Origin of the sequence: Novosphingobium sp. GV079, from assembly GCF_003058045.1 — a bacterium.
In the GTDB taxonomy this organism is placed as follows: Bacteria; Pseudomonadota; Alphaproteobacteria; order Sphingomonadales; family Sphingomonadaceae; genus Novosphingobium; species Novosphingobium capsulatum.
Genome location: NZ_QBUE01000001.1, coordinates 173,015 through 288,357, shown reverse-complemented (window position 1 = coordinate 288,357; position 115,343 = coordinate 173,015). Strand labels below are relative to the sequence as shown.

Below are 115,343 nucleotides of genomic sequence, written 5' to 3'. Positions count from 1 at the left end.
GGCTTTTCCGCCGGCGGCCATGTCTGCGCCGACCTGGCCGTGCGCTTTGCCGTGCCGGTCTATACCCCGCGCGATGCCGCAGACGCATTGTCGGCCCGGCCGCACAGCGCCGCGCCGATCTATCCGGTGGTCAGCATGGACCCGGCCATTGCCCATCCCGGATCGCGGCAGCAGCTGCTGGGCGATCATCCCACGCCCGCGGCGCAAGCCGCACATTCGCCCGATCGCTGCGTTCCGGCCGATGCCCCGCCGCATTTCCTCTGCCATGCCGAGGACGATGACGTGGTGCCGGTGGAAAATACCGTGCGCCTGCGCGCCGCGCTCAAGGCGCGGGGCATCCCGCTGGAAATGCATCTCTTTGCCAATGGCGGGCATGGCTTTGGCCTGCGCCGCGCGATCGGCAAGCCGGTGTCGGCCTGGCCCGATCTGTGGCGGGCCTGGGCGGCCACGGTGGGGCTGGCGTGAGCGCGCCATATCTGCGCATAGAACAGGGGCATGACCGACCGCCCTGCCCCCTTTCCAGAAAGCGCGCCCGCCGCTGACCATCCGCGCCACGGCGAACCGACGATCGAGGACGTGGCCGCCGCCGCCGGCGTTTCGATCCGCACCGTGTCGCGCGTGCTCAACAAGTCTCCCAAGGTCAACGCGCAGACGCGCGAGCGGATCGAGGCGGCGATTGCCGCGCTGCAGTTCCGCCCCAGCCTGCGCGCCCGCGCCCTGGCGATGGGCCGCTCGTTCCTGATCGGGTTGATCCACAACGATCGCAACGCGCTGGTGCTCGATTCCATCCAGCGCGGCATCGTCTCGGTCAGTTCGGCACACGGCTACGAACTGATCGTCCATTCCACCCCGCGCGAGGGTGAAGCGGCAATTGCTGACACGCTGGCCTTTGCCGGGCGATCACGCGTGGACGGGTTGATCGTGCTGCCGCCGATCTCGGGCGTGGCCGGCCTGGCGCAGGCGCTGGACGCGGCCAAGGTGCCGGCCGTGGCAGTTTCGGCCGTGCCGCTCGATGGGTTTGCCGGGGTAGTATTGAGCGACGAGCGCGGCGCTGGCGCGCAAGTGGCGCGCCATCTGCTGGGCCTGGGCCATCGCCGCCTGGGCCTGGTCAACGGGCCGGAAGACATGGCCTCTGCCCGCGAGCGCCGCGCCGGTTTCCTGGCGGAAATCGCCACGGTGCCCGATGTGCGGGTGGCCGAAGCGGCGGGCGACTATGGCTTTGCCGCCGGCATCGCGGCGGCAGAGGCCCTGCTGGCCGCACCCGACGCGCCCACCGCGATCTTTGCCGCGAACGACATCATGGCCGCCGGCGTGCTCAAGGTGGCGGCGCGCCGCGGCATTGCCGTGCCGGGGCAGCTTTCCGTAGTGGGCTTTGACGGCAGCATGCTGGCGCAGATGGTAAGCCCGGCGCTCACCTCGGTCACGCGGCCGTTCGGCGCGATGGCTGCGGCGGCCACCGGCGACCTGATCGCGCGGATCGAGGGCGGCAGCCCGCCGCCCCCGTTTCATCCCGAACTCATCCTTACCCCGGCCGAGAGCAGCGGGCCGGTGCCAGGCTAAACAGGTTCCAGCTGGCCGGCGGCCAGCGCGGCATGCGCCTTGGCCACCGCATCGAAAAGCCGCGCATCCTGACCCAGCGGGCCGAACACCGCTGGCATGGCCAGCACGGCCCGCCAATCGCTGGCCCGCGCCAGCAGGTCTGCCGCCAAGGGATCGGTGATCGCGGTGCCGCTGCGCGCGGCGTGTTCCAGAAAGCGCAGCCAGGCCGCGATCGGCACGGCCAGCCGGGTGATCGGCCGGCCTGCTTCCAGCGCCTCGCGCACTGTGCCAAGCAGGCGGTAGGGCAGCTTTTGCGAGCCATCCCAGGCGATCTGCGAGAGCAGGTGGCGGATCGCCGGATTGGCAAAGCGCGCCAGCACATCGGCAATATAGGCCGACAGGTCCAACCCCGGCGGCGCCTTGACCGAGGGCGCGATATCCTCGCGCATCAGGCGTTCGACAAACCTGGCAAGGGCCACGTCCTGCATCGCCTGGGCGACGGTTTCATGGCCCAATCCCAGCCCGACATAGGCGAGCGTGGAATGCGCGCCATTGAGCAGGCGCAGCTTGGCCATCTCGAACGGGCGCACATCGGCGGCGAACGTCACCCCGGCCAGATGGAGTGCCGGGCGCTCCCCGGCAAAGCGATCCTCGATCACCCACTGGGTAAAGCCTTCGCGTTGGATCGGCCAGGCATCCTCCAGACCGGTCGCGGCGGCCACTTGCGCGCGCAAGGCATCGTCAGTGGCCGGCGTGATCGAATCCACCATGGCATTGGGAAAGCGCACCTGATCGGCCATCCACGCTGCGGTCTGCGGGTCCACGGCTTGGGCCAGGGCCAGGGTGGCGGCCTCCAGCTTGCGGCCATTGTCGGTCAGGTTGTCGCACGACAGCACGGTCACGCCAGGCAGCCCGGCACGGCGCCGGGCTCCCAGGCCGTGGACCAGCCAGCCGATGAAGCTTTGCGGCACCCAGCTGTCGTTCCCGGCCCCGGTGAGGTCGGCAGCGATCGCGGGATGGGTGGTATCGAGCGCCCCATCGGCGCCCAGGCAATAGCCCTTTTCGGTCACCGTCGCGCTGATGATCCGGGTATCGGCATGGGCCATGGCGCCAAGGATTGCCTGCGGCGCCTTGCCGGTCAGCACCTGCCCCACGCTGCCGATCACGCGATAGCGCGTCTGCCTATCCAGCAAGGCCAGCGTATAGAGCCCGCCCTGCGGCCCCAGTGCCTGGGCCACGCCTTGCGAATGCAGGCTGACGCAGGTGATGCCCCAGCGCGGATCGTGCGCCAGCAGCGTGTCGAACGCGGCGGCCTGGTGCGCGCGGTGAAACGCGCCAGGGCCGAAATGGACCACGCCAGCGCGCATGGCGCCGCGATCATAGGTGGGGCGGGCCACATCGGCTGGCAACAGCGCCAGCGTTTCGGGCGAAAGCCGCGTCATGCCGGCACCGGCAGGCCATAGGCGCGGCGCACCAGGCCCGTGGTCAGTTCCACGATCAGATCAGCCGCTTCCCAATCGGCCAGGCGGTGTTCGGCCACCAGCCGCGCCAGGAAGCCGCAATCGATCCGCCTTGCCACATCGTGCCGCGCCGGGATCGACAGGAACGCGCGGGTATCGTCGTTAAAGCCAACGGTGTTGTAGAACCCGGCGGTTTCGGTGGTCATCTCGCGGAAGCGGCGCATCCCTTCGGGGCTGTCGTGGAACCACCAGGCCGGCCCCAGCTTGAGGCAGGGATAATGCCCGGCCAGCGGCGCCAGTTCGCGGGTATAGGTCGTCTCGTCCAGCGTGAAGAGGATGATCTTGAGCGCCGGCTCGTTGCCGAACAGGTCGAGCATCGGGCGCAGCGCCTCGACATATTCGGTGGCGCGGGGAATGTCGGCGCCCTTGTCGCGGCCGTGGCTGGCGAACAGCTGCGCATTGTGGTTGCGCGTGGCGCCGGGATGGATCTGCATCGTCATCCCGTCGTCCAGGCTCATCCGCGCCATCTCGGTCAGCATCTGGGCACGGAACAGTTCGGCCTCGGCTGCGTCTGCCTTGCCGCCAATCACCTTGGCAAACAGTGCCTCGCATTCCGCGCGCGAAAGGTTGGCCGTGCGCGGGGTGAGGAAGCCATGGTCGGTGGCCGTGGCGCCCATGGCGCGGAAATCGGCGCGGCGGCGGCGGTGCGCGGCCAGGTAGCCGGCCCACGTCGTCACGTCTTCGCCGCTCAGCGCCGCAAAGCGCACCATGTCGCGGGCAAAGGCATCGTGTTCGGGGTCGATCACCGAGTCCGGGCGATAGGTCGTCACGACATTGCCCCGCCAGCCCGAGGCGCGGATCGCCTGGTGGTGGGCGAGATCATCGGCCGCGCCTTCGGTGGTGGCGAGCAGTTCGATATTGAACCGCTCGAACAGCGCACGCGGGCGGAACGCCGGGCTGGCCAGCGCCGCACCGATCGCGTCGTAATAATGATCGGCACTCGTTTCATCGAGCGTCTGGTCGATGCCGAATACCTCGGCAAAAACGTGGTTCAGCCACATTGCCGAAGGGGTGCCGCGAAACAGGTGCCAATGCGCGGCAAAGGTGCGCCAGGCCTCGCGCGGATCGGTGGCGGGCAGCACCCCGCCCTGGCGCGGCACGCCGAGCGCATCGAGCGGCACACCTTGCGAATAGAGCATGCGGAACAGGTAATGGTCGGGCGCCAGCAGCAGCTGCGTGGCATTGTCCCACGGTGCGTCAGTGGCAAACCATTCCGGGTCGGTATGGCCGTGCGGGCTGATGATCGGCGCCTGCGCGACCGTGGCATAGAGCGCGCGGGCAATCGCGCGGGTGTCCGGATCGGCGGGAAACAGGCGATCGGGGTGAAGAACCAATCTGGGCATCGACAACAGGCCTCTTGCAGGATCGCTGGCGGGTCTAGTGGATTGTGCCAGCGCTGGCAACAGTGTATCCCCGCGCCATGACCGAGGCCATTTACACCCTTCCCGACGCGCTCAAGATCGCGCCCAACGACGATGTTGCCGTGGCCTTGCAGCCACTTGCCGCCGGGCAGCAGGTGATGATCGAGGGCCGCGCGATCACGCTGCGCCAGGCGATCCCGGCCGGGCACAAGTTTGCCTTGGCCGCGCTGTCCCCAGGCGCTGCGGTGCATCGCTATGGCGCGCGGATCGGCCTGGCCACCGCGCCGATCGCGCCGGGTGATCACGTCCACAGCCACAACCTGCAGACCGCGCTGGGCGGCGAACTGGCCTATGCCTTTGCCGCGCCGGCCAAGCCGCCGCGCGCGCAGGATGATCAGGCGCCGCAGTTCATGGGCTATGCCCGCGCCGATGGCCGCGTGGGCACGCGCAACGAGGTGTGGATCCTGCCCACGGTGGGCTGCGTCGGGCGGCTGGGCGAGCGGCTGGCGCAACGTGGCCAGGCCATGGCCGCCGCCATGCCGGGCGCGGCGATCGATGGCGTGCATGCGTTCAACCATCCGTTCGGCTGCTCGCAACTCGGCGCCGATCTTGATGGCACTGCCGCGATCCTGGCCGCGCTGGCATGCAATCCCAATGCCGGGGGCGTGCTGCTGCTTGGCCTAGGCTGCGAATCCAACCAGCTCGATGCGCTGCTGGCGCGCATTCCTGCCAGCCGGCGCGATCGCCTGCGGGTGCTGCGCGCGCAATCGGAAGGCGATGAGTTTGCCGCCGGGGAAGCGCATCTTGCCGATCTGCTGGCCCTGATGGCGCAAGACCGGCGCACCCCTGCGCCGCTGTCAGCGCTGCGCCTTGGCGTCAAATGTGGGGGTTCGGATGCGATGAGCGGGCTGACCGCCAACCCGCTGATCGGGCGGATGACCGATGCGGTGACGCAAGCCGGCGGCACTGCCATCCTTACCGAAATTCCCGAGATGTTCGGCGCGGAAACCCTGCTGCTCGGCCGCGCCACCAGCCCCGATGTGTTCGATCGGCTCTCCACCCTGGTCAACCGCTTCAAGCGCTATTTCCTCGACCATGGGGAGCCGGTTTCGGAAAACCCCAGCCCCGGCAATATCGCCGGCGGCATCACCACGCTGGAGGAAAAGTCGCTGGGCGCGGTGCAAAAGGGCGGCCAGGCCTTGGTGACCGACGTGATCGACTATGGCGGGCAGGTCAGCCAGAGTGGCCTCAACGTGCTGGAAGCGCCGGGCAACGACGCTGTTTCCACCACTGCGCTGGCGGCGGCGGGCGCCACGCTCACGCTGTTTTCCACCGGGCGCGGCACCCCGCTGGGCAGCCCGGTGCCAACGGTCAAGATCGCCTCGAACAGCGCGCTGGCGCGGCACAAGCCGGGCTGGATCGATTTCGATGCCGGCCAGGCGCTCGATATCGGCATGGACACCGCAGCCCAGGCGCTGCTGACGCGCATCATCGCCATTGCCAGCGGCACCCCGGCGCGCAACGAAGCCAATGACGAACGCGCCATCGGCATCTGGAAGCGCGGCGTAACGCTCTAGAAGATCGGCCGGTTCAGCTTAAGCAGCGCCGCTGCCTCGCGCACGTGGCGTTCCCAGGTGCTGCCGGCATAGGGCGCGCAAGCAAAGCTGACGGTCAGGCGATCGTCGCGCATGCCATCGACCCAGCGCAGCGCAACGTTGCCGCCCGCATCGCCCGCGGCCGTGCAGCCCTCGGTCCCGGAAATCGCCTTGACGCCCAGCGGGCGATCGCCGGCCAGCGCGGCGATGAATGCATCGGCATTCTGCCCCCGCGTCTTGGTCGGGGTGCGGCGATAGACCCATTTCTGGTGCACGATATCCCAGCTGCCACGCTCGATCAGCACTTCGCCAGTGGGCGAAACCGACAGCCTGACCGTCTCGCAATCCTTGCAGGCGGTGGGCGGTGACACCGTGACGATCAGCGTGGAAATGGCGACCGGCGGGGGTGGCGGCGGCGGAGGTGGAGGCGGGGGCGGCGGCTCTGGCGCGTGGTTGACGACGATCGGCGGCGCCTCCGGCTCGGGCGCCGGAGGAGGAGGAGGCGGAGGAGGCGGTGGTGGTGGCGGAGCCACCGGCATGACCTTTGCCGGTGCAGGCGCCGGTGCCGGCGCAGGCGGCTCTTCGGTGTGGGGGATCACGTCGGCGATCGGGCCAGCGTCGGGCGCGGACGCCGCGTCGCTCTGCGCTGGCGGAGTTGGAGCCGGCGTCGGCGTAGGTGTAGCGGCGGGCGGCACCGGTGCAGGCTCGGCAACCGGTGCAGGCGGCGCGGGTGCCACCGGTTCGGCCGGCGCCGGGCGGCTGGGCGCAGCAGGCTTCTCCACCGGCCGGCCCAGGCGGGCGGCGGCGGCGTGGGGGTGAAGCAGCGCCGGGCCACAGCTCTCCAGCGCCATCAGCGCGCCACAGGCCACGCCGGCCAAGACGAGACGCCCCAAGGAAACCTGCATCATCACCATCCCGACCAAAAACCACGCGTCAGGCGGAAAGCCCCTGTTCCCGCGCGCATGCTCTTATCCTGCCGGATCGGCGCCGAATATCCCCCTGATGCAATTTTTCAATGTGTGGCGAAGGCTTGCGCCGGCCGGGTGGGCCTGTGCCGGATCAGGCAGCCAGCCCGGCATAGCGATCAAGCTTGGCCAGCGGCTCTTCCGGCCAGCGCGAGAGCAGGACCAGCCGCTTGTGCCCGTGGCCGATCGCCAGTTCATCGGTCACGCCCATGCCGCCGTGGAACTGGATCATGTCGTGCCCCAGGCTCAGCGACACATCGCTGATAAAGGCGCGGGCGCCGGCCACGGCCTGGGCGAGATCGCGCTCTGCCCCGCCGACCAGCGCCAGGTTGAGCAGCGCGCGCGATTGCTCGAGCGCGCAATAGTGCGCCACCATGCGGTGCTGGATCGCCTGGAAGCGGCCCAGCGGCGTGTTGAACTGGCTGCGCGTGCGCAGGTATTCCAGCGTCTCGTCAAAAATCCGCTGCATCACCCCCACCGCCTCTGCCGCGCGGGCCAGATCGGCCAGCGGCATGATCTGGTCGAGCAGATCCAGCCCGCCCGCCAGGCGATGCGACGCTGGCACTACCACGTTATCGAGCGTCAGGTGCACCGCCACGCTGCCGTCGATCAAGCGCCAGGGGGTGATCGTCAGGCCCGGCGCATCGGCGGACACGAGGTAGAACGCGATGCCATCGGCGCCAGTGCCGCCATCATTGGCGCGCGCGCTCACCAGAAACGCGTCGGCGCCCTGCCCGGCTGGCACGCAGTGCTTCACGCCAGTCAGACGCACGCCCTCTGCCCCTGCCTGGCTGCGGGTTTCCACCCAGGCGCGGTTGCCGCGCTGCCCCGGCTCGGCATGGGCCAGGGCCACGCGCTGCGCCCCGCTCGCCAGTCCCTCGCGCCAGGCATCGGCCAGGCTGTCGGCCGCACCGGCCAGCAACAGCCGCGCGCCCACCAACACGCTTTCGGCCAGCGGCTCTACCACCAGGCCGCGCCCCAATGCGGCAAACAGCGCCACGATCGCGCCCGGCTCAAGCTCCATGCCGCCATCGGCTTGCGCCAGGGGCGCTGCCATCAGCCCGCACTCGGCGAGCAAATCCCAGTTTTCCTTAGAGAAACCCTGCGCCTCGGCCAGGTAGGCGCGGCGCCGCTCGATATCATAGCGATCGGCCACGAACCGGTCGGCCAGGCCCGCGAGCATGGTTTCTTCTTCGCTCAGCTCAAAATTCATGGGTGTTGCTCCCTCCCGGTTCGATCTAGCACTACCGACAGGCCAACCACGCTGCGAAAAAGGTTAGGATGGCCGCCAACGCCCGCTCAAAAGAAGGCACAAGCAGATGGTCCTGGAGATGGATGCCCCTAGCCTGGAATGGGTTGATGCCGTTCGCATAACGGCGCCCGACGAGATTCGCCGCGCCGCCCAGGCGCTTGATGCCATTGCCCGCAATTGCGGCATGCAGGCCGCGCCCGCGCACAACATCGCCGACAAGCGCACGCCGATGGATGTGGATGGCAACGTGCTCGCGCGCGACGTGTTCGGGTGGACCAGCGAAAAGGCCTGGTGGCACAATCCGCGCATTGCGCTCGATTCGCCGATCACCACCGCCTGCCGCTTTGAAGCCGAACCGTTCTGGGTGAACGAAAAAGGCTGCCACACCCGCGCGCCCAACCGCTATCTGGCGGCAATCGACCTGACCAACTTTGAAGCCCGCGCGATGACCCGCGCAGCCATCGTCGTGCCGGTGCACCTGCCGTTCGGCCAGATCGGCGCGGTGTCGTTCAACCCGCTTGACCAGTCGCTGACCGACCTTGGCGCATTGTTTGCGCGCTATGGCGATATCTTCGGGTTGGTCGGGCGCACGTTCATCACCAGCTATGTCAATACGATGGGCTCGGCCCAGGCGCTGCCGCCCGGATCGCGCCTGTCAAAGCGCGAGGTCGAGTGCCTGCGCTGGGCCGCCATCGGCAAGACCGACCTGGAAATCAGCATGATCATCGGGCGCAGCCGCGCCACGGTGCGGTTCCACATCCACAACGCCTCGATCAAGCTGGACGCGGTCAACCGCAGCCAGACCGTGTTCAAGGCGGCCCAGCTTGGCTACATCTCGCTGCAGAAGTGATCCCGCGCAGCATGGCCGCAGCATATGCGGCACCAGGCGCCTCTCCCACCGGGCAGGGGCGCCTTGCCGTGCGCGCATATCCGCCAGGCACCAGCCCGTCTTTTGTGCAGGCCTAGCGTTTTGAAGAGTCGCCATGAGGGGGGTGGGCGCGCTTTATCGGGAACAGCGGAATCGCCAATGGTTCCGCGCGTGATATGGAAGAGGAAGACCTTGGCCCAAGCCGCCGCCCTGTTCATGCCCGATGCGCCCTTGCGGCTGATGGGCGGGCGCGCACGGGCAGAGCGGCCAGACGCCGGGCGCATCGTCTTCCCCCATCCCGGCACCAGCGATTTCGATACCGTTGCGCTCGGCACCCAGGGCACGCTGTGGTCCTATACCATCCAGCGCTTTGCCCCCAAGGCGCCGCCCTATGCCGGGCCGGTCGCGTTCGAACCCTGGGCGCTGGGCTATGTCGATCTGCCGGGCGAAGTGATCGTGCAGGCGCGCCTGGTGGGCATGGCGTTTGATGCCATCCGCATCGGCATGCCGCTGCAACTCACCCGCGTGGCGCTGGATGACAGCGCCGACGATCCGCTGTGGCTGCCCGCCTTCGCCCCGGCAGAGGCCCGCTTGGCGGAGAACGCAGCATGAGCGCGGGCGTGCATATCGTGGGCATCGGCATCCACCCGTTCGGCCGCACGCCGGGGCTCTCTGGCCTGGAACAAGGGGTGCACGCGGTGCGCGCGGCGCTGGCCGATGCCGGGGTCAACTGGGGCGATATCCAGTTTGCCTATGGCGGATCGGATGCGGCGGGCAATCCCGACAGCATGGTCTCGCACCTGGGGTTGACCGGTGTGCAGTTCATCAATGTGCGCAATGGCTGTGCCACCGGCGGTTCGGCACTGTTTTCCGCGCAGATGGCGATCCGCTCGGGCGAGTTTGAGCTGGGCCTGGCGCTGGGTTTCGACAAGCACCCGCGCGGTGCCTTCGATGCCAAGCCGGCCGAATACAACCTGCCCGAATGGTATGGCGCGGCCGGCTACATGGTCACCACCCAATTCTTTGCCGCCAAGATCATGCGCTACATGCACCTGCACGGCATTTCGCGCCGCACGCTGGGGCTGGTGGCGCAAAAGGCCTTTGCCAACGGCGTGCACGCCCCGCACGCCTGGCGGCGCGAGCCGGTGGCGCTCGACACCATTCTCGATGCGCCGATGGTCTCTGACCCCTTCACCAAGTTCATGTTCTGCTCGCCGGGCGAAGGCGCGGTGGCGCTGGTTCTGGCGAGCGAGCGCATGGCCCGCCGGCTGGGCGCCACGCCGATCCGCCTGGCCGCCGCCACGATGCGCACCCGCCCACCCGGCAGTTTCGAGGTTTTTGCCCCCAGCATCGACAGCGGCGGCGGCACGGCCACCGCCACACGGCTGGCCTCTGCCGCCGCGTTCGAGGAAGCCGGCATCGGCCCGGCCGATATTGCCGTGGCGCAATTGCAGGATACCGAAGCCGGCGCGGAAATCATGCACATGGCCGAAAACGGCTTTTGCGCCGATGGCGAGCAGGAAGCCTGGCTGGCGCAAGGACGCACGCAGATCGGCGGCGCGCTGCCGGTCAACACCGATGGCGGGTGCCTGGCCTGTGGCGAGCCCATCGGCGCTTCGGGTCTGCGCCAGGTCTATGAAAACGTCGTGCAGCTGCGGGGCGCGGGCGGGGGCCGGCAAGTGCCCGGCGATCCGCGCACGGCCTACAGCCACGTCTATGGCGCGCCCGGTGTTTCGGCCGTCACCATCCTTCAGAAATAGCCCGATATGGACCTCGATCTCTCTCCCCAAGACCTGGCCTTCCGCGACGAAGTGCGCGCGTTCCTGGCCGAAAACCTCACTGCCGAAATCCGCGATGGTGCGGCGGCAACGCCGTCGGTCTTCGTCGAACCCGAGATTGGCCAGGCATGGAACGCGGTGCTCCACCGCAAGGGTTGGCTCGCCTATCAATGGCCACGCGAATATGGCGGCACGGGGTGGAGCCCGGTGCAACGCTATATCTTTGAAAAGGAATGTGCCGAGGCCGGCGCGCCCAACCTTACCGTGCTGGGATTGAAGCTGGTGGCGCCGGTGATCTATGCCTTCGGCACGCCCGAACAGAAGGCGCATTACCTGCCGCGCATTCTCTCGGGCGAAGACTATTGGTGCCAGGGCTTTTCCGAGCCGGCCAGCGGATCGGACCTGGCCAGCCTGCAATGCCGCGCGGTGCGCGTCAGCGACGAACGCGGCGAGCGCTATGTCGTCAATGGCTCCAAGATCTGGACCACCCACGCCCACTGGGCCAACCGCATGTTCTGCCTGGCGCGCACCGATGCCAGCGCGCACAAGAACGCCGGCATCTCGTTCCTGCTGGTGGACATGAACCAGCCCGGCATTTCGGTGCGCCCGATCCTGACCCTGGCAGGCGATCACGAGGTCAACCAGGTGTTCCTGGAAGACGTGGAAGTGCCGGTGAGCGACCGCGTCGGGGCCGAAGGCGACGGCTGGAAGCTCGCCAAGTTCCTGCTCGAAAACGAACGCGGCGGATCGTGCCACGCGCCCAAGCTCGCCTATGACCTGCGCCGGATCGAAGCCGATGCCACTGCCCAGCCCGATGGCCATGGGGGCACCATGGCCGGCAATGCCGAATGGCGCCGCCGCGTGGCGCGCATCCGCCTGGGGGTGGAATCGCTGGAAATGATCGAATTGAAGATCCTGTCCGAAATCGCCCACGGGCAAAAGCCGGGGCCGCAGACCTCGCTGGTCAAGCTGCTGGCATCGAATCTGCGGCAGGATATCGACCTGCTGGCGATGGACCTGCTGGGCGTGGCGGGGCTGGAACTGGAACGGCAGCGCCCGCTCTATGGCGCGCAGGCGCCGCAGGCGGTGCATGGCCTGCCTAGCCAGGTTGCCGCCGCCCGCTATCTCAACAGCCGCGCCTGGACCATCTTTGGCGGCACCAACGAAGTGCAGGCGGGCATCATCGCCAAGACCGTGCTGCATCTTTAAACCACAGGCAGCCAGAACAGAATCCGTCGGGAGTTAGGGAATGCAACTGAGCCGCGAAGCCCTGCTGAACGCCTATCGCGCGATGAAGACCATCCGCGAGTTCGAGGAAAGGCTGCACGTCGAAATCCAGACCGGCGAGATCGCCGGTTTCACCCACCTCTATTGCGGGCAGGAAGCCGTGGCCGTGGGGGTGTGCGAGCATCTCGGCACGCAGGACCGGATCGTTTCCACCCACCGTGGCCATGGCCATTGCCTGGCCAAGGGCTGCGACGTGGACGGGATGATGAAAGAGATCTGGGGCAGCCGCGAGGGCCTGTGCAAGGGCAAGGGCGGTTCGATGCACATTGCCGACATCGACAAGGGCATGCTGGGCGCCAACGGCATCGTCGGCGCGGGCGCGCCGATCGCGGTGGGCGCGGCGCTGGCCAGCCGGGCCGATGGACCCGGACCCGATGGCATGAAGGTGGCGATCGCCTTTTCCGGCGATGGCGCCTGCAACCAGGGCACCACGTTCGAGGCGATGAACCTGGCCGTGGTGACCCAGGCCCCGTGCATTTTCGTGTTCGAAAACAACCACTATTCCGAACACACCGGCGTTTCCTATGCCGTGGGCACCAATCGCGACATTGCCAGCCGCGCCGAGGCGTTTGGCATGAAGGCCTGGCGCGCCGATGGCACCGATTTCTTTGCCGTGCACGAGACCATGCGCGAAGTGCTGGACCACGTGCGCGGCGGCGGCGGCCCGGCTGCGGTAGAGTTCGATACCGAACGCTTCTTCGGCCATTTCGAGGGCGATCCACAGCGATATCGCGGCCCTGGCGAGATCGAGCGCATCCGCGCCGAGCGCGACTGCCTCACGCGGTTTCGCAACGCGGTGACCGCCGCCGGCCTGCTCGACCATGCCGATATCGACGCGCTCGACGCGCAGGTGCTGGACACGATCGAGGCGGCCGTGGCCGCCGCGCGTGCGGCGCCGCGCCCCACTGCCGACGATGTCCTGGCCGACGTCTACATCAGCTACTGATCGCGGGAAGAGACGCAACGATGACCAAGATGATGTACCGCGACGCCGTGCTCTCCACGATCATGGAGGAAATGGCACGCGACCCCGATGTGGTCGTGCTGGGCGAAGACGTGGTGGGCGGCATGGGCACGGCCGGCGGGCCCGAGGCGATCGGCGGGATCTGGTCCACCTCCACCGGCCTTTACGATCGCTTCGGCCCCGGCCGGGTGATCGACACGCCGATTTCGGAAAGCGCGATCATGGGCGCCGCGGCCGGCCTGGCGCTGTCGGGCAAGCGGCCGGTGGCCGAACTGATGTTTGCCGATTTCATCGGCGTGAGCCTTGACCAGCTGTGGAACCAGATCGCCAAGTTCCGCTATATGTTCGGTGGCAAGACGCGGTGCCCGGCGGTGATCCGCATGGCCTATGGCGCCGGGTTCAACGCCGCCGCGCAGCACAGCCAGTCGGTCCACCAGATTCTCACCGGGATGCCCGGCCTCAAGGTGGTAATGCCCTCAACTCCGGCCGACGTGAAAGGCCTTTTGCGCACCGCAATTCGCGATGATGATCCGGTGATCTTCCTGGAACACAAGGCGCTCTATGCCACCAGCGGCGAAGTGCCCGATGACCCGGATTTCATGATCCCATTCGGCCACGCGCGCCTCTCCCGCGCCGGCGGCGATGTGACGCTGGTATCGTCCGGCCTGCTGCTCGGCATGTGCGAGGCCTTGGCCGATCGCCTGGCCGCCGAGGGGATCGGCTGCGATGTGATCGACCTGCGCACCACCAGCCCGCTGGACGAGGAAACCATTCTCGACAGCGTGGAAGTGACCGGGCGCGTGGTCGTGGTGGATGAAGCGCCGCCGCGCTGCGGTCTGGCTGCAGACCTGTGCGCGCTGGTGGCGGAAAAGGCGTTTTCCAGCCTCAAGGCGCCGCCGCAGCAGGTGACGCCGCCGCACACTCCCATCCCGTTCGCGCGCGAGCTGGAAAGCGCGTACCTGCCCTCGGTCGACAAGATCGAGGCGGCGGTGCGCCGCGTCCTGGCCTGGCGCTGAAGGAGAGAGCGATGCCCGACATCCGCCCTTTCTGCATGCCCAAGTGGGGCATCGAAATGACCGAGGGAACCCTCGCCGAATGGAAGCTGGCGGAAGGCGCGAGCTTTTCCCGCGGCCAGCTGCTGTGCCTGATCGAGACCGCCAAGATCACCAACGAGGTCGAGGCCGAATGGGACGGCGTGCTCGCCCGCGTGCTGGTCCCAGCCGGCGGCGACGCTCAGCCGGTGGGGGCGCTGCTGGCAGTGCTGGCCCAGCCCGGCACCAGCGATGCGGATATCGACGCGTTCATCGCCGGCTTCCGCCCGGCCGATGCCAGCGTCGCGGCGCGCGGCGGCAGTGCGCCGGCGCAAGAAGCAACGCCTGCGCCTGCATCGGCTCCGCCCGTGCCCAAGCCCTTGCTGACCAACCGTGCGATCAGTCCCGAGGCGCGCAAGCTGGCCGAGGCGAGCGGTCTGGATATCGAGCCGATCACCGGTTCGGGTCGCGATGGCCGCATCACCCTGCAAGACGTGCAGCAGGCGCTGCGCCCGGCGGCCACGCCTGCCCTGGCGGGCGCGCTGCCCTCGCCGCCGGACGAGCTGGCCGATGGGGCCAAGGTATTTGCCTCTCCCCTCGCCCGGCGCCTCGCCGCGCGGCACGGTATTGCCCTGGCCGGCATCACCGGCACCGGCCCGCGCGGGCGTATTTCCAAGGCTGACGTGCTGGCCCTGGTGCCCTCGCCTGCCGCCGCGCCCGCCGGCACGGCGCCATTCGTTGCGGTGCCCAACCTGCCCACGGTCGTGCCGTTCGACCGGGTGCGCAGGGTGGTGGCGCAGCGGCTGACCCAGGCCAAGCAGGACATTCCGCACTTCTACCTGTGCACCAGCGCGCGGCTGGATGAACTGCTCGCCCTGCGCCAGACGGCCAATCTGGTCTTGGGCATCAAGGCCTCGATCAACGATTACCTGGTGCGCGCCGCCGCGCTTGCCTTGGCCCAGCACGGCGATGTCAACGTGCAGGTGCACGGGGACAGCGTCCACCGCTTTGCCCATGCCGATATCGCCATTGCCGTGGCCAGCCCCAAGGGCCTGGTCACCCCGATCGTGCGCCAGGCCGATCGCCTGGGCATGCCCGGCATTGCCGCCGCCACCCGCGCCCTGATCGACAAGGCGCAGGCCGGCAAGCTGGGCTATGACGACATGGATGGCGGCACGTTTTCGATCTCCAACCTGGGCATGTTCGGCGTGGAAGAGTTTGCCGCGATCATCAATCCGCCCCAGGCCGCGATCCTGGCGGTGGGCGCGGCAGCGCGCACCCCGTGCGAATTGCCCGGCGGCGCCGTTGGCTTTGAAACGCGGCTGGCGCTGACGCTGTCGGTCGATCATCGCGCCGTCGATGGCGCGGCGGCCGCCGCGTTTCTCGCCACGCTCAAGGGCCTGCTCGAAGCGCCCGAGAGCCTGTTTGCCTGATAGTTTCACGGAGCATACCATGTCCCAGCGCGGCCCCCTCACCCAGTTTGGCCCGATCTTCCAGATGGCCTACCTGCCCGCCGATTTCGATGCGGCGATCGACTATTGGACCAGAGTGGTCGGCGCCGGTCCGTTCTTCCTGATGGAAGGCATCACCCTTTCCGACATGACCTATCTGGGCGAGCCGAGCGACGCGCGCTTTTCGGCAGCCTGGGGCTATTGGGGCGACATGCAGATCGAACTGATCCGCGCGGAAAACGATGCGCCGTCGATCTATACCGGCCCCTATGCCGTGACTGACCGGCTGCACCATGTGTGCGTGGAAGTAGATGACCTGGAACCGGTGCGCGCCGCGCTCGCCCAGGCTGGCGCCACGATCCTGGTCGAAGGCAAGGTGGGCGAAACCGGCGGAGTGATCTATGCCGATGCCGGCGCCGGGCCGGGTGGCGTGATCGAATATGTCAAGCTGATGGAAGGCGGCGCTGGGCTTTTCGCCATGATGCGCGAAGCCGCGCGCGATTGGGATGGCAGCGATCCGCTGCGCAAGCTGGGCTGACCAGCGGTTGCAAGCGCCGTTGCCCGATCCCATGTAGCAGGGCCCGCTGACAAAACGGAAACACCAACGCCATGCAACCGCAAACCACCCTCGTCCTGACCAGCCAGGCGCACGAAGACGGCAAGATCATCGCCGCGCTCACCGAAATGCCCCTGCCCGAACCGGCCGAGAACGAACTGGTGATCGCGGTGGAGGCCGCGCCGATCAACCCGTCTGACCTGGGCCTGCTGTTCAGCTCTGCCCGCGTCGACCAGGCAACGTTTGCCCCCGGCCGGGTGGAAGCCCCGCTCTCGCCGGCCGGCCTGGCCGCGCTGTCGGGCCGCCTGGGCGAAGTCATGCCGGTGGGCAACGAAGGCGCCGGCACGGTGATTGCGGCGGGCAGCAGCCCGCGCGCGCAGGCCCTGATCGGACGCCGCGTGGCGACCTTTGCCGGTGGCATGTATGCCCGCCATCGCGTTGTCCCGATCGAGGCGTGCATGGTCCTGCCCGAAGGCACGAGCGCCCAGGATGGCGCGGCGGCCTTCGTCAACCCGTTGACCGCGCTGGGCTTTGTCGAAACGCTGCGCGCCGTGGGCGGCAAGGGCATTGTCCACACCGCGGCCGCGTCCAACCTTGGGCAGATGCTGGTGCGCCTGTGCGCGGCCGAAGGCGTGCCGCTGGTCAACGTGGTGCGCAAGCCCGAACAGGCCGATCTGCTGCGCGGCCTGGGCGCGGCCCACGTGGTTGACAGCTCCAGCCCCGATTTCGCGGCCGATCTGCGCCAGGCCCTGGAAGCAACCGGCGCCGATACCGTGTTCGACGCCATCGGCGGCGGCCCGCTGCTGGGCACGATCCTCTCCACCATGGAACAGGTTGGCCGCGCCGCCGCTGGCGCCTATTCGCGCTATGGCTCCACCGCCAAGAAGCGCGCCTATGTCTATGGCATGCTCGATACCGGGCCGATTACCCTGCCGCGCGACATCGGCTTTGTCTGGGATGTTGCGGGCTGGCTGCTCGGTCCGACGATGGAAGCCCTGGGGCCAGAGGTGCGCGCCCGCATGACGGCCCGCGTCGGCCAGGACCTGACCACGCTGTTCGCCTCCAGCTACAAGGCGCAGGTGCCGCTCTCGCGCGTGCTCGATGCCGACGTGGTGGCCGACTACAACCGCCGCGCGACGGGCGCCAAGTATCTGATCCTGCCGCAGGAATGAAAAACACGACTGGGCTTTCCGCCAATGGCGGGACGCCCAGTCGGTTCGCTCGGTCCAGCCGGCGTCACCACGCGATCGGCCCGTGGGTGGTGCCACTGCCAGATAGGGAAGCGATCACCAAATCCTACATTACAGCCTCAATTTTGATGATTCGAACCGCCACACGATAATTCCAGCGACTGCGGCGCCATAGCCAACATGATTTGGTTGTATTGGGCGGCGTATTTTTTCATGGCGGCGTCGCATTCATCAATTATCTCATAATGCTGATCATCGCCAAAACTTGGGTTCCATAAATCTCTGATTCGATCAGCGTCAGGGCCATCAAAACTAAAGCTGCATTTGTTTGCACCTGGGACATAATAAGTGAATGCATACCCGTTACTTCTAACTTTGAAGAGACGGAGATCATTACGCGAAATTGCCGACTGAACTTCACGAACAGCATACATTCTCTTAAATTCATCAACGCAGGATCGACTGTCCAAGATTTGCTTTTGCAAAATCAACTTGGACTCTCGATATCCTGGAGACTCAAAATCCTTTACAGCGTTGGGTCCGATTAGCCTCAGCTGCGACCGTACAAACTCGGCATCCTCTTGAGACAATAAATCCAGTGTGTTTCTCGGCGGCCGCGGCGGCGGGTTATGTTGCTTTGTACAACCACACACCAAGCCGAGCAGCAATGCGATGGCAATTTTCTGCATGTGCCACCCCCGCCAACTACCTGCCGCACGGGAAACGAAGTGAACGGTTTTCCATTGCGCCTCAATAGAAAATTACCGATTGTCGGGATTTGTCGGGCCCAAGCCAAATCCGAACGGGAGCAGCGGATCGGCGCTGTCATCGCCCACAGCCGGGTTCTGCCGTTCCACCGCCGTCATCGTGCGCGGCAGTTCGAACGGCAGGCGCCCGCGCGCGGTTTCCTTGCCGGTCACCACATCCAGCAGGCCCTCGTCGCTCACCCCGAAATTGCCCAGCACGGCGCGGGTCTTGGGCAGGATCTCGGTGAGGATCGCCGGGCGATCGAGGAACACGGCGAGCACCACCGGCACTGTGACCGCCACTTGCGCTACGGCATCGTAATCGGCGTTGCCAGGGCGGAAATCGAGGCGGCCCTCGTTCTGGCGGCTGCCGAAGAAGTTGTTGGGGTGCAGCCGCTCGAATGGCGTGGTCGCCCGCATCAGCGCCACTTGCGCGTCTTGCGGGCGCTCCACCACCACCAGGCCATGGGCGCGTGCCTGCGCCGCGTCGATGCCTTTGAGATAGACGCGCGTGCCGGCCGCCAGCGGCAGGATAGCGCCTTCGTTGCGCAGCAGCACTTGCGCCTGGGCCTGGGCCTTGCGCCCTTCGGCCAGCGCGGTAGGCGTCACCGCATCGCGCGCGGCGGCCGGATCGACCAGCGGGTTGTCGAACAGGCCCATGGCGAACTTGAGCGTCATGATCCGCGCCACGGCAGCGTTGACGCGGGCGATTGGAATGGTGCCGGCCTGAACGTCGCGGATGATCCATTCCGGCTCGGTCACGCCGCCGAACTGGTCGATCCCGGCGCGCGTTGCCTTGGCATAGCGCTGCGCCGGGGTCAGGTCTTCCACGCCCCAGGGCATGGCAATCTCGTTGGGCGTCTGCGGCTGGGTCGGCGCGCGGCAGGCCTGGCTGCAATCGCGGGTGATGCCCCAGTCCGACAGGACCAGGCCCTTGAAACCATAGTCCTTGCGCAAGAGGCCCAAGAGCTGCGCATTGTAGCCGGCGGCCACCGGCTCAAGCGGCTTGCCGGCAACATGCGGCCCGGAAATGATATCGTAGGTGGGCATCACGCCCGCCACGCCTGCGGCGAACGCGCCCAGGAACGGGCGAATATGCGTCTTGAGCGTGGCATCGTCGTGCACGGCCATGCGCCCGTAATAGTTGTGCCCGTCAAACCCTTGCGGATTGGCGCCATAGCCCACCCAGTGCTTGACCACGGTGGCCACGCCATCGCGCGCCAGCATCTGGGCGTTGCCCTGGAAGCCGATGACATAGGCTTCCACCATGGTGCGGGCGAGATCGGCATTGGCCCCGAATGTGCCGGTGCCACGCGGCCAGCGCGGGTCGGTAAACAGGTCTGCCTGGGGGGAAAGCGCCATGTGGATGCCGGTGGCACGGTATTCGCGGCGCGCCACATCGCCGAAATGGCGCATCAAGGCGGCATCGCCCAGCGCGGCAAAGCCCAGCGTTTCGGGCCATTGCGAATAGCCCTGGGTGGCGGCGCTGGCCCCCACGGTCACCTGGAAATGGTGGCGCGGATCGGTGCTGATGGTCAGCGGGATACCCAGCCGGGTCTGCGCGGCCAGCACCTGGATCGCGTTGTTTTCCTGCGCCATGCGCTCGGGCGACACGGCCAGGCGGGTGATGAAGCTGGTGATATGCTGGCCCGCGATCGCCTGCTGCGCGGCGGCGCGGTCATAGCCTTGCGAGGATGCACCCACGGCGCTGTCGGGCGTGACCAGCGAGCCGTGCATCATCGCCCCGGCCTTTTCGGCCAGGGTCATCCGTCCGACCAGATCGGCCACGCGCCGCGCCACCGGCAGGCGCCAATCCTCGTAGGGATCAAGCCGCCCGTTGCGGTTGAGATCGCGAAAGCGCTGCTTGCCCACGGTTAGCACCGGCCCGGCAGCGGCCGGGATCACCGGCTGTTGCGGTGCGGCCTGCCGGGCCGGCGCTGCGGCGCCCAACGGGTGTGGAGACGCCGCGAGGGACGCGGTGGAAAGCTGGGCCAGCAAGGGGGCGAACATCAGGGCGGCGGCTCGGTTCATCGACGGTTTTCCCACTTTTTCTGGTCCACATGGCCTCGCACCTGCTGGCACGGTCCAGTCTGATTGATCGTGCGCTCACCCGCGCGGGTACTGGCGTTGACCTACTTTTCCTATTTTTGGACAAAGTCTTGGCCATGCCAGACGCCGCCCGTCAAAATTTAAGTAGCGATCAAATTAACGCGGGTAAACCCGGATTGGCCCGGCAGATATCGATCATGGCGTGGCGCTGAATGCCGCCCGGCGGTGCTGGCGCGCGCGAAGCCGCCGGCCCAGCCAGCCACGGATCGGCCGGTCCCACGCCACATCGGCCAGCCAGGCCACCGCCACCAGCAATGGCACCAGGCCCAGGCCGATCACCAGCATCCGCTCAGGGGTGGGATGGGCCTTGGCGACATAGTTCATCCACACGTACAGGAACGGGAAATGGGTGATATAGATCGGGTATGACAGCCTTCCGCAGGCGCGCAGCAGCCAACCCGTGATCGGCCCGGCCGCCGAATGGCAGCCCGCCACGATGATCGCGGGAAACAGCAGGATGACGCAGGCTGCCTCGTAAACGCCGTTGAGCTTGATGCCGCCCACCGCTGGCCAGATCGGCAGGAGCATGGCGCCGACCATGATCGCCGAAAGCAGAGGCCAGCCCAGCCGGATGCGCGGCAGCCGGGCGCGCATGCGATAGAGCCACAGCCCGGTGACAAAGGGGAAGCACAGGCGCACTGGCGCCATCCACAGCGTTTCCCAATACGATCCCTGGTCCAGCGAACCCAGCGCGATGCCGCTGGCGGCCAGGCCCGCACCGCTGATCACTGCGAGCAAGCCCAACGCGCGCGTGGACCAGTGGCGCAGCACCAGGGCATAGGCCAGGTTGCCCAGGTATTCCTGCAACAGGCTCCAGCACGGGCCGTTGAGCGGGTGGGTATCGGTCCAGCGATTGGGCAAGGGCCAGGTAGGGATCAGCGCCAGCCCCATGATCAGCGCCACCACCACCCGCGAGAGCGCGATCGCCTGTTCCGGCGCGCCCAGGGGATCGAGGAGATAGCTGGCAAAACCGAGCAGTACGCCCAGGATCACCAGCGGATGCAGCCGCACCAGGCGCAGGCGCAGGAACTGGCCCACGCCCATCCGCGGCCAGCGGTCATCATAGGCATAGCCGATGACAAAGCCCGACAGCGCAAAGAAGAAATCCACAGCCAGCGGTGCGTGATGCAACACCACCTTGTCACCCTGCCACAAGACGGTGATGCCCTGGATGTGAAACAGCACCACCATCAATGCCGCGGTGCCGCGCAACCCATCGAGCACGGCAAAATGCGCCTTGCCCGTGGCGGTCGTATCGGCGTGGTCCTGGTTCATCGCGTGTCGTGCCCCCGGCGGTGTTCAGGCCAGCAGCGCTGGCGGCAGGATGACGGTGTTGAGCGAATCCGCCTCCATCGGCAAGGCCAGCGCCTTGTCCCCGATGCGATAGGTGACGGTCGAGGGCTGCGACACGGGATTGCTGGCAACCAGCACCAGCGTGCCATCGGGATTGCGGAACGCCAGCTGGTCAACATAGCCCAGGAAGCTGTCGACCGGCACCATGCGCGCACCGGGCCGCACATGTGCGGAAAGATGGCGCACCAGCCAGTAATCCTCGCCCATGCGGAACGTGCCGGCCTGGGTATCGACCACCAGCAGGCTGTTCTGCGGCCAGCCCCAGCCGCTCATCCCGCCTTCGGGCATGACCATGTTCCAATAGGTCCAGGCCGTGGCGCCATGTTCGAAATAGCGCTTGATCGTCTGCCAGCCATAGCGGGCATAGCGCCAATCGTTGGTGCCCACGCCGCATTCCTGCTCCGATCCCCACAGCTCCAGCGCGGGATAGCGTTCGCGCAAGGCCGGCAGGGCATCCTTGCCCGCCCATTGCACGCCGATGCCCTTGATCGCGGCGGCGGCATCAGGATGGGCCATGACGCGGGCGAACAGATCGATATTGCCGCGCTCCAGCGTGCCGAAAAATACGCGCACGCCCACCTTGCCCATTTCCTGCGCCAGGAACGGGATGAACCGCGCCAGCCCTTCTGGCGTCCAGCAGCAGCTGGGAAAGGGCTGCGCGGAATTGAACTCGTTTTGCGGCATCACCGTGTCGATGCGGATGCCGGCCTTGGCATATTCCTCCACATAGCGGCGGAAATAGCGGGCATAGGCAGCCAGTGTGCGATCATCGAGGATGAAGGAATCGCGGCCTTCCTGGCCCAGTTGCGCCGGGGTGATGCCGTTGGATGGCTGCCCCGGCCAGGCCGGCGCCTGGGCATAGTGGCCGCCCTGTTTCATCCACGTCGGCGGTGACCAGGGCGAAGCCCAGACCTTGAGATCGGGGCGCAGCGCCTGGGCTGCCTGGATGAATGGGATCAGCGTCTCGCGATCGTTGGCGATGGACAAATGCGCCATGTCGTAATCGCCGGGCGTTTCGTCATAGCTGTACCACCGGCGCGAAATGTCGTTGGCGCCGATCGGCGTACGGCAATGGTTGAACGCGCAGCCATCGTCGCCAAACAGCGCCGCGAGCGCGCGGGCGCGCTGCGCCTGCGGCAGCGCCGCCAGGGCCTGCCAGCCCTTTTCCGAAAAAGCGCCGCCGAACCCGGCGATCGTCTGGCGCGGCGCATCAAGCCGCACTTGTGCGCCCGTGGCAAAGGGATCGGCCGGCACGGCGCCAGGCGCAGGCAGGCTGCGCGCCTGCCATGGTCGCCCGGCAACGGTGGCAAACCAGGCTGCGCCCGGTGGCGTGCTCGCGGCCGGCGCGGCAGCCCGTGCTGCGGCAGGCATGCCTTGCACACCTGCCGCAGCCGCCCCCATTCCGATCAGGGCCATGGCCTGGCGGCGGTCCATGGCCCTAGTCCTTCCAGCTGCGCGCGGGCAGCTTCACCGTCACCACTTGCCCCAGATCGGCCGCGTTGCGCCCCAAGGCAAAGCCATAGTCGCCAGCCGGCATGGTCCAGCGGCCATCCTTCCAATCGGCCAGCAAGCGTGGATCGAAGGTTACCGTGGCACTCTGGCTCGCGCCCGCTGGCAGACTCATCCGCTTGAACCCGACCAGGCGTTGCAGCGGCTGGCCATTGCGCCGCACGAGATAGACCTGTCCCACGTCATCGCCGGCGCGCTGACCGGTATTGGCCAGGGTAAAGCTGGCAGACAGCCCCGAAACTTTCAGGTCGCGCGCGGCAAAGCTGGTGTAGCTTAGGCCGAAGCCGAACGGAAACAGCGGCTTGTATCCCTTGCGGGCAAACCAGCGATAACCCACGTCAGACCCTTCGATGTTATAATCGGCGTGCAGCTGGTCCTTGCCCGGGGCCGGATCACCCCCGAAATTGGGCTCCACCCAATCCGCGCCGTCCAGCTTGGGCCGGGGCAACTGATCCAGGCTGGCAGGAAACGTGACGGGCAGGCGCCCGCCCGGATTGGTATCGCCGAACAGGACCGAGGCGATCGCCTCGCCGCCACGCGCGCCGGGATACCAGGCCTCCACCACGCCAGCCACCTTGTCGAGCCAGGGCATCATCACCGGGCCGCCGGTTTCCAGCACCACGATGGTGTTGGGATTGGCTGCCGCCACGGCGGCGATCAGCGCATCCTGGCCATCGGGCAGCGACAGGTCGGGCTGGTCGGCCCCTTCGGTGCGCCATTCGGTGGCGAACACGATCGCCACCTCAGCCTGCCGTGCCTTTGCCACGGCATCGGCGATATAGCGCCCGTCGCGGAACGTGATGGTGGCCTTGGGAGCCAGGGCCTGGATCGCCTTGAGCGGGCTGGAGCGGTGATAGCTTTGCTGCATCAGCGCGGCAAACGGCCCGTCTCCGCCAAGCGAGCGCGTCGCGGCCGGCCCCCCTTCGCCCATGACCAGGCTCGATCCCGAGCCGGCCAGCACGCCGCTGACGGCATAGCCGCCGATCACCGCGATGGAGGCGGCCGTCTTGGCCAGCGGCAGCGCGCCCTTGTTCTTGAGCAGCACGATGCCCTGCCGCGCGACGTCTTCGGCCACCTGGGCATGGGCGGCAAAATCGATCGCGCCGCCGGGCTGGGCCGGATGCTTGTCGATGCCGGTGGCATAGATCGCGGTCAGCACGCGGCGGTTCATGTCATCGAGGCGGGCGGCATAGGCCTTGTCCGCCCCTGCCTTGGCCTTGAGCACGTCGGCAAAATAGAGCGCCTTGTCCAGCTCTGCGCCGGATTGCTGATCCAGCCCGCCCAGCGCCGCTTCGACCCCGGGCACCGCGCCCCAGTCGGACATGACGAAGCCCTTGTAGCCCCAAGAACCCTTGAGCACCTTGTTGAGCGCCCAGTCGCTGGCGCAGGCCTGCGCCCCACCAATGCGGTTGTAGGCACACATCACCGCGCCAGGCTGGCCCTTTTCGATGCCGATCTGAAACGCCAGCAGATCGCTTTCCCGCGCCGCGCCCTCGGCAATCTTGACATCGACATACTTGCGCCCGGTTTCCTGGCCGTTGAGCGCGAAGTGCTTGATCGTCGAAATGATGTGGTTCGACTGGATACCGGCAATCGCCGCGCCCACCAGGTCGCCCGACAGCAGCGGGTCTTCCGCCAGGTATTCGAACGTGCGGCCATTGCGCGGATCGCGCATCAGGTTGACGCCGCCAGCCAGCAGCACGTTGAAGCCCTTGGCCCGCGCCTCTGCCCCGATCATCGCCCCGCCGCGATAGAGCAGATCAGGGTTCCAGCTTGCCGCCTGGGCCAGGCCCGATGGCAGGGCGGTGGCGCCATCCTTGCGCAAGCCGCCCACCCAGGCAACGCCCAGGCTGGCATCGGTTTCGGTCAAGGCCGGCACGCCCAGCCGCGGAATCCCGGCGACATAGCCAGCACCGAAAATCGCCCCAGCCGGGATCTTGGCCCCCGGCAGGAACGGCAGCGGCATCACGCCGTGGGTGAGGATCACCTTGTCGTCGGCGCTCATCTTGGCAAGCGTGGCATCGGCGCGGGCCTGCGCCGCTGCCATGTCGACCGCGGGCGCCTGCTGGGCGCGCGCACCGCTGCCAAGCGCCAGGGCGGCGCAGCCGAGCACGAAGGGCAAATGGCGTTTCATCGCTGGGATCCTTGCTGGAACGAAAAAGAAAAAAGCGGGCCGCACGCACGCACCAGGCGGCGCGCGGCCCGCAGCAGGGTAGACCGGTGTTTAGAACTTGACCCCGGCGCGCACGCCGAAAGTGCGCGGATCGCTCATCGTCAGGCTGGTGGCGTTGCCGGTCACCAGCGAAACCTTGTTCTCGATGTTCTTGATGAAGGCCGAGGCATACCAGGTGTCGTTCGGCGCATTGTAGGTCAGGCTCGCCTGGGTGCGCGAGCGCGACGGCGTCCACAGCTTGAGCCAGTAAGACCCGGTATCGCCAAACACCGTCACCGAATAGGCCGACGAATAGCGCGAATAGACCGAAGCGACGACATTGCCCGAACCGACCGGCACGGTGTAGTTCACCCCGCCGTAAATGACGGTCGCGGGGGTGCGATCAAGCTTTTGCCCGGCATAGTTGATAGCGCAGGTGCCGTTGACCACGCCCGAGGGGCAGAACTGCGTATAATGCCCGTCGGTAAGATCGACGCCGAGCGTGAGGTTGAGATCGCGCATCGGGAAGAACTGCGTCTCGAATTCCCAGCCCAGCACGCGCGCCTTGCCCGCATTGGTCGTCACGGTCTGGTTGGCGCCATTGATCGGGATCACCGCGCTTAGCTGCATGTTCTTGTAATCATACAGGAACAGGTTGGTATCGATCTTCATCCACGGCGCCACGCGGCCACGGAAGCCCAGTTCATAGTCGGTCAGGGTTTCCGGCTCGTAATAGATGGCATGCTGATCGGCATACTTGAGCGAACCGGGCGTTGCCCCCGGCGTGGAATAATCGCAGCGTTCCCCTTGCGAGGTGACCAACGACTGGCCAGCGCCGCCGGTGGAGCAGCCATCGCCAAAGCCGCCAACCTTGTAGCCGGTGGCGATCGAGCCATAGAGCAGCCCGCCCAGCACATCGGCGTCAAAACCCAGGCGCCAGGTGACCTTGCGGCCCTTGACCGAGGCATCGTTGACATAGCTGCGCCCGCTGCCCACGGTCGGCCCGCCCGGCGCTGCGGGCGTGTTGGGATCGATGGAATACTGCCCGCCCACCAGCGGCTGGCCGCCCAGCGTGTTGAGGTGCACGGTGTGGCCATAGCGCGAGAGATCGTCGGCGGTATAGCGAATGCCCGCCGTGACGCGCAGCGCATCGGTCACCTTGTAGGTGCCCTGGGTGAACGCGCCCTTGGTGGACGAGATCGTGTGCTGCGGGAAGCCGTAGATGAACGTGTTGCCAAACGCGAAGGGCACCAGGTTGTAGATGAAGAACGCGATCCGCGATTCTTCGCGGAAGTAATAGAGGCCGCCCTGGATCTTGAGCGGGCCATCGCCGCTCGACGCCAGGCGCAACTCGTGGCTCTGCTGCGTGTAATCGCCGTTGAACGTGCCGGGCAGGTTGACGCCACCCGAAAGCACGTTGCTGTTTTCCTTGGCTTCGTATTGGCGGATCGAGCCAAGGTACGTCGCCTTCACGCCGCCGAAATCATAGTTGAACTCGCCGTCGAGATTATAGGCGATGTCATGCACGTTGGGCTTGAACGAAGACTGATCCCCGCCGCCATACTGGTGCGCCGACAGCCCCGAGGTATAGGTCTGGCCATCGACCGGGTTCACATAGGTGAGCGGCGCGTTGAAATTGGCGCTGGCGAGCGGCGTGGTGAGCGACTGGCGGGTATCGCCGATCGGTGCCCACACGGCAAAGCGCCCGCCGCTGGGATTGTTGCCAACCTGATAGAAATTGCTGAACGGCACCGAGGAATCGCGTGATCCGGTCAGCCGTGAATAGCCGCCGCGCAGCAGCAATTCGCCGCGATCGCCCAGCTTGAACAGGCCTTGCAGGCGGGCGGAAATATTGGTGCGGAACTTGTTGTTGTAATTGGGATCATTCGCCACGCCCTTGACGAAATTGTCGCGCGTGTCGAAATTGAGCGAGAGGCGGAACGCGGCCCAGTCGTTGACCGGCAGGTTGAAGGCCGCGTCGGCGTTATAGGCGTTGTAATTGCCCACGCCGGCATTGGCTTCCACGCTGGCCCGCTCGAAATTGGGCCGCTTGGTGATCACGTTGATCACGCCGGCCGTGGTGTTGCGGCCATAGAGCGTGCCTTGCGGCCCTTTGAGCACTTCGACGTGATCCACGTCCATGAAGCTCACGTCGGCCTGCTGCGGCCGCGCCAGATAGACGCCATCGGCCAGGAACGCGGCCGAAGGGTTGCCCTTTTCGGTGCCGTCGGTGCTGGTCACGCCGCGAATGGTGATCTGCAGGCCATTGGTGCGGTCGATCGACAGGCCGGGCACCTGGTCGCCCAGCGCGGTGGGATTGGTCACGCCCTTGGAACGCAGGCCATCGCCGGTGATCGCGGTCAGCGCGATCGGCGTTTTCGACAGCAGCGTCTTGTCGCGCGTGGCGGTGACGACGATATCGGGCATCGACACATCGTCGCTGGCGGTCTTGGCCGCATCCTGCGCGGGTGCGGGTGCGGGCGTGCTCTGGGCATAGGCTGGCGCGGCCAGGGCCACCGCCGAAATCAGGCATGCTGTCTGGATCAGCTTCATGTCTTCCCTCCCTTTTTGTTCCCGCGTGCACGTGCGCCGCGGGTAGTGCTCCCGTTCGCGGCCACGCCCTGCCTGGCTTACGCGCGTGGCGAAGACAGGCACTGCCCGGGCAATGGCCGCATGCCGAAATGGGGAAGAAACGGGCCGCAAAGACCCAGCGCCCGAAGCCATGCTTCGAACCGCAATCGATATCCTCTCCATCGGCGGCAAGTTTTCGATCTTGCTTAGCCATGGTTTGAAATGAATCAGTCAGCGCTGTCAAGACTGCGCTGTCAGAATTTCGCGTGACCTGCCGAAAGAAATAGCCATAATGGTTGACATGGAGAGGCACCCGTCGGCCAAAATGCCACAATCCCCATCTGACCCCGCCGCGCTTGCCGGCCCCCCTTCCCGCCCCGCTGGCGCCAAGGAACGCGCCACGATGGAGGACGTTGCCCGGCTCGCCGGGGTCTCGCTCAAAAGCGTGTCGCGCGTGGTTAACCGCGAGCCGCATGTGTCAGACACGCTGCGCGCCAAGGTCGAGGCCGCGATCGCCGCGCTGGCCTTCGTGCCCGATGCTGCGGCGCGGTCGCTGGCCGGATCGCGCACGTTCATCGTCGGGCTGCTGTTCGACAACCCGAGTCCCAACTACACCATCAAGATCCAGTCGGGCGTCTATCGCGCCTGTGTCGAGCAGCAGTACCACCTGCGCATCGACAATATCGCCTCAGACCTGCCCCGCGCCGAGGTGGAGGCCCAGCTTGATGCGATCGTGCGCAACAGCCGCTGCGACGGGTTCATCCTCACCCCGCCGCTGACCGACAATGTCCAGGTCCTCGCCTTTCTGGAGCGGCGCGGCGTCCGCTATGCCCGCATCGCCCCCAACAGCGAGCTGGGCCGCTCTCCCTGCGTGGCCATCGACGATGCCGGCGCCGGTGCGCTGGTCGCCCGCCACCTCTGGGCGCTGGGCCATCGCCGCCTGGGCGTGGTCACCGGCCCGCCCCTGCACCGCGCCGGCGATCGGCGCCGCACTGGTTTCCTGGCAGCCATCCGCCAGCTCGATCCCGATCTGGTGGTGGCAGAGGCCGATGGCCTGTTCTCGTTCGAAAGCGGCATCGCCGCCGGCATGGACTTGCTGGCACGCGACCCGCGTCCCACCGCGATCTTTGCCACCAACGATGATTCCGCCGCCGGCGTCATGGTCGCCTGCGCCCGCGCCGGGCTGCGCGTGCCGCACGATATCTCGCTGTGCGGCTTCGATGATAGCTGGGTGGCCAAGTCGGTCTGGCCCTATCTCACCACGATTTACCAGCCGATCGAGGAAATGGGCTATGCGGCAGCGAGCCTGCTTCTCGATCGCGGAGAGACCGGCGATCGCCAGGTCATGCTCGATTTTCACCTGGTAGAGCGGGATTCACTGGCGCCGCCACCCTGAGGCAACGGCGCCAGCAAACCAGGCACGCGATCAATCGAGCAAGTCGAAGCGGTCTGCGTTCATCACCTTGGTCCAGGCGGCGATGAAATCGTCCACGAACTTGTCTTCTGCGTCCAGCCCGGCATAGACCTCGCACACCCCGCGCAGCTGGGCATTGGCCCCGAACACGAGGTCGACGCGCGTGGCCGTCCAGCGCGCCGCGCCGCTGGCGCGATCCTTGCCCACGTAGGTTTCAGCCCCGTCGCCGGCCGGCGCCCAGGCGGTGGCCATGTCGAGCAGGTTGACCACGAAATCGTTGGTCAACTGGCCCGGCCGCGTGGTCAGCACGCCATGCGCCGCGCCGCCATGGTTGGCACCCAGCACGCGCAGCCCGGCGACCAGAACGGTCATTTCCGCCACGCCTAGGCCCAGCAACTGCGCCCGGTCGATCAGCAGTTCCTCGGCGTTCACATCGGTCGGCCCGGCCAGATAGTTGCGGAAGCCATCGGCATGCGGCTCCAGCCAGGCAAAGCTTTCGGCGTCGGTCTGTTCCACCGTGGCATCGGTGCGGCCCGGGGTGAACGGCACATCCACCGTGCGGCCAGCAGCCTTGGCGGCCAGTTCGATGCCCACGCCGCCGCCCAGCACGATGAGATCGGCCAGCGACGCCTTCTTGCCACCACTGGCCGCACCATCGAACTGCGCCTTGATGCCGGCATAGACGTCCAGCACGCGCGCCAGCTTTTCCGGCTCGTTCACTGCCCAATGGCGCTGCGGCTCCAGCGCGATGCGCGCGCCATTGGCGCCGCCGCGCCGGTCCGATCCGCGATAGGTGGCCGCAGAGGCCCAGGCCGTGCCGACCAGTTCAGCCACCGACAGTCCTGAGCCGGCGATCGCGGTCTTGAGCGTGGCCACATCGGCGGCATCGATCAGCGGATAATCGCGCGCGGGAATCGGATCTTGCCAGATCAGGTCTTCGGCCGGCACGTCTGGCCCCAGATAGCGCGCCTTGGGCCCCATGTCGCGGTGGGTCAGCTTGAACCAGGCGCGGGCAAAGCTGTCGGCAAAATAGGCCGGATCGGCGCGGAAACGGTCCATCACCGCGCGATAGGCCGGGTCGACCTTCATCGCCATGTCGGCGGTGGTCATCATCGTGGGCACCTTGACGCCCGGTGTGTGCGCCTTGGGGGCCAGGGTCTCTTCGGGGTTGCCCACCGGTTGCCACTGGTGCGCGCCGGCCGGGCTGCGCACCAGTTCGTATTCGTGGTCGAGCAGCATGTCGAAATAGGTCATGTCCCACTGCGTGGGCGTGGGCGTCCACGATCCCTCGATGCCCGAGGTGATCGTGTCATCGCCCATCCCGGTGCCGTGGGTAGAGGTCCAGCCAAAGCCCATCTGGGCAATGTCGGCCCCTTCGGGCGCGGCCCCCACCAGCGCGGCATCGCCGCCGCCATGGGCCTTGCCAAAGGTGTGCCCGCCGGCGGTGAGCGCGGCGGTTTCGGTATCGTCCATGCCCATGCGGTGGAAGGTTTCGCGAATGTCGCGCGCCGAGGCCATGGGATCGGGCACGCCGCCCGGTCCTTCGGGGTTCACATAGATCAGCCCCATCTGGATCGCGGCGAGCGGACCCTCGATCTTGAGGCCGGCGGCCTCGTCGATCCGGGTCTGGTTCTGCGGGTCACCCACCCAGGTTTCTTCCATGCCCCAGAACACATCGAGGGCCGGTTCGTGAATATCCTCGCGTCCGCCGCCAAAGCCGAAGATCGGGCCGCCCATCGACTCGATCGCCACGTTGCCGGCCATGATGAACAGGTCAGCCCAACTCAGCGCCGCACCATACTTGCGCTTGATCGGCCAGAGCAGGCGCCGTGCCTTGTCGAGGTTGCCGTTGTCGGGCCAGGAATTGAGCGGGGCAAACCGCTGCGAACCCGAAGACGAACCGCCACGCCCATCGCCGCTGCGATAGCTGCCGGCCGAATGCCAGGCCATGCGGATAAAGAACGGGCCATAATGGCCGTAGTCGGCCGGCCACCACGATTGGCTGTCGGTCATCAGGGCATGCAGATCGGCCTTCACCGCCGCATAATCGAGCCCCTTGAACGCGGCGCGATAATCGAACCCTTGCGGATAGGGGCTGGCCGATTGGCCATGCTGCGCCAGGATCGCCAGCGGCAGGGCCTTGGGCCACCAGTCCTGGTTCGTCCGTCCCAACAGGGGCCGCTTCTTGCCCTCGCCGCCGCCCATCGGGCACTTCGTCGTTACCGCATCCATGTCACTCTCCATTGCTTGGCCGAATCCGGTATCGGCCGTGAGCAGGACGCGGCGATCCTGTCATGAAGCCATGACAGGAAAAAGCGTCTCTTGGTTCACTGCGCACATGTTTCAGAGGCTTGCAGCCGTCGCGCGCACGGCGTCGAGGATAACGCCCGCCACCGCCTCGGGCTGCGACAGCAGGCTCAGGTGCCCCGCCGCCACTTCGCTGGTCTGCGCGTTCATCGCCGCGGCCAGTTCGCGCTCCAGCGCCACGCTGACAATGCGATCCTGCGCGGAAATGATGTACCAGGTCGGGCGGGTTTCTCACGCGGCCTGCTCCACCTTGTCGCCAAAGGTACTGGCGGCGAGCGGCGGCTGCGTGGCGCAGAGCACGCGCGCCTCGGTCTCGGGCAGGTCCTGCGCCACGTCCTCGATCCAGCCTGCCGCGCTCAGCGTCAGGAAACCGGCGCCATCGTCTATGATCTTGCCCAGCGCCGGCGGGGCTTCGTGGCGGCCGACCTGGTCGCCCACGGTTTCACCGGCCTTGGGCGCAAATGCGGCGACATAGACCAGCGCCTTGACCTTGGGATCGTTGCCGGCCTGGGTGATCACCGCCCCGCCCCAGCTATGCCCGACCAGCACCACTGGCCCGGCAACCGTGGCCAGCGTGCGCGCGGTGGCGGCCACGTCATCGGCCAGCGAGGTCGTCGGGTTCTGCACCGCCATCACCGGCACGTGGGCCGCGAGCAGCAGGGGAATGACGCGCTGCCAGCTCGATCCATCGGCCCAGGCGCCGTGGACAAGGACGACGGTCGGCGTGGTGGGGGACGCGGTCATGATGGTTGGCTCCGATCAGGCGAGAGGGATGCCCGCAGGCCTGCAATGTTTTGCAAAACCACGCGTGCTGACAAACCCCCGATCGGGTGAATCTCAACGCCCCAACCGGGGCTTGGGCTGACGGCCCGAGATTATGCCCAGCTGGCGGCCAGCCGGCCCCAACTTGCCACCAGTGCCGGGTCCAGCGCCTGGCCGCCGCCCACCAGACCCAGCCGACGGCGGAAATCATAGCCGGCGAGCGGCACCGCCACCACGCCATCGCCAGCCAGGCTCACCGGCCCGGTGGTCACCGCCAGGCCTTGCCGCACCAGATCCATGCAACGTTCCTCGTTAGCGCTGCGCAGCAGGAAATGCGGGCGCACGCCCTGGGCGGTGAAGAAGCGGCTGGTTTCGCCCAGGATCTCGCAGCTGCGCCGCGCCACCATGACATCGGCCGCCAGGTCCAGCGCGCTGACCATGGTGCGCGCGGCCAGCGCGTGGCCCTGCGGCAGCAACATGGCATAGCTTTCTTCCACCACCGCTCCTTCCGCTGGCGCGCCATGCAGTAGGGTGAGGATCGCATCGAGTTGCCCTTCGCCCAGCCGGCGGCGCAGATCGGCATCGCTGCCTTCCAGCAGCACCAGCGGGCGCGTGCCCTGCATATCACGCGCCAGTTGCACCAGCGCCCGGCCGGGCAACGAGGCCAGCACGCCCAGGCGCAGCGGCGCGGCCACCGGGGCCAGGTCCTGCGCCGGGGTTTCGGCCAGGCGAAACTCCCGCTCGATCGTGCGGGCATGGGCGAGCAGGCGCGTGCCCGCCGCCGTCAGGCGGATCTGCTTGCGATCGCGCATCAGCAAGGGTGCTCCCACCAGCCGCTCCAGTTCGGCCAGGCCGGCCGACAGCGTCGGCTGGCTCAGGTTCAGCCGCCGCGCGGCCGCGCTGATACCGCCGGTTTCGACGATGGCCAGGAACTGGCGCAGGTGGTTGCGTTTCAACATAGGTTTTTTCTATGCAAATCGGCTGCGAAAATCAATTTCCTGCGCAGCCAGCGGCGCGGTATCATGGCCACAGAAAACAGTGGGCGGGAAGAGGAGACAAAGCCGTGCGTGCAACCCCCGAACTCGATTTCGGCCTGGACGAAAACGCCCAGATGATCCGCGAGGCCGCCGGCCGCTTTGCCGACGAGCAGATCGCGCCGCTGGCCGCCGCGATCGACGCCGAAGACCGCTTCCCCCGCGAATTGTGGGAGCCGATGGGCGCGCTCGGCCTGCATGGCGTGACCGTGGAGGAGGAATTCGGCGGGTTGGGCCTGGGCTATCTCCACCATGTCATCGCGGTGGAAGAAGTCAGCCGCGCATCGGGCGCAGTGGGCCTGTCCTATGGCGCGCATTCCAACCTGTGCGTCAACCAGATCCGCCGCTGGGGCAATCCCGCGCAAAAGGCCAAGTACTTGCCCAAGCTGGTATCGGGCGAACACGTTGGCAGCCTGGCGATGTCGGAAGCCGGCGCCGGTTCGGATGTTGTGGCGATGAAGCTGCGTGCCGATGCAGTCGATGGTGGCTTCCGCCTTAACGGCACCAAGTTCTGGATCACCAACGGCACGTATGCCGATACCCTGGTGGTCTATGCGAAGACTGCGCCCGATGCCGGCGCCAAGGGCATTACCGCGTTCCTGATCGAGCGCGGCATGCCGGGCTTTTCGATCGGCCAGAAGATCGACAAGATGGGCCTGCGCGGCAGCCCCACGTGCGAGCTGGTGTTCGACGATTGCTTCGTCCCGGCCGAAAACGTCATGGGTCCCGTCAACGGCGGCGTGGGCGTGCTGATGAGCGGGCTGGATTACGAGCGCGTGGTTTTGGCGGGCATGCAGATCGGCATCATGCAGGCCTGCCTCGACACGGTGATCCCCTATGTGCGCGAACGCCAGCAGTTCGGCAAGGCGATCGGCACGTTTCAGCTGATGCAGGCCAAAGTGGCCGATATGTATGTCGCGCTGCAATCGGCGCGCGCCTATGTCTATACCGTCGCGCGCGCCTGCGATGCCGGGCAGACCACGCGGTTCGATGCCGCCGGCGCGATCCTGCTCGCCAGCGAAAGCGCATTTCGCGTCGCGGGCGAGGCGATCCAGGCGCTGGGCGGCGCCGGCTATACCAAGGATTGGCCGGTGGAACGCTATCTGCGCGATGCCAAGCTGCTCGATATCGGCGCGGGTACCAACGAAATCCGCCGCATGCTGATCGGCCGCGAACTGATTGGAATTAAGGGATGAGCGCGCCAGTCCTACCCACCGCCATCGATCTGGCCAGCCCGGACGCGCAGGCGCGCGCCGCGCACAACCGCGCCCTGGCCGAAGACTTGCTCGCCCGCGTCGCCAAGGCAGCCCTGGGCGGCGATGACCGCGCGCGCAGCCGCCACACCGCGCGGGGCAAGCTCTTGCCGCGCGATCGGGTAGAGCGGCTGCTCGATCCTGGCTCCCCCTTTCTCGAAGTGGGCCAGTTGGCGGCCAATGGCCTCTATAACGACGAAGTGCCCGGCGCGGGCATCATCGCCGGCATTGGCCGCGTTTCCGGGCGGCAGTGCATGGTCTTTGCCAACGATGCCACCGTCAAGGGCGGCACCTATTTCCCGATGACGGTGAAAAAGCATCTGCGCGCCCAGGAAATCGCGCAGGAAAACCGCCTGCCCTGCGTCTATCTGGTGGACTCGGGCGGGGCCAACTTGCCCAACCAGGCAGAGGTGTTTCCCGATCGCGATCACTTTGGCCGGTTCTTCTACAATCAGGCGCGGATGAGCGCGGCCGGCATTGCCCAGATCGCCGCCGTGATGGGATCGTGCACCGCCGGCGGCGCCTATGTTCCGGCGATGAGCGACGAGACCGTGATCGTGAAGGATCAGGGCACGATCTTCCTGGCCGGCCCGCCGCTGGTGAAGGCTGCCACGGGCGAGGAAATCAGCGCCGAAGATCTCGGCGGCGGCGATCTCCACGCGCGCCAGTCGGGCGTGGTCGATCACCTTGCTGAAAACGACGAACATGCCCTGTCGATCGTGCGCGATATCGTCTCGCACCTAGGCGCGCCCGATCGCGCGCGGGTAGAACGCCGCGAGAGCCGCCCGCCGCTCCACGATCCGCAGGGCCTCTATGGCGTGATCCCGCAAGACGTGCGCGCGCCCTACGATGTGCGCGAAGTGATCGCGCGGATCGTCGATGGCAGCGAATTTCACGAATTCAAGGCGCTGTTCGGCACCACGCTGGTCTGCGGCTTTGCCCATATCCATGGGCTGCCGGTGGCGATCCTGGCCAACAACGGCGTGCTGTTTTCGCAGTCCGCGCAAAAGGGCGCGCATTTCATCGAGCTGGCCTGCCAGCGCGGCATCCCGCTGCTGTTCCTGCAAAACATCTCAGGGTTCATGGTCGGCGGCAAGTATGAAGCCGAAGGCATCGCCAAGCATGGCGCCAAGCTGGTGACAGCCGTTGCCACCGCGCAAGTGCCCAAGATCACTGTGCTGATCGGCGGCAGTTTCGGCGCGGGCAACTATGGCATGTGCGGGCGGGCCTATGGCCCACGCTTCCTGTTCACCTGGCCCAACGCGCGCATATCGGTGATGGGCGGGGAACAGGCGGCCAGCGTGCTCGCCACCGTGCACCGCGACGCCGCGAGTTGGACACCCGAACAGGCCGAAGCGTTCAAGGCGCCGATCCGCCAGAAATACGAAGACGAAGGCAACCCCTATTACGCCACCGCCCGCCTGTGGGACGACGGCGTGATCGATCCGGTGCAGACCCGCGACGTGGTCGGCCTGGCGCTGGAAGCCTGCCTGGAAGCCCCCTTTGCCGATCGTCCGTCCTTCGGCGTGTTCCGGATGTAAGCGCGCATGATCCAATCCATCCTTGTCGCCAACCGTGGCGAAATCGCCTGCCGGATCATCCGCACCGCCCGTCGCTTGGGCCTGCGCACGGTGGCTGTCTATTCGGAAGCAGACGCCCAAGCCATGCACGTGGCCCAAGCCGACCAGGCCGTGGCCATCGGCCCGGCGGCGGCGCGCGAATCCTATCTGGTGGGTGAAAAGATCATCGCCGCCGCGCTGGAAACCGGCGCCCAGGCGATCCACCCCGGCTATGGCTTCCTTTCGGAAAACGCTGCCTTTGCGCAAGCCGTGCTCGACGCGGGCCTGGTGTGGGTCGGCCCGCCGCCCGCCGCGATTTCGGCGATGGGCCTCAAGGACGCGGCCAAGGCACTGATGCAGCAGGCCGGCGTGCCGACCACGCCGGGTTATCTGGGCGAAAACCAGGATGCCGAATTCCTGGCGGCCGAAGCGGCCAAGGTCGGCTATCCGGTCCTGATCAAGGCCGTGGCCGGCGGCGGCGGCAAGGGCATGCGCCTGGTCGAACAGCCGCAGGATTTTGCCGACGCGCTCGCCTCGTGCCAGCGCGAGGCGGCTGCCTCGTTCGGCAACGCGCATGTGCTGATCGAGAAATACATCCTCTCACCCCGCCATATCGAAGTGCAGGTGTTCGGTGATGCGCACGGCAACGTGGTCCACCTGTTTGAACGCGATTGCTCGCTGCAACGCCGCCACCAGAAGGTGATCGAGGAAGCCCCGGCGCCCGGCATGGACGAAGCGACGCGGGCCGCGGTGTGCCAGGCGGCGGTGCGCGCGGCGCAGGCCGTTGGCTATCAGGGCGCCGGCACGATCGAATTCATCGCCGATGGCTCGGAAGGCCTGCGCGCCGATCGCATCTGGTTCATGGAAATGAACACCCGGCTTCAGGTGGAACACCCGGTGACCGAGGCGACCACCGGGGTCGACTTGGTCGAATGGCAGATCCGCGTGGCCAGCGGCGAACCGCTGCCCCGCCGCCAGGACGAACTGACGATCCAGGGCTGGGCAATGGAAGCGCGGCTCTATGCCGAAGACCCGGCCAAGGGCTTCCTACCCTCGATCGGCCGGCTCGACCATCTGCAGTTCGGGATGGTTGAGGGCGGGCGCATCGATACCGGCGTGGCGCAGGGCGACACGATCAGCCCGTTCTACGATCCGATGGTCGCCAAAGTCATCGCCCATGGCCCCAGCCGCGAAGACGCGCGCCAGCGTCTCGCCAAGATGCTCGACGAGACGGCCATCTGGCCGGTGCGCACCAATGCCGCGTTCCTCGCGCGCCTGCTGCACCATCCGCAGTTTGTCGCCGGCGACGTTGATACCGGCCTGATCGGCCGTGACGGTGCCGCTCTGGCAGAGCCGCTTGCACCCTCGGCAGCGGCCCTCGCCAAGGCCGCTGCGCGGCTCGTTGTGCCCAGCCTGGCGCCAGGCCTGCGCCTCAATGCCGCGCCCGTTCGCACCGGGCATTTCCTGCTCGATGGCGCGCCCATTGAAATCGCCTTCGCTGGCGCCGCAACCAATCCGGCACCGTTCACCCTGGTCTGCGAACACGGACAGGTGTGGCGGCTCGAACCCTGGCACCACAAGCCGACCGACGGCGCCACTGCCGGCGACGGCGCGATCCTGGCGCCCATGCCCGGCCGCGTCATCGCGGTGTCCGTCGCGCAGGGGGAAACCGTCACCAAGGGCCAAAAGCTCTTGACCCTCGAAGCGATGAAGATGGAACACACGCTGGTTGCCCCGTTCGATGGCGTGGTCGACGCGCTCGAAACCCAGGCGGGCGCGCAAGTACAAGTCGATGCGCTGCTGGCGCGCATCACCCAGCAGGACGATTGAACCATGACCGGGCGCTTTTTCGATGCATGGGCCGTGGGTGACCGGATCGAACACCCGATCCGCCGCACCGTGACCGAGACCGACAACCTCATGTTTTCGTGCATGACGCACAATCCGCAGCCGCTGCACCTCGATGCTGAGGCCGCGCGCGCCAGCGAGTTTGGCCAGATCCTGGTCAACGGCACTTTCACGTTCGCGCTGATGGTCGGGCTGTCGGTTGGCGAAACCACGCTCGGCACGCTGGTGGCCAACCTGGGCTATGACGCGGTGACGATGCCCAAGCCGGTGTTCATCGGCGATACGCTCCACGCCACCAGCGCAGTGCTGGAAACGCGCCCCTCCCGCTCGCGTCCGGGCGCCGGCATCGTCACGTTCACCCACGAACTGATCAACCAGCGCGGCGAGGTCGTGTGCCGCTGCAAGCGCAGTGCGCTGATCGCGGGAACGCCCGCATGAAACTGCGCTCCCTACTGTTCGTGCCGGCCGACCGGCCGGAACGCTTTGCCAAGGCCGCCGCCAGCGGCGCCGATGCGGTGATCCTCGACCTGGAAGACTCGGTCGCGCTCGCCGCCAAGGATGGGGCACGCGCCGCCGTGGCCGCCTATCTGGCCGATGGGCAGCGCCCATGCCCGGTCTTCGTGCGGATCAATCCGGTGGACAGTGGAATGGCCGCTGCCGATCTGGCGGCGGCGCTGCCCGGCCGACCCGATGGGATCATGCTGCCCAAGGCCGAAGGCGCGGAAACCGTCGGCACGCTTCTGGCCATGATGGGCGCGCAGGCCGTGCCGATCCTGCCGATTGCCACCGAAACGCCGGCCGCCGTGTTCGAACTGGGCAGCTATGGCGATGTGCGCGCCGCGCTGTGCGGGCTGACCTGGGGCGCGGAAGACCTGCCCGCCGCGATCGGCGCTGCCACCGCGCGCGAGGACGATGGCCGCTATACCCCGCCCTACGAACTGGTGCGCAGCCTGACGCTGTTCGGCGCGCACAAGGCCGGCGTGGCCGCGATCGAGACGGTCTTTCCCGCCCTGGCGGACCTCGATGGCCTGGCGCGCTATGCCGCGCGGGCGCGCCGCGATGGCTTTACCGGGATGATGGCGCTGCACCCCGCGCAAGTGCCGGTGATCAATCAGGCTTTCACCCCCACCCCGGCCGAGATCGACCACGCCCGCCGCGTCGTCGCGCTGTTTGCCGCCGATCCCGCGCTGGGCGTGGTGCAACTCGATGGCCGGATGATCGATCGCCCCCACCTCAAGCAGGCAGAGGCGATCTTGGCGCTGGCAGCGCGCAGCCAGCGGTAACGAAACCCTGGCGTGCCAGGTTCAGCCGACCGTCACGCCTGCCACCTGCCACGCGCCATCGACGTGTTCCAGCGTGACCGTCTCCACCACCTCGCCCTTCTTGGCAAAGTGGCTGCGGAATTTCACCACTTCATAGCCGTTGGGGGGTGCAGGCAGGTTCTGTTCGCTGAGCAATTGACGCGATTGCACCATGCCCAGGTCGGCATGGACCTTTTCCGAAACGTTCGCCCAGACCTGCTGCGTGTTGGCCTTGCGGAAACGCATGGTGGTCATGCGATAGGTCTGGGCCCAGTCGTGCTGGTCGGCAAGCTCGAGGAAACGGCGTGCCGTGGCGATAATCGCGGGATCGCTGGTTTCGACCGTGGCGGCGGGTTGCGGATCTGACGATGCATTCATCAGCGGCAGCGCCACAAGCGCGGCCAGTCCCATCAGCAATGACATGGCGATACTTCCTGTCTTGATCCAGCCGCGACGAGCCATTCGTCCGGCCAAGCCAGGCTGTTCCATATCGCCGGGGTGCGGGGCTTCCCCCAATTCGCTGTCCCCTGAATTTTTGGGGGGCTCTCCCTCGGCATCGAAAAGCAGCCGCGCCGCTTCCCGGCTGCTCGACACCGCAAGCTTGCGCCGTGCATCCCGCAGGCGCTCGTTGATCGTGTGCACCGAAAGATCGAGGCGGCAGGCGATCGATTTGGCATCGTGCCCGCGCACCATCAGACGCAACACCTGCCTTTCCTTTTCGGTCAGCGAGTCAACGGCGTGGGTGATCGGCGTGGTCATGGCCGGGCCACGACTATGGCAGGCGATCCGCGCCAACCACCCCTAAATTCTTGTACTGCCGTTCCCGCGTGCAACCAGTGGTGATCCGGGCGCGCGGAAAGGATCAGGCGAGAAACCCGCCCAGCCGCCCACGGATGACGTCCTCGGCCTCGGCCACCATGCGGCTCAGCAGCTGCGCGCAAGTCGGGATATCGTGGATCAGGCCCTGCACCTGCCCGGCCCAGACCAGCCCCGCCTCGACATTGCCGGTTTCCAGCGCCTCGCGCCCCTTGGCGCCCGATACCAGCGGGCGGATATCTTCGAACACCGCCTCGGGCCGGGCAGAGATGTCCACCACGCGATCAGACACCGGCGTTGCCGCCACGCGCCCGGTGTTGTGAAACCGGCGGAAGATCAGGCGCGTATCGCGCTCGCTGTTGGCCACCAGCAACTGCTTGATCGCGTCATGGATCGGCGCCTCTGCCGTCGCGCAGAACCGCGTGCCCATGTTCACCCCTTCGGCGCCCAGCGCCAGCGCGGCAGCCAGCCCGCGCCCGTCACCAATGCCGCCGCTGGCCAGCATCGGAATGCTGATCTGGTCGGCTGCGGCGGGGATCAGGATCAGGCCGGGGATATCATCCTCACCGGGGTGGCCGGCGCATTCAAAGCCATCGATGCTGATCACGTCCACGCCCATCTTCTGCGCAGAAACGGCATGGCGCACGGCGGTGCACTTGTGCAGCACGGTCACGCCGTGGCTTTTGAAATCCTCGATATGCTCGCGTGGGTTGTGACCGGCGGTTTCCACGATCTTGACCCCGCTATCGATGATCGCGCGGCGATACTCCGCATAGGGCGGCGGGCTGACCGAGGGCAGGATCGTCAGGTTCACGCCAAACGGCTTGTCGGTCATGGTGCGGCAGCGTTCGATCTCGCGCCGCAGATCATCGGGCGTCGGCTGGGTCAGCGCGGTCAGGATGCCAAGCCCCCCGGCGTTGGATACCGCGCTCGCCAGTTCGGCGCGGCCCACCCACATCATTCCCCCCTGCACAATGGGGTGGGCAATGCCCAAAAGCTGCGTAATCCGGGTCTTGATCGCCATGATTGCACCTCACATCGGAACGGCACGGCCCAGCGCCGTCCCTAACGGGACGCGCCGTGGCCAGGATTGGGGAACGGGGGCTGGGCTTCAGGTAAAGCGCGGCGGACGCCGTTCGGCAAATGCGGCAATGCCTTCGGCCGCTTCGGCCCCGGCGCCGGCATCGGCAATGCGCACCACTTCCAGGTCAAGCTGCGTGGCCAGGTCGTTCTGCATGCTGGCCGCGAGCAGGGCGCGCGCGCCGGCAATCGCGCCAACCGGCCCCTGGGCGAGCCGCTCGGCCACGGCCAGGCCTTCGTCGAGCAGCGCCTCGGCCGCGACCACGCGGGTCACCAGGCCGATCTGCGCGGCCTCGTCGGCGCCGATGCGGCGGTTGGTCAGGATAATTTCCTGCGCGCGGCGCAGGCCCACCACGCGCGGCAGGGTCCAGCTCATCCCGCCATCGGGCGTCAGGCCCACCATGCCATAGGCAGCGGTGAAATGCGCGGAGGGCGCGGCCAAGGCCACGTCGCCCAGGATCGCCAGGCTCAACCCGGCGCCAGCGGCCGGGCCGTTGACCAGCGTGACCAAGGGCTTGCCCATGCGCGCCAAGGCCAGCACCGAACGATGCACCGAGCCGGCCAGGGCAAACAGGAACGCCGATGGCCCCTCGCTCGCGCGGCCGAACGAACCCACGTCACCGCCGCCGCAAAAGAGCTTGCCCGTCCCGGTCACGACCACGCAGCGCACGCTGGCATCGCCTGCCACGCTCGCCACCACCTGCTCCAGCCGGGTGGCCGTGGGCATGTCGAGCGTGTTGCCCGCCGCCGGGCGATTGAGCGTCACGATCGCAACCGCGCCGCGGCGCTCCACCAGAACCAGATCGTCGCTCATGCGCAGGCCTCCATCGCTTCGCGCCCCAGCCGGGCCAGGCGCGGAAAGGCTTCCGCGCGCTGCGCCGCCTGGGCATTGGCCGCCGTGCCGCGCAGCACGCGGCCCTTGATGCCATGAAAGATCGCCGCCAGCCGAAAGAACTGGAACGCGACATAGAAATCCCAATTGGCAATGCCCGCGCGCCCGGTGCGCGCGCAATAGCGGGCGATATAGTCCGCCTCGCTCGGCAGGCCCAGCGGCTGCGGATCGGCGCCGCCCAGCCCGGCAACGATATCGCCCGGCATGCGATACATCATCGCGTGATAGGCAAAATCAGCGAGCGGATGGCCCAGCGTCGAAAGCTCCCAGTCGAGCACGGCGAGCACGCGCGGCTGCGTGGGGTGAAAGATCATGTTGTCGCAGCGGAAATCGCCGTGGACCAGGGTGGTCGTGTCATCATCGGGAATGGCCGTGGGCAGCCAGGCGACAAGCGCATCCATATCAGGATCGCGCCCCGCCAGCTCGTCTTCCAGGTATTGCCGGGTCCAGCGGCCGATCTGCCGGGCGAAATAGTTACCGGGCTTGCCATAATCGCCCAGCCCCACCGCGACATGATCCACCCCGTGCAGGGCGGCGATCACCCGGTTCATCTCGTCGAAATAGGCGGCACGCTCGTCCTTGGCCACTTCGGCAAAGCTCGCGTCCCAGAACACGCGCCCGTCCACCATGTCCATCACGTAAAACGCGCTGCCGATCACGGCATCGTCGTCACACACGCCCAGGATGCGCGCCACCGGCACGTCGCTGCCCGCCAGGGCCTGCTGCACCCGCGCCTCGCGCTGCACGTCGTGCGCGCCTTTCAGCACGGTGCCCGGGGGCTTGCGCCGCAAGACATAGCGCGCCGCGGGCGTTTCCAGGCGATAGGTGGGGTTGGATTGGCCGCCGTTGAACTGCGCCACGCGCAGCGGCCCGGCAAAGCCCGCGACATGGGCGGAAAGCCACGCCGCCAGCGCCTGTTCGTCCAGCGCGGTCCGCACCGCACCGACGCCGGCATTGGCTTGGGCAATCTGCGCCGCATCAAGCTGCGCGGGCGGTGCCGATTGCTCAGTGCGCATGGGCCTGCTTCCAATCGCGCTTGATCTTCTTGGCCAGGCTCCACTTGTGCACTTCGGTCGGGCCATCATAGATGCGGAACGCGCGGATTTCGCGGAACACCTGCTCCACGATGGTCTTGTCAGTCACGCCAGTGCCGCCCATAACCTGGACGCAGCGATCGGCCACGCGCATCAGCGCCTCTGACACTGCTACCTTGCTCATGCTGCTTTCGGCCGTGCCCAGGCTGCCGGTATCGAGCACGCTGGCGCACCAGTCGATCATCAGTTCCGCCTGCTTCAGGTCGATCAGGTTTTCGGCCAGCATGAAGCCGACGCCCTCGTGATCGATCAGCGGCTTGCCAAAGGCCATGCGGCGGTTGGCATAGTCGCTGGCGATCTCGTTGGCGCGCTGGCAGGCGCCCAGCCAGCGCATGCAGTGCGACAGGCGCGCGGGCGAAAGGCGGATCTGGGCATATTTGAACCCTTCGCCCGCCTGGCCCAGCATCTGGTCGGCCGGCACACGCAGATTATCGATCGTGACCGTGGCATGGCCACCTGGCATCGAGCTGTCGATCGTATTGGGCACATGATCGATGCGGATCGCCGGATCGGGCAGATCGACCAGGAACATGCAGGCGCCGCCTGCGCTGTCGGCCTCTTCCGATCGCGCCATGACGATGCCCACCTGCGCGCCATCGGCCCCGGTGATGAAGCACTTGGTGCCGTTGATCACCCAATGGTTGCCATCCTTGCGACAGGTGGTGATCATCATCGACGGGTCAGACCCGGCGCCCTGCAGTTCGGCCGGCTCGGTCATGAAAAAGGCCGATCGCGCATGGCCTTCGACCATGGGCTTGAGGAAACGCTCGCGCAGCGCGGCGTCGCCCACCTTGCCCAAAAGGTACATGTTGCCCTCATCAGGCGCGGCCGTGTTGCAGGCCAGCGGCCCCAGCGGCGAAAGACCGCTGGCCGCCAGGACCACCGCCGTCTCGCGCTGGGTCAGATGGCCGCCGTCGGGCATGATGTGCGGGGTCAGCACGCCGGCCGCACGGGCCTTTTCACGCAGTTCATGCACCAGCGCATCGGTCGGCGCGCCGTGATGGTCGCGGCGCGGGTCTTGTTCATAGGGCGCGACCACCTCGCGCACAAAGGTTTCCACCTTGCGCGCCAGGTCTTGCGCCGCTGCCATGCCGATCCCGCTCATCACCCTCTCCTTGTGCTTTTGGTCTGGTGTCTGCGCGCTCAGCGCGGGGCCATGCGGATCGCGCCGTCGAGGCGGATAACCTCGCCATTGAGCATGGAATTGCCCACGATCGCTTCCACCAGCTTGGCATATTCGGCCGGCTGGCCCAGGCGGCAGGGGAACGGCACCTGCTGCCCCAGCGAATCCTGTGCATCCTGCGGCAGGCTGGCGAGCATCGGCGTCCAGAAGATGCCCGGCGCAATGGTGTTCACGCGAATGCCAAAGCGGGCCAGTTCACGCGCGATCGGCAGCGCCATGGCAGCCACGCCGCCCTTGCTGGCGGCATAGGCCGGCTGGCCGATCTGGCCATCGAACGCGGCAACGCTGGCAGTGTTGACGATCACCCCGCGCGCGCCATCGGCATCGAGCGGTTCAGCGTCAAAGATGCGCGCGGCAAACTTGGACAACACGTTGAACGTGCCGATCAGGTTGATGTTGATGATCTTGGCAAAATCAGCGAGCGGCAGCGGGCTGCCATCGCGGCTCAAGACTTTGGCTGGCGGGGCAATCCCTGCGCAGTTGACCAGGATGCGCGCCTTGCCGTGCACGGCTTCGGCCTGGGCGATAGCATCGCTCACCGATGCTTCATCGGTCACGTCCACCGTCTTGAACAGGCCGCCGATTTCGGCTGCCTTGGCCTCTCCGGCTGCCGCGTTGAGATCGAACAATGCCACCTTGGCACCGCGCGCGCTGAGCATTTCTGCTGTCGCGGCACCCAGGCCCGATGCGCCGCCGGTAACGATGGCCGCAAGGCCGTTGATATCCATGAACCTGTCTCCCGAACTCTGTCGATTTGCTGTTGTCTTTAGGATGCTTTGCCGCGCGGCCGCACTGGCCGAAACACTAGCGCGCCTATCCCGCCCCAGTCATCCAGCCAGGGCCCGTGCGATCACCATGCGCTGGATATCCGATGTGCCTTCATAGATCTGGCACACCCGCACATCGCGATAGATCTTGGCCACGCCGTATTCCTCGAGATAGCCATAGCCACCCAGCGTCTGGATCGCGCCCGAGACCACCGCCTCTGCCGTTTCAGAGGCGACCAGCTTGGCCATCGAGGCTTCCTGCAGGCAGGGTGCCCCGGTCTGTTTTACCGCAGCGGCGTGCAGCACCAGCTGGCGCGCCGCCTCCAGCCGCGCGGCCAGGTCGGCCAGGCGGTGGCCCACGGCCTGGTGGGCGATGATCGGCTGGCCAAAACTTTTGCGATCCTTGGCATAGGCCACGGCAATGGCCAACGCGGCGTCCGCCATGCCGATGCACTGCGCGGCAATGCCGATGCGCCCGGCCTCCAGGTTGGACAGCGCGATGCGATAGCCCTGCCCCGGCGCGCCCAGCACCATGTCGTCGGGCACGAACACATCATCGAACCGGATCGCGCAGGTATCCGATGCCCACTGCCCCAGCTTGTGCTCCACCTTGTCCACGACATAGCCGGGGCTGTCGGTGGGCACGAGGAAGGCGGTGATCCCCTTCTTGCCGGCGGCCGGGTCACTGGCGGCAAAGACGATCGCCACCTTGCCGATGCGGCCGTTGGAAATGAACTGCTTGGCGCCGTTGAGCGACCAGCCGCCCTCCACCCGCGTGGCTCGCGTGCGCAGGGCCGAAGCATCCGATCCGGCGTCGGCCTCGGTCAAAGCAAAGGCGCCCGTGGCGCGTCCGGCCACCAGATCGGGCAGGAAGCGTTCGCGCTGCGCGGCACTGCCATAGGCCAGGATGCCGGCCACGATCAGGCTGTTGTGGATCGAGACGATCGTCGAAAGCGCCCCATCGCCCGCCGCAATCTCGATCAGCGCCAGGGCATAGGACACCGCGTCGAGCCCCGCGCCGCCTTCGCTTTCCGGCGCGGTCATGCCCATCAGGCCCAGTTGCGCCATCTGCGCGAACAGTTCGGGGGGATAGCCACCCGCTTCCTCGAACGCGCGGGTGTTCGGGCGCAGCTGCTCCTGGGCAAAGGCGCGGACCATCTCGCGCACGGCCATCTGGGTTTCGTCGAGAATCATGGATACTGACCGGACTATTGTTTACTCACGAGTAGATTGCCTTCTGTCCGGTATCATGTCAACACGGCGAAGCAGCCCATGGAGCCAAAAAGTTGCCGCCAGCCGATTCCCCATTTCAATCCCCGCAACAGCGCAGCAAGGCGCGCGCCGCCAAGCGCGAGGCCGTGCTGCGCGCGGCGGTGCAGATGTTCAACGAACGCGGCTTTCACCAGACCTCGCTGGATGACGTGGCGGCCAGCCTGGGGATCTCCAAGCCGACGATCTATCACTACCTCGGCAACAAGGATCAGGTGCTGCTCGAATGCGTGACGATCGGCCTGTCGCAACTGCTCGAAGCGGCAGAGCAGGCGCGCCAGACCGATGGCAACGGGGCCGAACGGCTGCGCCTGTTCCTGACGCGCTATGCCCAGGTCAACATGGACGATTTCGGCCGCTGCGTGGTGCGCACCGGGGCGGAGGCGCTCGGCCCTGACAGCCGCGCCCAGTTCCAGGCGCTCAAGCGCAAGATCGACAGCGCCATGCGCGAACTGATCGAGGAAGGCGTGGCTGATGGCTCGCTGGCGCCGACCAATACCAAGCTGCTGGGCTTTGCCTTGGCCGGCGCGCTCAATTGGCCGGGCCGCTGGCACGATCCCCAGGGCGAACTGCCCCCGGCGCGCATTGCCGAAGAACTGGTTGCCATGCTCGCGCAGGGCTTTCTGCCGCGCTAGACGGTGCGATTGTCCCGGCGCCACAGGCGCGGATCAGCGAGGTGGATGGGCAGCGACAGCGCCAGTGGCAGGGCGATCCACGGCCAGGGCGCACCGACCAGCGCGGCGCGCAGGCCCAGCACGATCAGGGCCGCCGGGCCAAGCATCACCAGCACCAAGGCCAGGCCGCGCCCGCGCGCGAGCAGCCAGGCCGCCTCCACCACCAGCGCCGCCAGCATCACGTCGGCGGCATGGCCACTGGCGAAATAGGCGCCCATCCCGCCTGCCCTAGAACGGGCCGTTCAATTGAACGACCTGCCAGTTAAGCATGCCAGCCACGCTCACCCACGCCAGGTAAGGCAGCAGCAGCGCGGCGGCGAGCCGCGAGATGCGCAGGCAATAGAGGATCAACACCGCGATCGAGCACCATAGCGCGACCAGCTCGAAAAAGGCCCAGTCCGGCCGCTGGACGCGAAAGAACAGCAGGCTCCACAAGATGTTGAGAAAACCGTTGAGGGCAAAGAGCCCGATCACCGTGTCAGACGTGCGCACATCACGCGCGGCGCGCCAAGCATTGACCCCGGCGGTTGCCGCCAAGGCAAAGATCACTGTCCAGGCGATCGGAAACACCGGGCGCGGCGGGGTGAACGCCGGCTTGTGCAGCGCTTCATACCATGGCCCAAGGTCGGTGATCGTGCCGCCCAGCAGCGCGACCACCAGCGCCGCGACCACGGCGATGCCCACGGGCATGGCCCAGGGCCGGCTCATGGCGCGGGACTTTCGGTGGCGGGCCGGGCCAGGCCGAGCAGGTGTGCGCAATCTTTCAGGAAAATGCGCAAGTGCGCCATGGGTCGCTGCCGCACCAGTCGCTTGTTCATATAGGCCTGCCAGGTCAGCTGTTGCACATCGCGATCGGCGCACATCGCCACAAAGCGCTCGCGGCGCTTGTCGCTGGAATACCAGAAATACTGCATCATCCCGAGAATCCAGAACACGCGGCCATGCGCGCGCAGGAACGTGCGCCGCGCCTGCCGCAAGACCGCAGGATTGCCACAGGCGAGGAATTCCAGCGCGGTCTGCGCGGCAATGCGCCCACCGGCCATGGCGTAATAGATTCCCTCACCCGAAGCCGGCGCCACCACCCCGGCGGCGTCGCCCGCCAACAGCACGTCGCGCCCGTTGTCCCAGCGGCGCAGCGGCTTGAGCGGGATCGGCGCGCCTTCGCGGCGGATCGTCTCGCACCGCGCAAGGCCCATATCCTGGCGCATCAGCGCCACCGACTGGCGCAGCGAAAAGCCCTTGCGCGCCGAGCCCACGCCAATGCTGGCGGTTTCACCATGGGGAAAGACCCAGCCATAGAAATCGGGCGAGACGCGGCCCTGATAGAGCACGTCGCAACGCGTGGCGTCGAAATCCTGCCCACCAGCGACGCCTTGCGCTGTGGCCGGCGCGCGGATCACCTCGTGATAGGCAAAGACGCAAGGGTTGCGTTCCGCTCCCGGCACATGCGCGCGGGCCACGGCCGAGCGGGCGCCATCGGCCCCGATCACCAGCCGCGCGCGCACCTGTTCCACCGCGCCGCCGCGCGTGGCGCGATAGCGCACGATCGCCCCGCCGTCCGCGTCGCGCTTCAGGCTGTCATAGGTGCCGGTGCGGCGCACGGCGCCGGCGGTGGCGGCACGGTTGCGCAGCCATTCGTCAAACACCTCGCGGTCGACCATGCCGACATAGCCGATCTCGCCCACCGGCATGTCCACCGCGCGGCGCGAGGGCGCGACCATGCGCGCGGCGCGCGCCCGCGCCACCAGCAGCGATTGCGGCACCTCGAACTCTTCCAGCAGGCGCGGCGGCACCGCGCCGCCACACGGCTTGATCCGCCCACCGCGATCAAGCAACAGCACCGACCGCCCGGCGCGCGCCAGATCCCAGGCCGTGGTGGCGCCGCACGGGCCGCCGCCGATGACCACAACATCGAACTGTTCGTCCTGGTTCATATCGCCACAGACCTCAGGCTGGCGACCGGCCGGGCCACGCCGCGCGTGCGCATGGCCAGGAGCGCGGAATAGAGAAACAATCCCGCCTCGGCGGCAAAGATCAGGGCAAAGGCCTTGCCCGGCGTGCCAAAGGCACCGCGCGCCACATCGACGCCCAGCGCGCCGATCAGCCCGCCCAGGCCAAAGGCAATGGCCTGCGCCGTGCCCCACACGCCCATGCGCACCCCTTCGCCCTGGCGGCGGCCGGCGCCGGCGAGGCCCATCATCGATCCGATGGCGGACACGGCAAAGGCGCCGTTGCACAGGCCCAGGAGGGCAATATTGGCCGCGATCGGCCAGCCCGGGCCAACCCAGGCAGCCATCGCCAGCCCGGCCAGCGCCACGGCCGAACCCAGGCAGCCGACCATGGTCCAGGTGCGCAGCTCGATCGGCAGGCGCCCGCGAAACGCGCTGCCGCCCACGCCGGTTGCGATCATGCCGATCAGCACGCCGCCGTTCTGCCATCCCGACAGGCTGGTCGATTGCCCCGGCGTCATGGCAAAAACCAGGCCGGTGAAAGGCTCCAGGATCAGATCCTGCATGCTGTAGGCCAGCATCGACACGAAGATGAACAGGGTAAAGCGCCGGGCCTCATCGTCGGCAAAAATTTCGCTCAACGCCTCTTTGAGCGAGAGCGGCGGCCCGGCCAGCGGCGCCGTAGTGGCGCTCAGCAGTGGCCCGCGCCCCTCCAGGCGGAACGTGGCCAGCACCGTGACCAGCAGCGCCGCGCCCACCACGCCTGCGGAAACGGCGGTCAGCCGCTGTTCGGAATAGGGATCGAGCAGCGCCCCGGCCGTACCCGCTGCCACCACGATGCCAAAGACCATCATGATCCAGGTCACGGCAGCGGCCGCCGCGCGCCGTTCGGGCGCCACGCCCGTGGCCAGCAGCGCCAACACCGAGGTGCCCGCCGCGCCCACGCCGGCGCCGATCAGGGTAAAGGCAAAGACCGACAGGGCAATACCCTTGACGCGCGATTCATCGAGCATGGTCACGCCATGCACCGCCAACAGCGCGCCCAGCCCCAGCGTAACCATGCCGGCCAGTATCCACGGCGTGCGCCGCCGGCCAATATCCGATCCATGGCCCCACAGCGGGCGCGACAGTTGCACGCCATAGTGCCAGGCCACCAGCCCAGCCGGAATGCCGGCGGCGAGGCCATATTCCAGCACCATCAGGCGGTTGAGCAACGAGGTTGCCAACATGGTGATCGCCCCGATCGCCGCCTGCACCGCGCCCAGGCGCAGGATGGACCACCAGCCGAACGCGTGCTGTCTCACAGGTATCCTCCCAGGCCGAGCGCGGCGGCCATCATGCCAAAGACATAGAGCGACACGCCGGTGGCGTTGTACCAGGGCGCGCGCGCCGCCGGATCAGCCACCAGCCGGGGCATCAGCGCGAGTTGCGCCGCCAGCAGCACCGCCACGGCCAGCGCCGGCACCGCCAGATGCCAGCGCCACAGCAGCAGCACGACCACCCCCTGCGGCACGGCCATCACCACGCTGGCCAGCAAGGCCGCGCGGCGTTCGCCCAGGATCACCGGCAAGGAGCGCAGCCCGGTCAGCCGATCACCGACCACAGCCTTGAAATCATTAAGTGTCATGATGCCATGCGCGCCCAGGCTATAGAGCGCCAAGACCGCCAGCACCCGGCCCGAGGGCAGCGCCCCGGCCATCACCGCCGCCCCGGTAAACCAGCTCAACCCTTCATAGCTGAGCGCCACCACCGCCGGGCCGATCCAGCCGCTGGTCTTGAACCGCAAGGGCGGCGCGCTGTAGGCCCAGGCGCAAGCGAGGCCCAGCGCCGTGGCCGCCAGCACCCATGGCCCGGTGAGCGCCGCCACCAGCAGCGATACGCCGCTCCAGATGATCGCGATGGCCAGGCCCCAGCGCCCGGCGATGCGGCCGGAGGGGATCGGGCGGTGCGGCTCGTTGATGGCATCGACATGGCGATCGAACCAGTCGTTCACCGCCTGGCTGGTGCCACATACCAGCGGGCCGGCCAGCGCAATGCCCGCGATCAGGAAAGACCAGCGCGAGGCAACCGGCACGCCCGATGACAGCACGCCGCACACCATCGCCCACATCGGCGGAAACCAGGTGATCGGCTTGAGCAGGGTGACAACGTCCCGGAGCGCCGGAAGTGGCGCCATCGCGGGAAAGGCAGCAGAGCGAGCCATGGCCGAAGACTACGCCCATGGCGCGCCATGCGTCAAATTAAATTGACAGAATTTATGTCAATCTTCCGCGTCAGCCATGTTGCCCAAGCCATAGCGATGCAGCTTGGAATAGAGGCTCTGGCGGCTCAGCCCGAGGATCTCGGCGGCCGAGGCGCGGTTGTTCGAGGTATATTCCAGCGCCGCCTCGATACACAGCCGCTCGATCAGGTCGGTACTCTCGCGCACGATGTCGCGCAGCGACATGCGGCCGACCAGTTCGGTGAGCTGCTCGACCGAACGCGGCGAGTCGCTGGTGGTCGGCAGATCGCGCAGGCGGCGGCCGATCGGGCGGATGACAAAGCCATAGCAGATTTGGTCGCTGCCAGTGCGCACGGCCGAAAGCTCGACCGGCTCGCCTTCAAAGCCATCGCTGGCGCCCACCACGGTCACCACGTTGCGGGCGCTGTCGTGCTTGGTCAGCTGGCCCTCGATCAGGTCCAGGTCGATACCCGGCCGGCCGACGTAATCGCCCAGCGGCTGGCCGCGCAGCTGTTCGGCGCTGGCCGCCGCCACCAGCTCGACAAACGCGGCATTGGCCTCGCGGATGATCATCGCGGCGTCGGTCAGGACAAAGGCATCGGGCATGGCCTCGATCACCCGCACCGTCACCCCGGCATCCGGCCGCGCCGCGCCAACCGGGCTGGACAGCCGCACCAGAATGAACTGGCCGCCCCGCTCGCGGAAACCGCTGGCGGAAATCTGCACCTTTTCGCCATCATGGGCGAGCGCGGCATCGAGCGGCTGCAGCCCGTGCGACACCATCGCCGATCCCAGGAAGGCAATGATGTGTTCGCGCGCGGCATTGGCAAACAGCGCGGTCAGCTTGCCACCCTGCAACGATCCGGGACGGCTGTGGAACGCGCGATGCGCGGCCTGGTTCGCCTCGCGGATGCGGAACCCGTCGGCATCGACGATCAGTACCGGCTCTACCGACTGTTCGAACAGCAGGCGATAGCGCGCCTCGATCTGGCGCAGGCGGATATAATCGCGTTCAAGCGACTGCTGCGCCTGCAACAGGCGCTGCTGCAGCGCGGCTTCGTCGCGCATGTCGCGGCCAATGGCGATGCATCCTTGGCCGCCCGCGCCCAGGCTGACCGTGACGAAGCGCACGGGAATGTCCCCCTCGCCCGACAGCAGGTTGACCTGGCGCCAGTGCTGGGTCACGCCCTTGCGCATCCCGGCGAGCATTTCCATCACCTTGGGCCGGCTTTCGATAGTGACCGTGTCCAGCCATTCGCGGCCAACCCAGCTGCCTGCTTCGGGAAATTCGCGGGGATCGGCCGATACGTCAACGATGCGGCCATCCGCGTCCAGGATCAGCGCAATCTCGCCCGAGACCATCGCCAGGCGGGCAGCGGCATCACCGGCCAGCGCGGCAAAATGCCGGGTGGCAGAGGTGAAAGGCAGTTTGCCTTCGATGCTGTTCCTGCGGCTGGACATGGGCGTGGCCAGCTATGCGCCGAAGCGGGCGGGCAACGCCTGCATCGGCACTAGGCGCTCGGCCAGATCAAGCGCGCCACAGGCATCCTGTGCGCTGCCATCGGCACCGACCTCGTCGACGAGCGCGGGATTGGCGTTCACCATTCTTCCACCAATGAGAATCTTCAGATCGGGCGATCGCGACACACTGCGCATGGCGGAAATCAGGCTCGCAAGCTTTGCGTTAGGACAATCACAACTGATGGTCAAGCCGACCAGATCCACGCTGTGATCGGCAATATTCTGGAGCAATTCCTTGCGTTCCGGGTCGATCAGAACCTCTGTCTGCCAGCCGGCACGGGCAAATACTTCTTCCACCATCAGCGCGCCAAAGCTGTGCGGATCGCCAGGCATCGGCGCAAACAGGGCCGAGCGCGTGCGAAACGGCACGGCGCGCGGCGGCGGATAGCGCATGGTCACCTCGCGCATCACTTCCTGCAGCCGCCACAGGCCCATCGTCACATCGACGAAATCGCAATCATCGTCTTCCCAGTGCTTTCCCAGGCGCCGCGCCGATGGCGCCAGCAAATCGACGAACACAGATTCGACGCAGGCCCCGCGCGCCAGGATGCTTTCCACCAAGGCCAGCAGTTCATCCGCTTCGAGCTGCAGCGGCAGCGAGGCAAAGCGCGCCGCCTCGGCCGCGTCCACCTTGGCCGTGCCTTGTGCGGCGATGCGCGGCACCGGGCCATGGGACTGGGCCATGAGCAGGCGGGGAATGATATGTTCGCTGATCAGGGCATCAACGGCTGCGGGGGGGAAGGCCCGCGCACTATCGCGCGCCTTGGCCATGGTTCGGCCGGATGCGGCGTTGCGGCCGTCCTTGGCGCGCGGGGCCCCTTCCCCACGACCGGCCCGCTTTGCCGCGCCTGCACCTAAAACAGTAGCCATGTCAGACCCCTCCGGTCCGGTTTGGCGCAGATCGCGCCTTGCCCGGACTGCGGCATCGATACGGCCACTGCTGTTCGGGACCATGAGCGTACGCCCTTTTCGGCGATCTGACAAACGGCAAAGTGTCATATTTTCTTGTCGTCAAGTTTGATTGACACTTGTGCGAAGTGAGGCGTAGTCTCCCCTCAACAACAAAGGTGAGCATCGACACATGAGAGGGGATGCGATCAGTTCCGGCACCACAAGTGCGAACGGTCAGGGCCGCCAGCCACGGCGCATGCTCTACACCGCGCAAGAGCGGGCGCGCCGCGACTCGACTCGCTGGACCCTGGTGCAAGGCCTGCTCGCCCCGTTCCAGTTCTTCGTCTTCCTCACCAGCCTCGCCCTCGTCCTGCACAGCCTGGTGACGCACACCGGCACGGCCGCCGCCGATACCTCGGTCGTGGTCAAGACGCTGACGCTCTATGCCATCATGATCACTGGCTCGATCTGGGAAAAAGTCGTGTTCGGGCGCTGGCTGTTTGCTCCGGCATTCTTCTGGGAAGACGTGTTCTCGATGCTGGTGATCGGCCTGCACACCGCCTACCTGGCGATGCTGCTGGGCGGCAGCGGCACGTTCGAACAGCGCATGTACGTCGCTCTTGCCGGCTATGCCGCATACCTCGTCAATGCCGGACAATTCCTGCTCAAACTGCGCGCCGCCCGGCTCGATGCAGAGCGCGACGGTCAGCCCGGCCTGGCCCATTCTCCGATGGCCACATCATGAGCGGCGAAACCGGCCTTGCCCCCGCAATCGCCCCGACCGACACCGGCTGCGCCGATGCACCCGTGCTGCGCGAACGCGGACAGCGCGCGGTGTTCTGCGGGTTGACCGGGATCGTGTGGCTGCACCGCAAGATGCAGGATGCGTTCTTCCTGGTGGTCGGCTCGCGCACCTGCGCCCATCTGCTGCAATCGGCGGCCGGGGTGATGATCTTTGCCGAGCCGCGCTTTGCCACCGCGATCATCGAGGAACGCGACCTGGCCGGCATGGCCGATTGCCATGACGAACTCGATCGCATCGTCGCGCAACTGCTTGCCCGGCGCCCGGAAATCCGCACCCTGTTCCTGGTCGGCTCGTGCCCATCGGAAGTGATCAAGCTCGATCTGGGCAAGGCCGCGCAGCGGCTCGATCGCACGCTCGGCACCGATCGCGGCGCCGGCGTGGGCACCCGCGTGCTGCACTATTCGGGCAGCGGGATCGAAACGACTTTTACCGAGGGCGAAGACGCCTGCCTCGCCGCCCTGGTGCCGCATATGCCGGCCGCCAGCGCCGGGGCCGCCCCGGCGCTGCTGGTGGTCGGCACGCTGCCCGATGTGGTCGAAGACCAGTTCCGCCGCCTGTTTGGCGAACTCGGCATCGGAAATGTCGGCTGGCTGCCCGCACGCCAACTGGCCGATCTGCCGGCGGTGGGCGCCCATACCCGTTTCCTGCTGGCGCAGCCGTTCCTGGGCGAAACCGTGGGCGCCCTGCAGAATCGCGGCGCGCGCCACCTGCCCGCACTGTTCCCGTTCGGGGCCGAGGGCACGACCGAGTGGCTGCGCGCCGCCGCCGATGCCTTTGGCGTGTGCCCAATGCAGTTCAACCGCGTGGCGGCACCGGGCCGCGAACGCGCCAAGCGCGCCATTGCCCACAGCCAGGATCGCCTGCGCGGCAAGCGCATCACCTTCCTGCCGGATTCGCAGCTGGAAGTGCCGCTGGCGCGCTTCCTCGCCACCGAACTCGGCATGGTACCGGTGGAAGTGGGCACGCCCTATCTGCATCGCGAGTTGATGGCGCGCGAGCTGCCGCTGCTGCCCAGCGCCACGCGGATCAGCGAAGGCCAGCATCTCGATCGCCAGCTTGATCGCGTGCGCGCCGATCGCCCCGATCTCACCGTCTGCGGCCTGGGCCTGGCCAATCCGCTCGAAGCCGAAGGGCTGTCCACCAAGTGGGCCATCGAACTGGTCTTCTCGCCGATCCACGGGTTCGACCAGGCCGGAGACCTTGCCGATCTTTTCGCCCGGCCACTGCGCCGCCGCGACGTGTTGAGGGTATAGCGCCATGCAGCTCGCCGTCTGGACATACGAAGGCCCGCCCCATGTGGGGGCCATGCGGGTGGCCACGGCGATGGACGGGGTGCACTATGTGCTGCACGCGCCCCAGGGCGATACCTACGCCGATCTGCTGTTCACCATGATCGAGCGGCGCGATCGCCGCCCGCCGGTTACCTATACCACGTTCCAGGCGCGCGACCTGGGCAAGGATACCGCCGCCCTGCTGCAGGATGCGATCCGCGAAGCGGCTGTCCGCTTTGCCCCGCAGGCGCTGCTGGTGGGTGCATCGTGCACGGCCGAGCTGATCCAGGATGATCCGGCGGGCCTGGCCGAAGCGCTGGACCTGCCCTGCCCGGTCATCCCGCTGGAGCTGCCGAGTTATCAGCGCAAGGAAAACTGGGGCGCCGCCGAAACATTCTATCGCATGGTCCGCCAACTGGCCGATCCGGCCGTGCGCCCCGCCCCGCGCGAGGGGCGCCGGCCGCTCGCCAATCTGCTCGGCCCCTGCGCGCTGGGCTTTCGCCATCGCGACGATGTCGTCGAAGTGGTCAAGCTGCTCGACAGCATGGGCATTGGCGTCAATTGCGTCGCTCCGCTCGGCGCCGCGCCGGCTGATTTGCGCACCCTGGGCCGGGCCGATTTCAACGTGGTGCTCTATCCCGAAATCGGCATGGAAGCCGCGCGCTGGCTGGCCCGCACGTTTGGCCAGCCGATGATCGACGTGGTGCCGATCGGCATGGGCGCCACGCGCGATTTCATCCAGGCGGTGGCGGCGCTTGCCGGCGTCGATCCCGCTCCCGCGCTCGCCAATCCCACCACGCGCCTGCCGTGGTGGAGCCGCTCGGTCGATTCGACCTATCTCACCGGCAAGCGCGTCTTCATCTTTGGCGATGCCACCCATGCCATTGCCGCCGCCCGTATCGCGCGCGACGAGCTGGGCTTCACTGTCTGCGGGCTGGGTTGCTACAATCGCGAATTCGCCCGCGAGATGCGCGCCGCTGCGGCCGACCACGGCCTCGATCCGCTGATTACCGACGACCACCTGGCGGTTGAGGCCGCCATCCACGCCGCCGCGCCCGAACTCGTGCTTGGCACGCAGATGGAACGCCATATCGCCAAGCGCATGGGCCTGCCCTGCGCGGTGATTTCCGCGCCGGTCCACGTGCAGGATTTCCCCGCGCGCCACAGCCCGCAGATGGGCTTTGAAGGCGCCAACGTGATTTTCGATACCTGGGTGCATCCGCTGGTCATGGGGCTGGAAGAGCACCTGCTCGCCATGTTCCGCGACGATTTCGAATTTTCCGACGCGGCCGGCCCTTCACACCTTCATGCCCAGCCCGCCCCGGCACAGGTGGCAGTGGCACCGGCGCCCACCATCGTTGCGCAGGCCGATATTCCCTGGACCAGCGATGCCGAGCGCGAGTTGCGCAAGGTGCCGTTCTTCGTGCGCGGCAAGGCCCGCACCAACACCGAACGCTATGCCGCCCTGGAAGGCCGTGTGCAGATCGACATCGCCACGCTCTATGATGCCAAGGCGCACTATGCCCGCTAGCGCCGCCCCGCCCGTGCGCGTCGCCATCGTGACGCTGGACAACCACCTCAAGGGCGCGGTGGAGCGGGCTGGCGTGCGCCTGGGCGATAGCAACATCGCCATCACCCTCCACGCCGCCGCCGATTGGGATCGCGAAGCCGGCGCGCTCGATCGCGCCAAGGCCGCCGTCGAGCGCGCCGATATCGTCATCGCCACGATGCTGTTCCTCGATGACCACATCCGCGCAATCATGCCCACGCTGGTGGAGCGGCGCGAAAGCTGTGATGCGATGGTCTGCCTGATGTCGGCCGGGGAGCTGACCCGGCTGACGCGGATGGGCGCCTATCGCATGGATGCCCCGGCCAAGGGGCCGCTCGCCCTGCTCAAGCGGCTGCGCGGCTCGACCAAACCAGGTGGCAAACCGGGCAGCAATTCGGGCGCCGGGCAGATGCGCATGCTGCGCCGCCTGCCCAAGATTCTGCGCTTCATCCCCGGCACCGCGCAAGATGTGCGCGCCTATTTCCTCACGCTGCAATACTGGCTCGCCGGGTCGGACGACAACGTCGTGGCGATGGTGAGCAGCCTGATCGACCGCTATGCCGCCGGCCCGCGCATCGGCCGGCGCGGCACCATGGCCGCAGCGCCGCCGCGCGACTATCCCGATCTGGGCGTCTATCACCCGCGCACCGCGCAAAAGATGTCGGAAAGCCTGGCGCTGCTGCCCCCGCCCGCCAAGGGCACGCGCGGCACGGTGGGGCTGCTGCTGCTACGTTCCTATCTGCTGGGCAACGATGCCGGGCATTATGACGGGCTGATCGCCGCGATGGAGGCAGCCGGTCTGCGGGTGATCCCGGCCTTCTTCAGCGGGCTTGACGCACGCGCCGCGATGGAGCGCTTCTTCCTGCGCGACGGCGCGGTGACGGTCGATGCCATCGTCAACTGCACCGGCTTTTCGCTGGTCGGCGGCCCGGCCTATAACGACGCGGGCGCGGCGGTGGAAACGCTCTCGCGCTTTGACGTGCCCTATATCGCCGCCCACGCGGTGGAATTCCAGACGATCGAGGAATGGCGCGAGCGGCGCACCGGCCTCGTCCCGCTGGAAGCGACGATGATGGTCGCGCTGCCCGAACTCGATGGCGCGATCTGCCCCAGCGTGTTTGGCGGGCGCAGCGCAGGCCATGGGCAAATTCAGGCCATGCGCGGGGACGAAGAACGCGCCGCGGCGCTGGCGACCAAGGTCGCCAAGCTGATCGCGCTGCGCCAGACCGCGCGGCGCGAACGGCGCCTCGCCATCACCATTTTCAACTTCCCGCCCAATTCCGGCGCCACCGGATCGGCCGCGCACCTTGCGGTGTTCGAATCGCTGCATGCCACGCTCCGGCGCCTGGCCGATGAAGGCTATGCCGTCGCCGTGCCCGAAAGCGTCGCCGCGCTGCAGGATGCAATCCTGCACGGCAATGCCGCCCGCTATGGCAGTGATGCCAATGTCGCCGCGCGGATCAGCGCCGATGAACACGTGCGCCGCGAACCCCACCTCGCCCAGATCGAGGCGCAATGGGGCCCCGCGCCGGGCAAGCTGCAAAGCGATGGCGGCCATATCCAGATCCTGGGCGCGCATTTCGGCAATGTCTTCGTCGGGGTGCAACCCGCGTTCGGCTATGAAGGCGATCCGATGCGCCTGCTGTTCGAGGGCGGCTTTGCCCCGACCCACGCCTTCGCCGCATTCTACAGCTATATCCGCCACGATTTCGCCGCCCATGCCGTGCTGCATTTCGGCACCCATGGCGCGCTGGAATTCATGCCGGGCAAGCAGGCGGGTCTGAGCGGGGAATGCTGGCCCGAACGCCTGATCGGCGATCTGCCCAATTTCTATCTCTATGCCTCCAACAATCCGTCCGAAGGCATCCTGGCCAAGCGCCGTTCGGCCGCCACGCTGATCAGCTATCTCACCCCGGCCCTGGCGCGTGCCGGGCTCTATCGCGGCTTTGCCGAACTCAAGTGCAGCGTCGAACGCTGGCGCTGGTCAACGCCGGGGGCAGAGCAGGACGCCCTGGAAGCGCTGATCCGCGAACAGTGCGCCACGCTCGATCTGGATTGCGGCGCCATCGCCGATCTGGCGCCCGCGCTCTATGAACTGGAACGCACGCTGATCCCCACCGGGCTGCACGTGCTGGGCCAGGCGCCGCAAGGGGCAGAGCGCGCCGAACTGGTCGACGCCATGGTCGAGGCCGATGCCCAGGCAGACCGCGCCGGCATCGAAAGCGCGCTCGATCGCAGTGACGAGATCGGCGCGGTGATCCACGCGCTGGACGGTGGCTATATCCACCCGGCGCCGGGCGGCGACATTCTCGCCAATCCGCAAGTGCTGCCCACCGGCCGCAATATCCACGGCTTTGATCCCTTTGCCATGCCCAGCCGGTTTGCCTGCATCCAGGGCCGTGAACAGGCCGAGTGCATCATCGCCCGCCATGTCGAAGGTGGCCAGCCGTTCCCCGAAAGCCTGGCCATGGTGCTGTGGGGCACCGACAACATGAAAAGCGAAGGCCTGCAGATCGCCCAGGCGATGAGCCTGATCGGCGCGCGCCCGCGGATCGACAGCTATGGCCGCGTGGTTGGCGCCGAACTGGTGCCGCTGGCCGAACTCGGCCGCCCGCGCGTCGATGTGGTGATCACTCTTTCGGGCATTTTCCGCGATCTGCTACCGATGCAGACGCGCATGCTCGCCGAAGCCTCGCTCTTGGCGGCCAGCGCCGACGAGCCGCTGGAGCAGAACTTCGTGCGCAAGCACAGCCTGGCCCACCAGGCGCAGCATGATTGCGACCTGGAAACGGCGGCGCTCCGCGTGTTTTCCAATGCCGAAGGCGCCTATGGCGCCAACGTCAACCAGATGATCGACGGCGGCGTTTGGACCAGCCCCGATGACCTCGCCAATGCCTTCGAAACGCACAAGGGCTATGCCTATGGCGTCAAGGGCCCGCCCACGCAGCGGCGCGAATTGCTGCACAGCGCGCTGCGCGATGTCGATTTCGTCTATCAGAACCTCGAAAGCGTCGAAGTCGGCATCACCGATCTCGATCAATATGTCGATGGCCTGGGCGGGGTCAGCCGCTCGGTGGCGCGGGCCAAGGGCAGCGCGGCCACGGTCTATATCGTCGATGCCACGCAGGGCGCTGCCAAGGTGCGCACCCTGGCCGAACAGATCGACCTGGAAACCCGCACCCGCACGCTCAATCCTAAGTGGTTCGAAGGCATGCTCAAGCACGGCTTTGAAGGCGTGCGCAGCATCGAACAGCATGTGACCAACACCGTCGGCTGGTCGGCCACCACCGGCCAGGTCGCGCCGTGGGTCTATCAGCGCATCAGCGAAACCTTCGTGCTCGATCCGCAGATGCGGGCGCGGCTCTCGCAGCTCAATCCCAACAGTTCCGCCCGCGTGGCCGGCCGCCTGCTCGAAGCCTGCGAACGCCACCTGTGGGAACCCGATCAACAGACGCTCGAGGCCCTGCGCATGGCCAGCGACGAGCTGGAGGACCGCCTCGAAGGCGTGTTCGCGGCGCAATGAGGAAACCGGCATGACTCTGATCGACACCCCTACGCGCTTCACGCCGTCAGATGGCGAAGGATCGGTGCAGGTTCGCCTCGATCCGCAAGACCGCATCGGCACGGCCAAGGTCTTTGCCGTCTATGGCAAGGGCGGGATCGGCAAATCGACCACCTCGTCCAACCTGTCAGCCGCCTTTTCCAAGCTGGGGCACCGCGTGCTGCAGATCGGTTGCGATCCCAAGCATGATTCCACCTTCACCCTCACCAAGAAGCTGATGCCCACGGTGATCGACGTGCTCGAACAGGTGGAGTTCCATTCGGAAGAACTGCGCCCGGAAGACTATATGTTCGAAGGCTATAACGGCGTGATGTGCGTGGAGGCCGGCGGCCCGCCGGCGGGCACGGGCTGCGGTGGCTATGTCGTCGGGCAGACGGTCAAGCTGCTCAAGCAGCACCACCTGCTCGATGATACCGACGTGGTGATCTTCGATGTGCTGGGCGATGTCGTCTGCGGCGGCTTTGCCGCGCCGCTGCAGCATGCCGAGCGGGCTCTGGTCGTGGCCGCCAACGATTTCGACTCGATCTTTGCGATGAACCGCATCGTTGCCGCCATCGGCGCCAAGGCCAAGAACTACAACGTGCGCCTCGCGGGCGTCATCGCCAATCGCTCTGCCGCCACCGACGAGATCGACCGCTTCAGCCAGGCCATCGGCATGCGCCGCCTCGCCCATTTCCGCGATCTCGACGCCATCCGCCGCAGCCGCCTCAAAAAGTGCACGCTGTTCGAAATGGAACCCTCGCCCGAAGTCATCGCCGCGCAGCAGGAATACCTGCGCCTGGCGCAGATGCTGTGGGACGGGGTGGACCCGATCGCGGCGGCACCGATGAAAGACCGCGATATCTTCGATTTTCTGGGGTTCGAATGATGAGCACGCACCCAACCTCTCCCTATGAACTGCAACGCGAACGCCTGGCGCACTATTTCGATGGCAGCGCGCGCAAGGCGTGGATCGACCTGACCTCCAACGCCAAGGTCAGCGGCATCCGCGCCACGGTGCGCGCCGGGCGTGATGCCATGCGCGCGCAGTTGCTCGGCTGGCTGCCGCAAGACCTGCGCCGCTGTGCCGTGCTCGATGCCGGCTGCGGCACTGGCGCGCTCAGCGTGGAAGCGGCCTGGCGCGGCGCGGCGGTGACGGCGGTGGACGTCGCCGGCGGGCTGGTCGATATCGCGCGCCAGCGGGCCCCGGCGTTCCTTGGCCATGGCCGGATCGACTGGCACGTGGGCGACATGCTCGATCCGCCGCAGGCCTGGTCAGACACCGGCACGTTCGATCACATCGTCGCGATGGATTCGCTGATCCATTACAAGCTCGATGACATGGCCTGGGCGCTCGAACGGCTGGCGGCGCGCTGCACCGGCTCGATCGTCTTCACCTTTGCCCCGCACACGCGCCTGTTGGGCATGATGCATGCCGTGGGCCAGGCTTTCCCCCGCGCCAATCGCTCGCCTGCGATCGTGCCGATTGCCGAAGCCGCGCTGCGCGCCCGGCTGGCCCGGCTCGATGGCTGGCGCGTGGGGCGCAGCGGGCGCATTTCCAGCGGCTTCTACATTTCCAACGGCATGGAACTGGTGCGCCGGTGATGGCCCGCCGCACGCCCCTTGCCAGCAGGTGGAGCCGGGTGGCGCTGACCTGGCTGCCGTTTGCCGATGCGGCCAGCGTCGACATTCCGCTGTCACGGCTGCTGCGCCTGTCGCTGTTCCAGGTCAGCGTGGGGATGATGACGGTGCTGCTCAACGGCACGCTCAACCGCGTGCTCATCGTGGAACTGGGCATCCATGCCTGGCTGGTCTCGCTGATGATCGCCATTCCCCTGCTCGCCGCGCCGTTCCGCGCGCTGATCGGGCATCGCTCCGACGTGCACCGCTCGGTGCTGGGCTGGCGCCGCGTGCCGTTCATCTGGTTTGGCACGCTGATGCAGTTTGGTGGCCTCGCGATAATGCCCTTTGCCCTGCTGCTGATGCGCGATCCGCACCTGTTTCCGGTCGGCCTCGCTGCCAGCGCGCTGGCGTTCCTGCTGGCCGGGACCGGCATGCACACCACGCAGACCGCCGGCCTTGCCCTGGTCGGCGATCTCCTGCCCGATGATCGCCGCGCTCGCGCCGTCGCGCTGCTCTATCTATCCCTGCTCGCCGGGATGATGGTCTGCTCCACCATCCTGGGCGGGCTGCTCAACCATTTCACGCCCACCCGCCTGGTCCAGGTGATCCAGGCCTGCGCCGTCACCACTTTCGTGCTCAACGTGGTGGCGCTGTGGAAGCAGGAAGCGCGCAGCCCCGCGATCGCTTCGCCCGAAACGCCGCGCCCGCCCTTTGCCCAGGTATGGCGCCAGTTTGCCGCCCAGCCGCTGACCATGCGCCTGCTCGCCACGGTAGGCCTGGGCGCGGCCGCCTTTGCCATGCAGGATCCGCTGCTCGAACCCTATGGCGGCGAAGTGCTGCGCCTGTCGGTGGGCGCCACCACCAGCCTGTCGGGCGCCTGGGCACTGGGCGCGCTGGCCGGCTTTGCGCTGTCGGCGCGGTGGCTGGGCCACGGCATCGATGCGCTGCGCATCGCCGGCTATGGTGTGGTGCTGGGCATTGCCGCGTTCATGCTGGTGATCTTTGCCGCCCCGCTGCAAAGCCCGCTCACCCTGGGCCTGGGCGCGCTGGTGATCGGCGCGGGCGCCGGGCTGTTTTCGGTCGGCACACTGACGGCGGCGATGGGCCAGGCCGGCAGCGATACCGCCGGTCTCGCGCTCGGCGCCTGGGGCGCGGTGCAGACCACCGCCGCGGGGCTCGCCATCGCGTTCGGCGGCGTCTTGCGCGATCTGGTGTCGAGCTTTGCCGTGGCCGATGGCCTGGGCCTGACGCTTGCCCACCACGCCACCGGCTATGGCGTGATCTACGCAATCGAAATTGCCCTCTTGCTGGTCACGCTGGTCCTGATGGGGCCGCTCGTCGGCCAGTTGTCGGGCGCGCGCGCCACGCTTTCACCTGCCGGAGCGCGTCGCTTTGGCCTGACCGAGTTTCCGACATGAGCAGCCGGGAAGGAGAACTCCCATGAGACACGGCAATATCGTCGGCACAGTGGATGCCGCGCAACTCGCGCTGATCGCTTTCGTCCTATTCTTTATCTGCCTGATCTTCTGGCTCAGGCGCGAAGACCGACGCGAAGGCTATCCGCTGGAAGACGCGTTGACCGGCCGTGTCGATAGCGACGGTGGCCCGCTGTCCACCGCCAGCGCCAAGACCTTTGTCCTGCCCTTCGGCATGGGCACGGTCACGGTGCCCCTGCCCGCCAGCGAAAACCGCGAACCGGTGGAGATCAAGGCGGAACGCCGCGAAAACTTTGGCGGCGCGCCCTATTCCCCGGTGGGCGATGTCTTTGCCGCTGGCGTCGGGCCGGGCGCCTATGCCAACCGCGCGCGCTTTCCCGATCGCGATGCCCATGGCAACGCGCGCATCGTGCCGATCGGCAGCGTGCCGCAGATCACCGTGGCCAGCGCCAGCACCGATCCGCGCGGGCTGTCGGTCTATGGCGCCGATGGCGCACGGGCCGGCACGGTGGCCGATCTGTGGATCGACCGCGCCGAGCACATGATCCGCTACCTGGCGGTCGATACCGGCACGCGCATCGTGCTCGCGCCGATGGCCATGGCCGTGATCCGCCGCGAAGGTGTGATCATCAGCGCGATCAACGCTGCCGATTTCGCCAATGCCCCCTTCCCCGAAAACCCTGGTGAAATCACCCGGTACGAGGAAGAGCGCGTCGTCGCCTATTTCGGCACCGGCTATCTCTATGCCAATGCCGACCGGCTGGAGCCGTTGCTGTGAGCGAATATGATTTCGAGCCGGTGCGCGGCCTTCCCGGCGATCTGCCCCCGGGCGAATGGATCGTGTGGCAGGCCGCACCGCACTGGCAGACGTTCAAGCGCAGCGCGCTGTTCGCGCCATGGCTGGCCGGCTATTTCGCGGTACTGGCGCTGCTGGCGCTGGCTAGCGGCAACCTGATCGGCGCAGGCGCGATTCTGGCGGCCGGCGCGGTGCTGCAAGCCTTGCTCACCCTGTTTGCCGTGCTGGTGGCGCGCACCACGGTCTATACCCTCACCAACCGCCGCGTCGTGCTGCGCGTCGGCATTGCGCTGGGCAAGTGCATCAACCTGCCGCTTTCGCTGATCGCCTCGGCCGATCTGCGCGGCCATGGCCGGGGCCATGGCGATATTGCCCTGACGCTCAAGGGGCAGCATCGCCTGGGCTATGCCATGCTCTGGCCGCACGCGCGGCCCTGGCGCCTGGCCCGGCCGCAGCCGATGCTGCGCGCCCTGGCCGACGCGCCGCGCCTGGCCGCCGCCCTGGCCCAGGCCTGCGCCCAGGCCGCGCCGCATGGCATCGTCCGCGCCGATACCACCGAGCCCGCGCAGCCGATCAGCGGCCCGATTGCGGGAGCTGCCGCATGAGCCACGCCCACTCCCACGAAAACACCGTGCCGCGCCCGGCGCTGGCCATGGCCGGCGCGCTGGTGGCCATCACCCTGGCACTGACTACCCTGGTCCGCGTCGGCGTGCTCGATCGCGAGGCGGTGCCGGCGGTGGAGCGCGCGCAGGACAAGGTTGCCGCAGTCGAAGTGCGCCACCTGGTCTTTGCCGATCGTGGCGATGGCGCCGTGGTGGTGGACGATACCGACAGCGGCCGCACCCTGGCCGTGCTGGTGGGTGAAAACGATGGCGGCGGCTTTGTGCGCGGGGTGATGCGCGGCATGGCGCGCGACCGCCGCATGCACGGCATCGGCCCGGCCGCGCCATTCGAGCTGACGCAGTGGGCCAATGGCGCACTGACCCTGCGCGATCCGACTACCGGCCGCGCGGTGGAACTAGGCTCGTTCGGCGCTACCAACCGCGCCGCCTTTGCCCGTTTCCTCAAGGGCAGCCAGGCATGATCCGCGCCCGCGCCTTTACCGTCCCTTGCCGCATCGCCATCGAGCAAAGCCCGGCGCATTTCCACGCCCATGTCGAGTTGGAAGGCGATCTGGCGGTGCATCCCGGTGACCGCGTGCGCGTGCATGGTGATCCGGTGCGGGTGCTGTTCGGGCAAAGCGTGGTGTTCGAACGCACCGCCACCGTGGTGCGCGCCGGCCCGGTCCTGCGCGCCTGGACTCGCCTTGCTGCCTATCTTGGCCTGACCGAGCTTTACGAAGTCAGCTTCACACCTGGGAGCCTCAGATGAACGCCCACACCGCCAAGCATCCTGCGGTGGCCGCCAAGGCCGATGTTCATGCCATGGTGAGCCACGAAACCGTGCTCAGCCCGCGCTTCTACACCACCGATTTCAAGGCGCTCGACGCGATCGACGTGTCGCTGGTGCGGCGCGAATGGGATGCGCTGATCGCCGAGATGGTGAGCGACCCCAACAAGCACCACTTCAAGCGCGAGCAGGACTTTTCGGGCATCATCGCCGCGCTCGAACCGGGACTGCGCGCCGAATTTACCGATTTCCTGGTCAGCTCGCTCACCTCGGAATTTTCCGGGTGCATCCTTTATGCCGAAATGGCGCGGCGCACCAGCAACCCCGATATGAAGACGCTGTTCAAGCTGCTGGCCCGCGATGAAAGCCGCCATGCCGGTTTCATCAACGAGGCCTTGAAGGACGAAGGCATCGGAATTGACCTGAGCTTCCTGACCAAGGCCAAGAAATACCATTATTTCAAGCCGAAGTTCATTTTCTATTCGGTCTATCTGTCGGAAAAGATCGGCTACGCCCGCTATATCACGATCTATCGTCAGCTCGCCGCCAAGCCGGAATTGCGCTTCCACCCGATCTTCGCCTGGTTCGAGGAGTGGTGCAACGACGAGTTCCGCCACGGCGAAGCCTTTGCCCTGCTGCTGCGCGCCGATCCCAAGCTGCTGCGCGGCGCCAACACACTGTGGGTGCGCTTCTTCCTGCTGGCGGTCTATGCCACGATGTATGTGCGCGATCATGCCCGCCCGGTGTTTCACCAGGCGCTGGGCCTCGATCCCACCGATTACGATTACCGCGTCTTCACCATCTGCTCGCAGATCGCGCGCCAGGTCTTTCCGGTGGAACTCGATACCGACGATCCGCGCTTCCGCCGCGCGATGGACCGCCTGCTGGTGGCCAGCAACCGCATCGCCGCCGGCAAGGCGCGCGGCGGCCTGGCCGGCGCATGGCTGCGCGCCACCGGGGCGATCGGCGCGGGCGCCAACTTTGCGCGCATGTTCCTGCTTCGCCCGCGCCGCAATCGGCTGCCCGCCACGGTCCGGCTGCAACCGGCATGGTAAGCTGGACCGGCCACGTCCTGCCTGTCCTGGCAACGATCCTGATCTGGTTCTTTGCAACCGGGCTGGTCGCGTGGCTGGATAATCGCGCGCGCCACACTTTTGCCCACAGCCTGCTGCTGGCCGGCTGCGCCGCGATCGGCGGCATCGTGATCATCGCGCTGTCGATGCAGCATGCCACGCTGCTGGGCGTCTATGCCTCGCTCGCCGGGGCGATCCTGATTTGGGCCTGGCACGAGATAAGCTTCCTGACCGGCGTGGTCACCGGCCCGCGGCGCGAACCATGCCCGCCCGGTGCGCGCGGCTGGCAGCGCTTTTCCCATGCCGTGGCAGCCGTCGCCTGGCACGAAGTGGCCCTGGCGCTGAGCGCGGCAGGCTTGATCTGGATGAGCCGCGATGCGCCCAACCAGGTGGGCGCCATGGCCTTTGCCCTGCTGCTGGCCATGCGGCTCAGCACCAAGATCGCCATTTTCCTGGGCGTGCCCAACATGAGCACCGATATCCTGCCGCCGCACCTGGGCTATCTCAAAAGCTATTTCGGCAAGCCGCGCCTGGGGCTTGAGCTTTATGCCGCGATTGCCGCCTGCCTGGCGCTGGCCGCCTGGCTGGCCGCCATTGCCCTGGCCGCGCCCGCCAACAGCGCTGATGCTGCCGGCGCGAGCCTGCTCTTTGCGCTCGCCGCCCTGGGCGCATTGGAACACCTGTTTCTGGCCCTGCCGCTGCGCGACGGGGCCTTGTGGGGCTGGGCCTTGCCCAGGCGCCATGCTGCCAATTGAACGCACAAGAACCAAGAACACGGACGAGAGGACCGAGCGCGATGGATTTTGAAACCTATTTCCAGGGGGAACTGGCAAACGTTCGCGAGGAGGGCCGCTATCGCATCTTTACCGAGATCGAGCGCCACTGCGGCCGTTTCCCCCACGCCACGCGCTATGTCGATGAAACCACCCACCCGATCACGGTGTGGTGCTCCAACGATTACCTTGGCATGGGGCAGCACCCGCTGGTGCTCGATGCCATGCACGCCGTGCTGGACGAATGCGGCGCGGGCGCTGGCGGCACGCGCAACATTTCGGGCACCAACCATCACCACGTCGTGCTCGAAAGCGAACTGGCCGATCTCCACGGCAAGGAAGCCGCACTGCTGTTCACCAGCGGCTATGTTTCCAACTGGGCGGGCCTGGGCACGCTGGCGGCCAAGATCCCCGGCTGCGTGGTCTTTTCCGATGCGCTCAACCACGCCTCGATGATCGAGGGCATTCGCCATTCGCGCAGCCCATGCCATATCTGGCGCCACAACGATGCCGCCCATCTTGACGAACTGCTCTCCCAATATGGGCCAGACGTGCCCAAGCTGGTCGCGTTCGAAAGCGTCTATTCGATGGATGGCGATATTGCCCCGATCGCCGAGATTCTCGACGTGTGCGAGGCCCACGGCGCGATGAGCTATATCGACGAAGTGCACGCGGTGGGCCTCTATGGCCCGCGCGGCGGCGGCGTGGCCGAACGCGAAGGGCTGATGGACCGCATCACCGTGATCGAAGGCACGCTGGGCAAGGCATTCGGGGTGATGGGCGGCTATATCGCCGCGTCGGAAAGCCTGTGCGATTTCGTGCGCACCTTTTCCAGTGGCTTCATCTTCACCACGGCCCTGCCCCCGGCGCTGGCGGCCGGCGCAGCGGCCAGCATCCGCCATCTCAAAGGCAGCGAGATGGAGCGCGCACGCCACAAGGAACGCGTCGCCACCGTGCGCCGCCGGCTCGATGCCATGGGCATTCCGCACCTGCCCAACCCCAGCCACATCATCCCGGTGATGGTGGGCGACGCGCGCAAGTGCAAGCGCATCAGCGACTGGCTGATGGACAACCACGGCATCTATGTGCAGCCGATCAACTATCCCACCGTGCCGCGCGGCACCGAACGCCTGCGCATCACGCCTTCGCCGGTGCACAGCGACGGCGATATCGATCGTTTGATCGATGCCTTGAGCGACATCTGGTCGCAATGCGAACTGGCCCGCCGCTCCGCCGCAGCGTGACGAGAATGCAGGAAAGGGGCCCGCAACCAAGTGGTTGGCGGGCCCTGCGACCTTGCTATCCTGCCAGCACATAGCGCGCGCCAGCCAACCCCTTTATCGGCTCGTCGCAAAGCGGCAAAACCGTCAGCATCCGTTCACGCGCCCGGCCATAGCCACGACGCATCACAGTGAGTGGATCAAGCCGATGGCACAGCCTCTTTCCCGCATCATTCTTGCAACCGGCGCCGCTGCCATGGCGGTCTTGCCGCTGATGGCTGGCAGCGCCTCTGCCCAGCAGGCCGGCAGCTATTCCGATTATCCGCCTCCCCCGCCCCAGCAGGGCTATGGCGCGCCGCCGCCGCCTCCGGGCGATCAGGAGGGAGAGGATCAAGGCCCGCCGCCGGGCTATTACGATCAGAACGCACCCCAAGGCTATAATCAGCAGGGTTACAACCAACAGGGGTATGACCAGCGCGGTTATAACCAGCAACCGCCCCAGGGCTATGCGCCCAATGGCACCACCACGACGCTATCGGTGCAGGTGCAAAGCTATGACCAGGGCCCGCCGCCCGGATACGATGGCACGCGCCCGCCGCCACCGCCACCTGGCTACAGCGCCGCCGTGATCGACCAGGCACAGGCAGAGCGTGACGCGCGCTATGCCGCCGATGCCGAGGCCTGGGCTCGCGACAACTGCGTCAAGGCACGCAGCAATGCCACGGCCGGCGCGGTGATCGGCGGGATTTTCGGCGCGCTGGTGGGCAATGGCCTGTCGAGCCGCCACGATGGTGGCTTTGGCACGCTGGCCGGCGCGGCCGTGGGTGCCGTGGGCGGCGCCGCGATCGGTGGCAGCACGGCCAACCAGACCAGCCCGGGCTGCCCGCCGGGCTTTGTCGTGCGGTCGGGCGCGGCGCCCTACAGCTATGACACGGTGTATTTTTCCAACTATTACTATGCCGCGCCGGGCTGGTACCGCCCGTGGGTCTATGTCGGCGATCGTTGGACCTATCGCCCTTACCCCTATCACGATTACTATTACCGGGCCTATCGCCCCTACCATCCCTATGGCTGGGGCAATCGCGGCTATTACGGCCGGCCGGGTTACTACGGCCGCCCCTATGGCCGTCCGGGCTACCGCCACTTCTGACGGCGCCACTTTCGAAGCCGGTGCGTGGGCCACGCACCGGTTTCAGCTCATGCAGTATCCCCCGTCCATCATGAACTCGCTGCAGGTGACAAAACTTGCCGCGTCAGAGCAGAGATAGACCACACCGCCGGCCATTTCCGCGGGCCGGCCGAGCCGCCCGATCGGATGCGCGGCGACAACGCCCTGCATCGATACCTCAAGCGAGGGCACCGCACCCAGATCGACATAGCGCTGCATGATCGATTGCAGCATCGGCGTGTCGATCCCGCCGGGATGCACGCTGTTGGCGCGGATGTTGTAGCCGAGCGCGGCAAATTCGGCGCCCATGCATTTCGACAGCATCTTCACCGCCGCCTTGCTGGTGCAATAGGCACCGTTGAACGGCGCGCCCTTGATGCCGCCCACGCTGGAGAAGTTGACGATGGAAGCGCCGCTGGCGCGTGCCTTGCCGCCCGCCTTCAACAGCGGCAGCAGGGTCTGCACCCCGATCACCACGCTTTCCACGTTGACCGAGTTGACCCGCCGCCATTCTTCCAGCGGGGTTTCCTCGATGCTGGCGACCACGCTGATGCCGGCGACGTTGACCAGGGCATCGATGCGGCCATAGGTTTCCGCCGCCAGAGCGGCCACAGCCTGCCAATCGGCCTGGCTGGTCACGTCATGCGCCAGGGCATGATCGGCCACACCGTCATCAGGCGCGCTGACGTCGGTGGCGATCACCGTGGCCCCTGCCGCCTTCATCGCGCGCACCACCTCGCGGCCGATGCCGCCGCGCGCACCGGTCACCACGGCGACCACGTTGTCGAGTTCAAATGCCATGGCGTCTTTCCCTATTGCGCGGTCCAGCCGCCATCGATGACGAGTTCGGCCCCGGTCATATAGCTGGCGTCAGCACTCGCCAGGAACGCGGCAGGGCCGGCGAGTTCTTCCGGTTCGGCCAGGCGGCCATTGGGCGTGGCAGCTTCCATCGCCGCGACCAGATCTTCGGGCTTTTCGGCAAAGCCCTTGTCCACCCAGCGCTGGAACCCGGCGTTGAGCAGCGGGGTACGGACAAAGCCGGGATGCAGCGAATTGGCGCGGATCGGCATGCGCTTTTGCGCAAATTCCACCGCGATGCCCTTGGTGAACAGGCGCACCGCGCCCTTGCTGGCGTTATAGGCCGACACTTCGGAATAGCCGACCAGCCCCATGATCGAACTGACGTTGATGATGCTCGCCCCGCCGGCCACCTCGGCGCCGCTGCGCGCCATCAGCGGCACCAGCGCGCGCGTGCCCAGGAACACGCCATCGACGTTGATCGCCATGATCTTGCGCCAGGCGTCTAGGCTGAGGGTTTCGACCGCGCCGGTCAGATCGGTGCCGGCATTGTTGACCAGGATATGGCAGCCGCCCTTAGCCTCCATCTGCGCGGCGATGCTGGCCCAATCGGCTTCGCTGGTAACATCGGCGCGCAGATAGGCCGCATCGCTGCCCAGCGCGGCCAGGGCCTGCGCCACGGCTGCGCTGTCGGGCGCGTCGAGATCGCTGATCGTCACTGCCGCGCCTTCGCTCGCCAGGCGCGTGGCAATCGCCAGGCCAATGCCGCGCAGGCCCCCGGTAACCAGGGCGATGCGCCCGTGCAGACGTGCCATCGTCATACCCCCATCATCCCGGCCGTGGTGGCGCCGTCGATCGTCAGTTCCGCGCCCGAAATGAAGCTCGCCTCGTCACTTGCCAGATAGGCGACCAGGCCTGCCACTTCCTCCACCTGCGCCATGCGGTTCATCGGCGCCATGCCTTCATAGATCGCGCGCACGGCGGCCGGATCGGGCTGGCTTTCCATGATGGCGCGGATCAGGTCGGTTTCCACCACGCCAGGCAGGATCGCGTTGACGCGGATGCGATAACGCTTTTGCCCGCAATAGACCGCAGCCGACTTGGCCAGCGCCACGACAGCGGCCTTGGTGGTGGAATAGGTGACATAGTTGCCCAGCGGGCGCGCCGCATTCATCGACGAATTGATGATGATCGATCCCGTCGCGCCCTGGTTGCGGGCCATGGCGCGGATCGCGTGCTGCACGGTCAGCATCACGCCGGTCTGATTGATGCCCACGATCTTGGACCAGCCTTCGATCGTCACGTCCTCGATATTGGCATCGCCCTGCTCGGTGCCGGCATTGGCAAACGCAATGTCCAGCCGGCCATGCTCGGCCAGCAGACTCTCGATCAGGCCCGGCCAGGCGGCGGCATCTTCCACGCGGTGGCTGGCAAAGCGGCCGCCCACCTCCTGCGCCAGTGCCTCGCCCAGTTCGGCGCGCGATCCGGTAAACACCACCTTGGCGCCTTCGGCCGCCAGGCGGCGCACCGCGCCTGCGCCGATCCCGCTGGTGCCGCCGGTTACCAGCGCCACTTTTCCTTCCAGCCTCCTGGACACGGCCATTCTCTCCCGCATTTTGGTCTTGATGGGTGATCATGCCGCGATCCGGGCGCGCGCGAAACCTATGCTTTCAGCAAGGTGACTTGCGCCGCGTCGCCGTCCTAGACCATGCTGGCATGTAGGCCGGGCAGTCACGATCCGGCGCGAGAGGACAGGATGGCACCCACCATGGCAGCACCCGATACCGCAAGCGCAGACACCGTGGCCCAGCGCCCTACGCCCGAAAGCTGCGGCCTGCCGGTCAGCGAGGGGATCAGCTGGCTGGAACTGATGGCCGCCGATTCGCGGCCCGCGCCCGAGGTGCTGACCACGCCCAGCTATCAGAACCGCGGCAGCACGCCGATCGCCGCAGCGCGCTATACCAGCGAGCATTTCGCCCAGCTGGAACGCGAGCGGATGTGGCCGCGCGTGTGGCAGTTCGCCGCGCGCGAGGAAGACCTGCCCGAGCCGGGCGATTATGTCGTTTATGAAAACGCCGGGCGCAGTTTCCTCATCTCGCGCCAGGACGATGGATCGGTGCGCGCCATGCACAACGTGTGCCTCCATCGCGGCCGCAAGCTGCGCACCGAAGATGGCACGGCCGATCGCTTCGTCTGCCCGTTCCATGGCTTTGCCTGGAACAAGGACGGCAGTTTCAACCACATGCCATGCAAGTGGGATTTCGCCCACCTCGATGAAAACAAGCTGGCGCTGCCGGCGGTAGAGGTGGGCCAGTGGGGCGGCTACATCTTCCTGCGGGAAGAGCCCGGCGGGCCGAGCCTGGAGGAGTTCCTTGCCCCCCTGCCCGATCACTTCAAGCGCTGGCGCCATGAAGAATGCGTGACGGTGATGTGGGTGGGCAAGGAAGTGCCGGCCAACTGGAAAGTCACGGCCGAAGCCTTCATGGAAGCCTGGCACACCGTGGTCACCCACCCGCAGCTGCTGCCTTTCACCGGTGATTGCAACAGCGCCTACTGGACCTGGGGCGATCATGTGAACGTCAACCTCGTGCCGTTCGGCACGATGTCGCCGCACCTCGATCCGGCGGGCAAGAGCGAGCAGTGGATCGTTGACCAGTTCGTCAAGTACAACGGCCGCAGCGGCGACAACTATGATACCGCCGCCGATCCCTATGCTGTTGAAGTGCCCGAAGGCATGACCGCGCGCGAGGCGCTGGGCGCCAAGATGCGCGCCGCCTATACCGCGCAGACCGGCTATGACCACGATCACGCCACCGATGCCGAACTGCTCGATGCGCTGGTCTATAACGTGTTCCCCAACTTCGCCCCGTGGGGCGGGTTCATGCCCAACATCGTCTATCGCTGGCGCCCCGGAAAGACGCCCGATACCTGCATCATGGAAGTGCGCATCCTGATGCGCGTGAAGAAGGGCGAAAAGCATCCGCGCGGCGTGCCGATGAAGTTCCTGCGCCTCGACCAGAAATGGACCGAGGCACCCGAACTGGGCATCCTGGGCGACGTGTTCGAACAGGACATGGACAACCTGCCCTATGTGCAGGAAGGCCTCCACGCCTCCAAGACCGGCAAGGTGCAGCTGGGCAACTACCAGGAAATCCGCCTGCGCCAGTTCCAGCAGACGCTCGATCAATACCTCGGCATTCCCGAAGGCAGCGATGGAGCCGCTGCGTGAGCGAACCCGCGCAAAGCCACCCGCGCCGCATCGATTGCGTGCTGGTCTGCGGCGGGGTGTGGCACGATATGGATTTCGCCCGGCTGGAACTCCTGAAGCTTCTGGCCGACGATCCCGCCGTGCGCACCCGTGTGTTCGAGGATTACGAGAACATCGCCGCGATCGAGGCGGCCGATATCCTGATCACCTATACCTGCGACGTGACGCCCTCGCTGCCCGCGCAGGAAGCGCTGCGCGCCTGGCTGGCGCGCGGCGGGCGCTGGTATGCGCTGCACGGCACAAATTCGGTGCTGCGCCTGCTCGACCAGGGGCCCAACGCCGGGCTGTGGGATGCGCCGCGCTGGGCGCCGCTGTTCATGGACATGCTGGGCAGCCAGTTCATCAGCCACCCACCAATCGCGCCCTATCGCGTCGAAGTGGCCGATCCCGCCCATCCGCTGGTTGCCGGCGTGGAGCCGTTCGACACCACGGACGAGCTTTATTACCTCGAAACCCACGGCAACCTGCACGTCCTGCTCGATACCTGCTGCACCGAGCCGGGCACCGGCTTTGTCGAGGCCGCCGCCGCGCCCGGGCGCCATCCAGTGTTCTATATCAAGGACCACGGCGAGGGCGCGGTGCTCTACCTTACCCTGGGCCACTGCCGCGGGCACTATGACCTGCAACCGATGCTCGACTGGTGGCCCAGCGTGGACCGCTGCGCCTGGGATTTGCCGGTATTCCACGATCTGCTGCGCCGTGGCGTGGCCTGGCTGAAAGAACCGCTGGGCTGATGCGGCGGGATCAAAGCGGGACCCCGGATCAAGTCCGGGGTGACGGTAACATGTTAGGATAGCTTTATTTTCTCGTCACCCCGGACTTGATCCGGGGTCCCGCTGTAATTATCAAAACCGCAACCAGCCTACACCTCGACCATCGTCCCCATCGCCGGGTCAGACCAGCTCGGCTTGCCGGTCTCGACGTGGCCGGCAAAACGGCGGCGAAAGCCATCGGGGCCATCCACGGCCAGATCATACCAGTGATGGCTGGCAGCAATCGGCACCCGCACCGTGCGGGCCTGGCCGGGCGCCAGCACGATGCGCTGTGGCGTGGCCGAGGCCGAGCCATAGGCCAGGTGCCGCAGCGACAGCGTGACCGGCGCCGCGCCAGGATTGGCCAGTGCCACCAGCAGCGTATCGCCCGCTTCCTGCACCGATACACGCGCGGGCGGCGGCAGCGGCCCAGCCAGATCGCGCACAAAGCCATTGGGCCCGCGCACCGTCAGGCGGCACGGCCCGGCAGCCAGGCCGGGCGGCCGATCGCGCAAGGTGGCACCGGCGGCCACGGTATAGGTCCACGGGCCGGCGGTGCCGCCGCGATCATAAACCTGGAATACCGCGCCTTGGCGGCCGGTATTGGCAAATTCCAGCTGCCAATCGGCGCCGCTGCCCACCTCGCCCACCGCCAGGCGATAGGGCAGTGCGCGCGCCGGGCGCTGGCCGGGTTCCTGCTGGGGCATGGCCTGCTCGGCCGGCGGATGCGGCTGCGGCAAGGCGGCCTGCGCGGCCACGCGGGCGCGATAATCGCCGATCGCGGGCAATGCCTGCAAGGCATGCAGCGCCGCTCCATCGGGATCGGCAAAATCGAACATATCGACCAGATCGCCGGTCACCGCGCGGCGCCAGGGCGAAATGTTGGGCTCCATCACGCCAAAGCGCCGCTCCAGGAAGCGGATGACCGAGGTGTGATCGTTGACCCCGGAATGGACAAAGCCACCGCGCGTCCAGGGCGACACGATCATCAGCGGCACGCGAATGCCCAGGCCCACCGGCTCGCCCTTGTAGGCCTCGCCATGCGTGTCCACGCTGCTCAGCCCCTGGGCACGGTTCACCGCCGGCACCGGGCCCGGCACATGATCGAAAAAGCCGTCGTTTTCATCATAGTTGATGATCAGCGCGGTCTTCGCCCAGACCTTGGGATTGGCCACCAGCGCTTCGATCAGGCGCGCGGTCAGGCTTTCGCCAAAGGCCGGCGTCGCCTCGGGATGCTCGGAATAGCGCGCCGGCGCGACAATCCACGAAACCTGCGGCAGGGTATCGGCGGCCACGTCCTTGGCAAAGGCAGAGACCAGGTATTGCGCCTGCGAGGTTTCGGCCGTTTCCGCGCTGGAGCCGGCAACCCATGCCCGCCCGCGCCGATAGAGCGATGACGCACGATCGAGCCCGCGGAAATTGGCGAAGTACGGCAGCGAGTTATCGCCAAAATTCTCGTATTCCTGATAGACCTGCCAGCTTACCCCGGCCTGTTCCAGCCGCTCGGCATAGGTCGTCCAGCGCGCCGCGCCGGGGAAATCGGCCTTGTCGCGCGCCATGTCGGCGGTCCAGTTGCCATCGTCGGCATTGTCCACCGCCTGGGCGCGATCGTCGCCTGCGCTCAGCCCGCTGGTGCCGGAAAACAGGAACATGCGGTTGGGGTTGGTCGGCCCGTGGATCGAGCAGAAATACTGGTCGTTGATGGTAAAGGCATCGGCCAGCGCGTGATAGAACGGGATGTCCTCGCGCACGAAATGGCCCATCGATTGCGGCGTCTTGTGCTTGATCCAGCTGTCGTATTCCGCCCAATCGGCAAAGGCGCCCTTCCAGCTGTGGTCCAGGCTTTTCAGGCCCTGGGCATTGCTGATCCGGCCATCCATGCGAAACGGCAGCACCACGCCCTGGCGATCGGGCGTGGGCTGGTGAAACACGCTTTTCCCATTGCGCAACAGCAGCGGGCGCGGATCGCCATAGCCGCGCACCCCGCGCAGGGTGCCGTAATAGTGATCGAACGAGCGGTTTTCCTGCATCAGGATCACCACATGTTCGACATCGGCCAGCGTGCCGGTGCGCCGTGCGGCCGGCAGCGCCAGGGCCGTGGCAATGGATTGCGGCAAGGTTCCGGCCGCCCCGGCCGCCGCCACCGCTTTCAGGAAACTGCGGCGCGCCGGCCGATACGTCATCATGCTTGCCTCAATAAACAGGCGGATGCCGGCGCTGCGCTCGCCGGCATCCGTACTCTGTCAAAACCGCTTGCGCAGCGTGATCGAGGCCTGGCGCGGCGCCCCCACCAGCATCGACTGCAGCGTACCACCGGGGTCGGTGAAGGCCAGACCGTTCTCACCGAGCGTCGCGATATACTTCTTGTCGAACAGATTTGTGACGTTCCCCTGGATTTCCAGATTATGCAGCGGGCCGTCGGCGGCATCGAAGTGATAGCCCAGCGAGACATCGACCAGCACGCGGCCGGGCACGCTGGCATCGTTGGTATAGGTGTAATAGCGCTTGGACTGGTAATTGGCGCCGATCCGGCCGCTGATCACGCCATCGTCGTAGGCGATTTCGGCGTTGGCGAGGTGCGCCGGAACCGTCGCCACCTGCTTGTTCTTGGTGGGGTAGAGCACGCCGCTGAGCACGTCGTCGTCGTACCGCGCATCGGTATAGGAATACGAGCCATAGAGCGACAGCGCCCGGGTCAGGTGATAGGTGCCGGCCAGTTCCACCCCGTTGGTGGTGACCGAACCCACGTTGGACAGCACCGTGGCGCAGCCCACGATGATGGCGCAGGGCTGCACCGAAAGCAGCCGGTTCTCGAACTTGACGTGATAGCCCGCGATCGAGCCTTCGAAGTGATCGAGATGGAAGCGCAGGCCGCCTTCCACCGTCTTCGAGGTTTCCGGCTTGATCGTGTTCTTGATGGCCTGGAAACCGGCCTGGTTCGTCATGAACGGATCGGTGGTAAAGGCGCGCATGTTCTCGGCATAGCTGAGGAACGCCTCGACCTGGGGATTGAACGTATAGTTCACGCCCGCCTGCGGCAGGAACAGGTCACGCGCCTTGAGCCGGCCCGAGGTATCGCGCGCCGCAGCGCTGGATTGGCTGGCGGGATCGTACTGGTTGTCGACGATCACGCTAAGTCCCTTGAACCCAGCGTTGATCTTGAAGTTGTCAGTGGCCTGGAAGGTATCCTGGACAAAGAACTGCGCGGTGGTGATCTTGAAGTTGTACTTATACTGCGTGTAGAACGGATTTTGCGGCCACTCACGGTTGTCGATGCTCGACGTGGTCGAGTCCGCCAGCGGGAAGAACTGCCGCGCCGTGGTATACTTGTTGGATTCGTACCAACCGCCCAGTTCCAGTTCGTTTGTGCCGATCTTGTAGGTCAGCGCCCCGGTCAGGCCGCCGCGCGCAATCTTGTACGAGGTGGAACGGATCGACAGCGCCGCGCCGCCCGGCGTTGGGGTATAGGGCGTCCACCACGTGCCGATGCCCTTGTTGTGGTGATAATAGGGCGAAATGCGCAGCGACAGGCCACTGCCAAGGTCTGCCGTCAGGCTGGCGCCGGCCAGGAAGTCCTTACGCAGGCCATAGCCGTTGTAATAGGTATCATCGGCGCAGATCGTCTGGCTGTATCCGGCGTAATTGGCGCAATACTTGGAATAGTTGACCAGATCCGATTGCAGGTTCTTGGCAATCGCCAGAGCGGTCTTGTAATCGTTGCGGATATAATCCCAGTTCCAGCCATATTTCTGGATCAAGGCCGGCGACATATCCATGTAGTCGTCGTCCTTGAAATCGGAATAGTTGGCAAAGGCCGTCAGCTTGGCACTCGTGCCCAGCGGCACCACGATCTTGCTGTTGACCGACCAGGCCTGCTGCTTGCCTTCGCCCTTCCACTTGGGCGCATCGAGCCACGATCCGCTGACATAGGCCTTGACCCCGCCACCCAGATCGCCGGTGTTGAGCCGGCCGAACAGGCGATAGGCGTTTTCGCTGCCATAGCTGGCCTGGGTATCGACGCCGAAATCGTCGGTCGGCGTCTGGCTGAAGAATTGTACCGTGCCGCCCAGGTTGGAACTCGACGGCGTATCGAGCGCGCCCGAACCCTGCGCCAGCGTGGAACTGCCGATGTTTTCCGAGGCGATGGCGCGGCTGATGTGCAGGCCGTTGAAATTGCCATAGCTCATGTCGCCCAGCGGCACGCCATCGAGCGTGAAGCCAAGCTGGTTCTGGCTGAAGCTGCGCACCGAAAAGCGCGTGGACCATTCGTTGGTACCCAGCGCATTGGCCGATTGCACCGAAACGCTGGGCAGCTTTTCCAGCACCTTGAGCGGGCTGGTACCGGGCGTGGCGGCCTTGATATCAACCGCGGTAACGGTCTGGACCTGGCGGGTTTCGCCACGGCCATAGACAACGATGGGACTGCCTTCGTCATCGCCCCCGGCAGCAGACGCCGGCGTTGCCGCATCGGGTGCTGATTGCGCGAGGACGGGTGAAGCGGCGCCGGCGAGCGCAAGCAGAGCAACGCCGGATAGATGCTTATAACGCATATGAATTCCCCCATGTGTTGTACTGAATGATCACGGGAACGCGGGCGTTATGCGCTTGTGCGGACTCACCGGATCAATTCAGCCAGGTCCTCCTGTCAAAAAAGTTATGCAAAGCGCAACTTATGGTCAACAAACGCTTTGCTTATGCTGCGGCACCTCCATCTGTTGCGTTGCCGAAACGTTTCTGCACAAGACGAGATAGGCCAGCGCCGAGACCGGCAAGCCGATCAGCATCGAGATGTCTGCCCCGCCCAGGGCGCGCGCGACCGGCCCTGTAAAAACATGCGTGCTGAAGAACGGCACCATGGCCAGGAACCCGGCAAGATAGGCGATCAGCCCGCGCGCATTCCACCGCCCATAGATGCCGTCTGGATCAAATATCGCCGCAATCGAATAATGCCCTTTTCGCACGATGTAGAAATCGACCAGATTGATCGCCGTCCATGGCGTGAAGATATACAGCAGCACCGACAGCAGCAGTTCGTAATCGTGCATGAAATCCTTCGATGCGGAAAACGATAGCGCCGAAGCCAGCACCGTGACGATCACCAGCGACACCACCCGTTCGCGGATCGTGCTGCGCAGCGTCATGAAGGAATCGGCAATCGACAGCAGCGTGAGCGACGCCCCGTAAAAATTGAGCGAAGTGGCCGTGATCAGCCCGGCAAAGGCCACGACCAGCAGCACCATGCCGAACCCGGGTACGATCTGGTCACCCACCATGCGCGCGGCGGCAATCACGCCATCCTGCGGCAGCGCGGCAGCGGCGATCGCGCCCACCGCCATCATCCACACCCCGCCCAGCATGGCGCCGCCAAATGTCCACCAGAACGCCGCGCGCACGCCTACTTCGGGCGGAAGATAGCGCGAATAATCAGAAACATAGATCGACCAGCTGAGCTGATACGCGGCCGCGGCAAAGAACTGCAGCAGGAACGGGATCATCACGAAGCGGTGCGGATCGAACTGCCCAGCGGGCAATGGCACCAGCCAGGCTGCGCCGGCAGTAAACACCGCCAGGATCGCGATCAGGGCAAAGGCCAACGTGCGCTGCGCCCGGTGGATCAGGTCATAGCCGATCAACGCCACGCCCATCGCTAGAATGGTGAAAACCGCCATCGTCGGCCGGGCCGGCAGGCCTGCCAGTTCCTGCACCGTCTGCGCCGCCAGCACCTGGTTGAACGCGTTGTAGCCAACGTAGGTGATCAGCGCGACCACCCACACCAGCAGCGCCCCGCGATAGCCGAACTGCGGGCGCGACTGGATCATCTGCGGCAGGCCCAGCTGCGGCCCCTGCGCCGCATGGAACGCCATGAAGAACGTGCCCAGCGCGCAGCCGCCCACGATCGCCACCAGCGACCAGAACAGGTTGAGCCCCATGGCAATGCCCAGCGCGCCGGTGGCCAGCGTGGCCAGGTGCGCATCGCCGGCAAACCACACCGGCCACAGATGCCAGACTTTGCCATGCCGCTCGGCCAGCGGCACGAAATCGATCGAATGCGCCTCTATCCGCGAGCGCGTAACCGGTTGGCTGGACATGGCCCATTTCCCCCGTCTTGGCGGGTCGTGCCTGTGCACGCCCGTGTGTACACGCGATGCTGGGGGGCTTGGCCGGGGGCCGCAAGGGGGAAATGCGCAAGGCTCACTCGGCCTTGGTGGCGCGGGCAAAGCGGGTGCCACGGCGGGCGGCGGTGGCGGTGATGCCAAACGCGCGGCGCAGATCGCGGGTCAGCGCCGATGCCGAATCAAAGCCCGTGGCCAGCGCCACGTCGAGCACGCGCAGGTCGGTGGTTTCGAGCAGCACCCGCGCCCGTTCCAGCCGCAGCCGGCGATAGTGGCGCTGCGGCGAAACGCCCAGATGCGCCAGGAACAGCCGCTCCAGCCGGCGCACGCCCACGCCTGCCTGGCGGGCGAGGTCGGCCGAGCGCAACGGCAGGTCGAGTTGGGCCTCCATCGCGGCGATCGCGCGCAGCAGGTGCGGATCGCGGATCGCCAGGCGCTGGCCCGCCGCCATGCGCTGCCCTTCGCCGGCCGGGCGGATGCGGTCGTGGATGAACTGTTCGGCCACGGCATTGGCAAAGGCCAGGCCATGAGCGCGGGCGATGCGTTCGAGCATCATGTCGAGCGCGGCGGTGCCACCGGCACAGCTGAACAGCCGCTCGCTCAGCGTGTAGAGCGCATCGGCCACCGCGATCTGCGGCCAGGCCTCGCGAAACCCGCTTTCCGCCTCCCAGTGGATCGCCACCGGCCCCGGCCCGGCCACCCCGGCCTGGGCCAGCAGCACGATGCCGGTGTCGATCGCGCCAAACCGCCCGCCACCGCGCCCAAAGCGGCGCAGCACAGCCAGCCCGGCGCGCCCCAGGCCGCGTTCGGGATGAAACCCGGCGCACACGATCAGCGTGCCCGGCGGATCGAGCGCAGCCAGCGGCGCATCGACCACCACGCGCATCCCGCTCGATGCCGCCACCGGCTCGCCATCGGCGGAATGCAGGCGCCAGGCAAACAGCGGCTGGGCGGCCAGGCGATTGGCCACGCGCAGCGGCTCCACCGTGGAAAAGAACGCCAGGGCGGAAAAGCCCTCCACCAGCAGGAAATCGATTCGTTCAGGCAAGGGGATCGCGGGTTCGGTCATCGCCGCGCAGGAAAACACACCGCGTCGCAAATTGCATTATCTGTGTCGTTTTCAGCGTCAAATTTTCGCGGCACCTGCCGCATGCTAAGCATCATCAGCACGGGGGAGTTGCGATGCAGAGCGACGTGTTCATCACTTGCGCGGTTACCGGTTCGGGCGACACCGCCAGCCGTCATCCCGACCTGCCGATCACGCCGGCGCAGATCGCGCAGGCCTCGATCGAGGCGGCCAAGGCCGGCGCCGCGATTGCCCACATCCATGTGCGTGATCCGCAAACCGGGCAGGCCAGCCGCGATGTCGCGCTCTATCGCGAAGTGGTGGAGCGCATCCGCGAGTCCGATACCGACGTGATCATCAACCTGACCGCCGGCATGGGCGGCGACGTGGTGTTCGGCGCGGGCGAAAACCCGCTGCCGCTCAATCCGGTGGGCACCGACATGGTCGGCCCGATGGAACGGCTGGCCCATGTGGTGGAACTGCTGCCCGAAATCTGCACGCTCGATTGCGGCACGATGAACTTTTCGCTGGGCGACTATGTGATGACCAACACGCCCAGCCACCTGCGCGCCATGGCGGCCAAAGTGCAGGAACTGGGCGTGCGGCCCGAACTGGAAGTGTTCGATTTCGGCCACCTGGTCTTTGTCAAAGACCTGATCAAGGAAGGCCTGCTCGATGATCCGGTGATGATCCAGCTGTGCCTGGGCATCCCCTATGGCGCGCCCGATGATCCCGGCACGACCATGGCCATGGTCAACCAGCTGCCCGCGGGCGCCACGTTCTCGGCCTTTTCGATCGGCGCGCGGCAGCTGCCGTTCGTGGCCATGGCCGTGCTGGCCGGCGGCAACGTCCGCGTCGGCCTGGAAGACAACCTCTATCTCTCGCGCGGGGTCAAGGCCTCGAACGCCGATCTCGTCACCCGCGCCCGCACCATCATCGAGGCGATGAACGTGCGCGTGATGGGCCCGGCCGAAGTGCGCGAAAAGCTCAAGCTGCGGAAGGTGGCGTAATGGCGGCGCCCTCCATCGCCCGGGCGGGGCTGGTCGGCGGCGGCGTGATCGGCGCCGGCTGGGCGGCGCGGATGCTGCTCAACGGCATCGACGTTGCGATCTTCGATCCCGATCCCGAAATCGAGCGCAAGGTGACGACCGTGCTCGCCGCCGCGCGCCGCGCCTGGGACAAGCTGGTGCCCGGCGCCCTGCCCGCGCAAGGTCACCTGCGCCTGGCCAGCAGCGTGGAAGACGCCGTAGCCGATGCCGATTTCGTGCAGGAAAGCCTGCCCGAACGCGAAGACCTCAAGATCGCGATCCTGGCCCGCATCGATGCCGCCACGCGGCCCGACGTGGTGATCGGCTCGTCCACCTCGGGCCTTTTGCCCACACGCCTGCAATCGGGCATGGCCCATCCCGAGCGGATGGTCGTGGGTCATCCCTTCAACCCGGTATACCTCCTGCCGCTGGTTGAAATCTGCGGCGGCGCCCAGACCTCAACCCAAACCAGGGACCGCGCCGCCGCCTTCTATTCCGCCATCGGCATGCACCCGCTGCATGTGCGCAAGGAAATCGACGGGTTCATCGCCGATCGCCTGCTCGAAGCCTTGTGGCGCGAGGCGCTGTGGTTGGTGAACGACGGCGTGGCGACGACCGAGGAAATCGACGACGCGGTCCGCTTTGGTGCCGGGCTGCGCTGGTCGTTCATGGGCACGTTCCTGATCTATCGCATGGCCGGCGGCGAGGCCGGGATGCGCCATTTCCTGGCGCAGTTCGGCCCTGCGCTGAAACTGCCGTGGACCAAGCTCGAAGCACCCGAACTGACGCAGGAGCTGATCGACGCGGTTGCCGCGCAGTCTGACGACCAGGCCGGCGACATGTCGATCCGCGCGCTGGAGCGCCAGCGCGACGATTGCCTGATCGCCGTGCTTTCGGGCCTGCGCGGGCAGGATTACGGCGCTGGGCAAACCCTCGCCAGCTATGCCCGCCGCCTGATGGAGCAGGCCCCCGCCCCGCTCGCCAGCAGCATCGACGAACGCCGGCCCCTGGCCCTCCACGCCACCGACGTGGCGCCGGAATGGATCGACTACAACGGCCACATGACCGAGCATCGCTACCTCCAGGTGTTTGGCGATACCACCGATGCGCTGCTGCGGCACATCGGCGTGGATGCGGCCTACCTGGCGCAGGCCGGCAGCTGGTTCACCGTGGAAACCCACATCCGCCATCTGGGCGAAACCCATGCCGGGGATCGCCTGGTGGCCGCCACGCAGATTCTGGGCGCCGATGCCAAGCGCGCCCACGTGTTCCACAGCCTGTTTCGCGGCAGCGACGGGCAACTGGTGGCCACGGCCGAACAGATGCTGTTGCATGTCAGCAAGGACACCGGCCGGGCCGGGCCGGCCACCGGCGTGCCAGCGGCGCGCATGGCGGAACTGGCAACGGCGCAGGCCGATCTGCCGGTTCCCGATGGCGCCGGCCGCCGGATATCGCTGGGCTGAACAGAAAGGAAAGACCGATGCGCCGCCTGATGATCGCGTTTCTTCTGGCGGCGACGGCCGCAACCCCGGGCCTGGCCAAAGCTCCAGCCCAGCCCGCCGCAGTGGTCCCGCCGCTGCCCGATCGCTTCGACGATTTCGGGCCGGCGGTCCAGGCCTTGACCCTGCCAGGCGGGCGCGTGGTCCATTTCACCGACAGCGGTGACCTGGGCGGGCGCAGCGTGGTGTTTATCGGCGGCACGGGCACCAGCGCGCGGGCCAGCGGGATGACCGATTTCCTCAAAAGCCTGCGCGTTGCGCTGAAGCTGCGGTTCATCACCGTGGAACGCAACGGCTTTGGCGATACCGCCTATCAGCCGGGGTGGACCTATGCCGATTATGCCGGCGAGGTGCGCGCCGTGCTCGACCACCTGGCGGTGCAGCGCTTTGCCGGCGTGGCGATTTCGGGCGGTGGGCCCTATATGGCCGCCGTGGCCGGGGCGATGCCCGATCGCGTGATCAGCCTGCACATGCTGGCCACCGCGGCCACCAATCCGCAGGGGCGGCAATGCGGCGTGCCGCTGGCCACGCTGGCGCAATCCCTTGCCGGGCAAGTGCAGAACCCGCAAAGCTGGTGGGCCTTTCCCGCCACCAGCCCGACGCGGCGCATCCCCGGCTTTGCCGATCGCGCGTTCGAGGAAGGCGCGCGCACGTTCTTCATTCGCGGGCAAATGGGCGATCCCCTGCCCGAAGCGGCCGAGATGCAGCGCTATTGCGGCCCGGCGCCCGATGTTTCCAGGGTGACCGCGCCGGTGCACATCTACCAGGGCGGTGCCGATCCGCTGGTCACGCTGGACCAGGCGGAATACTGGCACCACCATTTCCCCAACGTGGTCGCCTTCCGCGTCTATCCCGGCGAAGCGCACGACGTGCAATATCGCCACTGGGACCAGGTGCTGATCGAACTGGCCGGCATCACCGGGCAAACCGTGGTGTGCCAAGGCGGACACAGCGCCGCCCTCGCCGATGCCAAAGTGCCCGCCGCGCTGGCCAAGGGTGCCAGCCTGGGATTGTGCGCATGGCAGGCAAGAAATTGAAGGTCTAGCGCCAGGAACTGTCGTCGCGCGGCAGGCGGCCATGGTCGTCCACCACGCGCACCTGGTGCGGCGGCGCATCGGCCCAGGTCCAGAACACCACGTTGCGATCGTCGGCCTGGGCGCGATGGGCAAAGCTGGGCACGATCACGCCCGCCGCGCCTTGCCCCACCAGCCGCGTTGCCAGGTGCCAGGTGGGCGGGATGTGCCCGCGATCGGCCAGGTCTTCCCAGGCGCAGGCCAGATCAGCCGGCACCACGGCCAGCGCCGCCAGCGTGGCCGTGTCGGTCAGGTCCACCAGATCGGCGCAATCCACGTCATACGAACACAGCGTCAGCGGCTGCGCCTTGAAGGCAAAGCCCTGCTGCGCTTCCAGCCAGGCGGTTTCCGGGCGCAGCGCGGTATAGAGCGCGGGCATGCCCACGCGATTGAAGCGCCCGCCATGGCGCGCCGCGCCTTCTCCCGAAACCGGATCAAACGCCCAGCGCGGATGATGCGCGCGATAGACGGCGCCGCTCAGGCGGCTGAACGGCAACGGATCGGCCACGATCAGGCAAAGCCGCCTTCGGCCATGCGGCTGAGATAGCGCTTCACCGCTTCCCCCCGCCCGGCGTGGACCAGATCCTCTGCCGTCTGATCCCCGAACGAAGGCAGCGGCTGCGACCGATACCAGGCAAAGGCGGCCAGTTCCGAACCGGCCCAGGGGATCACGCGGTTGACGATCTCCACCATGTCACGCAGCCGCTTCTGCGTGGCGGGCGATGCCACGCGGCTGGCCTTGGACACGCTGTCGCGTGACAGGCCCAGGGCATGGGCCAGTTCGGTCTTGGTGATGCGCAGGCGGCCCGAGACGACATCGGGCGAAACCGCCCCGCCTTGCCCCACCATATCTGCCAGAAACGCCGTAGCCACGTCTGCCTCACCAATTGCCGCGATATAGGGGCAATATACGTGGCAATGGCGGATTTGCAAGATGGGGTCGGCTTAGGTTTCCACCACCCCCAACCCCCTCCTCTAAAGAGGAGGGGGCTTTAGAGCGGCGTGTCAGCTCCCCCTCCTCTTCAGAGGAGGGGGTCGGGGGGTGGTGCGAACCCTAGCCCTTCGGCTCATATCGTTCCAAAAACACCCGCGTCACGCCGTTGGTCCAGCCAAAGCCGTCCTGCAGCGGATATTCCCCGCCACCACCGGGCGCGTGGGCTTCCACGTCATACTTTTCCAGCATCTTACCGGTGCTGTCATAGGCGGCCTGCACCGTGCCCAGCCACGCGCGCGCGATGATCGCAGCAAGATCGCCCTCGCCATAGCGCAGCAGGCCTTCGTGGGCGATCCATTGCAGCGGTGCCCAGCCGTTGGGATCGTCCCACTGCTGCCCGGTGCGCAGCGGCGTGGTGCGCAAGCCGCCCGGCGCCAGCAATTGCGCGCGCACCAGCCGCGCCACGGCCTGCGCCTGATCGGGCCGGGCCAGGCCGACGAACAGCGGATAGAGCGTGGCGGCCGAAACGCGCGGGCTGGCCTGGCGGGTTTCGCGGTCCCAATCGGCAAAGCGCCCCTGCGCCGGCAGCCACAGCCAGCGCTGGATGGCACGGGCGCGGGCATCGGCCTGGGCAGCGAAATCAGCGGCGCAAGCCTGGTCCCCGGCTTCGGCACAGCGGCGGGCGATAGCCTTTTCCTGCGCCCACAACAGGCTGTTGAGATCGACCGGCACGATCTGGGTGGTGCGGATCGTTTCCAGCCGCGCCGGATCGCCCAGCCAGCGGGAGGAATAGTCCCACCCGCTTTCCGCCCCGGCGCGCAGATCGGTATAGACCTGATCAGCCGGCCGGCCCGACGTGCGGGCGGTGGCCACATCCTCGCGCCAGGATTCATCGCGCGGACCGGGGGCATCGTCCCAATAGCGATTGAGCAGGCTGCCATCGGGCATGCGCACCACGCGGGCCGATGCACCACTTTTGCGCGCAGCGGCCGCGCCTTTCATCCAGAACGCATGCTCGGCCCGCAGCGCCGCCAGATGCCGCGCTGCCGTGGCGGCATCGTGGCGCGGATCGAGATCGGCCATCAGCGCCAGGAACGGCGGCTGCGAGCGGCCGAGGTAATAGGTGCGCGTGCCGTTGGGCACAAAGCCATAGCGCGCCACCAGGCTGTCGAAATCATCGAGCATGCCGGCGATCAGCGCATCCTGGCCATCGGCCTTGAGGCCGAGCATGGTGAAATAGCTGTCCCAGTAATAGATTTCGCGAAAGCGCCCGCCCGGCACGACATAAGGCTGCGGCATGGCCAAGGCGGATGAACCCGGCGGCGGGGTGAGCGCCGGGCGGGTCAGCTGCGGCCACAGCGCGGCGATATGCTCGCGCAGCGATGGCCGCGTCCCCGGCTCGGCCGGCACCACGAAGTGCCGGTTCACAAAGGCGCGCAGCGCCGCCGGGCCCTGCGGCTGCTCCGCCCGCCAGGCGGCCATCACCGCATCGGGCGCCTCGCGCGGGGTGGCATCGGCAAAGGTCTTGCTGTCGGGATAGAGCCGCGCTGCCTGCACCGCTTCGAACAGCGGACCGAACAATACCTGCGGCGGGGGCTGTGGCGAAGGTGCCGCCTGCCCCATCGTGGCCAGTGCTACCAGCGCGAGTGCGAGGGGGCGCAGCCTCATGCCCGGCCCGCCCGCAATTGGGCCGCGCTCTTGGCCACCGCCGCCTTTACGGCATCAAGGTGGCGCAGGTTTTCCGTTTCGCTCATGCCGTCCAGCATCGGATTATGATCGCCGGCGCGCAAGCCCTGCCCGGTCATGACGGCAAACCAGCTGGCATCGCGGAACAGCTCTTCGCCGCGCAGCATAAGGCGCCCGCTCGATGTGAACTGCTCCACCTTGTAAGCCAGGCTTTCGGGCAGGGCCGTCGCCTGGCAGTGCTGCCACAGCGGCTCGTTGCGGCCTTGGGTGAAGTGGTAGTGCAGCACCAGGAAATCGCGCACGTCTTCCATTTCATGCGCGAACACGCGGTTGTATTGCTCGGCCAGCAGCGGCGCGCAGTCCTGGCGCGGGAACAGCGACAGCAGCTTGCCGATCCCGGTCTGGATCAGGTGGATGCTGGTCGATTCCAGCGGTTCGAGGAACCCGCTGGCCAGGCCGATCGCCACGACATTTCCGATCCAGGCGCGACGGCGGCGGCCAGGGGTAAAGCGGATCAGGCGCGGATCGGCCGTGGGCGTGCCGATCGCGGCGATCAGGCTGTCGCGCGCGGCATCGGCGGTTTCGAACCGGCTGGAAAAGACATAGCCATTGCCCACGCGGTGTTGCAGCGGAATGCGCCAGCGCCAGCCAGCCGCCGCCGCCGTGGCGGTGGTGAACAGCGGCGCGGCCGGATCGGCGGCGGTGGGCGCGGCCCAGGCGCTGTCGCACGGCAGCCAGTGCGACCAGTCTTCAAACCCAGCCGCCATCTGCCCTTCGATCAACAGGCCAGTGAGGCCCGAGCAATCGATGAACAGGTCGGCCGCCACATGCTCCCCCCGCTCGGTGGTGAGCGCGCGGATGAAACCGGTCTCGCCATCGCGGTCGATCGCCGTCACGCGGCCCTCGTGGCGGCGCACGCCGCGCTCTTCGGCCATGCGCCGCAGGAACGCGGCGTAGAGGCCGGCATCGAAATGATAGGCATGGCCCAGCGTTGACAGCAGCGAGCGTGGATCGCCGCTGCTTCGCGCAAACACGCCGGCCCGCGCCAGTTGCGTGGTCAGCGAAAGCTGCTCGATCTCCACCGCGTGCCCGCCGTTCCACGCGCGGATCAGGCGGTGCGGCAGCATCTGCGCGTCACCCGGCAGGCCATAGGTGCCGAACGGATGGAAATAGGCGCTGCCATCGCCCTGCCAGCCGCGAAATTCGATGCCCAGCTTCCAGGTGGCGCCGGTTGCCTGCATGAACGCCGCTTCGTCCAGGCCGATCAGCTGGTTAAACCAGTGGATCGTCGGGATCGTCGCTTCGCCCACGCCGATCGTACCGATTGCATCGGATTCGATCAGGGCAATGGCCACGCCCTGCGGCGCCAGCGCCTTGGACAAGGCCGCCGCCGTCATCCACCCGGCGGTGCCGCCACCCAGGATGGCGATCGACGCAATCGGCGCGCCGCTCATCGCGGGCCGCAGCCCGTCATGCCCGGCGCCGGCCGTTTGAGCGCCAGATAGACCGTGCTCCACAGCTGCGCAGCGTTGGATTCATCGGCATCGCCGCCGCGCGCGCCAAAGGCTTCCACCTTGTAGCGGCCGCCCGTCACGCTCCATGACCACAGCTCGGAACTCTGCACCGCACGGCTGGCATCGATCGCCTGCCACAGGGCGCCTTGCGCGCCGCGCACCTTGGCGCAGACCGCGCCGGGCAGATCGGTACGCGCGGCCTGCCGCGCCAGGCCAGCGGCGGCCAGCGCCTGGTGCCACGACCACACCACCGTGCCGTGATAGGCATTGCGGCCAAAGCGCGCCTGCAACGGTGCCGGGGCCAGCGCCGGATCGGCCACGACCATGCCCGCGCCGGTCATCAGCCCGGCGGGAAAGGGCCGCGCCATGGTATCGGCGGCCAGGGCCACCTGATCGGCATCGGGCCTGCCCATCAGCAGGGCAAAGCCTTCATCAGAATGGATAATCGGCACCGGCTGGCCCGCCCCGTCGAGCGCAATGGCGTGATAGCGCAGCGGGGCATTGCCCAGCGCGGCCAGCGCGGGGGCCGCCGGCACGCCTTCCTGCCGGGCATAGGCATCCACCCGCGCGCGCGCCGTGGCGGCATCCACGCTTTGCAGGAACAGGCGCGGCGCCTGATCGTGCCAGACCTGCGCCATGTGCCCCACGCGCGCCAGCATCGCGCGATCATCGGGCGTGGCATAGGGATCGAGCAGGCCGGCCTGGGCCATGGCCGCCGCCGCATCGAGCGCGGCCGGCACCAGCACGGCGTTGACATCATAGGGATAGCGCCCGCCGCCCAGGCCATCGTTGCTGTCCCGCCATTCGCCCGCATCCATGCCGGGTTTGAGCGCGATGAGGTTTTGCCAGCGCGGATCGCGGGCAAAGGCGTCGGCCGCCTGCACCACATGGCGCAGGTTGCGGATCAACGCCGCGCCCAGCGCGGTATCGCCATCGCGCTCGGCCAGGAACGCGGCGGCGCGCGCCTGGCCGCGTGGATCGTCCACCATGTAGGCACGCGCCACCGGCGCCAGCAGAAACGCGCTGTCGATCATCGCATAGTTGTAGGTGGGCGCATCGCTCGCGCCCTGCCCGGCGGCAAGATGATCGAGCACGGCAAATTCGCCGATGTCTTCCTCGTGCGCCACGTTGCCATCGGCCGACAAGCGGGTGAGCACCGAGCGCAGGCCGGTTTCCACCGCCGGGGGCGTCAACACCGGCATGAGCAGCCGCACCGACATCAGCGTATCCCGTCCGAAATAGGTGTTGAACCGCCACGACCCGGCCAGGAATTTCTCATGATAGCTCAGGAATTGCAACGCGCGCCGCGCCGCCGGATCGGCGGCGGCCTGCGGAGTGAGCAGGGTTGGCGCGGTATAGGGCGTGAGCGCGGGGTCGCCGCTCAGCGCGGTGATTGCCAGGGTGATGCGCCCATCCGGCCCGGCCAGGATCGCGCCATCGGCCACGCGGCCATGGGTTACGATCAGCGCCAGGCGATAGCCGGCATGGCCATCGAGCCGGTCCCGCTGCCAGACCACGCTGTTGCCATCAACGCGCGGCGCCACCAGCACTTGCGCCGGCGCCTTGCCCAGCGCCTGGTAATCGCGCAGCACCCGCACGCTCGACAGCACCGCCTGCTTGAGATCGAGCCGGGGCGTGGTGATCTGTGCAGCCAGGCGCACCCCGCGCAAGGGACGGCCGTGCGCATCGGCTTCGTGCACCGGCACCGGCGGCGTGGTCAGCGTCCAGCGCGCCGGCTGGGCAAGCTTGCCGAACCACAGCCCGGTGCCGCTGTTGCCCGCGGGAAACGCCACGATCAGGCGCGGATCGCTGCCCGAACGCAGCACCACATGCGCCGCGACATCGCCCGCTTGCACAAAGGAATTGAGATTGAGCCCCTCCTCCACCACCGGCGCCGGTGCCGCCCCGGTCAGCAGCAGCAGGGCAAGCGGGGCCAGCACGCGGGTGGGGATCATGGGGTGTCCTTTGAATAGCGCATCAATCGTTCCTCCCATCGTCACCCCGGGCTCGACCCGGGGTGACGATGGAGAAGATAGGGTGTGCCGGGGGCCATGGGAGGGCAGCCCCCGGCACGAGGGGGCTTCAGAACCGGTAGGTCAATGAGGCCAAGGCGTTGCGCCCGGCAATCGCGCGGCCATAGAAATAGCCGTTGACGATCGTCTGCGTCTGGCCCTGGCGCGGATTGCCTTCGGTAAAGCCCTTGGCGTTGGTCAGGTTGTCGATGCTCACCGCCAGGTTGAGCTGGTCGGTCAGGTTGAGGTTGGTGCCGATCGTGAACACGCTGTAGCTGGGCAGCGCCACGCCATTGCCGGCGTCGGCAAAGATCTTGCCCACGTATTTCCAGCGGCCATAGATTTCACCCAGCCCATGGGGCAGCGTGAACGACGGCGTCACGGTCAGCAGCTTTTTCGGCGTGCGTTCGGGCGTGTTGCCTTCGTATTGCGGCTGCGCCGCGCCATCAAAGCGCAGGTTCACCAGGCGCGGCACCTGATACACCCCGGTGGCGGTGATGCTGAAGAACCGCGTCGGCCGCAATTCGGCGTCAAGCTGCACGCCGTTGGTGGTGTTGTCGGCCAGGGCGTTGACGGCAACGGCCGGATTGGCCGGGTCGATGAACTGGTACGACTGGTTCTTGAACAAGGTGCGGAAGCCAACGATCGAGGCCGACAGGATCGACGTGCGCAGGCGCACCCCGCCTTCATAGAGCGTCAGGTCGGTCGGGCCGTGGGCACCGCCGGTATCGGCCCCGTTGGTCTGGAAACCCTTGGCCCCGCGCAGATAGAGCGAGACATTCGACGTCAGCTCGTAGTTGATCCCGGCGGTATAGGCCCAATCGCTGAAACTGGCGGCGACATGGGTATAAGTGCCGTCAAACGTGCTGCCCACGTCACGCGCCAGGCCCGGCGTGCCGGCCGGCACTGCTTCGTTGACCATGGCGGTGTTGCCGATATTGGCGGAAATGTGCTGATGCTCATACCGCGCGCCAAAGTCGATGTGCAGCTTGTCGTTGAGGGTCAATTCGTCGTTGAAATAGCCCGACAGGCTTTCGACGTGGCTGTTGTAGATGCCCTGGCCCCAATTGCCATAGCTGAGCATGCCGTTGTTGGTCAGCTGGCCCAGCACCTGGCCGCCCTGGTCCAGCGCCACCACGTCATAGATATGCGAATTGTCGCGCACGTCGTTGATCAGGGTGGCCACGGCCGATTGGTCGTTGCGCTGGCGCACGTCGTAATACATGCCGCCCACGGTCAGCGAGTTCTGGATCGCATCGCCGCGCGCATCCCAGGTCACGCCGAAATTGCTGCCGAAATCCTTGGTCGCCAGCGTCTGGTGGTTGAGCACGGTCTGCTGCAACAGGCCATTGCCGTTGAGCGCGTTGAGCGTGCCGGTATCCGAGGCGGCAATCACGTTGCCGGTCAGCGTATCGCGAATGCCGAACAGCGTGGTGCCCGGAAACGCCGCTGCGCCCGCCGCCAGAGTGCTGGCAATGGGCGAGGTGCCCGGCGTCAGATAGTTGACCGCCGAGGCCAGGCCCGCCGTGCCCGAGCCGCTGCCCGGAAAGATGCCGTTGAAATCATACTTGCCATCAAGATAGCGCGCACGGGCAAACAGCTTCACGCCATCGGCCACCGGCTTTTCCATATCGATGCGATAGGTCCACGAGGTGGTGTGGATGCCATCCTCGCCGCTGAACGTGCGCAGGCGATTGCCCGTGGCCGAGGCATCGGGCACCGCGATCGAGCGGAACGCCTGGCCCAGCACATTGTCATAGCGCAGGTCGGTGCCCGGCACGCTGCCGATCTTGCCCGATGCATCCACGGCAAACGGCATGTCGGCATAATAGGGATCGTGCTCGTCCCGGCGTTGCAGCGTCAGGCGCACGAAGCCATCGTCGTCGAAGCGCTTCTCGATCTGGCCCTTCACCTGATAGCTGTTGTAGCGGAACGGCGAATGGCGCTGGCCGCGCTGGCTCCAGTAATAGCCGCTCAGGCTATAAGCCAGGCCATCGCTGATCGGGCCCGAAAGATAAGCGTCGGCACGGAAATCGGAATAGGTCGTGCCGGTGGCGCGCACCGCGCCGCCCAGCTTGTCGAAATTGAGCTTGCGCGAGATGAAGTTGATCGTTGCGCCCGCGCCATTGGGGGCCAGCACGCCCGAGGTGCCGCCTTCGACCGCTTCCATGCGATCGACCGACAGATCCTGCTGGAAATAGAAATCGGCGCCGCCGCCGCCATAGAGGATCGGCAGGCCATCCTGCTCCAGCGTGATGAACGTCTGCCCGCCGCCGCGCAGGCCGCGCACCGAATAGTTGTTGGAAGCCGGCCCAGCCGTCGCCTCGACAAAGATGCCCGGCACGAGTTCGAGGGTTTCGGCGGTGGAACGCGGCGCCTTGCGCTGCAGTTCGGCCGCATTGGCCAGCGTCACGTTGCTGGAAGAGTTGAACTGCGTGCGCCGGCCCGAGGTGCTGCCGGTGACCACGATGACATCAGCGGGCGAGGCTTCGACCGGCGCGGGCGCCTCGGCTGCGGCGGGGGCCGGCGCAGGATCGATCGTCTGCGCGGCAGCAGGCGTGGCCATCGGGCGCGGCTCGCTGCGCAGGCGCGGCTGCTGGCCCGACATCCGCGCATCGGGCATGCCCGCATCGGCAAGAACCGCCGTGCGCCCATCGAACGAAACCAGGCGCATGTGGCTCGATGCCGCCAGACGGCGCAGGCCATCGGCCACGGTATAGCGGCCCTTGAGCGGGGCGATGCGGCGGCCCTGCGTCGCCGTGCCCGGCGCCAGGATCTGGATGCCGGCCTGATGGGCGAAGATCACGATGGCGTCCTTGGCCGGCTGGCCGGGAACGTCGAACTGGCGCACCTGTTCATCCGCCTGGGCTGGCGCTGCGGCGATCACCGCCGTGGCGGCGAGCATGGATGACGAAATGCAGAAGCGATGGATCGATCGCAAGGTATCCTCCCCTGAAGGTTTGTCACGCCTTTGCGGCGTTCGGCCCTACAGATGACTGGCCAACGATTTTCCGTCGGCTCGGTCCCAAAAAAATTTCGAATGTATCTATTTCAGGATGCGGATAACGCCATCGCCGCGTTCCACCCGGCCACCGACCATCGCCGCGCAGGCCTGGGCAAAGCCATCCATGTCGTTGGTTTGGAACGAGCCGACCACGCGCCGGTCGGCGAGTGCCGGGTCCACTTCCAGGCGATCTTCGTGATAGGCGTTGAACCGCTGCGCCGCCTGGGCCAGCGTCACATCATCCAGCACGATCTGCCCTTCGCGCCAGGCCAGTTCCTGCTGCGCGGCATCGGGCGCGATCGCGCTGACCGCCAGGCCCACGCCATCATCGAGCCGCGCGCGCTGCCCGGCCTTGACCAGTTGCGGCTCGCCGCCTTCGCTCCACACTTTCACCGTGCCTTCGGTCACCACCACATCCACGCCAACGCCAGCGCGGCGGACGTTGAACGCAGTGCCCACCGCCTGGACCCGCACGCGGCCGGCAGTGACGGTAAAGGGCCGGTCGGGCGCCTTGGCCACCTGGAACCACGCCTCGCCCTGCGCCAGGTCCACGTCGCGGCGGCGGCGGGTGAACGACACACTCAATTCGCTGCCGCTGTTGACCACGGCCATCGAGCCATCGGCCAGCGGCACACGGCGCATTTCGCCGATGCGGGTGCGGATGCCCGAACCCTGCGGCCACAGTGCCAGCGCGCCCGCGCCGATCAGGCCGCCGGCCACGCCAACCCCGGCCAGCGCCATGGCCTGGCGACGCGTGGTGCGCCAACCAGGGGTGGGAACATCTTCCTCCGCGTCAGCAGCACCATCATCGCCGCTACCATCCCCCGTGCCCAGCGCGCGGCAGCGATCAAGCAGGACCATGCCCGCCTGTGCCCGCAACAGCGCGCCGCGATGGCGCGGGTCGGCCGCCAGCCAGGCGTCCAGCGCGGCCGCTTCCTGCGCGTCCAGTTCGCGATCGAGCGCGGCCGCCCATTGGCAGGCCTGCGCATCGATCGGATTGGTGATGGGATCTTCGTGGTCGATCATGGCCGGTCTCCCTGCCGCGCGGGGCGGGCAAACAGCGGGCGCCGCCTGCGGCGCGTGGGCATTTCGGCGCGTTCGCCCTCGGTCAACTGATCCAGCACACGGCGCAGGCCGCGCGCCACTTCGTTTTCGACCACGTTCTCGCTCAGGCCCAGCGACGCGGCGATCTCGCGCTGGGGCACGCCGTCGATCTTGCGCATGCGCAGGATACGGCGGCTGCGTTCGGGCAGCGCATCGATCAGGCGCTCTACGCGCTCAAGCGCCATGCGCCCGGCCACGATCCGCTCGGGACTGCATTCCTCGTCCACCGCCCCCTGTTCCAGCACTGCCAGGCCGCTGGCCGCCTCGATCCGCACCACGCGTTCGCGGCGCACCTGTTCCAGCACGATATTGCGCGCGATGCGAAAGAAATAGCGGCGCGGATCATCGATATGATCGACGCTGGAAAGCCCGGCCAGCCGGCAATAGGATTCCTGGATCACGTCATCGACGTCAATCGCCGGAAAGGCCGTGCGCAGCCACGTGCGCAGCGCGCGCTCGTGCGGCAGCACATGGCGGCTGACCCAGCCGATCAGGAACGAAGACATTGCAGGCATCACTGCATCGATGCACCGCGCAGGCGTTTCCGTCATCCCGCGCGCAAAAATATTTTCGCGATGCGTCAGGCCGTTGGCCGCGCCACCATCAGCACGTCGGTGCCCTGATAGATCGGATCGGTGCGATCGAGCCAGGCCAGCGCGGCGTGGATATCGTCGCGCGAGCGGGGCTTTGCCTCGGCCCGGCGGCCCAGTGCCGCCACGCAGGCGCGGGCCATGGCCGCGCTTTCGGTCAAGCCCTGGATGAACGGGTGGCGATGCAGCAGGAACGGCAGCGACAGCACATGCACGCGCGACAGCGCCGGATCTTCCGGATCGAGCACGTGGCCTTGCGCCGGCGCCAGGCCTTCATGCCAGTGGCGGTCTTCGGCCAGGGCCTGCGCGCAGATGTGAAGGCGCAGCGTGGGAAAGGGAAAGTCTTCCAAACCCAGCGGCGCCTGGCCGCGCGCGTCGATCACTTCGTCAAACCGCTCGACCGCGTCGGGGGTGCCGATCGTCCAGCCACCATCGGCCGCGCGCGCCATGCTGGCATCGCGGCCGATGCGCTGCACGGTCAGGACGCCGGCTTCGTGCAGCGCCAGCAGGCGCGCCACCGAAAGGTGCGGTACGGCGGCGTAATTATCGACGAACACGCGTTTCAGCCCGCGCGAAAAGCGCGCCAGATCAGCGTCGCTCAAGTCCGGCACGATCGTGGCAAAGGCTTCGTGCATGCGCAGGATGGCATGGCGCCAGGCGATCGTCTGCGCGCGGGCATGGCTGTCGCGCGCCTGGGCCAGGTTGGCGCGGGCATGGACAAAGGGATCGCTGCCCATGCGCGCGGCAAAATGGCGCGTGGCAAAGCTGTCAGCGTCGCACGTCGGCAGGTCGATCGTGCGGGCATAGTCGGGGTCAACCTCGGCCAGTTCGCGGGCGAACAGGGCAAACGCACGGTCAAGATCGCTATCGGCGCCGTGCACGGTGGCGGCCAGCGCAGCCAGCGTGCAGTGGCGCAGCGGCGGCGCCTGTTCCGGCACCCAGAAATCCGCCTCGGGCAGCAGGCCGTGGCGCGACAGGAACGTTACGGCAAAGGGCTGCTCTACGACATAGCGCAGCGTACCATCGCCCGCCTCGTGGAATTGCCCGTGGCGCACGGCCAGTTCCACCGCGGCATCGATCGCGCTGAGCGAACTGCCAATCACGGCCACGCGCCGCCCGCGTGCGATGCGGGCGCTCGCCCCGGCCAGCCGCGCGCCTACGTCGGGCTTGCCATAGCCGCTGGCCACGATCACCGCGTCGAAATCGGCGGCATGCCGCTGGCCCCGCTGCGTCCAGATCACCCGCGCGCCATCGGGGCGGGCGACGATATCCTGCACTTCGGCATGGCAATGTAACTCTGCCGTGCAGGGGCCGGCCTCGGGGGCCATCAGACGGCCCAGCTGGTCGGCGTAATAGGCGCCCAGCGCCATGCGTGGGAAAAACGCGCGCGGATCGTGCGCCATGCCCGCGACGCCCAGCGCGGCCTGGCGGCGGGGGCTTTGCCGCATGGCCCAGGCATTGAGCGTTTCACCCACCGGTGGAAGTTCAAAGCCAGCGATATTGGCCAGCAGATGCGCGCCATTGTTGCGCGCATTGAACGGAATGCCCTGCCCCGGTTGGCCGCCCGCCTCCAGCAGCGTGACGCGGCAGGCCGGCCCCTGGCGCTGCAACGCATCCAGCGCATAAACGGCTGTCGGCCCGGCACCGACAATGGCGATGGAAGGGAGGCTGGAAGACGCGGGAAATGGGCCGGATGACGACGGCGCGCAAGGCAGGGGTTGCATGATAGGCGATGAACGGCACGGGCGCCCGATCCGTTCCGCCCTGCCCGGCGAAATCGTGCTTTCCTTGACATGGGTTACGAGATTGCCATCTCGCCGGGCACGGCGCCTCGCCGCCATTGCCGCCAGCCCAGCACAGCCAGCACCACCAGCGCGGCATAGAGCCCGGCGGTGAGCCACAGGCCCTTGAACACGAACATGCCGACATAGACGAGATCGGCCGCGATCCACAAAAGCCAGTTTTCCGCGTGGCGCCGCGCCGCCCAGAACTGCGCCACCAGGCTGAAGCTCGACAGCGCGGCATCCATCCACGGCAACGCCGCGTCGGTATAATGGCTGGTAAACCAGCCGATCGCCACCGCGCCCAGCGCGCCCCAGCCCAGCCCGGCCAGCAGCGCCAGCGGGCGCAGCGGCACCACGTCCACCGCGTCGCTTGCCCCGGCGGCCGGTGCGCCCGGCTTCCGGCTGCGCGCCCAGGCCACCCAGCCATAGATCATGGCCAGGCCGAACAGCGCCTGCAGCACCATGTCGGCATAGAGCTTCACATCGAGGAACAGCTTGAAATAGAGCGCGCAGGCCAGGATGTTGACCGGCCAGCACACCATCATCCGCCGCGCGGTCAGCCAGATCCCCAGCAAGCTGACTGCCACGGCCACCAGTTCCAGCGCGCTCATGCCTGATCCTCTTGCGCAATTGCGGAGAGCAGCGCCTGCCCCTCTGCCCCGGCGAACCAAGCGGCATGGCCAATGAGATAGCCCTGCCAGGCCAGCGCGGCATCGCCCGGGCGCTGCACCTGCCCGGCGAAATAGTCCACCTCCGCCAGCGCGAATTCGACATGCGCCAAGGGCAAGAGCCGCGCCAGCAGCGCGCGATCGGCCTGGTCGAGCGGCGCTTCCTGGGCATAGCCCGCCACAAGCGCGCGGGCCTGCGCCATTTCGGCAAGGGGCGCGGTCCCCTCCCCCAGTTCCAGCCAGCGCACCACGCTGCGCTCCAGCGCGATCGCCAGGTCGAGCAGGGCAAAGCCGCGATCTGCCAGCCCGAAATCGAGCACGGCAGCCACCGTGCCGCCGCTCGTCCAGGTCAGGTTGGAAGGGTGCCAGTCGTTGTGTGTCCACAGCGTGGGCCGGGTGCGCAGCGCGCTGGCCACGCCGGGCGCATCATGCAGCGCCAGCACGCCGGCCAGTTCATCCTGCCAAGCGCGCCCTGCCACCCAGCCGACCAAGGCCGGCCGCGCGGTGACATAGGCGCGCGCGGCGGCTTGCGGATCAGCGCTGCCCAGGATCGTCGCGCTGCTCACCAGTGGCTCGGCCGGGCGCGCCGGGGCGGCATGATCGGCGGCGGCGCGGTGCAGGCGGGCCAGCGCAGCACCGGCGGCATGGGCCTGGCGGTCATTGAGAAACGGCGTCCACGAGGGCCGATCGCGATAGAGATCGTCGCCCGGCGCCAGGGGATGGGCTTCCCACACCCACTCACCCGCCGGCAGCACGGTGTGCCCGGCGGCATCGGCGAGCGGGCGCAGCACCGGCTGCCCGCGATTGGCCAGGTGGCGCATGAAGGCATGCTCAGCGCCCAGGCCCGCCACGCTGCGCATGGCGCGGTGATGCCGCTTGAGGAACACCGTGCCGTGCTCTGCCTGCGCCAGCGCGGCGGCCGAGAACGGGCGCGGGCTGTGCCAGTCCAGGCGCCGCAGTTCACCCCCTTGCGGCAGGCGCGCCAGCACCTGCGCCGCTTCAGCCAGGGTAATCGGCGGCCAGGCCGGCGCTTCCAGCGCCGTGCCCATGCCATGCACGCGGTGTTCGCCCCCGCTCAAAACTGCCGCGCCAGGGTGACCATGAAGGCCCGCCCGCTGCCGATGTAATAGCTGGGCGCCGCGCCCGCGATCAGCGTGCCGCCGGTGCCGATGGTGTCGCGCGCGGCCGGCGTCACCGCCTGCACCCCCGACAGCACATGGGGATCGGTCATGTTGATGGCGTTGAGACGCAGATCGGTGCGCTTGCCGTCGAGCCAGCCGGCCAGGTGTACGCCGATCGACAGATCGAGCGTGGCATAGCCGGGAATGCGCTCGTCGTTCATGAACGTGGCGAACTGCGGCCCGAGGTATTTCATCGCGAAACTGCCGAACAGGCGCGTATCGTCATAGGTGCCGCCCAGCGCAAACTGCCAGGCCGGGCTCGATACCGCGACCTTGCCCGCCGTGGGCAGGAAATCGCCGCCCGCCGGCAGGTTGTCCTTGATCCGCGCGCGCAGCCACTCGCCCGAGGCATAGAGGCTCATCCCCGCGAGCGGGCGCCAATCGACTTCGGCGTCGACGCCCCAGCTTTCCTGCCGCCCGGCATTGAGCGTGGTGTTGACCATTGCGCCGTTGACGTTGGCCATCGTCGCCACCAGGCGGTTGCGGAAGGCATAGTGAAACCCGGTGGCCGAGGCGGACAGATTGCGCCCCTGCCAGCGCCAGCCCAGCTCCTGCGCCAGCGAATATTCGTTCTTCAGCGCGGTGGTGCCGTAGGTGGCAATGCCGCCATAGCCATCATAGGTATCGTAGAGCGTGTATTCGTCGGGCGCGCGGAAGTTGGTGGTAATATTGGCAAAGACCTGCTGCCGATCGGTCAGCCGCACATGCAGCGCTGCGCGCGGCAGCGCGGCAAAGCTATCGAAATGCAGGCGGCCCTGGTTGCCGGGCAGATTGTTGCGCCCGGCGTGGAGCAGGTCCACTCCCTTGAAGCCCAGGTCCAGCGTCACGCGCGGCGACAGGGCCACGCTGTCGGCCAGGAAGAACGCCTTGGCCACGGTGATCGTCTTGGTATCGCCGATCGAGAACAGCCGTCCATCGGCGGTGCGCACGGCGTGTTCGTCGCGCGCCCAGCCATCGACCGGATCGCCATTGGCGCCCAGCGGGGTAAAGCTTTCCACCACGCGGTCGCTGCCATAGTCGATCCACAGCCCGGCCGTCAGCGTGTGGGCGCCGCGCGCCAGGGTCAGCCGCGCGATCTGCCCGGCGCGCATCTGTTCGCCCAGCCAGTTGCCCAGCACGTTGACCGTGCCGCCATTTTCCAGGCCAGCGAGCTTGAGCGGCGCGTCAAGCGCCTGGGTGCCCAGATAAGTACCGGGGTAATAGCCATCGGGCCCGAGCGAGGCGCCATAGGGCGAGTTGCCATAGCCGAACTGGAGATAGCTGGTGGTATCGAGCGTCAGCCCCGTGCCCAGCACCAGATGCACCGGCGCTGCGAAATAGAGGTTGCGGAACGGCTGGCGATAGAGCCGCCAATAGTTGAGATCGCCCGCGCCATAGCTGGCCGACAGGTTGAACCCGCGCCCCTGCGCCTGCCAATCGGCCAGCGTCGGGCTGAGATAGGTGGAATTGCTGGCGTCGTTATAGGAAACCGACAGGCTGGCGGTGTTGCCATTGCCCCATTCGCCGGCGATCTTGGCGTCGATGTGCTGGCGCTTGTCCACGCCCGGCCCGCGCCAGTTGTCGGCGCTGTTGTTGGAATAGGACAGGAACGCGCGCACCGGCGCCTGGCCCAGGTTGCCGCTATCGACCCGCACGAACACCCGGCGTTCGTTGAACGAGCCGAGCGAGGCATCGGCCATGACCCCGAAATCGCGGTGCGGCGCGTCCAGGCTCAAGGCCAGCAACCCGCCCACGGCATTGATCACCGGCGCGGCGATATCGGCCGAGCCCTGGCTCAATTCCACCCGCGCCACATTCTCAGGATCGGCAAACTGCGCCGGATAGGCAAAGTAATAGCCGATGTCGTTCTGCGGCGCGCCTTCCATGGTCACGCCGATGGCATCCTGGCCCAACCCGCGCAGGGTAAGGCTGGACGAGGTGGACAGGCCGAACGGATCGGTGCCGGCGACATTGGCGCCGGGCAGGATGTTGACCAGCTGGAACGCGTTGAACGTGGCGGCCTGCTTTTCGATGAACGCCGCGCCGATCGTGCTGACCGCCTTGGGCGCGTCGGTATCGGGCAGCAGCCCTTCGGGATCGGGATGGCCGATGACGCGGATCGGGCGGGCGCCGTCACCAGTATCAGCATCATTGGCCGCAGCGGCATGGGCGGCCACGGCGGCCGTGCCTGCCATCATCGCCAGCGCCATGGCCGCGCCCCGCATGGCCCGCTTGCGCGTCGTGCCGATCATCCCTGTTATACTTTCTTCTGCCTGCAAAGGGGGCGCGCCTACACCCTTATGCGCGGCGGCGAAAGCATGGCCTTTTGGCGGGGGGCAAGTTTGCCGCAGGGTTCAGGCCGGCGCCTGTTCGTACCAGCCGCGCGTGGCCTTTACCACGTGCACGATCGACAGCATCACCGGCACTTCCACCAGCACGCCCACCACCGTGGCCAGCGCCGCACCCGATTGCAGTCCGAACAGGGAAATCGCGGCCGCCACTGCCAGTTCGAAGAAGTTTGACGCACCGATCAGCGCGGCGGGCGCCGCCACGCACCAGGCCACTCCCAGGCGGCGCGACAGCCAATAGGCCAGCGCGGCATTGCCATAGACCTGGATCAGGATCGGCACGGCCAACAGCGCGATCACCACCGGCTGCGCCACGATCGCCTGCCCCTGGAAGCCGAACAGCAGCACCAGCATGGCCAGCAACGCGACCAGCGAAACCGGGCCAAGCGCGGCCAGCAGCCTGCCGAGCGCCGGCTGTCCGCCGCGCGCCAGCACAGCCCGGCGCAACACTTGCGCGGCAATCACCGGCACGACGATATAGAGCACGACCGACAGCAGGAGCGTGGCCCAGGGCACCTGCACCGCCGCCACGCCCAGCAGCAGGCCGACCAGCGGCGCGAACAGGAACACCATGATCACGTCGTTGAGCGCCACTTGCGACAGCGTATAGGTCGGCTCCCCATCGCAGAGGTTGGACCACACGAACACCATCGCCGTGCACGGCGCGGCCGCCAGCAGGATCAGCCCGGCGATATAGGATGGCCCCTGCCCGGCCGGCAGCAGCGGCGCGAACAGCCAGCCGATGAACAGCGTGCCCAGCAGCGCCATCGAAAACGGCTTGACCGCCCAGTTGATCAGCAGGGTGACACCCACGCCTTTCCAGTGCTGGCGCACTGCGCCGAGCGCCGCGAAATCGATCTTGAGCAGCATCGGCACGATCATCAACCAGATCAGCCCTGCCACCACCAGGTTGACCTGTGCCAGCTGCGCGGCGGCAATCGCGGCAAACAGCCCGGGCAAGACCTGGCCCAGCGCCACGCCTGCCACGATGCACAGTGCCACCCACAGCGAAAGATAGCGTTCGAACGTGCCCATGGTTCAGATCACCCGCTGCCCGGCAGCATCGACCACAACCTCGCCATCTTCCTTGGCAAAGGCGCCCAGCTGCGCATGGGGCAGCAGGTCCAGCACCGCTTCGGACGGGCGGCACAGCTTGACCCCCAGCGGCGAGACTACCAGCGGGCGGTTGATGAGGATGGGATGGGCCATCATCGCATCAATCAGGGCGCTGTCATTCAGCGCGGGATTGTCGAGGCCCAGTTCGGCATAGGGCGTGCCCTTTGCACGCAACAGTTCGCGCGGCGTGATGCCGGCGCGGACGATCAGCTGCGCCAGCAGATCGCGCGCCGGCGGCGTCTTGAGGTATTCGACCACGTGCGGCTCGATCCCGGCATTGCGGATCAGCGCCAGCGTATTGCGCGAGGTGCCGCATTCCGGGTTGTGGTAGATGACGATGTCGACGCTCACGCCGCAGATCCTTTCAGCAACAGGGGGATAGCGCGGCGACCAGCGGCGCGCACAGCGCGGCATTGCCCGCGCAGCAATCGGTGACCAGGAACAGCATCACGGCGCGCAGGCCATCGAGGTCTGCCCGATAGACGATCGTGCGCCCTTGCCGTTCTGACTGCACCAGCCCGGCGCGGGCGAGGATGCCGAGATGCGCCGACATGGTGTTTTGCGGCACGCCGAGCAGGCGGGCGATTTCGCCCGCCGCCAGCCCGGCCGGCTCGTGCCGCACCAGCACGCGAAACACGTCTAGCCGCGTGCCCTGCGCCAAGGCACCCAGCGCCGCTATGGCCGAATGACTATCCATATTTCCAGATTAATGGATATGTTTCGCGTTGACCAGTCCCGGTGCGCTAGGAAATCGCCGGCGCCAGGCGATCGACCAGGATGGCGCTGGCCTGGTTCAGCCCGATCAGTTCCACCGCGATGCCATGATGGCGCATCTTGGAAACCACGTCTTCCAGCGCGCCCACGGCGGTGACGTCCCACAAGTGGCTGGCGGTCAGGTCGATCCGCACGCGCCTGGCATCATCGCGCAGGTCAAACCGGTCGGCAAAGATATCCGCGCTGGCAAAGAACACCTGGCCCGTCACGACATAGGTGCGGGTATCGCTGGCCGCGTCATAGCTGTCGCGCACTTCCATCATCCGCGTCACCTTGAAGGCAAAGAACACCCCGCTCAACAGCACGCCCACGGCAACACCGGCGGCAAGATCGTGGGTGGCCACGGTCACCAGCACGGTGGCGACCATGACCACGCCCGAAACCTTGGGATGGCGCGCCAGATCGCGGATGGAGCCCCACGAAAACGTGCTGATCGACACCATGATCATGATCGCCACCAGCGCCGCGACCGGCACTTGCGCCACCCACGGGCGCAGCGGCACCATCACGACGAGCAGGAACACCCCGGCAACCAGCGTGGACGGCCGCCCGCGGCCACCATAGCGCACATTGCCCACCGTCTGGCCGATCATGCCGCACCCGGCAATGCCGCCAAACAGCCCGGCGGCAAGATTGGCCAGGCCCAGGCCGGTGCACTCGCGCGCCTTGCTGCTCGATGTTTCAGTCAGATCATCGACCACGCTGGCAGTCATCATCGATTCGAGCAGGCCCACCGCCGCCATCGCCAGGGCATAGGGCATGACGATGCGCAGCGTTTCCCACGCCATCGGCACGCCGGGCCAGGTCAGCGAGGGCAGAGTGGCAGGCAGGCGGCCGAGGTCGGCCACGGTGTGGACCGGCATGGGAAACGCCATGCTGATCGCGGTCAAGGCCACGATGCAGATCAGCGGCGAGGGGATCGCCGTGGTGATGCGCGGCGCCAGATAGATGATCGCCAGGCCAGCCGCGATGAGGGCATAAGTATGCCACGTCACATCGAGCATCTGCGGCACCTGCGCCGAAAAGATCAGGATGGCGAGCGCGTTGACAAAGCCTGTCCGCACCGAACGCGAAACGAAGCGCATCAGCACGTCGAGCTTGAGCAGCCCGAACACGATCTGGAAAACGCCGGCGAGCAGCGTGGCGGCCAGCAGATAGTGCAGGCCATGGGCATGCACCAACGCTGCTGCAACCAGCGCGACAGAGCCTGCCGCACCCGAAATCATGGCAGGGCGGCCGCCGGCAAAGGCAATGACGATGCCGATCACGAACGAGGCGAACAGCCCCACTTCCGGGTCGATCCCGGCGACGAAGGAAAAGGCGATAACCTCTGGAATAAGCGCAAAGGTGCCGACCATGCCGGCAAGGATGTCGCGCCGGGCGCTGGTGGCGCTGTCCCACCATTCGGCGCGATAGCGCGCAAAACTGCTGTTGTTCATGCTGTAAAAAACCGAGGAGGTCGCAACGGGCGATCAGGCGGCCGATCTGGCGGGCAGCAGGGGCTGCCAACGGCCGGCCACAGGGCTGAATAGCGCCCCGGCGACAAGCATTGTCCGGCGGATTGGCGGCCGGAATAGCCACCCGGGGTTGCACCGGGTCCATGCGATTGGCGCCTCCCTATCGCCGCGCGGCGCCCAGGGCAATGCCCTGCGTGCAGAGAAAAAATCATGGCCCGATCTGATCGGGCCTGCCCCAAAGGCCATGGAATATGCCGCAGGCAATACCCATAACGCGGGCTGACCCCCGCCGGGCGCCCGCTGCCCGGCTGCCCAGCCCCAGGAGAATTTCCCCTGTCCGACATTCTTGCCACCGCCCGCCGTCGCCACACGGCCAAGGCCTATGACCCCGCGCGCCGCATCAGCGACGCTGATATGGAAACGCTGGAAAACCTGCTGCGCTTCAGCCCGTCGAGCACCAATCTCCAGCCTTGGCACTTCATCGTGGCCGGCACGGACGAAGGCAAGGAACGCGTGGCCAAGGCCGCGCAGGAACGCTTTGCCTTCAATGCCAAGGCCATCCGCGACGCCTCGCATGTGGTGGTCTTTGCCAGCCTGATCGATGCCAGCGCCGAACACATCGCCCGCATTACCGCCCAGGAAGAGGCCGATGGCCGCTTTGCCGCCGATCCCGAAGGGATGAAGGCGCGCGCCAATGGCGGACGCATCACCTTTTCGGGCATCCACAAGTTCGACACGCGCGACCAGCAGCACTGGCTGGACAAGCAGGTCTATCTCAACCTCGGGCAGTTCCTGCTGGGCGCGGCCGCGCTGGGCATCGATGCCACGCCGATGGAAGGGATCGACACGCGCCTGCTCGACGCTGAATTCGGCCTGCGGGACAAGGGCTTCACCAGCCTGTTCGTGGTCGCGCTGGGCTATGCCGACAAGGATGCCGATTACAACGGCCGCCTGCCCAAGTCGCGCCTGCCGATCGAAACGATCATCACCCGCGTCTGAGTGAGCGGGCGGTAAAAGCCTGCGCGCTGGGGCAAGCCCCGGCGCGCAGGCTTTTACACACACCCTTGCGCAAGCGCCCGCGATTGCCGATGGACGGCGACCGGGCATGACACACACGCAAGGCAAACTTCTTCCCCTCTGGCGCGGCGGCGCCGTGGTGCTGTTCGCGCTCTGCGGCCTGGCAGGCCTGGCGGCGCCCGGCGCGGGCGCCCCGCCAGTGACGGTCCAGCCCCACGCGGCCCAGCAGCCCGCACCGCCACCGGCCTGGCAGCACCGCAGCTGGACCGCGCGCGATCATGCCCCGCGCTTTGTGCAATCCCTGGCGCAAGACCGCGACGGCTTCCTGTGGGTGGGCAGCGTCGAAGGGCTGTTCCGCTTCGATGGCACCACGTTCGAAGCGGTGCCGCCGCCGCCCGGCCACCCCCGCGCCGCCACCGCCGTCAGCGCGCTGGCCGCCGCGCCCGATGGCAGCATCTGGCTGGGCTATGCCGGGCGCGGCGGCGTGGCGGTCTATCGCGACGGGCGCCTGCACGATGCTGGCCGCCCCGGCGATGCCGCCGAAATCACCAGCATCACGATCGGCCCGGATGGCGAGCCGTGGATCGCGGTGGGCGATGGCGAGCATGCGGTCTATCGCCACACCGCCGGTGGCTGGCAGGCGATGATCGCCCCCACGTTCGACACCAACGAGGCCGAACCGCAGCTGCTTTCGCGCCAGGGGGACATGTGGTTCGTCACCTGGGGCGGGCAGCCGTTCCGCTGGCCGATTGGGCCTGGCCCGTTTCACCCCACGGCGGTGCCGCTCACCGTGTCGGGCGGCGGCGCCATGATGCAGACGCCCGACGATGCGCTCTATCTCATCGATTCCCAAGGTCTGCGCCGCGTGCCGGATCGCGGCGCCGCCGCTCGGCTTGTCGTGCCGGGCACCGCGCTGCCGTCGGCCAACTTCTATCGCGCCGTGGCCGATCCGTTCGGGCGGATCTGGGCCACCACCGCGATCTCGGGCCTGGTGGCGATCTGGCCGCGCAGTGGCGCGGTGGAGCGGATCGGCGAAGAGCAGGGCCTGACCTCTGATCGCGCATCTCCGATCCTGGCTGATCGCGATGGCAATGTCTGGGTGGGGACAGAGCGCGGGCTTGACCGGTTTTCTCCCTCACCGCTGCGCGTGCTGCCGAATATGGCGCCGCGCGGCGGCAGCGGTCTCCTGGCCACGGCCCAGGGTGGCCGCGTCTATCTTGCCAACGATGCGGCGGTGTACCAGATCGATCCCGACCAGGCGCCGCGCCCGCTGGCCCAGGTGCCACCGTGGGTCATGGGCCTGTGCGCGGGCGCCAATGGCGATGTCTGGGCGATCAGCCCGGATCATGCCCAGGTGGTGGCCGGGCCGCACCGTGGCCAGACGCTTCCCATGCCCCGGCACGTGCTGGAAGTGAAGGATTGCGCCGCCGATGCCAGTGGCGCGCTGTGGCTTTCGCCCAGCGGCCTGGGGTTGTTGCACCAGGTGGGGGCACGGCTGGAACCGGTGGCGCTCGACCCCCGGCTCGGCCAGCCGCAAAGCCTGGCCTTCGACCGGCAGGGGCGCCTGGTCATGATCCTCGATCGGCGCACCATCGCCCGGCTCGATCATGGCGCGCTCAGCACCTGGGATGGCAGCAAGATCGGGTTCGAGCGGCCCGGCACGCTGAGCGTGCGCGCTGACGATGTGCTGGTGGGCGGCACCACGGGCCTGCTGCGCCTGGATGACAAAGGTGTGCAAATCCTCGACGCGCGCGATCATCCCTGGCTGTTCGATACGCGCGGTGTTGTTTCCACCGCCGCTGGCCAGACCTGGCTGATCGGCTATCACGGCCTGTCGCGGGTCAGCACCGCCGCGCTCACCCAAGCCTTTGCCAACCCGACGCGGCCGATTCCGCACGTCACGTTTGATGATGACGATCGCCGCATTGCCCTGCCCCAATCCGGTTCGGGCGAACAGATCGTGCGCGATGGGCAGGATCGCGTCTTTGCCCTCACCCGCCAAGGCGTGCTTGAAGCATTGCCCTGGGCCAATCCCCTGCCCGAAACCCGCTTTTCGCTGTTCGTGCGCGCGCTAGGCGCCAATGGCCACGAATGGCCAGCGCGGCCGGGCCTGGCGCTGCCGGTGGGGACGACGCAGGTGACCATCCGCTATGGCGTGCTCGATCTCGCCACCCCGGCGCAGCGGCGCTTTCGCGTGCGGCTTGGCGGGCTGGACGATGGCTGGGTGGCCAATGGCACCGCGCAAGACATCTCCTATGCCAACCTGGCGCCCGGCACCTATCGCTTTGACGTGCAGACCACCGACCGTGAGGGCGCCTGGCAGCCGCAGGGCGCCGCGCTGACCTTCACCATTCGCGCGGCATTCTGGCAGACCACCTGGTTTCGCCTCGCCGTCGCCGCGCTGGTGCTGTTCGTGGCCCAGGCGCTCTATCGCCAGCGCACCCGCGTGCTGATCGCGCGCGCCAAGGCCAAGCGCGAGGGCCAGATCGCCGAGCGCGAGCGCATCGCGCGCGAATTGCACGATACCCTGCTGCAAGGGGTGCAGGGCCTGATCCTGCGGTTCCAGGCGGTGGCCGCGCGCGGCGCACTCGATCGCACCACGCGGGCCGAACTCGATGCCGCACTCGAACGCGGCGATGACGTGGTTGCCGCCGCGCGTGACCGCGTGATCGACTTGCGCTCCCCGGCGCCCAATGCCGTCGATCTGGCGCGCGCGCTGGCGCCGCTATGCAGCGATGGCCATGTCCCGCCCGTGATGCTGCGCTGCAGTGGCAAGCCGCGCACGGTGGCGATCGCCGTGGCCGAGGAGTGCGTGGCGATCGCCCACGAAGCAGTGGCCAATGCCCGTCGCCACGCTCAGGCCCAGACCATCACCATCGCGCTGCATCACGGCCGCCGCATGCTCACCCTGCGGATCAGCGACGATGGCGTCGGCTTTACCGGCGCCACGCAAGATGCGGCGGGCCACTTCGGCCTGATCGGCATGCGTGAACGCGCCGCCACGCTGGGCGCGCGGATCGAAATCCGCAACGGCGCCACCGGCGGCGTGGTGGTGCAGTTGCAGGTGCCTGGCCGCCGCGCCTATCGCGCGTAGCGATCGGTGGCGCGGATCAGCTGATCGAGAATGCCCGGCTCGGAAAAGGCGTGGCCCGCCCCTTCGACCAGGTGAAACTCCGCCTCGGGCCAGGCCTGGTGCAGCGCCCAGGCATAGTGGGCTGGGCACGGCATGTCATAACGGCCATGCACGATCGTGGCGGGGATATGGCGCAGCCGCTCTGCCCCGGCGAGCAGCTGGCCTGGCTCCAGCCAGCAGCCATGCGTGAAATAGTGGGTTTCGATCCGGGCAAAGGCCAGGGCGAAATGGCCATCATCGTGCTGCGCGCTGTTGGCCGCATCGGGCAGCAGGGTGATCGTCTCGCCCTCGTACAGGCTCCATGCCCGCGCAGCGGCAATGCGCTCTTCCATCGGCCCGGTGGTCAGGCGGCGGTGATAGGCGGCCAAAATGTTGCCGCGTTCCTCGGGCGGGATCGGCGCGACAAAGCGGGCATATTTGTCGGGAAACATCTGCGACACGCCGAACTGATAGAACCAGTCCAGCTCTGCCTGGGAACACAGATAGATGCCACGCAGCACCATGGCGCTGACGCGGTCGACATGCGCCTGGGCATAGGCGAGCGCGAGGGTGGAGCCCCACGAGCCTCCGAACACCAGCCACTGCTGCGCGCCGACCATCTCGCGCAGCCGCTCGATATCGGCCACCAAGTGCCAGGTGGTGTTCGCCTCAAGCCCGGCATGGGGAGTGGAGCGGCCACAGCCGCGCTGGTCGAACAGCAGCACGTCATAGCGCGCCGGGTCGAACAGGCGCCGGTGGGTGGGCGAAATGCCACCGCCCGGCCCGCCATGCAGGAACACCGCCGGCGTCGCGCCGGGCGTGCCGCAGCGTTCATAGGCGATGACATGCCCCTCGCCGGTATCGAGCGTGCCGGTTTCATAGGGTTCGATCGGGGGATAGAGCGTGCGCAACATCGGCCTATGTTGCGCCGTGGCGCGGCAAAATCAATCCACCCATTCCCGCGCCAGATGGCGCGCGCCTGCCAGCATCAGCACGGCCGCGAGCAGGTAGAAGCCCAGGCCGATCTGGATCGCCTGGCGAAGCGCATCGTTGCCGAAATGCGGCGTGAGCAGGTCAGACAGCTTGCCGATGGTCAGCGACCCCAGGCCCACGCCGATCAGGTTGTTGATCAGCAGGAACGCGGCAGAGGCCGTGGCGCGCATCGGTGCGGGCACCAGGTGCTGCACCGCGGTCAGGATCGGGCCGAGCCAGATATAGACCAGCGCCTGGGGCAACAGGAACAGCCAGAACGCCAGCGCGGCGCTGCCGGCATGGAGCCCGGCGACGAACAGCGGCACCCCGGCCAGGAACGCCAGCGCGGGCACACGGGCATAGGCGGCGCGGCTGCGCGTGCCCAGCCAATCGGCCAGCACGCCCCCGGCCATCACCCCGGCAGAGCCGCCCACCAGCAGCAGCAGGCCAAAGAACTGCGAGGTTTCGACCAGGCCCAGCGCGAACGAGCGGCGCATCAGCGAGGGCAGCCAGAACGCCAGGCCATAGCCCATCATCGAACACGATGCCGCGCCCAGCGCCAGCAGCCAGAAACTGCGCTTGCGCGCCAGGATCGCCAGAACCGCGCGCATCGCCGGCGCTTCCCCCGCTTGCGGACGGCGCGGATCGCGCACGGTCCAGGCAAACAGCGGGGTGAATGCCAGGCCAGCCAGGCCCACCGCCAGGAACGCCGCGCGCCAGTTCACCGCCGCCGCGACATAGCCGCCCAGGAGGATGCCCGCTGCCGATCCCAGCGGGATGCCCAGCGAATAGATCGCCAGGGCCCGCGCCCGCCGCTGCGGCGGAAAGGTATCGGAAATCAGCGCATAGGATGGCGCCACCCCGCCAGCCTCTCCCACGCCCACGCCCAGCCGGCAGGCAAACATCGCCCAAAAGCCCGAAACCATGCCGCACAGCGCGGTAAACGCGCTCCACACCGCCAGCGAGGCCGCAATCACCCGCGTGCGCCCGCGCCGATCGGCCAGCCAGGCCAGCGGCAGACCCATGGTGGAATAGAGCAGGGCAAAGGCAAAGCCGCCCAGCGCGCCGAGCTGGGTGTCGCTCAGGCCCAGATCGGCCTTGATCGGCCCGGCGAGAATGCCCAGGATCTGCCGATCGATGAAATTGAACGTATAGACCACCAGCAGCATCGCCAGCACGAACGCCGGGCGGCGCAGCAAGGGCAAGCTATCGTGCGATTCTGGCGCAGGTGGCATTCGTCTCTCCCATTGAGCGCGGCGTGGACTTGGCTGTACCTTGCGCTGCCGGCCGGTTCCGGCATACTAGTGAAAAATGAATCACTCTTCAAATTAGAACTGGCTGCTCATGGCTGAAACCCGGACTTCTCCCGCGCCTTCCTCCGCCACGGCGGCACCGCAGCCCGATGCCGCGGCGGCGGCACCAGCGCCCCGCCCGTCCAAGGTGCCCAAGACCGAGCGCGGCCGGCGTACGCTGCGCGCGCTGCTCAATGCGGCGGCCGAAGAGTTTGGCGAAAAGGGCTTTCACGATGCCGCGATCAGCCAGATCACCGCGCGCGCCGGCGTCGCCACCGGCAGCTTCTACGTCTATTTTGACAGCAAGGAAGCGATCTTCCAGGCGCTGGTGCGCGATCTTTCGGGGCAGGTGAAGGATTTCGTCGGCCCCATCATTGCCGCCGCGCCCAACCAGCTTGCCGCCGAAAGCGCCGGCCAGCTCGCCTATCTGAACTTCGTGCGCCAGCACAAGGAGATCTACCGGATCATCGATGAATCCGAATTCGTCGATCCGGCCGCCTATCGCGAGCACTACACCAATTCGGCCGCGCGCATCGCCGCCCGACTGGAAGCAGCCGCCCAGCGCGGCGAGATCAGCGCAGGCGACAGCGAAGTGCGCGCCTGGGCGATCATGGGCATGAACGTGTTCCTCGGCCTGCGCTTTGGCGTGTGGGGCGATGAGGCCCCCGAAGCCGTGGTGCAGGAGGCCGGACGCCTGCTCGCCCATGGCCTGTCATCGCCAAGTGCCAGCGGGGAGGAACGCGCGTGACGGGTTCTGCGCCGTTCGCCCTGCGCCAGTGGACATCGCCCGATGGGCTGGCGCTGTCGGGCCGGGATTATGCCGCAGCGCCCGGCCCGGCGCGGCTGCCGGTGGTGTGCCTGCACGGCCTGACGCGCAATTCCCGCGATTTCGAGGCACTCGCCCCGTGGCTCGCCGCGCGGGGGCGCCGGGTGCTGGCGCTCGACATGCGCGGGCGCGGGCTTTCAGCGCGCGATCCGGCGCAGCGCTATGACGTGGACACCTATGTGGCCGATGTCTGCGCCCTGCTCGATGGCCTGGGCATCGCCCGCGCGGTGTTTATCGGCACGTCGATGGGCGGGCTGATCACGGTGGCCCTCGCCACCCACGCCCCCGCCCGCGTCGCGGCCGCCGTCATCAACGATATCGGCCCGGAACTGTCCCCCCGCGGCCTCGCGCGCATTGCCGGCTATGTCGGCAAGGGTGGCGCTATCGCCACGTGGGACGATGCGGCCAAGGCCTGCGCCACGCTCAACGCCGATGTCTTTCCCCACTATCGCGCGGCAGACTGGCTGGCCATGGCCCGCCGCCTGTTCCGCGAGGAGGACGGCGCGATCGTGGCGGATTACGATCCGGCCATCGCCCAGGCCTTTGGCAAGATCGTGGCCGATCCCGATCCCTGGGGCAAATGGCATGCCTTTGCCCAGGATCGCCCGGTCCTGCTGCTGCGCGGCACGGCCACCGATCTGCTGGATGAAGCCGTGGCCCAGGCCATGGTTGCGGGCAAGCAGCAGGCCCGGCTCGCCGCCATTCCCGGCATCGGCCACGCTCCGATGATGGACGAGCCCGACAGCCTCGCCGCCCTGGAGGCCTTTTTCGCCACCCTGCCCTAAGCCGCACCCCATGCCCCCATTGCCAGGGAAACATCCCGCCACGGCAGAGTTCACCAGCCAAAGCGGGTTCAAAGGGTTAAGGGCGTGGGCGCAGCAGCAACGGACAATGCCGATCGGCGGCGCGCAACCCGCGCCTTGCAGGCGCTCAATTTCTTCATGGCTGATATGCAGGCCGGCATCGGCCCGTTCCTCGGCGTGTTCCTGCAGCAGCGCGGCTGGCAGACGGGGCCGATCGGCACGGTGATGACCGCCGGCGGCATTGCCGGCATGGCGATGACCGTGCCGGCCGGCGCCTTTATCGATCACACCGCGCACAAGCGCTGGGTGGTGGTGATCACCGGCATCTGCACCGTGCTTGCCTCGTTCCTGCTCTTGTGGTCGCAGGCGTTCCTGGTTGTCGCCGGCAGCCAGGTCGCCACCGCCATTGCCGGCGCAGCGATCGGCCCGGCCGTGGCGGGGATTACCCTGGGCGTAGTACGGCAACGCGGCTTCAACGCGCAGAACGGCCGCAACCAGGCGTGGAACCATGCCGGCAATCTGGTCGGCGCCGGGCTGTCCGGCTGGCTTGGCTGGCGCTTTGGCATGCCGGCGATCTTCTTCCTGGCGGCAGCGTTCGGCGTCCTGGCGATCACCGCCGTGCTCTCGATCCCCGAACGCGCGATCGATCACCGCGCCGCGCGCGGGCTGGAGCCGGAACACCAGGCCAGTGCCGATGGCCAGGCCGAGGGCTTTCGTGAACTACTGTCGAACAAGCCGCTGCTGATCCTGGCTGCTGCGCTCGCCTGTTTCCATCTCGGTAACGGGGCAATGCTGCCGCTTTATGGCATGGCGGTGGTGGGCATGGGCAAGGGCGATCCGGCCATGTTCACCGCGACCACGGTGATGGTGGCCCAGGCCGTAATGATCGTGGCCAGCCTCGCGGCGATGAAGCTGGCGCATCAGCGCGGCTATTGGCTGGTGCTGCTGGTGTCGTTCGCGGCGCTGCCGCTGCGCGGGCTGCTTGCCGGCGCCTTTATCGAACACTGGGGCGTGTGGCCGGTCCAGGCGCTAGATGGCATTGGCGCCGGCCTGCAAAGCGTGGCGGTGCCCGGCCTGATCGCCTGCCTGCTCGATGGCACGGGCCGCGTCAACGTGGGCCAGGGCGCGGTGATGACTGTGCAGGGCGTGGGCGCCAGCCTCTCTCCCGCGATCGGCGGCTGGCTGGCGCAGATGCTGGGCTATCATGCCACGTTCTTCATTCTCGGCGGCTTTGCCCTCGCCAGCCTGGCGCTGTGGATAGGCTTTGCCGGCACACTGCGCCCGGCTTGCGCGGCCG

Annotated in this window: 97 protein-coding genes and 1 other annotated feature (2 of these 98 running past the window's edge); of the genes, 44 read left to right on the top strand and 53 right to left on the bottom strand. The window is 67.1% G+C overall.

The genetic code is table 11. From position 1 onward, the window contains the following. Both C8K14_RS01155 and C8K14_RS01150 read left to right on the top strand, forming a co-directional pair. Nucleotides 1-465, top strand: partial view of an alpha/beta hydrolase gene (locus C8K14_RS01155; protein WP_107715356.1) — the end only. Its footprint begins 552 nt before the window's first position; 465 of the gene's 1,017 nt are visible here — the last part of the coding sequence; its start codon lies off the left edge, out of view; its stop codon occupies nt 463-465. Between the two features lie 30 nt (nt 466-495). After that, nucleotides 496-1,560, top strand: coding sequence for a LacI family DNA-binding transcriptional regulator (locus C8K14_RS01150; RefSeq protein ID WP_107715355.1), 1,065 nt, complete (start codon nt 496-498; stop codon nt 1,558-1,560). Here C8K14_RS01150 and C8K14_RS01145 read toward each other — a convergent pair. Then, a complete protein-coding gene (locus C8K14_RS01145) occupies nt 1,557-2,981 on the bottom strand; it encodes a mannitol dehydrogenase family protein (RefSeq protein WP_107715354.1) in 1,425 nt (474 codons plus the stop codon). The genes C8K14_RS01150 and C8K14_RS01145 overlap by 4 nt on opposite strands. Then, nucleotides 2,978-4,402 carry a glucuronate isomerase gene (gene uxaC / locus C8K14_RS01140; RefSeq protein ID WP_107715479.1) on the bottom strand — a complete coding sequence of 475 codons (1,425 nt, stop codon included), beginning with the start codon at nt 4,400-4,402 and terminating at the stop codon, nt 2,978-2,980. The genes C8K14_RS01145 and uxaC overlap by 4 nt, the downstream gene beginning before the upstream one ends. Nucleotides 4,403-4,479: 77 nt before the next feature. Between uxaC and C8K14_RS01135 the strand changes: the two genes are divergently transcribed. After that, nucleotides 4,480-5,997 carry a UxaA family hydrolase gene (locus C8K14_RS01135; protein ID WP_107715353.1) on the top strand — a complete coding sequence of 506 codons (1,518 nt, stop codon included), beginning with the start codon at nt 4,480-4,482 and terminating at the stop codon, nt 5,995-5,997. Here C8K14_RS01135 and C8K14_RS01130 read toward each other — a convergent pair. After that, entirely contained in the window at nt 5,994-6,923 is a 930-nt protein-coding gene (locus C8K14_RS01130; protein WP_133726738.1) for a hypothetical protein, read from the bottom strand. The genes C8K14_RS01135 and C8K14_RS01130 overlap by 4 nt on opposite strands. Nucleotides 6,924-7,074: 151 nt before the next feature. Next, nucleotides 7,075-8,193, bottom strand: coding sequence for an acyl-CoA dehydrogenase family protein (locus tag C8K14_RS01125; protein ID WP_107715351.1), 1,119 nt, complete (start codon nt 8,191-8,193; stop codon nt 7,075-7,077). A gap of 118 nt (nt 8,194-8,311) precedes the next feature. Here C8K14_RS01125 and C8K14_RS01120 point away from each other — a divergent pair, with 118 nt between their 5' ends. From C8K14_RS01120 to C8K14_RS01080, 9 genes are all read left to right on the top strand, one after another. Next, complete coding sequence (locus C8K14_RS01120) at nt 8,312-9,082, top strand: LuxR C-terminal-related transcriptional regulator (protein WP_028658247.1); 771 nt, start codon at nt 8,312-8,314, stop codon at nt 9,080-9,082. Between the two features lie 210 nt (nt 9,083-9,292). Beyond that, on the top strand, nt 9,293-9,712 hold the full coding sequence (locus tag C8K14_RS01115) for a Zn-ribbon domain-containing OB-fold protein (protein WP_233250835.1): 420 nt from the start codon (nt 9,293-9,295) through the stop codon (nt 9,710-9,712). Beyond that, the gene (locus tag C8K14_RS01110) at nt 9,709-10,860 is read left to right on the top strand and encodes a thiolase family protein (protein ID WP_107715350.1); all 1,152 of its coding nucleotides are present in this window, start codon (nt 9,709-9,711) and stop codon (nt 10,858-10,860) included. The genes C8K14_RS01115 and C8K14_RS01110 overlap by 4 nt, the downstream gene beginning before the upstream one ends. 6 nt (nt 10,861-10,866) lie before the next feature. Beyond that, nucleotides 10,867-12,087 (top strand): acyl-CoA dehydrogenase family protein, encoded by a 1,221-nt coding sequence (locus tag C8K14_RS01105; protein WP_107715349.1) that lies wholly within the window; start codon nt 10,867-10,869, stop codon nt 12,085-12,087. 40 nt (nt 12,088-12,127) lie between these two features. Further along, on the top strand, nt 12,128-13,111 hold the full coding sequence (locus C8K14_RS01100) for a thiamine pyrophosphate-dependent dehydrogenase E1 component subunit alpha (RefSeq protein ID WP_022677759.1): 984 nt from the start codon (nt 12,128-12,130) through the stop codon (nt 13,109-13,111). A gap of 20 nt (nt 13,112-13,131) precedes the next feature. After that, nucleotides 13,132-14,145 carry an alpha-ketoacid dehydrogenase subunit beta gene (locus tag C8K14_RS01095; protein ID WP_107715348.1) on the top strand — a complete coding sequence of 338 codons (1,014 nt, stop codon included), beginning with the start codon at nt 13,132-13,134 and terminating at the stop codon, nt 14,143-14,145. Between the two features lie 11 nt (nt 14,146-14,156). After that, nucleotides 14,157-15,593 carry a 2-oxo acid dehydrogenase subunit E2 gene (locus C8K14_RS01090; protein ID WP_107715347.1) on the top strand — a complete coding sequence of 479 codons (1,437 nt, stop codon included), beginning with the start codon at nt 14,157-14,159 and terminating at the stop codon, nt 15,591-15,593. Between the two features lie 19 nt (nt 15,594-15,612). Continuing rightward, the gene (locus tag C8K14_RS01085; RefSeq protein ID WP_107715346.1) at nt 15,613-16,149 is read left to right on the top strand and encodes a VOC family protein; all 537 of its coding nucleotides are present in this window, start codon (nt 15,613-15,615) and stop codon (nt 16,147-16,149) included. A gap of 71 nt (nt 16,150-16,220) precedes the next feature. Then, nucleotides 16,221-17,339: a zinc-binding dehydrogenase gene (locus C8K14_RS01080; protein ID WP_107715345.1), complete on the top strand. Its 1,119-nt coding sequence runs from the start codon at nt 16,221-16,223 to the stop codon at nt 17,337-17,339. A gap of 137 nt (nt 17,340-17,476) precedes the next feature. Here the strand turns inward: C8K14_RS01080 and C8K14_RS22310 are convergent, their stop codons facing one another. The 6 genes from C8K14_RS22310 to C8K14_RS01050 form a co-directional block, all read right to left on the bottom strand. Beyond that, nucleotides 17,477-18,046 carry a hypothetical protein gene (locus C8K14_RS22310; protein ID WP_133726737.1) on the bottom strand — a complete coding sequence of 190 codons (570 nt, stop codon included), beginning with the start codon at nt 18,044-18,046 and terminating at the stop codon, nt 17,477-17,479. Nucleotides 18,047-18,118: 72 nt separating this feature from the next. Continuing rightward, nucleotides 18,119-20,134: a glycoside hydrolase family 3 protein gene (locus tag C8K14_RS01070; RefSeq protein WP_233250834.1), complete on the bottom strand. Its 2,016-nt coding sequence runs from the start codon at nt 20,132-20,134 to the stop codon at nt 18,119-18,121. A gap of 213 nt (nt 20,135-20,347) precedes the next feature. Next, nucleotides 20,348-21,487: an acyltransferase gene (locus C8K14_RS01065; RefSeq protein ID WP_107715344.1), complete on the bottom strand. Its 1,140-nt coding sequence runs from the start codon at nt 21,485-21,487 to the stop codon at nt 20,348-20,350. 24 nt (nt 21,488-21,511) lie between these two features. Further along, nucleotides 21,512-22,999: a glycoside hydrolase family 30 beta sandwich domain-containing protein gene (locus tag C8K14_RS01060; protein WP_199223627.1), complete on the bottom strand. Its 1,488-nt coding sequence runs from the start codon at nt 22,997-22,999 to the stop codon at nt 21,512-21,514. A gap of 4 nt (nt 23,000-23,003) precedes the next feature. Next, the gene (locus C8K14_RS01055) at nt 23,004-25,208 is read right to left on the bottom strand and encodes a glycoside hydrolase family 3 protein (RefSeq protein WP_107715343.1); all 2,205 of its coding nucleotides are present in this window, start codon (nt 25,206-25,208) and stop codon (nt 23,004-23,006) included. A 90-nt stretch (nt 25,209-25,298) separates the two neighbouring features. Then, the gene (locus tag C8K14_RS01050) at nt 25,299-27,779 is read right to left on the bottom strand and encodes a TonB-dependent receptor (protein WP_158271843.1); all 2,481 of its coding nucleotides are present in this window, start codon (nt 27,777-27,779) and stop codon (nt 25,299-25,301) included. Nucleotides 27,780-28,200: 421 nt separating this feature from the next. On the opposite strand from C8K14_RS01050, the gene C8K14_RS01045 reads away from it, so the two are divergent. Then, nucleotides 28,201-29,193: a LacI family DNA-binding transcriptional regulator gene (locus tag C8K14_RS01045; protein WP_158271842.1), complete on the top strand. Its 993-nt coding sequence runs from the start codon at nt 28,201-28,203 to the stop codon at nt 29,191-29,193. A 30-nt stretch (nt 29,194-29,223) separates the two neighbouring features. Here C8K14_RS01045 and katG read toward each other — a convergent pair whose 3' ends face one another. The 4 genes from katG to C8K14_RS01030 all read right to left on the bottom strand — a co-directional run bounded on the left by katG (nt 29,224) and on the right by C8K14_RS01030 (nt 33,239). Next, on the bottom strand, nt 29,224-31,443 hold the full coding sequence (gene katG / locus C8K14_RS01040) for a catalase/peroxidase HPI (protein WP_107715340.1): 2,220 nt from the start codon (nt 31,441-31,443) through the stop codon (nt 29,224-29,226). Between the two features lie 111 nt (nt 31,444-31,554). Beyond that, nucleotides 31,555-31,698 carry a hypothetical protein gene (locus C8K14_RS22835; RefSeq protein WP_199223625.1) on the bottom strand — a complete coding sequence of 48 codons (144 nt, stop codon included), beginning with the start codon at nt 31,696-31,698 and terminating at the stop codon, nt 31,555-31,557. 51 nt (nt 31,699-31,749) lie between these two features. Continuing rightward, a complete protein-coding gene (locus tag C8K14_RS01035) occupies nt 31,750-32,262 on the bottom strand; it encodes an alpha/beta fold hydrolase (protein WP_199223623.1) in 513 nt (170 codons plus the stop codon). Nucleotides 32,263-32,393: 131 nt separating this feature from the next. After that, the gene (locus C8K14_RS01030; protein WP_022678321.1) at nt 32,394-33,239 is read right to left on the bottom strand and encodes a LysR family transcriptional regulator; all 846 of its coding nucleotides are present in this window, start codon (nt 33,237-33,239) and stop codon (nt 32,394-32,396) included. A gap of 104 nt (nt 33,240-33,343) precedes the next feature. On the opposite strand from C8K14_RS01030, the gene C8K14_RS01025 reads away from it, so the two are divergent. Genes C8K14_RS01025 through C8K14_RS01005 form a run of 5 tightly spaced genes read left to right on the top strand, consistent with a single transcriptional unit; the run spans nt 33,344 to nt 39,257 of the window. After that, the gene (locus C8K14_RS01025) at nt 33,344-34,510 is read left to right on the top strand and encodes an isovaleryl-CoA dehydrogenase (RefSeq protein ID WP_107715339.1); all 1,167 of its coding nucleotides are present in this window, start codon (nt 33,344-33,346) and stop codon (nt 34,508-34,510) included. Next, nucleotides 34,507-36,108: a carboxyl transferase domain-containing protein gene (locus C8K14_RS01020; RefSeq protein WP_107715338.1), complete on the top strand. Its 1,602-nt coding sequence runs from the start codon at nt 34,507-34,509 to the stop codon at nt 36,106-36,108. The genes C8K14_RS01025 and C8K14_RS01020 overlap by 4 nt, the downstream gene beginning before the upstream one ends. Before the next feature lie 6 nt (nt 36,109-36,114). Then, nucleotides 36,115-37,956, top strand: coding sequence for an acetyl/propionyl/methylcrotonyl-CoA carboxylase subunit alpha (locus C8K14_RS01015; RefSeq protein WP_107715337.1), 1,842 nt, complete (start codon nt 36,115-36,117; stop codon nt 37,954-37,956). Between the two features lie 3 nt (nt 37,957-37,959). Continuing rightward, on the top strand, nt 37,960-38,412 hold the full coding sequence (locus C8K14_RS01010; RefSeq protein WP_107715336.1) for a MaoC family dehydratase: 453 nt from the start codon (nt 37,960-37,962) through the stop codon (nt 38,410-38,412). Next, on the top strand, nt 38,409-39,257 hold the full coding sequence (locus C8K14_RS01005; protein ID WP_107715335.1) for a CoA ester lyase: 849 nt from the start codon (nt 38,409-38,411) through the stop codon (nt 39,255-39,257). The genes C8K14_RS01010 and C8K14_RS01005 overlap by 4 nt, the downstream gene beginning before the upstream one ends. 21 nt (nt 39,258-39,278) lie before the next feature. Here C8K14_RS01005 and C8K14_RS01000 read toward each other — a convergent pair whose 3' ends face one another. From C8K14_RS01000 to C8K14_RS00970, 7 genes are all read right to left on the bottom strand, one after another. Further along, a complete protein-coding gene (locus C8K14_RS01000; RefSeq protein ID WP_107715334.1) occupies nt 39,279-40,034 on the bottom strand; it encodes a DUF4019 domain-containing protein in 756 nt (251 codons plus the stop codon). Between the two features lie 103 nt (nt 40,035-40,137). Beyond that, nucleotides 40,138-41,115 (bottom strand): nitronate monooxygenase family protein, encoded by a 978-nt coding sequence (locus C8K14_RS00995; protein WP_107715333.1) that lies wholly within the window; start codon nt 41,113-41,115, stop codon nt 40,138-40,140. An 87-nt stretch (nt 41,116-41,202) separates the two neighbouring features. Continuing rightward, nucleotides 41,203-41,985 carry an enoyl-CoA hydratase/isomerase family protein gene (locus tag C8K14_RS00990; RefSeq protein WP_107715332.1) on the bottom strand — a complete coding sequence of 261 codons (783 nt, stop codon included), beginning with the start codon at nt 41,983-41,985 and terminating at the stop codon, nt 41,203-41,205. Next, nucleotides 41,982-43,079 (bottom strand): phosphotransferase family protein, encoded by a 1,098-nt coding sequence (locus tag C8K14_RS00985; protein WP_107715331.1) that lies wholly within the window; start codon nt 43,077-43,079, stop codon nt 41,982-41,984. Before C8K14_RS00985 ends, C8K14_RS00990 begins: the two co-directional genes overlap by 4 nt. Then, the gene (locus C8K14_RS00980) at nt 43,069-44,262 is read right to left on the bottom strand and encodes an acyl-CoA dehydrogenase family protein (RefSeq protein WP_062784113.1); all 1,194 of its coding nucleotides are present in this window, start codon (nt 44,260-44,262) and stop codon (nt 43,069-43,071) included. The genes C8K14_RS00985 and C8K14_RS00980 overlap by 11 nt, the downstream gene beginning before the upstream one ends. 38 nt (nt 44,263-44,300) lie before the next feature. Next, nucleotides 44,301-45,068 carry an SDR family NAD(P)-dependent oxidoreductase gene (locus C8K14_RS00975; RefSeq protein ID WP_107715330.1) on the bottom strand — a complete coding sequence of 256 codons (768 nt, stop codon included), beginning with the start codon at nt 45,066-45,068 and terminating at the stop codon, nt 44,301-44,303. Between the two features lie 99 nt (nt 45,069-45,167). Then, nucleotides 45,168-46,301, bottom strand: a complete 1,134-nt coding sequence (locus C8K14_RS00970) for an acyl-CoA dehydrogenase family protein (protein ID WP_107715329.1) — start codon at nt 46,299-46,301, stop codon at nt 45,168-45,170. A 92-nt stretch (nt 46,302-46,393) separates the two neighbouring features. Between C8K14_RS00970 and C8K14_RS00965 the strand changes: the two genes are divergently transcribed. Beyond that, nucleotides 46,394-47,011: a TetR/AcrR family transcriptional regulator gene (locus C8K14_RS00965; protein WP_022678334.1), complete on the top strand. Its 618-nt coding sequence runs from the start codon at nt 46,394-46,396 to the stop codon at nt 47,009-47,011. Here the strand turns inward: C8K14_RS00965 and C8K14_RS00960 are convergent. Genes C8K14_RS00960 through C8K14_RS00930 form a run of 7 tightly spaced genes read right to left on the bottom strand, consistent with a single transcriptional unit; the run spans nt 47,008 to nt 53,611 of the window. After that, nucleotides 47,008-47,268: a hypothetical protein gene (locus C8K14_RS00960; RefSeq protein ID WP_107715327.1), complete on the bottom strand. Its 261-nt coding sequence runs from the start codon at nt 47,266-47,268 to the stop codon at nt 47,008-47,010. The two genes, C8K14_RS00965 and C8K14_RS00960, sit on opposite strands and share 4 nt — an antisense overlap. 10 nt (nt 47,269-47,278) lie before the next feature. After that, complete coding sequence (locus C8K14_RS00955) at nt 47,279-47,758, bottom strand: TspO/MBR family protein (protein ID WP_022678336.1); 480 nt, start codon at nt 47,756-47,758, stop codon at nt 47,279-47,281. Further along, a complete protein-coding gene (locus C8K14_RS00950; protein WP_107715326.1) occupies nt 47,755-48,984 on the bottom strand; it encodes a geranylgeranyl diphosphate reductase in 1,230 nt (409 codons plus the stop codon). The genes C8K14_RS00955 and C8K14_RS00950 overlap by 4 nt, the downstream gene beginning before the upstream one ends. Further along, nucleotides 48,981-50,303, bottom strand: coding sequence for a BCD family MFS transporter (locus tag C8K14_RS00945; RefSeq protein ID WP_233250833.1), 1,323 nt, complete (start codon nt 50,301-50,303; stop codon nt 48,981-48,983). The genes C8K14_RS00950 and C8K14_RS00945 overlap by 4 nt, the downstream gene beginning before the upstream one ends. After that, nucleotides 50,300-51,202: a chlorophyll synthase ChlG gene (gene chlG, locus C8K14_RS00940; protein WP_107715325.1), complete on the bottom strand. Its 903-nt coding sequence runs from the start codon at nt 51,200-51,202 to the stop codon at nt 50,300-50,302. Before chlG ends, C8K14_RS00945 begins: the two co-directional genes overlap by 4 nt. Nucleotides 51,203-51,259: 57 nt before the next feature. After that, nucleotides 51,260-52,681, bottom strand: coding sequence for a transcriptional regulator PpsR (ppsR, locus tag C8K14_RS00935; RefSeq protein WP_022677449.1), 1,422 nt, complete (start codon nt 52,679-52,681; stop codon nt 51,260-51,262). A 12-nt stretch (nt 52,682-52,693) separates the two neighbouring features. After that, nucleotides 52,694-53,611: a B12-binding domain-containing protein gene (locus C8K14_RS00930; protein WP_107715474.1), complete on the bottom strand. Its 918-nt coding sequence runs from the start codon at nt 53,609-53,611 to the stop codon at nt 52,694-52,696. Between the two features lie 211 nt (nt 53,612-53,822). Here C8K14_RS00930 and bchF point away from each other — a divergent pair, with 211 nt between their 5' ends. The 15 genes from bchF to C8K14_RS22830 all read left to right on the top strand — a co-directional run bounded on the left by bchF (nt 53,823) and on the right by C8K14_RS22830 (nt 70,258). Continuing rightward, nucleotides 53,823-54,377, top strand: coding sequence for a 2-vinyl bacteriochlorophyllide hydratase (gene bchF, locus C8K14_RS00925; protein WP_062784129.1), 555 nt, complete (start codon nt 53,823-53,825; stop codon nt 54,375-54,377). Then, entirely contained in the window at nt 54,374-55,690 is a 1,317-nt protein-coding gene (locus tag C8K14_RS00920) for a ferredoxin:protochlorophyllide reductase (ATP-dependent) subunit N (protein WP_107715324.1), read from the top strand. The genes bchF and C8K14_RS00920 overlap by 4 nt, the downstream gene beginning before the upstream one ends. Before the next feature lie 4 nt (nt 55,691-55,694). Further along, entirely contained in the window at nt 55,695-57,239 is a 1,545-nt protein-coding gene (gene bchB, locus C8K14_RS00915; RefSeq protein WP_107715323.1) for a ferredoxin:protochlorophyllide reductase (ATP-dependent) subunit B, read from the top strand. After that, complete coding sequence (locus tag C8K14_RS00910; RefSeq protein WP_199223621.1) at nt 57,229-60,780, top strand: cobaltochelatase subunit CobN; 3,552 nt, start codon at nt 57,229-57,231, stop codon at nt 60,778-60,780. The genes bchB and C8K14_RS00910 overlap by 11 nt, the downstream gene beginning before the upstream one ends. Before the next feature lie 10 nt (nt 60,781-60,790). Next, the gene (gene bchL, locus C8K14_RS00905; RefSeq protein ID WP_054131400.1) at nt 60,791-61,687 is read left to right on the top strand and encodes a ferredoxin:protochlorophyllide reductase (ATP-dependent) iron-sulfur ATP-binding protein; all 897 of its coding nucleotides are present in this window, start codon (nt 60,791-60,793) and stop codon (nt 61,685-61,687) included. Further along, on the top strand, nt 61,687-62,403 hold the full coding sequence (bchM, locus tag C8K14_RS00900; protein WP_062784134.1) for a magnesium protoporphyrin IX methyltransferase: 717 nt from the start codon (nt 61,687-61,689) through the stop codon (nt 62,401-62,403). Before bchL ends, bchM begins: the two co-directional genes overlap by 1 nt. Continuing rightward, nucleotides 62,403-63,839: a BCD family MFS transporter gene (locus C8K14_RS00895; RefSeq protein WP_107715322.1), complete on the top strand. Its 1,437-nt coding sequence runs from the start codon at nt 62,403-62,405 to the stop codon at nt 63,837-63,839. Before bchM ends, C8K14_RS00895 begins: the two co-directional genes overlap by 1 nt. Before the next feature lie 22 nt (nt 63,840-63,861). Continuing rightward, nucleotides 63,862-64,635, top strand: coding sequence for a photosynthetic reaction center subunit H (gene puhA, locus C8K14_RS00890; protein WP_022674708.1), 774 nt, complete (start codon nt 63,862-63,864; stop codon nt 64,633-64,635). After that, nucleotides 64,632-65,258, top strand: a complete 627-nt coding sequence (gene puhB, locus C8K14_RS00885; RefSeq protein WP_107715321.1) for a photosynthetic complex putative assembly protein PuhB — start codon at nt 64,632-64,634, stop codon at nt 65,256-65,258. The genes puhA and puhB overlap by 4 nt, the downstream gene beginning before the upstream one ends. Beyond that, nucleotides 65,255-65,737, top strand: a complete 483-nt coding sequence (gene puhC, locus C8K14_RS00880) for a photosynthetic complex assembly protein PuhC (RefSeq protein WP_107715320.1) — start codon at nt 65,255-65,257, stop codon at nt 65,735-65,737. The genes puhB and puhC overlap by 4 nt, the downstream gene beginning before the upstream one ends. Then, nucleotides 65,734-66,024 carry a hypothetical protein gene (locus C8K14_RS00875; RefSeq protein WP_107715319.1) on the top strand — a complete coding sequence of 97 codons (291 nt, stop codon included), beginning with the start codon at nt 65,734-65,736 and terminating at the stop codon, nt 66,022-66,024. Before puhC ends, C8K14_RS00875 begins: the two co-directional genes overlap by 4 nt. After that, on the top strand, nt 66,021-67,097 hold the full coding sequence (gene acsF / locus C8K14_RS00870) for a magnesium-protoporphyrin IX monomethyl ester (oxidative) cyclase (protein WP_107715318.1): 1,077 nt from the start codon (nt 66,021-66,023) through the stop codon (nt 67,095-67,097). Before C8K14_RS00875 ends, acsF begins: the two co-directional genes overlap by 4 nt. After that, nucleotides 67,091-67,870 carry a putative photosynthetic complex assembly protein PuhE gene (gene puhE, locus C8K14_RS00865; protein ID WP_107715317.1) on the top strand — a complete coding sequence of 260 codons (780 nt, stop codon included), beginning with the start codon at nt 67,091-67,093 and terminating at the stop codon, nt 67,868-67,870. The genes acsF and puhE overlap by 7 nt, the downstream gene beginning before the upstream one ends. A gap of 41 nt (nt 67,871-67,911) precedes the next feature. Continuing rightward, nucleotides 67,912-69,132: a 5-aminolevulinate synthase gene (gene hemA / locus C8K14_RS00860; RefSeq protein WP_107715316.1), complete on the top strand. Its 1,221-nt coding sequence runs from the start codon at nt 67,912-67,914 to the stop codon at nt 69,130-69,132. Between the two features lie 184 nt (nt 69,133-69,316). Then, nucleotides 69,317-70,258 (top strand): hypothetical protein, encoded by a 942-nt coding sequence (locus tag C8K14_RS22830; RefSeq protein ID WP_166643319.1) that lies wholly within the window; start codon nt 69,317-69,319, stop codon nt 70,256-70,258. Nucleotides 70,259-70,300: 42 nt separating this feature from the next. Here C8K14_RS22830 and C8K14_RS00850 read toward each other — a convergent pair whose 3' ends face one another. From C8K14_RS00850 to C8K14_RS00840, 3 genes are read right to left on the bottom strand one after another with little or no spacing between them, the layout of a single operon-like run. Then, the gene (locus C8K14_RS00850; RefSeq protein ID WP_107715315.1) at nt 70,301-71,077 is read right to left on the bottom strand and encodes an SDR family oxidoreductase; all 777 of its coding nucleotides are present in this window, start codon (nt 71,075-71,077) and stop codon (nt 70,301-70,303) included. 11 nt (nt 71,078-71,088) lie between these two features. Continuing rightward, nucleotides 71,089-71,889, bottom strand: a complete 801-nt coding sequence (locus tag C8K14_RS00845) for an SDR family NAD(P)-dependent oxidoreductase (RefSeq protein ID WP_107715314.1) — start codon at nt 71,887-71,889, stop codon at nt 71,089-71,091. Nucleotides 71,890-71,891: 2 nt separating this feature from the next. Beyond that, entirely contained in the window at nt 71,892-72,671 is a 780-nt protein-coding gene (locus C8K14_RS00840) for an SDR family NAD(P)-dependent oxidoreductase (RefSeq protein ID WP_199223619.1), read from the bottom strand. Nucleotides 72,672-72,842: 171 nt separating this feature from the next. On the opposite strand from C8K14_RS00840, the gene C8K14_RS00835 reads away from it, so the two are divergent. Both C8K14_RS00835 and C8K14_RS00830 read left to right on the top strand, forming a co-directional pair. Beyond that, nucleotides 72,843-74,303, top strand: a complete 1,461-nt coding sequence (locus C8K14_RS00835) for an SRPBCC family protein (RefSeq protein ID WP_107715472.1) — start codon at nt 72,843-72,845, stop codon at nt 74,301-74,303. Between the two features lie 68 nt (nt 74,304-74,371). Then, entirely contained in the window at nt 74,372-75,076 is a 705-nt protein-coding gene (locus C8K14_RS00830; protein ID WP_369974026.1) for a ThuA domain-containing protein, read from the top strand. A gap of 128 nt (nt 75,077-75,204) precedes the next feature. On the opposite strand, the gene C8K14_RS00825 is transcribed toward C8K14_RS00830, so the two are convergent. The 4 genes from C8K14_RS00825 to C8K14_RS00810 form a co-directional block, all read right to left on the bottom strand. After that, entirely contained in the window at nt 75,205-77,280 is a 2,076-nt protein-coding gene (locus tag C8K14_RS00825; protein WP_199223617.1) for a phosphocholine-specific phospholipase C, read from the bottom strand. 57 nt (nt 77,281-77,337) lie between these two features. Further along, complete coding sequence (locus C8K14_RS00820) at nt 77,338-79,644, bottom strand: TonB-dependent receptor (RefSeq protein ID WP_107715311.1); 2,307 nt, start codon at nt 79,642-79,644, stop codon at nt 77,338-77,340. Between the two features lie 126 nt (nt 79,645-79,770). Beyond that, nucleotides 79,771-81,183 carry a cytosine permease gene (locus C8K14_RS00815; protein WP_107715310.1) on the bottom strand — a complete coding sequence of 471 codons (1,413 nt, stop codon included), beginning with the start codon at nt 81,181-81,183 and terminating at the stop codon, nt 79,771-79,773. Between the two features lie 103 nt (nt 81,184-81,286). Then, nucleotides 81,287-82,276: a GlxA family transcriptional regulator gene (locus C8K14_RS00810; RefSeq protein WP_107715309.1), complete on the bottom strand. Its 990-nt coding sequence runs from the start codon at nt 82,274-82,276 to the stop codon at nt 81,287-81,289. A 113-nt stretch (nt 82,277-82,389) separates the two neighbouring features. Between C8K14_RS00810 and C8K14_RS00805 the strand changes: the two genes are divergently transcribed. Genes C8K14_RS00805 through C8K14_RS00795 form a run of 3 tightly spaced genes read left to right on the top strand, consistent with a single transcriptional unit; the run spans nt 82,390 to nt 85,837 of the window. Then, on the top strand, nt 82,390-83,283 hold the full coding sequence (locus C8K14_RS00805) for a 3-keto-5-aminohexanoate cleavage protein (RefSeq protein ID WP_107715308.1): 894 nt from the start codon (nt 82,390-82,392) through the stop codon (nt 83,281-83,283). Continuing rightward, nucleotides 83,283-84,764 carry a carnitine 3-dehydrogenase gene (locus C8K14_RS00800; RefSeq protein WP_107715307.1) on the top strand — a complete coding sequence of 494 codons (1,482 nt, stop codon included), beginning with the start codon at nt 83,283-83,285 and terminating at the stop codon, nt 84,762-84,764. The genes C8K14_RS00805 and C8K14_RS00800 overlap by 1 nt, the downstream gene beginning before the upstream one ends. Nucleotides 84,765-84,781: 17 nt before the next feature. Further along, nucleotides 84,782-85,837, top strand: coding sequence for an alpha/beta fold hydrolase (locus tag C8K14_RS00795; protein WP_233250832.1), 1,056 nt, complete (start codon nt 84,782-84,784; stop codon nt 85,835-85,837). Nucleotides 85,838-85,841: 4 nt separating this feature from the next. On the opposite strand, the gene C8K14_RS00790 is transcribed toward C8K14_RS00795, so the two are convergent. The 16 genes from C8K14_RS00790 to C8K14_RS00715 form a co-directional block, all read right to left on the bottom strand. Beyond that, complete coding sequence (locus C8K14_RS00790) at nt 85,842-86,381, bottom strand: RES family NAD+ phosphorylase (RefSeq protein ID WP_233250831.1); 540 nt, start codon at nt 86,379-86,381, stop codon at nt 85,842-85,844. A gap of 2 nt (nt 86,382-86,383) precedes the next feature. After that, a complete protein-coding gene (locus C8K14_RS00785; RefSeq protein WP_233250830.1) occupies nt 86,384-86,746 on the bottom strand; it encodes an antitoxin Xre/MbcA/ParS toxin-binding domain-containing protein in 363 nt (120 codons plus the stop codon). Between the two features lie 181 nt (nt 86,747-86,927). Beyond that, nucleotides 86,928-88,475 carry an alpha,alpha-trehalase TreF gene (gene treF, locus C8K14_RS00780; RefSeq protein WP_107715306.1) on the bottom strand — a complete coding sequence of 516 codons (1,548 nt, stop codon included), beginning with the start codon at nt 88,473-88,475 and terminating at the stop codon, nt 86,928-86,930. Then, a complete protein-coding gene (locus C8K14_RS00775; protein ID WP_107715305.1) occupies nt 88,472-89,947 on the bottom strand; it encodes a tryptophan halogenase family protein in 1,476 nt (491 codons plus the stop codon). Before C8K14_RS00775 ends, treF begins: the two co-directional genes overlap by 4 nt. Then, a complete protein-coding gene (locus C8K14_RS00770) occupies nt 89,944-91,962 on the bottom strand; it encodes a hypothetical protein (protein ID WP_107715304.1) in 2,019 nt (672 codons plus the stop codon). The genes C8K14_RS00775 and C8K14_RS00770 overlap by 4 nt, the downstream gene beginning before the upstream one ends. Before the next feature lie 127 nt (nt 91,963-92,089). Further along, on the bottom strand, nt 92,090-94,924 hold the full coding sequence (locus C8K14_RS00765; protein ID WP_107715303.1) for a TonB-dependent receptor: 2,835 nt from the start codon (nt 94,922-94,924) through the stop codon (nt 92,090-92,092). A 141-nt stretch (nt 94,925-95,065) separates the two neighbouring features. Then, complete coding sequence (locus tag C8K14_RS00760) at nt 95,066-96,049, bottom strand: FecR family protein (RefSeq protein WP_107715302.1); 984 nt, start codon at nt 96,047-96,049, stop codon at nt 95,066-95,068. Then, a complete protein-coding gene (locus C8K14_RS00755; RefSeq protein ID WP_233252663.1) occupies nt 96,046-96,642 on the bottom strand; it encodes an RNA polymerase sigma factor in 597 nt (198 codons plus the stop codon). Before C8K14_RS00755 ends, C8K14_RS00760 begins: the two co-directional genes overlap by 4 nt. A gap of 65 nt (nt 96,643-96,707) precedes the next feature. Next, nucleotides 96,708-98,441 (bottom strand): FAD/NAD(P)-binding protein, encoded by a 1,734-nt coding sequence (locus tag C8K14_RS00750; protein ID WP_158271841.1) that lies wholly within the window; start codon nt 98,439-98,441, stop codon nt 96,708-96,710. 74 nt (nt 98,442-98,515) lie between these two features. After that, complete coding sequence (gene pnuC, locus C8K14_RS00745) at nt 98,516-99,112, bottom strand: nicotinamide riboside transporter PnuC (protein WP_107715300.1); 597 nt, start codon at nt 99,110-99,112, stop codon at nt 98,516-98,518. Next, entirely contained in the window at nt 99,109-100,218 is a 1,110-nt protein-coding gene (locus tag C8K14_RS00740; protein ID WP_107715299.1) for a phosphotransferase enzyme family protein, read from the bottom strand. Before C8K14_RS00740 ends, pnuC begins: the two co-directional genes overlap by 4 nt. A gap of 26 nt (nt 100,219-100,244) precedes the next feature. Beyond that, entirely contained in the window at nt 100,245-102,581 is a 2,337-nt protein-coding gene (locus tag C8K14_RS00735) for a TonB-dependent receptor (protein ID WP_233250828.1), read from the bottom strand. A gap of 102 nt (nt 102,582-102,683) precedes the next feature. After that, nucleotides 102,684-103,712, bottom strand: coding sequence for an ACR3 family arsenite efflux transporter (gene arsB, locus C8K14_RS00730; RefSeq protein ID WP_107715298.1), 1,029 nt, complete (start codon nt 103,710-103,712; stop codon nt 102,684-102,686). Between the two features lie 3 nt (nt 103,713-103,715). Further along, nucleotides 103,716-104,144, bottom strand: a complete 429-nt coding sequence (gene arsC / locus C8K14_RS00725; protein WP_022677753.1) for an arsenate reductase (glutaredoxin) — start codon at nt 104,142-104,144, stop codon at nt 103,716-103,718. Between the two features lie 13 nt (nt 104,145-104,157). Further along, nucleotides 104,158-104,490 (bottom strand): helix-turn-helix transcriptional regulator, encoded by a 333-nt coding sequence (locus C8K14_RS00720; protein WP_107715297.1) that lies wholly within the window; start codon nt 104,488-104,490, stop codon nt 104,158-104,160. 46 nt (nt 104,491-104,536) lie between these two features. Further along, on the bottom strand, nt 104,537-106,006 hold the full coding sequence (locus tag C8K14_RS00715) for a SulP family inorganic anion transporter (RefSeq protein ID WP_107715296.1): 1,470 nt from the start codon (nt 106,004-106,006) through the stop codon (nt 104,537-104,539). Between the two features lie 108 nt (nt 106,007-106,114). Beyond that, nucleotides 106,115-106,170 (bottom strand) — a sequence feature (sul1 is cis-regulatory element that is thought to sense ions involved in sulfur or methionine metabolism; They are found in Alphaproteobacteria). A gap of 133 nt (nt 106,171-106,303) precedes the next feature. Here C8K14_RS00715 and nfsB point away from each other — a divergent pair. Next, nucleotides 106,304-107,023: an oxygen-insensitive NAD(P)H nitroreductase gene (gene nfsB, locus C8K14_RS00710; protein ID WP_199223645.1), complete on the top strand. Its 720-nt coding sequence runs from the start codon at nt 106,304-106,306 to the stop codon at nt 107,021-107,023. A gap of 106 nt (nt 107,024-107,129) precedes the next feature. Further along, nucleotides 107,130-110,135, top strand: coding sequence for a sensor histidine kinase (locus C8K14_RS00705; RefSeq protein ID WP_107715294.1), 3,006 nt, complete (start codon nt 107,130-107,132; stop codon nt 110,133-110,135). Here C8K14_RS00705 and pip read toward each other — a convergent pair. Continuing rightward, a complete protein-coding gene (pip, locus tag C8K14_RS00700) occupies nt 110,123-111,067 on the bottom strand; it encodes a prolyl aminopeptidase (protein WP_054131427.1) in 945 nt (314 codons plus the stop codon). The genes C8K14_RS00705 and pip overlap by 13 nt on opposite strands. A gap of 30 nt (nt 111,068-111,097) precedes the next feature. Next, the gene (locus tag C8K14_RS00695) at nt 111,098-112,360 is read right to left on the bottom strand and encodes an MFS transporter (protein WP_054131428.1); all 1,263 of its coding nucleotides are present in this window, start codon (nt 112,358-112,360) and stop codon (nt 111,098-111,100) included. A gap of 109 nt (nt 112,361-112,469) precedes the next feature. On the opposite strand from C8K14_RS00695, the gene C8K14_RS00690 reads away from it, so the two are divergent. From C8K14_RS00690 to C8K14_RS00680, 3 genes are all read left to right on the top strand, one after another. After that, nucleotides 112,470-113,165 carry a TetR/AcrR family transcriptional regulator gene (locus tag C8K14_RS00690; protein WP_107715293.1) on the top strand — a complete coding sequence of 232 codons (696 nt, stop codon included), beginning with the start codon at nt 112,470-112,472 and terminating at the stop codon, nt 113,163-113,165. Then, nucleotides 113,162-114,028 carry an alpha/beta fold hydrolase gene (locus C8K14_RS00685; RefSeq protein ID WP_107715292.1) on the top strand — a complete coding sequence of 289 codons (867 nt, stop codon included), beginning with the start codon at nt 113,162-113,164 and terminating at the stop codon, nt 114,026-114,028. The genes C8K14_RS00690 and C8K14_RS00685 overlap by 4 nt, the downstream gene beginning before the upstream one ends. Before the next feature lie 84 nt (nt 114,029-114,112). Next, on the top strand, nt 114,113-115,343 hold the 5' portion of the coding sequence (locus C8K14_RS00680) for an MFS transporter (protein ID WP_233250827.1). The gene runs 17 nt beyond the window's last position; 1,231 of the gene's 1,248 nt are visible here — the first part of the coding sequence; its start codon is at nt 114,113-114,115; its stop codon lies off the right edge, out of view.

Coding starts and splice junctions, on each gene's coding strand:
- puhE (WP_107715317.1), top strand. CDS start 67,091: ATGGTAAGCTGGACCGGCCACGTCCTGCCTGTCCTGGCAACGATCCTG.
- C8K14_RS01095 (WP_107715348.1), top strand. CDS start 13,132: ATGACCAAGATGATGTACCGCGACGCCGTGCTCTCCACGATCATGGAG.
- C8K14_RS22310 (WP_133726737.1), bottom strand. CDS start 18,046: ATGCAGAAAATTGCCATCGCATTGCTGCTCGGCTTGGTGTGTGGTTGT.
- ppsR (WP_022677449.1), bottom strand. CDS start 52,681: ATGTCCAGCCGCAGGAACAGCATCGAAGGCAAACTGCCTTTCACCTCT.
- C8K14_RS00980 (WP_062784113.1), bottom strand. CDS start 44,262: ATGAGCGGGATCGGCATGGCAGCGGCGCAAGACCTGGCGCGCAAGGTG.
- C8K14_RS01060 (WP_199223627.1), bottom strand. CDS start 22,999: ATGGACCGCCGCCAGGCCATGGCCCTGATCGGAATGGGGGCGGCTGCG.
- C8K14_RS00805 (WP_107715308.1), top strand. CDS start 82,390: ATGCAGAGCGACGTGTTCATCACTTGCGCGGTTACCGGTTCGGGCGAC.
- C8K14_RS01035 (WP_199223623.1), bottom strand. CDS start 32,262: ATGACCGCGTCCCCCACCACGCCGACCGTCGTCCTTGTCCACGGCGCC.
- C8K14_RS00770 (WP_107715304.1), bottom strand. CDS start 91,962: ATGATCCCCACCCGCGTGCTGGCCCCGCTTGCCCTGCTGCTGCTGACC.
- C8K14_RS22830 (WP_166643319.1), top strand. CDS start 69,317: ATGGCACAGCCTCTTTCCCGCATCATTCTTGCAACCGGCGCCGCTGCC.
- C8K14_RS00845 (WP_107715314.1), bottom strand. CDS start 71,889: ATGGCACGTCTGCACGGGCGCATCGCCCTGGTTACCGGGGGCCTGCGC.
- C8K14_RS00990 (WP_107715332.1), bottom strand. CDS start 41,985: ATGAGCGACGATCTGGTTCTGGTGGAGCGCCGCGGCGCGGTTGCGATC.
- C8K14_RS00835 (WP_107715472.1), top strand. CDS start 72,843: ATGGCAGCACCCGATACCGCAAGCGCAGACACCGTGGCCCAGCGCCCT.
- C8K14_RS00715 (WP_107715296.1), bottom strand. CDS start 106,006: ATGAACAACAGCAGTTTTGCGCGCTATCGCGCCGAATGGTGGGACAGC.
- C8K14_RS01030 (WP_022678321.1), bottom strand. CDS start 33,239: ATGTTGAAACGCAACCACCTGCGCCAGTTCCTGGCCATCGTCGAAACC.
- C8K14_RS00765 (WP_107715303.1), bottom strand. CDS start 94,924: ATGCTCGCCGCCACGGCGGTGATCGCCGCAGCGCCAGCCCAGGCGGAT.
- C8K14_RS00920 (WP_107715324.1), top strand. CDS start 54,374: ATGAGCGGCGAAACCGGCCTTGCCCCCGCAATCGCCCCGACCGACACC.
- C8K14_RS00970 (WP_107715329.1), bottom strand. CDS start 46,301: ATGATTCTCGACGAAACCCAGATGGCCGTGCGCGAGATGGTCCGCGCC.
- C8K14_RS01085 (WP_107715346.1), top strand. CDS start 15,613: ATGTCCCAGCGCGGCCCCCTCACCCAGTTTGGCCCGATCTTCCAGATG.
- C8K14_RS00690 (WP_107715293.1), top strand. CDS start 112,470: ATGGCTGAAACCCGGACTTCTCCCGCGCCTTCCTCCGCCACGGCGGCA.
- C8K14_RS00775 (WP_107715305.1), bottom strand. CDS start 89,947: ATGAGCGGCGCGCCGATTGCGTCGATCGCCATCCTGGGTGGCGGCACC.
- C8K14_RS00815 (WP_107715310.1), bottom strand. CDS start 81,183: ATGTCCAGCCAACCGGTTACGCGCTCGCGGATAGAGGCGCATTCGATC.
- C8K14_RS01055 (WP_107715343.1), bottom strand. CDS start 25,208: ATGAAACGCCATTTGCCCTTCGTGCTCGGCTGCGCCGCCCTGGCGCTT.
- C8K14_RS00695 (WP_054131428.1), bottom strand. CDS start 112,360: ATGCCACCTGCGCCAGAATCGCACGATAGCTTGCCCTTGCTGCGCCGC.
- bchM (WP_062784134.1), top strand. CDS start 61,687: ATGAGCACGCACCCAACCTCTCCCTATGAACTGCAACGCGAACGCCTG.
- C8K14_RS00720 (WP_107715297.1), bottom strand. CDS start 104,490: ATGGATAGTCATTCGGCCATAGCGGCGCTGGGTGCCTTGGCGCAGGGC.
- C8K14_RS01050 (WP_158271843.1), bottom strand. CDS start 27,779: ATGAAGCTGATCCAGACAGCATGCCTGATTTCGGCGGTGGCCCTGGCC.
- C8K14_RS00755 (WP_233252663.1), bottom strand. CDS start 96,642: ATGCCTGCAATGTCTTCGTTCCTGATCGGCTGGGTCAGCCGCCATGTG.
- C8K14_RS00830 (WP_369974026.1), top strand. CDS start 74,372: ATGGATTTCGCCCGGCTGGAACTCCTGAAGCTTCTGGCCGACGATCCC.
- C8K14_RS01000 (WP_107715334.1), bottom strand. CDS start 40,034: ATGACCACGCCGATCACCCACGCCGTTGACTCGCTGACCGAAAAGGAA.
- C8K14_RS00800 (WP_107715307.1), top strand. CDS start 83,283: ATGGCGGCGCCCTCCATCGCCCGGGCGGGGCTGGTCGGCGGCGGCGTG.
- C8K14_RS00820 (WP_107715311.1), bottom strand. CDS start 79,644: ATGCGTTATAAGCATCTATCCGGCGTTGCTCTGCTTGCGCTCGCCGGC.
- C8K14_RS00740 (WP_107715299.1), bottom strand. CDS start 100,218: ATGGGCACGGCGCTGGAAGCGCCGGCCTGGCCGCCGATTACCCTGGCT.
- C8K14_RS01125 (WP_107715351.1), bottom strand. CDS start 8,193: ATGAATTTTGAGCTGAGCGAAGAAGAAACCATGCTCGCGGGCCTGGCC.
- C8K14_RS00760 (WP_107715302.1), bottom strand. CDS start 96,049: ATGATCGACCACGAAGATCCCATCACCAATCCGATCGATGCGCAGGCC.
- C8K14_RS01005 (WP_107715335.1), top strand. CDS start 38,409: ATGAAACTGCGCTCCCTACTGTTCGTGCCGGCCGACCGGCCGGAACGC.
- C8K14_RS01100 (WP_022677759.1), top strand. CDS start 12,128: ATGCAACTGAGCCGCGAAGCCCTGCTGAACGCCTATCGCGCGATGAAG.
- C8K14_RS01150 (WP_107715355.1), top strand. CDS start 496: ATGACCGACCGCCCTGCCCCCTTTCCAGAAAGCGCGCCCGCCGCTGAC.
- C8K14_RS00960 (WP_107715327.1), bottom strand. CDS start 47,268: ATGGGCGCCTATTTCGCCAGTGGCCATGCCGCCGACGTGATGCTGGCG.
- C8K14_RS01130 (WP_133726738.1), bottom strand. CDS start 6,923: ATGATGCAGGTTTCCTTGGGGCGTCTCGTCTTGGCCGGCGTGGCCTGT.
- C8K14_RS01070 (WP_233250834.1), bottom strand. CDS start 20,134: ATGAACCGAGCCGCCGCCCTGATGTTCGCCCCCTTGCTGGCCCAGCTT.
- C8K14_RS01110 (WP_107715350.1), top strand. CDS start 9,709: ATGAGCGCGGGCGTGCATATCGTGGGCATCGGCATCCACCCGTTCGGC.
- C8K14_RS01045 (WP_158271842.1), top strand. CDS start 28,201: ATGGAGGACGTTGCCCGGCTCGCCGGGGTCTCGCTCAAAAGCGTGTCG.
- C8K14_RS00895 (WP_107715322.1), top strand. CDS start 62,403: ATGGCCCGCCGCACGCCCCTTGCCAGCAGGTGGAGCCGGGTGGCGCTG.
- C8K14_RS01020 (WP_107715338.1), top strand. CDS start 34,507: ATGAGCGCGCCAGTCCTACCCACCGCCATCGATCTGGCCAGCCCGGAC.
- C8K14_RS00750 (WP_158271841.1), bottom strand. CDS start 98,441: ATGCAACCCCTGCCTTGCGCGCCGTCGTCATCCGGCCCATTTCCCGCG.
- bchB (WP_107715323.1), top strand. CDS start 55,695: ATGCAGCTCGCCGTCTGGACATACGAAGGCCCGCCCCATGTGGGGGCC.
- C8K14_RS00850 (WP_107715315.1), bottom strand. CDS start 71,077: ATGGCATTTGAACTCGACAACGTGGTCGCCGTGGTGACCGGTGCGCGC.
- C8K14_RS00810 (WP_107715309.1), bottom strand. CDS start 82,276: ATGACCGAACCCGCGATCCCCTTGCCTGAACGAATCGATTTCCTGCTG.
- C8K14_RS00995 (WP_107715333.1), bottom strand. CDS start 41,115: ATGGCGATCAAGACCCGGATTACGCAGCTTTTGGGCATTGCCCACCCC.
- treF (WP_107715306.1), bottom strand. CDS start 88,475: ATGAGGCTGCGCCCCCTCGCACTCGCGCTGGTAGCACTGGCCACGATG.
- C8K14_RS01080 (WP_107715345.1), top strand. CDS start 16,221: ATGCAACCGCAAACCACCCTCGTCCTGACCAGCCAGGCGCACGAAGAC.
- C8K14_RS01010 (WP_107715336.1), top strand. CDS start 37,960: ATGACCGGGCGCTTTTTCGATGCATGGGCCGTGGGTGACCGGATCGAA.
- hemA (WP_107715316.1), top strand. CDS start 67,912: ATGGATTTTGAAACCTATTTCCAGGGGGAACTGGCAAACGTTCGCGAG.
- chlG (WP_107715325.1), bottom strand. CDS start 51,202: ATGGCTCGCTCTGCTGCCTTTCCCGCGATGGCGCCACTTCCGGCGCTC.
- C8K14_RS00825 (WP_199223617.1), bottom strand. CDS start 77,280: ATGATGACGTATCGGCCGGCGCGCCGCAGTTTCCTGAAAGCGGTGGCG.
- pnuC (WP_107715300.1), bottom strand. CDS start 99,112: ATGAGCGCGCTGGAACTGGTGGCCGTGGCAGTCAGCTTGCTGGGGATC.
- acsF (WP_107715318.1), top strand. CDS start 66,021: ATGAACGCCCACACCGCCAAGCATCCTGCGGTGGCCGCCAAGGCCGAT.
- C8K14_RS01120 (WP_028658247.1), top strand. CDS start 8,312: ATGGATGCCCCTAGCCTGGAATGGGTTGATGCCGTTCGCATAACGGCG.
- puhA (WP_022674708.1), top strand. CDS start 63,862: ATGAGACACGGCAATATCGTCGGCACAGTGGATGCCGCGCAACTCGCG.
- puhC (WP_107715320.1), top strand. CDS start 65,255: ATGAGCCACGCCCACTCCCACGAAAACACCGTGCCGCGCCCGGCGCTG.
- C8K14_RS00985 (WP_107715331.1), bottom strand. CDS start 43,079: ATGCGCACTGAGCAATCGGCACCGCCCGCGCAGCTTGATGCGGCGCAG.
- katG (WP_107715340.1), bottom strand. CDS start 31,443: ATGGATGCGGTAACGACGAAGTGCCCGATGGGCGGCGGCGAGGGCAAG.
- C8K14_RS01135 (WP_107715353.1), top strand. CDS start 4,480: ATGACCGAGGCCATTTACACCCTTCCCGACGCGCTCAAGATCGCGCCC.
- C8K14_RS00950 (WP_107715326.1), bottom strand. CDS start 48,984: ATGAACCAGGACGAACAGTTCGATGTTGTGGTCATCGGCGGCGGCCCG.
- arsB (WP_107715298.1), bottom strand. CDS start 103,712: ATGGGCACGTTCGAACGCTATCTTTCGCTGTGGGTGGCACTGTGCATC.
- bchL (WP_054131400.1), top strand. CDS start 60,791: ATGACTCTGATCGACACCCCTACGCGCTTCACGCCGTCAGATGGCGAA.
- pip (WP_054131427.1), bottom strand. CDS start 111,067: ATGTTGCGCACGCTCTATCCCCCGATCGAACCCTATGAAACCGGCACG.
- C8K14_RS01145 (WP_107715354.1), bottom strand. CDS start 2,981: ATGACGCGGCTTTCGCCCGAAACGCTGGCGCTGTTGCCAGCCGATGTG.
- uxaC (WP_107715479.1), bottom strand. CDS start 4,402: ATGCCCAGATTGGTTCTTCACCCCGATCGCCTGTTTCCCGCCGATCCG.
- C8K14_RS01105 (WP_107715349.1), top strand. CDS start 10,867: ATGGACCTCGATCTCTCTCCCCAAGACCTGGCCTTCCGCGACGAAGTG.
- C8K14_RS00735 (WP_233250828.1), bottom strand. CDS start 102,581: ATGATCGGCACGACGCGCAAGCGGGCCATGCGGGGCGCGGCCATGGCG.
- C8K14_RS00705 (WP_107715294.1), top strand. CDS start 107,130: ATGACACACACGCAAGGCAAACTTCTTCCCCTCTGGCGCGGCGGCGCC.
- C8K14_RS01090 (WP_107715347.1), top strand. CDS start 14,157: ATGCCCGACATCCGCCCTTTCTGCATGCCCAAGTGGGGCATCGAAATG.
- C8K14_RS00910 (WP_199223621.1), top strand. CDS start 57,229: ATGCCCGCTAGCGCCGCCCCGCCCGTGCGCGTCGCCATCGTGACGCTG.
- C8K14_RS01015 (WP_107715337.1), top strand. CDS start 36,115: ATGATCCAATCCATCCTTGTCGCCAACCGTGGCGAAATCGCCTGCCGG.
- C8K14_RS00875 (WP_107715319.1), top strand. CDS start 65,734: ATGATCCGCGCCCGCGCCTTTACCGTCCCTTGCCGCATCGCCATCGAG.
- C8K14_RS00955 (WP_022678336.1), bottom strand. CDS start 47,758: ATGAGCCGGCCCTGGGCCATGCCCGTGGGCATCGCCGTGGTCGCGGCG.
- C8K14_RS00795 (WP_233250832.1), top strand. CDS start 84,782: ATGCGCCGCCTGATGATCGCGTTTCTTCTGGCGGCGACGGCCGCAACC.
- C8K14_RS00930 (WP_107715474.1), bottom strand. CDS start 53,611: ATGGCTACTGTTTTAGGTGCAGGCGCGGCAAAGCGGGCCGGTCGTGGG.
- bchF (WP_062784129.1), top strand. CDS start 53,823: ATGAGAGGGGATGCGATCAGTTCCGGCACCACAAGTGCGAACGGTCAG.
- C8K14_RS00975 (WP_107715330.1), bottom strand. CDS start 45,068: ATGGATATCAACGGCCTTGCGGCCATCGTTACCGGCGGCGCATCGGGC.
- C8K14_RS01065 (WP_107715344.1), bottom strand. CDS start 21,487: ATGAACCAGGACCACGCCGATACGACCGCCACGGGCAAGGCGCATTTT.